Source organism: Shimia sp. Alg240-R146 (assembly GCF_947331465.1).
Classification (GTDB): Bacteria; Pseudomonadota; Alphaproteobacteria; order Rhodobacterales; family Rhodobacteraceae; genus Shimia.
Window position 1 is genome coordinate 1 of the sequence record NZ_CAMZOK010000003.1, and the last position, 115,343, is coordinate 115,343.

Annotated in this window: 102 protein-coding genes and 1 riboswitch (1 of these 103 running past the window's edge); of the genes, 29 read left to right on the forward strand and 73 right to left on the reverse strand. The window is 56.8% G+C overall.

Features of this window, described 5'->3' with window-relative positions:
• Positions 1-326 precede the first annotated feature (326 nt).
• Positions 327-3,365 (reverse strand): cyclic nucleotide-binding domain-containing protein, encoded by a 3,039-nt coding sequence (locus tag PG871_RS15630; RefSeq protein ID WP_270730940.1) that lies wholly within the window; start codon positions 3,363-3,365, stop codon positions 327-329.
• A 236-nt stretch (positions 3,366-3,601) separates the two neighbouring features.
• Between PG871_RS15630 and PG871_RS15635 the strand changes: the two genes are divergently transcribed.
• Positions 3,602-3,982, forward strand: a complete 381-nt coding sequence (locus PG871_RS15635; protein ID WP_270730941.1) for a DUF3307 domain-containing protein — start codon at positions 3,602-3,604, stop codon at positions 3,980-3,982.
• An 18-nt stretch (positions 3,983-4,000) separates the two neighbouring features.
• Here the strand turns inward: PG871_RS15635 and PG871_RS15640 are convergent, their stop codons facing one another.
• The 5 genes from PG871_RS15640 to PG871_RS15660 all read right to left on the reverse strand — a co-directional run bounded on the left by PG871_RS15640 (position 4,001) and on the right by PG871_RS15660 (position 8,342).
• Positions 4,001-4,795 (reverse strand): MaoC family dehydratase, encoded by a 795-nt coding sequence (locus PG871_RS15640; RefSeq protein WP_270730942.1) that lies wholly within the window; start codon positions 4,793-4,795, stop codon positions 4,001-4,003.
• Positions 4,788-5,996: a beta-ketoacyl-[acyl-carrier-protein] synthase family protein gene (locus PG871_RS15645; RefSeq protein WP_270730944.1), complete on the reverse strand. Its 1,209-nt coding sequence runs from the start codon at positions 5,994-5,996 to the stop codon at positions 4,788-4,790. Before PG871_RS15645 ends, PG871_RS15640 begins: the two co-directional genes overlap by 8 nt.
• A gap of 1 nt (position 5,997) precedes the next feature.
• Positions 5,998-6,261, reverse strand: a complete 264-nt coding sequence (locus tag PG871_RS15650; RefSeq protein ID WP_054002916.1) for a phosphopantetheine-binding protein — start codon at positions 6,259-6,261, stop codon at positions 5,998-6,000.
• A gap of 193 nt (positions 6,262-6,454) precedes the next feature.
• On the reverse strand, positions 6,455-6,847 hold the full coding sequence (locus PG871_RS15655) for a rhodanese-like domain-containing protein (protein WP_270730946.1): 393 nt from the start codon (positions 6,845-6,847) through the stop codon (positions 6,455-6,457).
• A gap of 844 nt (positions 6,848-7,691) precedes the next feature.
• Positions 7,692-8,342, reverse strand: coding sequence for a dCTP deaminase domain-containing protein (locus PG871_RS15660; RefSeq protein ID WP_270730947.1), 651 nt, complete (start codon positions 8,340-8,342; stop codon positions 7,692-7,694).
• Here PG871_RS15660 and PG871_RS15665 point away from each other — a divergent pair.
• Complete coding sequence (locus tag PG871_RS15665; RefSeq protein ID WP_270730949.1) at positions 8,341-8,841, forward strand: deoxycytidylate deaminase; 501 nt, start codon at positions 8,341-8,343, stop codon at positions 8,839-8,841. The two genes, PG871_RS15660 and PG871_RS15665, sit on opposite strands and share 2 nt — an antisense overlap.
• A gap of 322 nt (positions 8,842-9,163) precedes the next feature.
• Here PG871_RS15665 and lepA read toward each other — a convergent pair whose 3' ends face one another.
• Positions 9,164-10,978, reverse strand: a complete 1,815-nt coding sequence (gene lepA, locus PG871_RS15670; RefSeq protein ID WP_270730950.1) for a translation elongation factor 4 — start codon at positions 10,976-10,978, stop codon at positions 9,164-9,166.
• A 177-nt stretch (positions 10,979-11,155) separates the two neighbouring features.
• On the opposite strand from lepA, the gene PG871_RS15675 reads away from it, so the two are divergent.
• From PG871_RS15675 to PG871_RS15685, 3 genes are all read left to right on the forward strand, one after another.
• Positions 11,156-11,425 carry a hypothetical protein gene (locus PG871_RS15675; protein ID WP_270730952.1) on the forward strand — a complete coding sequence of 90 codons (270 nt, stop codon included), beginning with the start codon at positions 11,156-11,158 and terminating at the stop codon, positions 11,423-11,425.
• 96 nt (positions 11,426-11,521) lie between these two features.
• On the forward strand, positions 11,522-12,529 hold the full coding sequence (locus PG871_RS15680) for a hypothetical protein (RefSeq protein WP_270730953.1): 1,008 nt from the start codon (positions 11,522-11,524) through the stop codon (positions 12,527-12,529).
• A 121-nt stretch (positions 12,530-12,650) separates the two neighbouring features.
• Positions 12,651-14,309: an adenylate/guanylate cyclase domain-containing protein gene (locus PG871_RS15685; RefSeq protein WP_270730954.1), complete on the forward strand. Its 1,659-nt coding sequence runs from the start codon at positions 12,651-12,653 to the stop codon at positions 14,307-14,309.
• A 5-nt stretch (positions 14,310-14,314) separates the two neighbouring features.
• On the opposite strand, the gene arsJ is transcribed toward PG871_RS15685, so the two are convergent.
• The 6 genes from arsJ to PG871_RS15715 all read right to left on the reverse strand — a co-directional run bounded on the left by arsJ (position 14,315) and on the right by PG871_RS15715 (position 19,221).
• Positions 14,315-15,583, reverse strand: a complete 1,269-nt coding sequence (gene arsJ / locus PG871_RS15690; protein ID WP_270730956.1) for an organoarsenical effux MFS transporter ArsJ — start codon at positions 15,581-15,583, stop codon at positions 14,315-14,317.
• Between the two features lie 100 nt (positions 15,584-15,683).
• Positions 15,684-16,694, reverse strand: a complete 1,011-nt coding sequence (locus PG871_RS15695) for an ArsJ-associated glyceraldehyde-3-phosphate dehydrogenase (RefSeq protein WP_270730958.1) — start codon at positions 16,692-16,694, stop codon at positions 15,684-15,686.
• A 13-nt stretch (positions 16,695-16,707) separates the two neighbouring features.
• Positions 16,708-17,766: an ACR3 family arsenite efflux transporter gene (gene arsB / locus PG871_RS15700; protein ID WP_270730959.1), complete on the reverse strand. Its 1,059-nt coding sequence runs from the start codon at positions 17,764-17,766 to the stop codon at positions 16,708-16,710.
• Positions 17,759-18,307 carry an arsenate reductase ArsC gene (locus PG871_RS15705; protein ID WP_270730963.1) on the reverse strand — a complete coding sequence of 183 codons (549 nt, stop codon included), beginning with the start codon at positions 18,305-18,307 and terminating at the stop codon, positions 17,759-17,761. Before PG871_RS15705 ends, arsB begins: the two co-directional genes overlap by 8 nt.
• Positions 18,308-18,327: 20 nt before the next feature.
• Positions 18,328-18,654: an ArsR/SmtB family transcription factor gene (locus PG871_RS15710; RefSeq protein WP_270730965.1), complete on the reverse strand. Its 327-nt coding sequence runs from the start codon at positions 18,652-18,654 to the stop codon at positions 18,328-18,330.
• An 87-nt stretch (positions 18,655-18,741) separates the two neighbouring features.
• On the reverse strand, positions 18,742-19,221 hold the full coding sequence (locus tag PG871_RS15715) for an Lrp/AsnC family transcriptional regulator (protein WP_270732705.1): 480 nt from the start codon (positions 19,219-19,221) through the stop codon (positions 18,742-18,744).
• Positions 19,222-19,353: 132 nt separating this feature from the next.
• Here PG871_RS15715 and PG871_RS15720 point away from each other — a divergent pair, with 132 nt between their 5' ends.
• Positions 19,354-20,757 (forward strand): aminotransferase class V-fold PLP-dependent enzyme, encoded by a 1,404-nt coding sequence (locus PG871_RS15720; RefSeq protein WP_270730966.1) that lies wholly within the window; start codon positions 19,354-19,356, stop codon positions 20,755-20,757.
• On the opposite strand, the gene PG871_RS15725 is transcribed toward PG871_RS15720, so the two are convergent.
• The 7 genes from PG871_RS15725 to PG871_RS15755 form a co-directional block, all read right to left on the reverse strand.
• Positions 20,754-21,173, reverse strand: a complete 420-nt coding sequence (locus PG871_RS15725; RefSeq protein ID WP_270730968.1) for a PaaI family thioesterase — start codon at positions 21,171-21,173, stop codon at positions 20,754-20,756. The two genes, PG871_RS15720 and PG871_RS15725, sit on opposite strands and share 4 nt — an antisense overlap.
• A 72-nt stretch (positions 21,174-21,245) precedes the next feature.
• Entirely contained in the window at positions 21,246-22,022 is a 777-nt protein-coding gene (locus PG871_RS15730; protein ID WP_270732709.1) for an SDR family NAD(P)-dependent oxidoreductase, read from the reverse strand.
• 1 nt (position 22,023) lies between these two features.
• A complete protein-coding gene (locus PG871_RS15735) occupies positions 22,024-23,049 on the reverse strand; it encodes a phosphotransferase family protein (RefSeq protein ID WP_270730969.1) in 1,026 nt (341 codons plus the stop codon).
• Between the two features lie 31 nt (positions 23,050-23,080).
• Positions 23,081-23,752 carry a histidine phosphatase family protein gene (locus PG871_RS15740; protein WP_270730971.1) on the reverse strand — a complete coding sequence of 224 codons (672 nt, stop codon included), beginning with the start codon at positions 23,750-23,752 and terminating at the stop codon, positions 23,081-23,083.
• Positions 23,749-24,738 (reverse strand): NAD(P)H-dependent flavin oxidoreductase, encoded by a 990-nt coding sequence (locus PG871_RS15745; RefSeq protein ID WP_270730973.1) that lies wholly within the window; start codon positions 24,736-24,738, stop codon positions 23,749-23,751. Before PG871_RS15745 ends, PG871_RS15740 begins: the two co-directional genes overlap by 4 nt.
• Positions 24,739-24,832: 94 nt before the next feature.
• A complete protein-coding gene (locus PG871_RS15750; RefSeq protein ID WP_270730975.1) occupies positions 24,833-25,729 on the reverse strand; it encodes an alpha/beta fold hydrolase in 897 nt (298 codons plus the stop codon).
• A gap of 4 nt (positions 25,730-25,733) precedes the next feature.
• Positions 25,734-27,359: a long-chain fatty acid--CoA ligase gene (locus PG871_RS15755; protein ID WP_270730977.1), complete on the reverse strand. Its 1,626-nt coding sequence runs from the start codon at positions 27,357-27,359 to the stop codon at positions 25,734-25,736.
• A 234-nt stretch (positions 27,360-27,593) separates the two neighbouring features.
• Here PG871_RS15755 and PG871_RS15760 point away from each other — a divergent pair, with 234 nt between their 5' ends.
• Positions 27,594-28,505 (forward strand): pirin family protein, encoded by a 912-nt coding sequence (locus PG871_RS15760; protein WP_270730978.1) that lies wholly within the window; start codon positions 27,594-27,596, stop codon positions 28,503-28,505.
• Between the two features lie 164 nt (positions 28,506-28,669).
• Here the strand turns inward: PG871_RS15760 and gcvP are convergent, their stop codons facing one another.
• From gcvP to PG871_RS15780, 4 genes are all read right to left on the reverse strand, one after another.
• Positions 28,670-31,519, reverse strand: a complete 2,850-nt coding sequence (gcvP, locus tag PG871_RS15765) for an aminomethyl-transferring glycine dehydrogenase (protein ID WP_270730979.1) — start codon at positions 31,517-31,519, stop codon at positions 28,670-28,672.
• A 191-nt stretch (positions 31,520-31,710) separates the two neighbouring features.
• A complete protein-coding gene (gcvH, locus tag PG871_RS15770; RefSeq protein ID WP_270730981.1) occupies positions 31,711-32,070 on the reverse strand; it encodes a glycine cleavage system protein GcvH in 360 nt (119 codons plus the stop codon).
• 18 nt (positions 32,071-32,088) lie between these two features.
• A complete protein-coding gene (gcvT, locus tag PG871_RS15775; RefSeq protein ID WP_270730982.1) occupies positions 32,089-33,213 on the reverse strand; it encodes a glycine cleavage system aminomethyltransferase GcvT in 1,125 nt (374 codons plus the stop codon).
• 176 nt (positions 33,214-33,389) lie between these two features.
• Positions 33,390-33,477: riboswitch (glycine riboswitch) on the reverse strand.
• A 64-nt stretch (positions 33,478-33,541) separates the two neighbouring features.
• Entirely contained in the window at positions 33,542-33,988 is a 447-nt protein-coding gene (locus PG871_RS15780; RefSeq protein ID WP_270730984.1) for an RrF2 family transcriptional regulator, read from the reverse strand.
• A gap of 94 nt (positions 33,989-34,082) precedes the next feature.
• On the opposite strand from PG871_RS15780, the gene PG871_RS15785 reads away from it, so the two are divergent.
• Both PG871_RS15785 and PG871_RS15790 read left to right on the forward strand, forming a co-directional pair.
• On the forward strand, positions 34,083-34,652 hold the full coding sequence (locus PG871_RS15785; protein ID WP_270730985.1) for a gamma-glutamylcyclotransferase family protein: 570 nt from the start codon (positions 34,083-34,085) through the stop codon (positions 34,650-34,652).
• A 317-nt stretch (positions 34,653-34,969) separates the two neighbouring features.
• The gene (locus tag PG871_RS15790; RefSeq protein WP_270730987.1) at positions 34,970-35,902 is read left to right on the forward strand and encodes an MBL fold metallo-hydrolase; all 933 of its coding nucleotides are present in this window, start codon (positions 34,970-34,972) and stop codon (positions 35,900-35,902) included.
• 33 nt (positions 35,903-35,935) lie between these two features.
• On the opposite strand, the gene PG871_RS15795 is transcribed toward PG871_RS15790, so the two are convergent.
• Complete coding sequence (locus tag PG871_RS15795) at positions 35,936-37,330, reverse strand: magnesium transporter (RefSeq protein ID WP_270730988.1); 1,395 nt, start codon at positions 37,328-37,330, stop codon at positions 35,936-35,938.
• A gap of 186 nt (positions 37,331-37,516) precedes the next feature.
• Here PG871_RS15795 and PG871_RS15800 point away from each other — a divergent pair, with 186 nt between their 5' ends.
• Positions 37,517-38,470: a 1-phosphofructokinase family hexose kinase gene (locus PG871_RS15800; protein WP_270730989.1), complete on the forward strand. Its 954-nt coding sequence runs from the start codon at positions 37,517-37,519 to the stop codon at positions 38,468-38,470.
• 10 nt (positions 38,471-38,480) lie between these two features.
• On the opposite strand, the gene PG871_RS15805 is transcribed toward PG871_RS15800, so the two are convergent.
• Together PG871_RS15805 and PG871_RS15810 are read right to left on the reverse strand one after the other, a co-directional pair.
• Positions 38,481-40,139: an NAD+ synthase gene (locus PG871_RS15805; protein WP_270730990.1), complete on the reverse strand. Its 1,659-nt coding sequence runs from the start codon at positions 40,137-40,139 to the stop codon at positions 38,481-38,483.
• An 81-nt stretch (positions 40,140-40,220) separates the two neighbouring features.
• The gene (locus tag PG871_RS15810) at positions 40,221-40,979 is read right to left on the reverse strand and encodes a glutathione S-transferase family protein (protein WP_270730991.1); all 759 of its coding nucleotides are present in this window, start codon (positions 40,977-40,979) and stop codon (positions 40,221-40,223) included.
• Between the two features lie 190 nt (positions 40,980-41,169).
• On the opposite strand from PG871_RS15810, the gene PG871_RS15815 reads away from it, so the two are divergent.
• Both PG871_RS15815 and PG871_RS15820 read left to right on the forward strand, forming a co-directional pair.
• The gene (locus PG871_RS15815; RefSeq protein WP_270730992.1) at positions 41,170-42,561 is read left to right on the forward strand and encodes an MORN repeat-containing protein; all 1,392 of its coding nucleotides are present in this window, start codon (positions 41,170-41,172) and stop codon (positions 42,559-42,561) included.
• A gap of 256 nt (positions 42,562-42,817) precedes the next feature.
• Positions 42,818-43,252 (forward strand): hypothetical protein, encoded by a 435-nt coding sequence (locus tag PG871_RS15820; RefSeq protein WP_270730993.1) that lies wholly within the window; start codon positions 42,818-42,820, stop codon positions 43,250-43,252.
• Positions 43,253-43,295: 43 nt separating this feature from the next.
• On the opposite strand, the gene PG871_RS15825 is transcribed toward PG871_RS15820, so the two are convergent.
• Positions 43,296-43,976, reverse strand: a complete 681-nt coding sequence (locus tag PG871_RS15825) for an SDR family NAD(P)-dependent oxidoreductase (RefSeq protein WP_270730995.1) — start codon at positions 43,974-43,976, stop codon at positions 43,296-43,298.
• Between the two features lie 248 nt (positions 43,977-44,224).
• On the opposite strand from PG871_RS15825, the gene PG871_RS15830 reads away from it, so the two are divergent.
• Positions 44,225-44,581, forward strand: a complete 357-nt coding sequence (locus PG871_RS15830) for a cupin domain-containing protein (RefSeq protein WP_270730997.1) — start codon at positions 44,225-44,227, stop codon at positions 44,579-44,581.
• A gap of 13 nt (positions 44,582-44,594) precedes the next feature.
• The gene (locus PG871_RS15835; RefSeq protein ID WP_270730999.1) at positions 44,595-46,172 is read left to right on the forward strand and encodes a 2-isopropylmalate synthase; all 1,578 of its coding nucleotides are present in this window, start codon (positions 44,595-44,597) and stop codon (positions 46,170-46,172) included.
• 180 nt (positions 46,173-46,352) lie between these two features.
• Here the strand turns inward: PG871_RS15835 and PG871_RS15840 are convergent, their stop codons facing one another.
• Positions 46,353-46,772 (reverse strand): DUF4345 domain-containing protein, encoded by a 420-nt coding sequence (locus PG871_RS15840; RefSeq protein WP_270731000.1) that lies wholly within the window; start codon positions 46,770-46,772, stop codon positions 46,353-46,355.
• Between the two features lie 126 nt (positions 46,773-46,898).
• Here PG871_RS15840 and PG871_RS15845 point away from each other — a divergent pair, with 126 nt between their 5' ends.
• From PG871_RS15845 to PG871_RS15855, 3 genes are all read left to right on the forward strand, one after another.
• Positions 46,899-47,495, forward strand: a complete 597-nt coding sequence (locus PG871_RS15845; RefSeq protein ID WP_270731001.1) for a TetR/AcrR family transcriptional regulator — start codon at positions 46,899-46,901, stop codon at positions 47,493-47,495.
• Positions 47,496-47,716: 221 nt separating this feature from the next.
• On the forward strand, positions 47,717-48,268 hold the full coding sequence (locus PG871_RS15850) for a sigma-70 family RNA polymerase sigma factor (RefSeq protein ID WP_270731002.1): 552 nt from the start codon (positions 47,717-47,719) through the stop codon (positions 48,266-48,268).
• A 77-nt stretch (positions 48,269-48,345) separates the two neighbouring features.
• A complete protein-coding gene (locus PG871_RS15855) occupies positions 48,346-49,056 on the forward strand; it encodes a glutathione S-transferase family protein (RefSeq protein ID WP_270731003.1) in 711 nt (236 codons plus the stop codon).
• A 3-nt stretch (positions 49,057-49,059) separates the two neighbouring features.
• Here PG871_RS15855 and PG871_RS15860 read toward each other — a convergent pair whose 3' ends face one another.
• From PG871_RS15860 to PG871_RS15910, 11 genes are all read right to left on the reverse strand, one after another.
• Positions 49,060-49,764 (reverse strand): ZIP family metal transporter, encoded by a 705-nt coding sequence (locus PG871_RS15860; RefSeq protein ID WP_270731004.1) that lies wholly within the window; start codon positions 49,762-49,764, stop codon positions 49,060-49,062.
• Positions 49,765-49,908: 144 nt separating this feature from the next.
• On the reverse strand, positions 49,909-51,840 hold the full coding sequence (locus PG871_RS15865) for a beta-galactosidase (RefSeq protein ID WP_270731005.1): 1,932 nt from the start codon (positions 51,838-51,840) through the stop codon (positions 49,909-49,911).
• Positions 51,837-52,694: an SMP-30/gluconolactonase/LRE family protein gene (locus PG871_RS15870; RefSeq protein ID WP_270731006.1), complete on the reverse strand. Its 858-nt coding sequence runs from the start codon at positions 52,692-52,694 to the stop codon at positions 51,837-51,839. The genes PG871_RS15865 and PG871_RS15870 overlap by 4 nt, the downstream gene beginning before the upstream one ends.
• The gene (locus tag PG871_RS15875) at positions 52,691-53,296 is read right to left on the reverse strand and encodes a 2-dehydro-3-deoxy-6-phosphogalactonate aldolase (RefSeq protein ID WP_270731007.1); all 606 of its coding nucleotides are present in this window, start codon (positions 53,294-53,296) and stop codon (positions 52,691-52,693) included. Before PG871_RS15875 ends, PG871_RS15870 begins: the two co-directional genes overlap by 4 nt.
• A 4-nt stretch (positions 53,297-53,300) precedes the next feature.
• On the reverse strand, positions 53,301-54,191 hold the full coding sequence (locus PG871_RS15880) for a 2-dehydro-3-deoxygalactonokinase (RefSeq protein WP_270731008.1): 891 nt from the start codon (positions 54,189-54,191) through the stop codon (positions 53,301-53,303).
• Between the two features lie 3 nt (positions 54,192-54,194).
• Positions 54,195-54,956: an SDR family NAD(P)-dependent oxidoreductase gene (locus tag PG871_RS15885; protein WP_270731009.1), complete on the reverse strand. Its 762-nt coding sequence runs from the start codon at positions 54,954-54,956 to the stop codon at positions 54,195-54,197.
• Positions 54,956-56,665 (reverse strand): IlvD/Edd family dehydratase, encoded by a 1,710-nt coding sequence (locus PG871_RS15890; RefSeq protein ID WP_270731010.1) that lies wholly within the window; start codon positions 56,663-56,665, stop codon positions 54,956-54,958. Before PG871_RS15890 ends, PG871_RS15885 begins: the two co-directional genes overlap by 1 nt.
• Entirely contained in the window at positions 56,662-58,716 is a 2,055-nt protein-coding gene (locus PG871_RS15895) for an alpha-galactosidase (protein WP_270732711.1), read from the reverse strand. Before PG871_RS15895 ends, PG871_RS15890 begins: the two co-directional genes overlap by 4 nt.
• An 8-nt stretch (positions 58,717-58,724) precedes the next feature.
• Entirely contained in the window at positions 58,725-59,573 is an 849-nt protein-coding gene (locus PG871_RS15900; protein WP_270731012.1) for a carbohydrate ABC transporter permease, read from the reverse strand.
• A gap of 1 nt (position 59,574) precedes the next feature.
• Positions 59,575-60,501 carry a carbohydrate ABC transporter permease gene (locus PG871_RS15905; protein ID WP_270731013.1) on the reverse strand — a complete coding sequence of 309 codons (927 nt, stop codon included), beginning with the start codon at positions 60,499-60,501 and terminating at the stop codon, positions 59,575-59,577.
• 97 nt (positions 60,502-60,598) lie between these two features.
• Complete coding sequence (locus PG871_RS15910) at positions 60,599-61,855, reverse strand: ABC transporter substrate-binding protein (protein ID WP_270731015.1); 1,257 nt, start codon at positions 61,853-61,855, stop codon at positions 60,599-60,601.
• A gap of 148 nt (positions 61,856-62,003) precedes the next feature.
• Here PG871_RS15910 and PG871_RS15915 point away from each other — a divergent pair, with 148 nt between their 5' ends.
• Together PG871_RS15915 and PG871_RS15920 are read left to right on the forward strand one after the other, a co-directional pair.
• Complete coding sequence (locus PG871_RS15915) at positions 62,004-62,798, forward strand: IclR family transcriptional regulator (protein ID WP_270731017.1); 795 nt, start codon at positions 62,004-62,006, stop codon at positions 62,796-62,798.
• Positions 62,795-63,853: an ABC transporter ATP-binding protein gene (locus PG871_RS15920; RefSeq protein WP_270731018.1), complete on the forward strand. Its 1,059-nt coding sequence runs from the start codon at positions 62,795-62,797 to the stop codon at positions 63,851-63,853. The genes PG871_RS15915 and PG871_RS15920 overlap by 4 nt, the downstream gene beginning before the upstream one ends.
• Positions 63,854-64,314: 461 nt before the next feature.
• On the opposite strand, the gene PG871_RS15925 is transcribed toward PG871_RS15920, so the two are convergent.
• Together PG871_RS15925 and PG871_RS15930 are read right to left on the reverse strand one after the other, a co-directional pair.
• Positions 64,315-66,759 carry a GcvT family protein gene (locus PG871_RS15925; protein WP_270731020.1) on the reverse strand — a complete coding sequence of 815 codons (2,445 nt, stop codon included), beginning with the start codon at positions 66,757-66,759 and terminating at the stop codon, positions 64,315-64,317.
• A gap of 125 nt (positions 66,760-66,884) precedes the next feature.
• Entirely contained in the window at positions 66,885-68,405 is a 1,521-nt protein-coding gene (locus PG871_RS15930; protein WP_270731022.1) for a trimethylamine methyltransferase family protein, read from the reverse strand.
• Positions 68,406-68,540: 135 nt separating this feature from the next.
• On the opposite strand from PG871_RS15930, the gene PG871_RS15935 reads away from it, so the two are divergent.
• On the forward strand, positions 68,541-69,425 hold the full coding sequence (locus PG871_RS15935) for a LysR substrate-binding domain-containing protein (RefSeq protein WP_333559685.1): 885 nt from the start codon (positions 68,541-68,543) through the stop codon (positions 69,423-69,425).
• Positions 69,426-69,458: 33 nt separating this feature from the next.
• Here the strand turns inward: PG871_RS15935 and PG871_RS15940 are convergent, their stop codons facing one another.
• From PG871_RS15940 to PG871_RS15980, 9 genes are all read right to left on the reverse strand, one after another.
• A complete protein-coding gene (locus PG871_RS15940; protein ID WP_270731024.1) occupies positions 69,459-70,922 on the reverse strand; it encodes a TRAP transporter large permease in 1,464 nt (487 codons plus the stop codon).
• 2 nt (positions 70,923-70,924) lie between these two features.
• Complete coding sequence (locus PG871_RS15945) at positions 70,925-71,488, reverse strand: TRAP transporter small permease subunit (RefSeq protein ID WP_270731025.1); 564 nt, start codon at positions 71,486-71,488, stop codon at positions 70,925-70,927.
• Positions 71,489-71,596: 108 nt separating this feature from the next.
• Complete coding sequence (locus tag PG871_RS15950; protein WP_270731027.1) at positions 71,597-72,622, reverse strand: TRAP transporter substrate-binding protein; 1,026 nt, start codon at positions 72,620-72,622, stop codon at positions 71,597-71,599.
• Between the two features lie 210 nt (positions 72,623-72,832).
• A complete protein-coding gene (locus PG871_RS15955; protein ID WP_333559686.1) occupies positions 72,833-73,165 on the reverse strand; it encodes a putative quinol monooxygenase in 333 nt (110 codons plus the stop codon).
• Positions 73,137-74,165, reverse strand: coding sequence for a Gfo/Idh/MocA family protein (locus PG871_RS15960; RefSeq protein WP_270731029.1), 1,029 nt, complete (start codon positions 74,163-74,165; stop codon positions 73,137-73,139). Before PG871_RS15960 ends, PG871_RS15955 begins: the two co-directional genes overlap by 29 nt.
• Before the next feature lie 3 nt (positions 74,166-74,168).
• Positions 74,169-74,807 carry a 3-oxo-tetronate 4-phosphate decarboxylase gene (otnC, locus tag PG871_RS15965; protein WP_270731031.1) on the reverse strand — a complete coding sequence of 213 codons (639 nt, stop codon included), beginning with the start codon at positions 74,805-74,807 and terminating at the stop codon, positions 74,169-74,171.
• Positions 74,804-76,069, reverse strand: coding sequence for a 3-oxo-tetronate kinase (gene otnK / locus PG871_RS15970; RefSeq protein ID WP_333559687.1), 1,266 nt, complete (start codon positions 76,067-76,069; stop codon positions 74,804-74,806). Before otnK ends, otnC begins: the two co-directional genes overlap by 4 nt.
• 1 nt (position 76,070) lies before the next feature.
• The gene (locus tag PG871_RS15975; RefSeq protein ID WP_270731032.1) at positions 76,071-77,171 is read right to left on the reverse strand and encodes an isocitrate/isopropylmalate dehydrogenase family protein; all 1,101 of its coding nucleotides are present in this window, start codon (positions 77,169-77,171) and stop codon (positions 76,071-76,073) included.
• A gap of 27 nt (positions 77,172-77,198) precedes the next feature.
• Complete coding sequence (locus PG871_RS15980; protein WP_270731034.1) at positions 77,199-77,864, reverse strand: GntR family transcriptional regulator; 666 nt, start codon at positions 77,862-77,864, stop codon at positions 77,199-77,201.
• Positions 77,865-78,051: 187 nt separating this feature from the next.
• Between PG871_RS15980 and PG871_RS15985 the strand changes: the two genes are divergently transcribed.
• Positions 78,052-78,849, forward strand: a complete 798-nt coding sequence (locus PG871_RS15985; RefSeq protein ID WP_270731035.1) for an N-acyl homoserine lactonase family protein — start codon at positions 78,052-78,054, stop codon at positions 78,847-78,849.
• A 42-nt stretch (positions 78,850-78,891) separates the two neighbouring features.
• Here the strand turns inward: PG871_RS15985 and PG871_RS15990 are convergent, their stop codons facing one another.
• The 15 genes from PG871_RS15990 to PG871_RS16060 all read right to left on the reverse strand — a co-directional run bounded on the left by PG871_RS15990 (position 78,892) and on the right by PG871_RS16060 (position 96,206).
• Positions 78,892-80,604 (reverse strand): ABC transporter ATP-binding protein, encoded by a 1,713-nt coding sequence (locus PG871_RS15990; protein ID WP_270731037.1) that lies wholly within the window; start codon positions 80,602-80,604, stop codon positions 78,892-78,894.
• Complete coding sequence (locus PG871_RS15995) at positions 80,604-81,548, reverse strand: ABC transporter permease (protein WP_270731038.1); 945 nt, start codon at positions 81,546-81,548, stop codon at positions 80,604-80,606. The genes PG871_RS15990 and PG871_RS15995 overlap by 1 nt, the downstream gene beginning before the upstream one ends.
• Positions 81,548-82,528, reverse strand: a complete 981-nt coding sequence (locus PG871_RS16000; RefSeq protein ID WP_270731040.1) for an ABC transporter permease — start codon at positions 82,526-82,528, stop codon at positions 81,548-81,550. Before PG871_RS16000 ends, PG871_RS15995 begins: the two co-directional genes overlap by 1 nt.
• Before the next feature lie 106 nt (positions 82,529-82,634).
• A complete protein-coding gene (locus PG871_RS16005; RefSeq protein WP_270731041.1) occupies positions 82,635-84,200 on the reverse strand; it encodes an ABC transporter substrate-binding protein in 1,566 nt (521 codons plus the stop codon).
• Positions 84,201-84,355: 155 nt separating this feature from the next.
• Positions 84,356-85,897: an ABC transporter substrate-binding protein gene (locus PG871_RS16010; protein WP_270732717.1), complete on the reverse strand. Its 1,542-nt coding sequence runs from the start codon at positions 85,895-85,897 to the stop codon at positions 84,356-84,358.
• 219 nt (positions 85,898-86,116) lie between these two features.
• Positions 86,117-86,671, reverse strand: a complete 555-nt coding sequence (gene comE / locus PG871_RS16015; RefSeq protein WP_270731043.1) for a sulfopyruvate decarboxylase subunit beta — start codon at positions 86,669-86,671, stop codon at positions 86,117-86,119.
• Positions 86,668-87,174 carry a sulfopyruvate decarboxylase subunit alpha gene (gene comD, locus PG871_RS16020; RefSeq protein ID WP_270731044.1) on the reverse strand — a complete coding sequence of 169 codons (507 nt, stop codon included), beginning with the start codon at positions 87,172-87,174 and terminating at the stop codon, positions 86,668-86,670. The genes comE and comD overlap by 4 nt, the downstream gene beginning before the upstream one ends.
• Positions 87,175-87,194: 20 nt before the next feature.
• A complete protein-coding gene (locus tag PG871_RS16025) occupies positions 87,195-88,112 on the reverse strand; it encodes a hydroxyacid dehydrogenase (RefSeq protein ID WP_270731046.1) in 918 nt (305 codons plus the stop codon).
• On the reverse strand, positions 88,112-89,560 hold the full coding sequence (locus PG871_RS16030; protein WP_270731048.1) for an NAD-dependent succinate-semialdehyde dehydrogenase: 1,449 nt from the start codon (positions 89,558-89,560) through the stop codon (positions 88,112-88,114). The genes PG871_RS16025 and PG871_RS16030 overlap by 1 nt, the downstream gene beginning before the upstream one ends.
• Positions 89,557-90,573: an aldose epimerase family protein gene (locus PG871_RS16035; RefSeq protein WP_270731050.1), complete on the reverse strand. Its 1,017-nt coding sequence runs from the start codon at positions 90,571-90,573 to the stop codon at positions 89,557-89,559. The genes PG871_RS16030 and PG871_RS16035 overlap by 4 nt, the downstream gene beginning before the upstream one ends.
• Positions 90,570-91,655: a Gfo/Idh/MocA family protein gene (locus PG871_RS16040; RefSeq protein WP_270731052.1), complete on the reverse strand. Its 1,086-nt coding sequence runs from the start codon at positions 91,653-91,655 to the stop codon at positions 90,570-90,572. The genes PG871_RS16035 and PG871_RS16040 overlap by 4 nt, the downstream gene beginning before the upstream one ends.
• Position 91,656: 1 nt before the next feature.
• Complete coding sequence (locus tag PG871_RS16045; protein ID WP_270731054.1) at positions 91,657-93,039, reverse strand: hypothetical protein; 1,383 nt, start codon at positions 93,037-93,039, stop codon at positions 91,657-91,659.
• Between the two features lie 10 nt (positions 93,040-93,049).
• Positions 93,050-94,078 (reverse strand): tagatose 1,6-diphosphate aldolase, encoded by a 1,029-nt coding sequence (locus tag PG871_RS16050; RefSeq protein WP_270731056.1) that lies wholly within the window; start codon positions 94,076-94,078, stop codon positions 93,050-93,052.
• Positions 94,078-94,962 (reverse strand): PfkB family carbohydrate kinase, encoded by an 885-nt coding sequence (locus tag PG871_RS16055; protein ID WP_270731058.1) that lies wholly within the window; start codon positions 94,960-94,962, stop codon positions 94,078-94,080. The genes PG871_RS16050 and PG871_RS16055 overlap by 1 nt, the downstream gene beginning before the upstream one ends.
• Positions 94,959-96,206: a cytochrome-c peroxidase gene (locus tag PG871_RS16060; RefSeq protein WP_270731059.1), complete on the reverse strand. Its 1,248-nt coding sequence runs from the start codon at positions 96,204-96,206 to the stop codon at positions 94,959-94,961. The genes PG871_RS16055 and PG871_RS16060 overlap by 4 nt, the downstream gene beginning before the upstream one ends.
• Before the next feature lie 72 nt (positions 96,207-96,278).
• Here PG871_RS16060 and PG871_RS16065 point away from each other — a divergent pair, with 72 nt between their 5' ends.
• Positions 96,279-96,752, forward strand: a complete 474-nt coding sequence (locus tag PG871_RS16065; RefSeq protein WP_270731061.1) for a tetratricopeptide repeat protein — start codon at positions 96,279-96,281, stop codon at positions 96,750-96,752.
• Positions 96,753-96,819: 67 nt separating this feature from the next.
• Here the strand turns inward: PG871_RS16065 and PG871_RS16070 are convergent, their stop codons facing one another.
• From PG871_RS16070 to PG871_RS16090, 5 genes are all read right to left on the reverse strand, one after another.
• A complete protein-coding gene (locus PG871_RS16070) occupies positions 96,820-97,878 on the reverse strand; it encodes a TRAP transporter substrate-binding protein (RefSeq protein ID WP_270731062.1) in 1,059 nt (352 codons plus the stop codon).
• 35 nt (positions 97,879-97,913) lie between these two features.
• Complete coding sequence (locus PG871_RS16075; protein ID WP_270731064.1) at positions 97,914-99,410, reverse strand: TRAP transporter large permease; 1,497 nt, start codon at positions 99,408-99,410, stop codon at positions 97,914-97,916.
• Positions 99,410-99,994 (reverse strand): TRAP transporter small permease, encoded by a 585-nt coding sequence (locus tag PG871_RS16080; protein WP_270731065.1) that lies wholly within the window; start codon positions 99,992-99,994, stop codon positions 99,410-99,412. Before PG871_RS16080 ends, PG871_RS16075 begins: the two co-directional genes overlap by 1 nt.
• 109 nt (positions 99,995-100,103) lie before the next feature.
• A complete protein-coding gene (locus tag PG871_RS16085; protein ID WP_270731066.1) occupies positions 100,104-100,880 on the reverse strand; it encodes a DeoR/GlpR family DNA-binding transcription regulator in 777 nt (258 codons plus the stop codon).
• 502 nt (positions 100,881-101,382) lie between these two features.
• Positions 101,383-102,924 (reverse strand): amidohydrolase family protein, encoded by a 1,542-nt coding sequence (locus PG871_RS16090; protein ID WP_270731067.1) that lies wholly within the window; start codon positions 102,922-102,924, stop codon positions 101,383-101,385.
• A 100-nt stretch (positions 102,925-103,024) separates the two neighbouring features.
• On the opposite strand from PG871_RS16090, the gene PG871_RS16095 reads away from it, so the two are divergent.
• On the forward strand, positions 103,025-103,417 hold the full coding sequence (locus PG871_RS16095; RefSeq protein ID WP_270731068.1) for a potassium channel family protein: 393 nt from the start codon (positions 103,025-103,027) through the stop codon (positions 103,415-103,417).
• Positions 103,418-103,488: 71 nt separating this feature from the next.
• Here the strand turns inward: PG871_RS16095 and PG871_RS16100 are convergent, their stop codons facing one another.
• Positions 103,489-104,826 (reverse strand): metal-dependent hydrolase family protein, encoded by a 1,338-nt coding sequence (locus PG871_RS16100; RefSeq protein WP_270731069.1) that lies wholly within the window; start codon positions 104,824-104,826, stop codon positions 103,489-103,491.
• A gap of 655 nt (positions 104,827-105,481) precedes the next feature.
• Here PG871_RS16100 and PG871_RS16105 point away from each other — a divergent pair.
• Together PG871_RS16105 and PG871_RS16110 are read left to right on the forward strand one after the other, a co-directional pair.
• Positions 105,482-106,618 carry an efflux RND transporter periplasmic adaptor subunit gene (locus PG871_RS16105; RefSeq protein ID WP_270731070.1) on the forward strand — a complete coding sequence of 379 codons (1,137 nt, stop codon included), beginning with the start codon at positions 105,482-105,484 and terminating at the stop codon, positions 106,616-106,618.
• Positions 106,615-109,722, forward strand: a complete 3,108-nt coding sequence (locus PG871_RS16110; protein WP_270731071.1) for an efflux RND transporter permease subunit — start codon at positions 106,615-106,617, stop codon at positions 109,720-109,722. Before PG871_RS16105 ends, PG871_RS16110 begins: the two co-directional genes overlap by 4 nt.
• A gap of 351 nt (positions 109,723-110,073) precedes the next feature.
• Here PG871_RS16110 and PG871_RS16115 read toward each other — a convergent pair whose 3' ends face one another.
• Complete coding sequence (locus PG871_RS16115) at positions 110,074-111,087, reverse strand: helix-turn-helix transcriptional regulator (protein WP_270731072.1); 1,014 nt, start codon at positions 111,085-111,087, stop codon at positions 110,074-110,076.
• Positions 111,088-111,199: 112 nt separating this feature from the next.
• Between PG871_RS16115 and PG871_RS16120 the strand changes: the two genes are divergently transcribed.
• The 4 genes in view from PG871_RS16120 to PG871_RS16135 are tightly spaced (at most 55 nt apart) and all read left to right on the forward strand, a layout consistent with a single transcriptional unit that may run on beyond the window.
• Positions 111,200-112,273, forward strand: a complete 1,074-nt coding sequence (locus PG871_RS16120) for an alpha/beta hydrolase (protein ID WP_108890975.1) — start codon at positions 111,200-111,202, stop codon at positions 112,271-112,273.
• Between the two features lie 6 nt (positions 112,274-112,279).
• Positions 112,280-113,125, forward strand: coding sequence for an efflux RND transporter periplasmic adaptor subunit (locus tag PG871_RS16125; protein ID WP_108890976.1), 846 nt, complete (start codon positions 112,280-112,282; stop codon positions 113,123-113,125).
• A gap of 55 nt (positions 113,126-113,180) precedes the next feature.
• Positions 113,181-114,443 carry an MFS transporter gene (locus tag PG871_RS16130; protein WP_108890977.1) on the forward strand — a complete coding sequence of 421 codons (1,263 nt, stop codon included), beginning with the start codon at positions 113,181-113,183 and terminating at the stop codon, positions 114,441-114,443.
• Between the two features lie 15 nt (positions 114,444-114,458).
• Positions 114,459-115,343: the 5' portion of a calcium:proton antiporter gene (locus PG871_RS16135; protein WP_270731075.1), read on the forward strand. The gene runs 237 nt beyond the window's last position; 885 of the gene's 1,122 nt are visible here — the first part of the coding sequence; it begins with the start codon at positions 114,459-114,461; its stop codon lies beyond the right edge, outside the window.

The following is a 115,343-nucleotide window of genomic DNA, read 5'->3' on the forward strand; positions in this document are numbered from 1 at the left end:
TTGTGCGCCTCAGCGCCGCCGGTGAGGGGGGTTCTACGGTTAGTTCACGATACCCGCAAGCGCTTTTTTGAAGTTTTTTCAAAAAACATGCAGAACCCCTGTTTTATATGAGGTTTTTGCCTGTTTTTTGTTCTCAATGGTGCTGTTTGGAGGGCTGATCTTGAGGGTTTGTGCAGCTCTTCGAGTATGAATCAGGCCGCCAGCGTCAAAAACAGCCGAGTCACGCGCCTATTTTCCCGCGAGTCGCCCCACATTTCTTTGAATTTTTCGCCGACTCGGGTGAAATCAGCCTTCCGCGCAGCTTGGAATGGCACCAATTTGCCCGATCAGGACGACTCGCCAGTCGAATCCGACTCGCTTTCGGTGTCTGTCGACCCGTTTTGCTTGGGAGCACCCACATAGCCTGCAACGGCCTGTAGAATTCGGAAGGCCGTGGAGGCATCGTTTTCTACGACAGCCATAAATTCGCTTTCGCCCAATCTGAGGGTTTCCAGCTCCGTTTTGGCATACATGTCCAACGCACGCTTCTCTTTGCGCAACAGCGCCAGTTCGCCAACCAATGTCCCCGGCCCGGCCACCGCCACCAGATGGCTCTCCCCATCAGGCGTGTCGTACCCCAGCCCAGCTTCACCTTCGAGGATCAGATATGCGCCGTCCCCCGCGGTATCGCCCAAACGGAAGATGTACTCTCCCTCTTCGGCGCGATGCCACTGCGCGCCAAAGGCCAACAGCCGCAATTGGCGGCGCGACAGGTTGGCGAACATATCTGCGGACACCAGCGCCCGCATCTTGCGACGCAGGTCTGCACTCGCTGCGTTGTCTGTTTCTGCGACAACCACACTGCCACTGTCCTTGAGCCGCCCGTGCTCCAACTCCAGTACAATGTCGAACGCATCCCTGTCCTCAAAGTCTTCTTCGAGATAAAGAACCGTTGTGTCCGGCAACAAGTCCCGCAGGTTTGACACCACTTCCGCGCGCTGGTCATGTTCAAACGATGTCAGGCATCCGTTCAAAATCAACACATCAGGCTTCTTAATAGCGGCGCGACTGATGGAAAGTGGCTCATTGAAGGATGTGGGCAGCCCTGCCCCGCCGATACCGGACGGCACAGCATAGATCAGCTCGGCAACCTCCTGCTTCATACCGGCCTCGGCCAGCTTTTGTGCGACGACATCCCGGATCTGCTCTCCCCGCGCCCCGGCAGACGCCGAAAGCTTGCCATAGATCGCATTTTCCAGAACCGTGAGGCCCGGCGCGAACTTCTGCTCATCCAAGGGGGCGAAGTAGACCACCAGCCATTCGGCCAGCTTTTCGGCTTCATTGCGACGCAGCGCGATAATGCTGCGTTTAAGCTCTTCGGTAAAACCCGGTCCTATGCGTTCAGCCGACACCTCAAATGGCAACTCAAGCATTTGCACCAGTTCTTCACGCTCCATGTTGGCCAGGCCAACTTCACGGCTTTTGCTGACCAACCCAACTTTGCGGGTGAACACATCAGGGTTCAGTCCCAATTGCTGGAACAACGGGTGGTCGGTCCCGTCAACACCAAAGGTCTGGTTCAGCATTTCGATCACTTCGCGGGACATGCGCAGAATACCGTCTTCGATATCCAACTCGTGCAACAAATCCAGAAAGTCACCCAATCCCGCCTCTTCCACATCCTCCATCGAACGACGCGGTGTTGCAAAAAACAAGTTCGCGGCCACGGGTAATGCAGGGTTATAGAGCTCTGGGTCAAACCGGTAGTACGCCTTGTCCAGACCGGCGTCTTTCAATGCGTCCCGTATTTGCGGCCGCAACTCGATCAACGCGTGCGCAAGGTCGGCGTGATCTTTCTCTTCAAACGGTTGATCCAGACCGCGACGGAACAGGGCATTGCCCGCCCCGGTGGCGTCCATCAATTCCAGCCAAAACGCATGCACTTCGTCTTCGTCCTGCAAGCCTGCCAGCGACGGATCCACCCAGTCGGAATAGATCTTGTCCAAACTGTTGCCGGTTCTCTCGGATTCATATGCCCGTTTCTTTGCTTCAGCGTCACCAAGAGGATCAGGTTGATCAGCAATCGGTTTGCGCTTGAGGGGCATCAAAAGGTTTTGGCCAAAGGTGCCTTCAAACACGTAGGGCGATGGGTCTGCATACCCGACGCGCGTTGCCACAACTCTCTGGTGCAACTCGTTCAAATCAAATCCACCCACATCAATACTGCCGCTGACAGGCACGATTTCGCGGGTAAACAATTCGGCCACCGCCCGCCGTTCTTCTGCGTCTTGAGATTTGACGGCAACCATTGCGCCTTTCGGCAAGGTCACTGTTATGTCTTCCAACACCGTGTCGCCGTCGTGATCGCGCACAAAGACATCTTTCATCACGATGTCACCCGCCAGACGCGGAATGTCTTCCGGCTCTCCATCAAGCAAGTCTGCATCAACGATGCCCGGCGGGCTGAACCGATCGACGATCAAATCCCAACGCACCGACAAATCGGCAATGCGATTGTAATAGTTGAGCAGCTCTTTCCACGGAGACGACAGATCTTTGTAAGCCGCAAGCGCAGCAACCAAAGCGCCGAGTGACACTTGCCCGCGGATCACAAGAATACCGCCCACCAAGTAAAAGAAGAACGGCGTGAGCTGCGTGATGAAGTTGTTGAGAAACTTCATGAAGAATTTTTTGCGATAAATCGTCAATCGGATCAGAAACAAGGTGCCAAGCCGACGGGTAATCACCGACATCCGATACCGCCATCCACCATTGACCCGCATCTCCGGCGCACCGGCGGATGTCTCACCGATTTCGGCCGCCAGCATACGCACCTCTTTGATGCGATCTTTATTGTGTAGGTTGATCTGACGTTGAAGCTTGGGGATCACCCACGCTTGCAAAGGAATAAGTGCAACAGCCGCCAAGCCGAACCACAGGTTTTGCATAAACAAAAACGCCAGAATGGTGATCATCTGACCGGCCTGCATAACCGGCAAACTAACCGCATCCCCCATCATACCGCCCATAGGCTCGGCTTCGGCCGTGATCATTGAAACCAATTCACCCTGCGACGTGCGCCGCAGGTATGGCTGCGGGAAACGCGTTATCCGGCCAATCAGTGTATAGCGGAACCGGCGTAGCATCCGTTCCGACAACACACCCTTCATGGTGTTGATGCGCATCTTCATCAGGCCATGCGCCAGCACGGCCAAAAGAAAGCCGACGCTCAGCAGAACCAGAAAGGCCTCCTGGTTCATCTCGTAGTCAAAAACGTCGATGACACTTTGGCCGGCGTCGATCGCATCGTTGATGATCCGCTTGGGCAGCTCGAGCGTTAGGAACTGCAACGGAAACAAGCACGCCGTCAGCGCCAACAGAACCATCTGGTCGCGTTTTGAGTACTTCCAAATAAAGGAAAATAGTGTGCGTTCGATAACTTGTTCCCCCGCTGGGAGCCGACACGCGGCCCTCCCGCCCGTTCAGAAGGATGCTAGCAACGAAAGCTTTGACATTTCAAACGGTTTCTTGCGACGCTGCGACACCGGACAAACGCCGGATTTGCGGAGTCGCAGGTCTGACGTTAGTCTCGGAACACGAGGACTAGCATGGGGCGCGGTCGATGGACGACCTTTATATGGTGTTGCTGCTGATTGCGGCGCTGCAGATCAAACATCTGATTGCGGATTTCTTTTTGCAAACCAGAACGATGATCATGGGGCGCGAGCAGTATTGGCATATGGGCCGCGCGCAGCACGCGGGCATTCACGTCGTGGGCACCCTTGGTGTCCTTGCCATGTTTGGCACCCCGCCTGCCGTCCTTATTGCTGTGGTGGTCGGCGAATTCATCGTGCATTTCCACATCGACTGGGCCAAAGCCCGCTACTCAGTGAATCGGAACCTGCAACCGGATCAACCGCTTTACTGGTACGCCATGGGCACAGACCAAGCTCTGCATCAGTTGACCTATCTGGCGATCGTTTGGGTTTTGATTGGCGCTTAGGTTCAGGCAACGCCCGAACTAGGCAACACCGCGAATATCCGAAATCGCAGCAATCATATTGCCCTCAGTCACACAGAAAACACGGGCTTGCTGCCATGCGCCCGCTGGCCCGCGCGGCACAAGGACAAGACGTGTCGCCTCATCAACGGGCACTGGCGCCATAAACCGTGTTTTCATTTCTGCAGCGTCCTGAATGCCCGCGGCCTTTTGATAGGCTGCCTCAATTAAAGCGCAAAGCAACATGCCAGGAACGACGGGCCCGACCAATCCCGCGGCTTTGGCAGCCAGAACGTCAACATGGATTGGATTGGCATCATGCGCCAAAGCGACATAGGCCCCCACGGCCGTCGCACTCAAAGGTAGGGTCGTCTCTACGATCGCATCATCGGTTGCCATTCGCGCCGCAAACTTCGCGCCCTTGAGCTGGCTCATCTGATCCACGGATACAAACCGCAAACGGGTTTCCATCTCGGAACTCAGTTCATTGCCCAATGTCAGTCGAAACGTGAACTTCGCCGTCTCCTCTGAGGTGTCTTGCGAAATAGAGACCTCAGAAGGTCCACTGTGCGTCGCACTCGCCGCGCGCCAAAACCTCTGAGTTTCGTGCACCACGGATTTATCGGGTGGCGGCAGCATCGCGTCGCGCACAGCTTTCATGTCTGGAGCGCCCAACATCAACGCGGGCGTCATAAGCGACAATTCAGTTGGGTGCCCATTCAACAGATCGGACACCAACGTGGACAAGTTCCGAACAGCGTCGACGGATAAATCAGGAAGCGCGCCCAAAGACCGAAAGGAAGATGTATCAGCCATATGCCTTGGCAATCAGCGTCGCGTTTATCCCGCCAAACGCCAAAGAGTTGGACATCACCGCTTGCGTTTGAATGGGCTGCTTTGTGTTGGCCACGGGATCAAGGTTGATCTTGGGGTCAACCTCATTGAAGTTGATCGTCGGTGGTGCCAACTGGGCCTGCAGCGCACCAATCGCCGTAATCAGCTCTAACGCCCCAGCCGCGCCCAACGCATGCCCATGCACCGGCTTCGTCGACGAGATTTTGACCGTATCAAACGCGTTGCCAAACACCTCCCGCAAAGCGGTGATTTCGTTGACGTCATTGGCCACCGTGCCCGTGCCATGCGCATTCACATATCCAATGTCGGAAGGTGCAAGGCCTGCGGCCTTAAGCGCTTGGCGCATGCAGGCAACAGCCCGGTCCGCGTTTGGACGCAAAAGGTCCTTAGCGTCCGAGTTTGTACCATAGCCGACAAGCTCGCAAATAATCGGCGCGCCGCGTGCTGTTGCACTTTCTAGCGTTTCCAGCACCAAAATGCCGGAACCTTCGCCAAGCGTCATTCCGTTGCGGTCTTTGCTAAATGGGCGGTTGGCGTCAGCGGTCATCACGCGCAGCAATTCCCACACCCGAAAGACGCCGCTTTCCAGACAGGCTTCCGACCCGCCGGCAAGGCACCGGTCAACTTGCCCCAACGCCACCATCTGCCATGCCATCCCTATGGATTGGCTTGCCGACGAACAGGCCGTAGCAAGACACAGCGCCGGGCCGGTCGCGCCAAACTCCATGGATACCCAGCTTGCTGCCGCGTTGTTCATGATCTTCGGTACGGACATAGGGTCCAGCCGCATACTGCCTTCGACGGAAAACTTCATGTAATTGCGGTTCAGCGTTTGCGCCCCGCCAAAACCTGACCCGATTGACACGCCACAAGCATCGCCAAAATGCTCGGCCTCCAATCCCGCGTGCGCAACCGCTTCGCGGGCCGCCATCAAAGCATAATTGGCCACCGGATCGCGCATGCGATTGGCGCATTGCGCTTCCACAGAGGCCAAATCCGCGTCCGACAAACGCGCTGCGGTGTTGACACGCTGCACATCCAAATCATCAAAAGATATTGATTTCACACCGGAATTTCCGGCTTGCGTGGCTTCGATCAGCGCTTGCGCGCCGAGGCCGCAGGCGGAGACCGCGCCCATGCCGGTGACGACGACTCGGTGCATATCAGGCCGCCTGATGTTCTTCGATCTTGGAGATCGCAAGGTTAAGCAGATCGCCGACGGTTTCCACATCCGTCAACTCATTGTCTACCGAGATATAGGCGCCCCATTTCTCTTCGATCGCCATCAGGATCATGACAAAATCGGCGGACTGGATGTCCAGATCCTCAAGCCGCTTTTCCGGTGTAATTTCAGACAGATCTACCATGCCTTCCTGCGCGACCATTTCCATCAATTCTTTGGTCAGCGTCTCGCGATCCGTGCTCATGAGTGTCCTTCCGGCAAGTTCAATCTTTAAAATTCCGCACCAACAATCGGCCGGACTTAGCGTGACTCTAAGTGGCAAATGCAAAAGTTTCCAGACGGAACTTGGCGGCACATGCCGCCAAAAACCCTTGTCTGCATTGCGTGGGTAATGCGTCGGTATTGCGTCGGTTTTTTGTGCAGCCGTAAAAAAGGCCTCACATGCCTTGATCGACCGGCTCGATCACCGGCCCGCCGCCGTCTACCCAGTCTTGAAACCCACCCAAATTGTGGACCTCAGCAAAGCCCATATCCCTGAGCAGCTTTCCGGCCAGCGCGGCGCGCCCGCCAGAGGCGCAATGCAGGATCACGGGGCGGTCCTTGCGCAGTTCGGGATCATGAAACGGCGTTGCGGCATCTGCCCGAAATTCCAGCATGCCGCGCGGGATGTGATGGCTGCCCTCGGCGCGGCCATTGGCCTGAAGCTCGGGCGCATCGCGCACATCCAGCAACAGCGCGCCTTGGGCCATCTTGGCCTGCGCATCAGCTGCGGAGATTTTCGGAACAACCGCATGGGCGGCTTGCAGAAGGTCGGCGGCGGTGATGGACATGGCTCTCTCCTATGGTGGTTGGTGATAGCCTAGGACACATGCCACTTTTTGCAAGTCAAACGCAGAGAAGGCGTCAGGGGCTCGGACATTAAGGAGAGGAAGCCCCTCCAAGTCCGCGGACCTGACGCCTTCGTGGAATGTTCACACCGCCGAGCTTTCCCAAGCAGGTTTCCCCAGACAGGTCCCCTCGATGGCATTTCCATTCGCTGCTCAGGCAAACCGGGCGATCCTCGAGAGGGGCCATCTCATCTGCCGTTGCTGCGGGATACAAATCCTGTGACATCCACCCCAGCCCAAAGGTTGCCCCCGCGCCCGGATCTCGTCCCAAAACTTGCTCCCCCCTACCGATGGTTCGGGTTGCCCCGCCTCACCGGCCTACCGCGCTGGTTTTATGCGCTGCCTTCCCGCCTCGGGTTGATGTGGTTTGCCCAAAGGGCGCCCCCAATCTCTTCGCGACGTTTCGGCCAGCGTTCCGATGTCCTCAACACGTCGCCAGTTCGGTGTAACCTATCCCGGCGCCGCTCCGACCTCGAAAGACCTTCGCGTCCCGCTTGGAGCCAGTTGACTGTGTCTCACGACCCCTTGCGTTGGCTTAACGTTGGGTCAGGAGGGCTGAGTCGGGCAAGGGATTTTTGCTTGAGGCTGTGGGCAGGTGAGTGGGCAAGCCTGTGGATAAGATGTGGGGCGAGTGGGGATGGGTCGGGAAAAGGATTTTGGGAGGGGGAGTTGTGGGAGGATGGAAGTTTTTTGTGGCTTGAGAGCTAGCTTTCAGGCCACGCGAAAGCAAAACCTTCCACAGACAATTAGTACAACAAAATCGAAAGGCTTGATCGTTCCAAAGTAGTTACCCAGACCCAAAGTACGCCAACCCGCCAAAAAGTGCGCCAGCCAACCCAGCCAATAAAGCAAATATCGGCATCCAGTTGGTCAACATTGAGGCCCAAACAACCCTCCAAGCTTGCCCACGAGCAATCTTTAGAATTCCCTTTACGTTAAGAAATGTCTCCGAAAACTCCTGATTTGCTTGGTTGTCAATCCTACTCGCGTAGTCTTGCTTCAGACTACGAAATGGCTCAAACTCTTCTCCTCGGAGTTCACGATGCGGCAGGAAAATCACCCGAAACAAACGGTCATCAAGGCTTATCCTTCTCGGAATCGCGCTGAAATTGACGAGAGTCGCGCTCAAATGCCCGTCATACCCAGGATCGACAATGCCTGTGTTCAAACACAGAATCCCCTCTTGCGTAAGCGACGTGACCAGCGTGGCGAGACCAGTAACATCGCTGGGCAAGGTCAACCTCTGGCTCGACAAAACAGTCACCATGTGACTGGGCTGAAGTATAAACTGATTTAGTCCCCTTGCACCTGCCTCGCGGTCCTCGCCCATAGGAAAGATTTGCCCAACTGTTAAGTCCAAGGTTGAGTTCTTCAGCTTGATCTGATCTTTCGGTGCCACAAGCCCAAGTTCTGTAATTTTTTCGCGGACAATCAGCATGAGCCCCCCTCTTAAACCATTAGTTGTGTCAGGCGATACTAACCACAGCGATAAGCAGATCAAGTGGGACAATCGCTTCCTTGAACTTTGCGAGCTGTTGGCAAGTTGGAGCGAAGATCCTTCACGCAAAGTTGGAGCGGTTATTGTTGGCAGCGCCCACACTATCCTAAGCACCGGCTACAATGGGCTGCCTAGAGGTATTTCTCATTTGGACGAGAGCCGCTTAAGCCGAGAAGAGGGAAAAAAGTACCATTGGATTGAGCACGCTGAGAGAAATGCGATCTATAACGCCGTGCGAAACGGAGTTACTCTCGACGGTGCTACTATGTACGCAAGTCTATTCCCTTGTTCCGACTGCGCTCGAGGTATTATTCAAAGCGGGATTTCGACACTTGTCACTCGCGGCATCCCAAAGAACGAAATCCGGTTTGCGCAGAGCATGGCGACTTCAATTGAGATGTTTCAAGAAGCGAAGGTACATCTGAGGTTATACGAGTAGAATTTTCGGTCGTCTTTGATACATCGATTTCGTTTTGTTGAACTCAAACCCATAGTTTGCGCATTTGCGCGATTTTGCAACGCCGCACATATCGCAACACTGTGGATTTTCGGACAGGGTAGCGCCAAACGGAGAGCCGCCCTCGGGGTCGGGCGCGATCCTATCGGTGTGGCGATGCGGATGGGTTTGGGAAAAGAGAAAGGCCGCTCGTAGGAGCGGCCCTTTGGTTTTTTGGGGCGAGCGTTGTGCGCCTTAAATTCCGGGGCGGGCACGCGTTTTGGCTTTGCCAAAAAGCTTTCGCCCGCTCACACTCGAAAATGGACTAGTCGTCCATTTTGAGTGCGGAAATAAACGCTTCCTGCGGGATATCCACGCGGCCAAACTGGCGCATCTTCTTCTTACCGGCCTTCTGCTTGTCCAACAGCTTCCGCTTCCGCGTGGCGTCGCCGCCGTAGCATTTCGCGGTCACGTCTTTGCGCAGGGCCGAAAGCGTTTCGCGGGCAATCACCTTGCCGCCAATCGCCGCCTGGATCGGGATTTTGAACATGTGGCGCGGGATCAGCGTCTTGAGCTTTTCACACATCGCGCGGCCACGCTGCTCAGCCCGGTCGCGGTGCACCATCATCGACAGCGCATCCACAGGTTCGTCATTCACCAGCACCGACATCTTCACAAGGTTGTCTTCTCGGTAGTCTTCCATCTGGTAATCAAAGGACGCGTAGCCCTTGGTCACCGATTTCAGACGGTCGTAGAAGTCAAACACCACCTCGTTCAGCGGCAGGTCATAGACGCACATCGCGCGCGAGCCGGCATAGGTCAGATCAAGCTGGATGCCGCGGCGGTCCTGGCAGAGTTTCAGCACATCGCCGAGGTAGTCGTCGGGCACCAGAATGGTCGCTTTGATGCGCGGCTCTTCGATGTGGTCGACTTTGGACATGTCGGGCATGTCGGCAGGGTTGTGCAGGTCGATTTTCTCGCCGACCTCGTTGTCCTTGCCCTTCATATAGACGTGATAGATCACCGACGGCGCGGTGGTGATCAGCTCGATATTGTATTCACGCTCGATCCGGTCGCGGATGACTTCGAGGTGCAACAAGCCCAAGAAGCCGCAGCGGAAGCCAAAGCCAAGCGCGGCGGAGGTTTCCATCTCAAAGCTGAAAGATGCGTCGTTGAGCGCCAGTTTGTCGATGGCGTCGCGCAGATCTTCGAATTCGGCGGAGTCCACAGGGAAGAGGCCACAGAACACCACAGGCTGCGCGGGCTTAAAGCCGTCGAGTGCATCTTCGGTGCCGTTGCGGTCATTGGTGATGGTGTCACCGACGCGGGTGTCGCGGACCTGTTTGATCGAGGCGGTCAGGAAGCCGATTTCGCCCGGGCCCAAGCTGTCGACCATTTGCATTTCGGGGCGGAAAACGCCAACGCGGTCCACAGAATGCAACGTGCCATTGGACATGAATTTGACGCGCTGGCCCTTTTTCAGGGTGCCATCCATGATCCGCACAAGAACGATCACACCGAGATAAGCGTCATACCAGCTGTCCACCAGCATCGCCTTGAGCGGCGCATCCAACGTGCCTGTGGGGGCTGGCAGGTCGTGGACGATGGATTCCAGCGTTTCGTGGATACCTTGACCGGTTTTGGCGGAGACCTGAATGGCGCCGGTGGCCTCAATCCCAATAACATCTTCAATCTGTTCGGCGACGCGGTCACAGTCAGAGGCTGGCAGGTCGATCTTGTTCAGGACGGGCACGATCTCGTGGTCGGCTTCCATCGCGTGATACACGTTGGCGAGCGTTTGCGCCTCGACGCCTTGGGAGCTGTCGACCACCAGAAGCGAGCCTTCGACCGCACGCATTGAGCGGGAGACTTCGTAGGCGAAATCGACGTGACCGGGGGTGTCGATGAGGTTGAGAATATAAGTCTCACCATCGTCCGCCTTGTAGTCGATGCGCACCGTGTTGGCCTTGATCGTGATGCCACGCTCGCGCTCGATGTCCATGCTGTCGAGCAGCTGTTCCTTCATATCGCGGTCCTTCACCGTGCCGGTCTCTTGGATGAGCCGGTCAGCAAGGGTGGATTTGCCGTGGTCAATGTGAGCCACGATGGAGAAATTGCGGATTTTGGACAGATCGGTCATGGATCGGGATATGCGCACAAAAGCCCATGCGGTCAAGGCGCGTTAAGGTGGGTAAGCGATGAATTGATAGGCATTGCATACACGCAGAGGCCCTGCGCCGCAGTTTATGAACAAATAATTCATGAATCTGTGGCCGAATCTGTTTTGGTGGGGGCCATGACCGCTGGGGAGGGTCACATGGCACTATGGGGAAAGGCGCTTGCTGTGCAGCGCAAGGGTTTGGATTTTCGCAAATCCACAGAGGTGCCTGAGGGCTACCTTGTCAAAATTGGACGCGAAGTGGTGCGAAACCTCGGGCTTTTTGCTGCTCTGGTGGTTTTGGGGCTGATGGTCTTGCCGCCTGCGGAACACCTGCGTGCAGATGAGGCGGTTGATGGCATGCCACAGGTGGTGTCGATTGTGGTCCAACCTTTGGCCGGCACTCTGGACGTCAACTCAAAGGACTGAGCAGTCCACGGTGCGCGACTTAAGGCAACGCGGTTTTTGGTCGTTGTCCGGATCTGTGATAAGAACAGTCATTGTTTTCTTATTTGAGATTTTGACATGGCTCTTATTGCATCAAATGCGCCTGAGTTGTCTGGCGTATCTTTCGACCCCGAGTATTTTTCCGAGGACACTTTGCGGGCGTTGTTTTCTGGCGCCGAACCGGAACCTCTTCGGGAGCCGGATTTTCCGTTCCTAGACCTGATCGACACCGGCGCGGATCGAGAAGCCGCCATCAACGCTGTGCGAAGCGCCTTTGTTTCCGGCGCATTTCTCGAAGAAGAGTTTGGCGCCTATCAAGCGTCGATCGAAGCGCCGTTGGACCGCGCGGCATTGTTTGAGGAAGTCGCAGCCGCACAGCGCGCCCTGCCCCGTGTCGAAGACATTGTTACGCGGCTGGATGCAGACAACGCAGGTCTTTCCGACGTTCTCGAACTGATTGAAACCAACAACACAATGGAGCTTTGGGTCGAAGGCGAGGTGCGGGTTCAAATGCCGTTGGCGCTTGGACAGGACAAGAACTTTGGCAAAGTGGTGCTTTTGGTCAAGCTGGCGTTGGATGTGATGTCGCTGGTGTTTGCCTTGCTCGATGTGCCTGTCACACTGGGCAACAAATGGGCGGATCAAATCACCCATAAACTGGACAAATGGCGCGATTGGCTGACATCGGCCAAACGGCAGTTCGCATACTTTGAGAACGCCTACACCATCTATCAAGCCGCGATGGCCAAATCCGCTGCCAATGACGCAGATCCAGAGACCGGCACGGCACGGGGCAAGTCGCAAAAGGCCAAGGCCATTGCCGCCGCGTCGGTCGAGTTTGCCGGTGCTTTGTTCAACATGCTCAAGTTTCTTGTCAAAAAGGGCTGGGAGATCCTCAAGCTTGTGGTCAAATTCATCTTTAGCAACTGGCGCAAAGTCCTTAAGGCGCTGGCGCAGGTCACCTTGGCAGTGCTTGAGTGGGTGGCTGCCGGGGTCTACAAGACAGCGGAAGCCTTGGCCAAAGCGGTGCTTTGTGCATTTGCAGTGCTGGAAGATTTCGCTAAGTGGAACAAGCTTTACGGGTAGCGGTGCGCTGACAATATTTCCGCCCGCCTCTTGAAGCGGGCGTCTTGCGCACCGAGATTCTGGGCAGGACAAGAGGGACACGGCAAAATTGCCGATCCAAGGTTTGGTGAGGACCAGCAATATGCGGCGGCGTTTGACGACATTGATGTGCGCCGATCTTGTTGGCTATTCCGCCCTCATGGGCGAGAATGAGGCGTTGGCAGTGGCCAGCGTGCAGGAGTTGCGCAAAAAACATCTGGAACCGGTTGCCGCGACCCATGGTGGTGAGGTGCTCAAACGTATGGGCGACGGGTGGATTCTGTCCTTTCCCGGTGTTGAGGCCGCGCTGGATTGCGCCGAGGAAGTACAAAGCAGCCTTGCAGAACATGAGGTCATCAAGCTGCGCATCGGCTGTCACATTGGCGAGATCGTCGAGGATGAAGCGGATTTTTATGGCAACGGCGTCAATATTGCCCAGCGCATTGAGACCGAAGCGCCTCCGGGCGGTGCCATGTTCTCCGAAGACCTGTTCCGCCAACTGTCTGAGTCTCGTCAAAAAGAGCTGAATGATGTCGGGGTGTTCAACCTCAAAAACATCGCCAAACCCATTCGCCTGTATCAATGGCGGCCGGCCAACTTGACCACAGCGCCAAATGCGGGCGATTTGCCGTCCGTTGGGTTTGAGAGTTTTGCCGCCGCACCGGATACACCAGAGATCGCCGCGATCGCGCAGGATCTACATGACGGGTTGGTGCATCTGTCTTTCAAACGCACCGGTGTGACCACCGTAGATGCGGACAGCCTTGAAACCACGCCCCCGATCTATCTGATCCGCGGCAGGTTGCGGGTGTCCGGCGCGCGGGCGCGGTTCTCCCTGTCGCTTATCCTGCGAGAAGACATGAGCACCCTGTGGACCGGCACCTATGAAGGCGACCCGACCGATCCCTTTGCCTTTGTCGACACGCTTATGCCCCGGATGGAAGGCGACGTGCGCATTCAGACGATTTCACGGGACGGCGACAGGATGGCGCATCTGAGCATCAACCAGCTGAGCGTGTCGGAGTTGCGCGCCCGTGCCGCCTCGAAGTTTTTCAAACAGTCGATCGCAAGCTGGGAAGAGGGATTTGAGGCGTTGGACCGTGCAGTCCTGCTGAGCCCAGGTGACGGCATGTCACTGGCGATGCGGGCCCAAAGCCAGCTGAACCTGTGGTCCGTGAAATTCGCTGAAGGAGATCCGCAAGCGCTGGCTGAGATGGCGGCCGAACTCGACCTGGCTGTCGAGGAATGTCCAACAAGTGACTTTGTGTTCTGGGCGCGCGGGGCCTATCGGCTCAAGGTGCAGCGCGATCTGGCAGGCACAGCGTCTGATATCGCCCGGTCCCGCGAGATCAATCCGAATTTCATCGGCGTTGTCGATCTGATCGCCCAGAAAGCGTTTCTTGAGGGAAATTATGAGGCCGCTGCCGACGCTTTGTCGGTCTATGAGGAAATGGGCAGCGCAGATCCGTTCCGCGTCAATCGCCTGTGTTTCAATGCGCGGGTGTTCCTTGGCGCCGGACAATTTGACAAGGCTCATGACGAAGCGTGTCAGGCAGCAGACCTGCGTCCGACAGATCGTGGATTACAATTGTTGAAGGCGCTTGCCTGTGAAAAGGCGCAAGACTTGGCCGGTTTGGATGCGGCGCGAAAAGCGGCGGCAAGCTTGCCCAAAGTGCCGTCTGTGTCGATCAATCGACTGGCCTTGCCAGATGATCTGGAATGGCTCAACGCAGCTTTGCACCCCGAAGCAGAGCCGGTTTGATCCAGTCAGTCTTTTTGTATACGCCGTGCAGCTAGCCAACTCAGGGCGGCCATGACCGAGGCCGTGAAAAGACACAATGACAAACCGCCGATCTGGTAGCTTACCCCTGACAACAACGTGCCAATGAGCCGACCGGCAGCGTTGGACATGTAATAAAAGCCCACATCCATGGTCACACGTTCATCAGAGGTGAACGCGAGGATCAGATAGCTGTGCACGGCTGAATTTACCGCAAAGATAAAGCCGAACACCAACAGGCCAATGATCAGGATGGATGTAAGCGTCAGCGACGTGTCCAACATCAGAACGGCACCGGTCAGAACCAAAGGCACCAGCGTCAGATACCCGACCCAGTTGATGGCTTTGGCGGTGATTTCGTCCGTAGTGGCGCTGGCCGCTTTGAGAATGCGCGGGGCGTTGCCTTGGACCGCGCCGTAAAAGATGATCCAGACCGCCATAAAGATGCCGATGATAAAGAAAGCCTCACGGCGACCCTCGGCGGTGCCATCTGACAGGACTGCGTTGAAATACACGGGGATGCCGACCACAAACCAGACATCGCGCGCGCCAAACAGGAACATGCGGGCAAGGCTCAGGCGGTTGACGTTTTTGTCCTTGGAGAAGACCTGCGAGAATTTGGCCTTTTTGGACCCTTGCGGCAGGCCAGAGGGCATAAAGATCACGACGCCGACAAGGATCACCACAAGGATGATCGCCATGCCCCAGACCGAGGCTTGAAAGCCCCAGATCGCCAAGAGCGCTGCGCCGAGGAAAAAGCCGCAGCCTTTGACGGCGTTTTTGGACCCCGTCAGCAGCGCCACCCAGCGAAACAGGCCGCCGTCTTCTTTGGGGGCGAGCAGTTTGACCGCTGATTTGGACGACATTTTTGACAGATCTTTGGCGACGCCCGACGCGCCCTGCACGCACATCACAAAAATCACCGAGGCAGTGATGCCCCACGCGGGATCAAGCTGTGCCAACGCGATCAGCGCGAGGATTTGGATCGTGAGCCCCGCATAAAGCGTTGAGGTCAGTCCGAAACGCGCGGCGATCCAACCCGCCGACAGGTTGGTGACGATGCCCATGACCTCATACAGCAGAAACAGATAGGCCAGCTGAATGGGCGAGAAGCCCAGACCGTTGAAATGCAACAGAACCAGCATCCGGAGCGCGCCGTCGGTGAGCATGAAGGCCCAGTAGGCGGCAGTGACAGTGACGTATGCAGCAAGGCCGTCGGGCTTTGGATCGGGCGTGTTGATCTGTGTGTCGGTCATCAAATTCACTCAGGGGCGCGTCCGACCTCGGGAGGAAGCGAAGCGCCCTCCCATTGGGGAGGTCGGGCGCGGCCCGTGCCTGGGGCACGGGCCACAAAACTCAGAGGCTGGCGAGCACCATTCGGGTCACGTCGGCCAAGCGGAAAGCATAACCCCACTCGTTGTCATACCACGCATAGATTTTGACGTGTTTGCCGTTCACCACACGGGTCGACAGCGCGTCCACAATGGTCGAGCGGTCGTCGTTGGTGAAATCGCAACTGACCAACGGACGGGTTTCATAACCCAGAATTCCGTCCAATTCGCCAGCGGCGGCCTCGGCAAAGAAGCCGTTAACCTCCTCCACGGTGGTTTCGCGGCCGACGTCAAACACGATGTCCGTCAGGGACGCATTAAGAAGCGGCACGCGCACAGCGGTGCCGTCGATTTTGCCTTCCATATCGGGGAAAATCTGGATGATGGCTTTGGCCGAACCGGTGGTGGTCGGGATCAGAGAGTTCAACGCTGACCGCGCGCGGCGCGGGTCTTTGTGGGCTTTGTCGACAATCACCTGTGTGTTGGTCACATCGTGGATTGTGGTAAAGCTGGCCTGCTCAATGCCAAGCTTCTCGCGCATCACTTTGACCACCGGCGCGATGCAGTTGGTGGTACAAGACGCGGCGGTCACAACCTTGTGGGTCGCGGCGTCATAAATGGCGTCGTTCACACCCATGACAATATTGGCGACATCGTCTTCCTTGACGGGTGCAGAGACCACGACCTTTTTCACGCCAGCGTCAAAATAGGGCTGCAGCTTGGCGTTGGATTTGAACGCGCCGGTGCAGTCCACCACTATCTCCACGCCCAATTCCGCAAGCGGCAAGTCTTCGAGCTTCCACGCGGCGGTTTTACGCATTTTATGCCCGTCGATGGTGATGCTGTCGGCATCAAACGCGAAATCGGCCCGCCAACGGCCATGCACGGTGTCAAATTCCAGCAGATGCGCATGCAGTTCGGCGTCACCCACCGGATCGTTCAGCAATACGATTTCGGCATCAATGCCAAGATCAAAGAAGCTGCGCATTACCAATTTACCCATACGGCCAAGGCCGTTGATTGCGATTTTGGTCATAAGGTGCGGTCCTTTAGGTTTGTGTGGGGAACCAGCCGCGCGTGCGGTTGGCAAATGCGACAAGACTGAGCATCACTGGCACTTCGACCAGAACACCCACAACAGTGGCCAGCGCAGCACCCGAGCCCAATCCAAAGAGCGAGATCGCCACTGCAACGGCAAGTTCAAAGAAGTTCGACGTCCCGATCAAAGCACAGGGCGCGGCGACCTCAAACGGAACTTTCCACAGTTTTGCGGCACCATAGGCAATGAAGAAGATACCATAGGTCTGGATCATTAACGGAACCGCGATCAGCACAATATTGAGCGGTTGCGACAGGATCACCTGCGCTTGAAATCCAAAGAGCAGCACCACGGTTAGCAACAGTCCACCCACTGAAGCAGGTCGCAGAGTGTTGCGGAAGGCGTCAACCGCGGCTTCCCCGCCCTGCCCCATCAAGCGTTTGCGGGTGATGTAGCCAGCCACCAACGGCAGCAAGATATACAAAACCACCGACAGGATCAGCGTTTCCCAAGGCACCGTGATGTCGGTCACACCCAATAAAAACGCGACAATCGGCGCGAAAGCAAAAACCATGATGATGTCATTTACGCTGACCTGCACCAATGTGTAGTTCGCATCGCCCCGAACCAAGTTGGACCAGACAAACACCATCGCCGTACAGGGCGCAGCCCCCAACAAGATCACACCGGCGAGGTATTCGCTGGCAGTCTGAGGGTCGATCCAGGGCGCAAAGATATACTCAAAGAACAGCACACCCAAAGCGGCCATGCTGAAAGGTTTGATCAGCCAATTCACCACGACCGTGATCACCAAACCCTTGGGCTTGCGGCCAACATCAGACAGCGCACCAAAGTCGATGCCAATCATCATCGGATAAACCATCGCCCAGATCAGAATGGCGACCGGCAAGTTGACCGACGCCATTTCAAAGCCGGCCAACCACGCAAAAACACCAGGAAATACACTTCCGAGCAACAACCCCGCACCGATGGCAATGGCCACCCAAAGCGACAGCAACCGTTCAAATGTACCAAGACCCGCCTCTGCTTGAGCCGCGTGATCAGTCATTGGCTTTCCCCATCTGAAGGCGAATGGCGGCTAGAAGATCCTCGCCATTGTCGCGTCCGATTTTATCAAGGTCTTTTTTGAGGGCGATGCGGTCAAGTCCATCAACCGGAAGGTTTGCAAAAATCGAAATTCGGTTGCGCAGCATGCGATATGTTTCCGAAAAAGCGACCCGTTTTTCGGCGTCTGTGCCCTCAAAACTCGCCGGATCCGGCAGCCCCCAATGCGCCGACATCGGTTGTCCCGGCCATGCGGGGCATTCTTCGGCAGCGGTTTGGTCACAAACCGTAAACACGAAATCCATCTGAGGCGCATCTGGCGCGGCGAAATCTTCCCAGCCCTTAGATCTCGCAAAAGACGTGTCGTGGTTAAGACCACTTAAAAGTTCAAGCGTATAGGGGTGCGGTTCGCTGCGCGGCTTTGAGCCCGCTGAAAACGCTTTAAAACGCCCGTTCCCTTCGCGCTGCATTATGGCCTCGGCCATCAGTGAGCGCGCCGAATTTCCGGTACAGAGAAACAATACATTGTAGATTTTGCCTGCCATTGCCTTGGCTCCTTACAGACTTAGCACGTCAAGTTTTCGATCAGCGGTCGGCACAGGTCCGGTCGGCCGCCACAACAGTCTTCCAACAAATATCCCAGCAGGCCCTGCAGCCCTGAGGTATTCGCGAAATAGCGGATCGCCCGTCCTTCGCGTTGGTTTTTGACCAGCTTCGCATGCAACAGCACCGAAAGATTGGCCGACAACGTGTTCTGTTTCACGTCGAGTGTTTCAGCGATCTCTCCGGCGACAAGACCTGTATCTCCCGCCTCGATCAAAAGGCGGAACACATCCAGTCGGGTTTCCTGACTAAGCGCTGCAAAAGCGGAAAGGGCATCTGTCTTATCCATACTTCACGAATTATGGATAAATAGAGAGAACCGCAAGAGCCTTTTCGCGCTTCGCGGTGAAAGTTTCATGACAATATCGAAAAGGATTTAGCGCGCGACGCCGTCAAAAACATCCAGCGGACGCCCCTCAAGCATGGTTTCCATGGCGAAATAACCGGTCACGGTGTCCAATTCATACCCCGTGGTAAGGCGTTGATAGACCGCGTCGTAGCCGGACATGCCTGTGGTTACAATTTTGAGCATATAGTCCCAATCGCCGCCAATGCGGTGCATTTCAATGACCTGAGGGATCAGCGCAACGTGTTTGCGAAACCCTTCGGCCCAGTCCATCGAATGGTTACGTGTGCGCACCATAACAAACACCGTCAAATCCAGCCCAAGCTTCGCTGCATCAACCTGCATATGACTGCCTTGCAAGACACCACTGTCTTCCAACCGCTTTAGCCGCCGCCAAAGCGCATTCTGCGACAGGCCGACCTGTTCCCCCAGAGCACGCTGAGACAACGAGGCGTCCCGTTGCAGGAAATCCAGAATGCGTCGATCAATACTGTCAAATTTTTCATTCATTTCGATCATGTGACACAAAATTTTGGAAGATTCCATATCAAATGGGTGAAGTTTCTTTGCCAAACAGCGCCTATCTTTGCCTCACCACTTAGGAACGGTCGCGCTTGGCGACCAAAAACACTGGATAGAACGATGCCAAAACAGATCGATGCATTTGACAAATTTGCAGCAACGCTGAGGGCTGCGACGCCTTCAGCTCATGACGCTCTGTGCCGGGGGGTGATTGGCTCGAATATCCAGATGGAGGGTCCGTTTGGCTCGCAGCGGTTGATTTATGCCGATTATGTTGCGTCCGGACGGGCCCTTCGCCAAGTGGAGGACTTCGTGATGGAAGAGGTGTTGCCGTTTTATGCCAACACCCACACCAAAGCCTCATTCTGCGGTGCTAAAATGACGACCATGCGCGAGGCGGCACGGGAGACTGTGGCACGGCTGTGTGGTGCCAATCGGGACGATCACGCTGTGATCTTTTCAGGAAGCGGCGCCACTACCGGTCTGAACCAGTTGGTGCATCTTTGGAATGTCCGCCCCGGAGATACCGTTCTGGTCGGCCCCTATGAACATCATTCCAATCTGTTGCCATGGCGCGAAAGTGGCGCATTGGTGGTGGAAATCCCCGAGGGCGTCGAAGCGGGCCCTGACCTTGATGCCTTGCAATCAGAACTCGACAAATACACAGAACGTGGTCGCGTGTTTGTCTCGATGAGCGCAGCCGCAAATGTCACAGGCGTCATCACAGACGTTGCTGATGTGACGCGGATTGCAAAAGCGGCCGGAGCAAAAGTTGTGTGGGACTACGCAGGTGGCGGACCTTACCTTAAGATGCAAATGTCGCCCGAGACACAGGTAAACATCGACGCGTTGGTGTTTTCTCCGCACAAATTCGTCGGCGGGCCCGGCGCAAGTGGCGTACTGATCCTGCGCCGCGACACGGTACAAGCCAATGTGCCCTACCGCCCTGGCGGCGGCACTGTGGCGTTTGTGAACGCGCATCAGCACGACTATGTCGCCTCGCTGGAACAGCGCGAAGAGGGTGGAACACCCAATGTGATTGGCGATATCCGCGCCGCGCTTGCGTTGATTGTAAAAGACGTGATCGGGCAAGAGTTTATGAACGCACGCAACGCAGAGCTGACGGCGAAAGCGTTTTCCGCATGGAAAGACCATGCCCACGTCCGCCTTTTGGCGGCGGACCGCCACGAGAGGTTACCGATCCTATCATTTGTGCCAGTGGACAGCACCGGCCAGCGCATTGACCACAATGCGTTCACCACCGCGCTGTCGGATCGCTACGGCATTCAAGCGCGCGGCGGCTGTTCTTGTGCGGGTCCTTATGTGCACCACCTGTTGGCGATTGCAGATACCGACAGTCGTCGCATTCGGGACAATATCGTGTTGGGCGATGGGTCGAAAAAGCCGGGATTTGTGCGGCTGAATCTCAGCGTTCTGATGGATGAGGACACTGTAGATTTCGTCCTGAACTCCGTGGCTGATCTGGCACAAAACTGGGATCGGCTGGGATCAGCTGCTGCCTAAAGACGGGTGTCACGATAGCGGAAGGCGCCACTGCCACGTGCGATCACTTCACCGGTCTCATCTGTAATGGTGCCTTCGGCAAAGAAGGTGCGCTTGCCGCCGCCTGTGCGCCACCCTTCGGCAATCAACCCTTGCCCCTTGGGGCGGCTGAGGAAGTTGGTGGTCAGCGACAAGGTGAGCGCCAACTTCTTGTGGTTGGGATCGCCGGTAAAGCATCCGCCAAACCCCATGACTGTGTCCAAAAGCGTCGCATAGATGCCGCCGTGCGGAATGCCAGCGCGGTTCATCAAATGCGGCGCCAATGGCAGTTCCAGCCGCGCGTAATCCGTGTCCCAATGGGTCAGTTTGAAGCCGAGGTGCTTTTGCAACTCGTAAGGCGCCTCATCAAGCGCGGGATCAAGCGGGGCGTGGGTCATATGGCACTCCGATTCGGAACTATGGCGTCAGCCGGGTCGCGCGCCCACATATGCAGACGCGCGGTTGTGCGTTCAGACTGCGCTGAGGCCGCCGTCGATGGCAATCGCCTGACCGGTCATAAAGCTGTTTTCCGGCGCGTTGATCCACAACATCGCCTGAACGACCTCTTCGGGTTTGGATACACGGCCCATCGGCACGCGGCTGGCGATGTGGGTATAAGCATCCTCGCGCGATAGGCCCGAGCGTTCGCCGACGATGTCCGCCATGCCTTCGACCATCGGTGTGGCCGAGAAGGACGGGCAAAGTGCGTTGATACGGATGCCGCGTTTGGCGTTCTCGTCTGCGACAGCTTTGGTCAGGCCAACCACGGCGTGCTTGGCAGCCGCATAAAGCGACAGGTGCCCTGCTCCCATCAATCCGGCGGCAGAAGCCGTGTTCAGGATCGCACCTTCGCCATGGGCCTGCATAAGCGGGATCTGATATTTCATACAGAGAAACACCCCTTTGGCGTTCACATCCATCATCAGATCGAAATCTTCGGTGGTCAGATAGTGCATCGGGCGCACGTCGTGGCCAATGCCCGCGTTATTGATACCTACGTGAATGGTGCCAAAAGCGGCCGCGATATTGTCGACATGCGCTTTGACCTGCGCCTCGTCTGCAACGTTGACCACATCGGCGACAACCTCAAAGCCTTGCGCCCGCAGGGCATCGGCAACTTCACCGAGCTTTTCACCGTTCACGTCCGACAGGCCAAGTTTTGCACCTTGGTCGGCAAATTTCTGGGCCGCCATTGCGCCAAAGCCACTTGCGGCTCCGGTGATCATCACCACTTTGTCTTGATACATTTTATCCACGTTTTGCGGCCTCCAAGCCTGCTGATGCGAACAGCGGCACGGCGCCGCCCAATCGTTTTGCCCGTTCCGGATCGGACGCATTGCCGTCCAGAGCGCGTTTTTTCACGCCTTGAATGATCCCGGCCATGCGGAAGAAGCAAAAGGCGAGGTAGAAACCAAAGTTCTTGATCCCCGGCAGGCCCATGCGTTTGCAATATGCAGCGACGAATTCCTCATCGGTCGGCAAGCCAAGCGAAGCACGATCCACACCGGCCAAACCGCGGCCTTCATTCCCGGGTGGCATCTGCCATTGCATGATGACGGCGGCCAGATCGGCATAAGGATGCCCGATGGTCGAAAGTTCCCAATCCAGCACTGCAACAACGTTTTCACCGTCTTTGGAGAACAGCATGTTGTCGATGCGATAGTCGCCATGCACCAGCGTGCGCTTGCCGTCATCGGCTGGAATATTGTCATTCAGCCAATCCGCCAGTGCGTCCATCTGCGGCACGCTTTCGGTCTCAGAGGCCTTGTATTGTTTGGTCCAGCGCCCGACTTGGCGTTCGAAATAATTGCCCTCGGGGCCGTAATCCGACAGGCCCACAGCATTGATATCAACAGAATGGATTGCAGCCAGAACACGGCCCATTTCATTGATCACTGCACCGCGTTGTTCATTGGTCAACTCTTGCAGGCGCGGGTCGTCAAAGTTGCGACCTTCGACGTAATCCATCACGTAAAACGCCGAACCGATCACGTCATCGTCTTCGCACAAAAGGTGCATTTTTGCGACCGGAACATCAGAACCTGCCAGCGCCTTTTGTACGCGAAATTCTCGGTCCACGGCGTGCGCGGATTTCAGCAAAACCCCTGGCGGCTTGCGGCGCAGCACGTATTGGCCGGATGGCGCATCCAGACGGAAGGTCGGATTGGATTGCCCGACGTTGAATTTGGTGGTCACCGAGGGGCCTTTATAGCCCTCAAGGTTGTCCGAAAGCCAGCGGTCTACTGCCACTGTGTCCAAGGTTGTCGCGTCCATAAAGTCCTCCCGATGTCGAGTGCCGTTCGACTTAGCTATAAGTCAGCATCTCGCCTTCGTTGTCCGCATCTATGTGCGGCGTCTCGTTAAATCCGTTCAGCCATGTCTGACCTTTTGCCAACACAAACCGCGCCACGGCGCAGTTTTTGACCTGCAATTGCAGTAAGATCATCTGCTCGGCTGGGGCCTGCATCACATCTGCCACGGTGCGCCCGATCGCGCCGCCAGAACTGACGGCGATAGGGGCTTTGGCACCAGACGCCGCGATGATTTCACGCGCCTCCCGCACTCGCTGGGAGAAAGCCGCAAACGTTTCCGGCGGATTGGCGATTTCGTCGTTTTGCCATTCCAGCACTGTATCACGAAGAATACGGAAATGTGTTTTGCGATCGCTGTTAAGATCCGCGGGCTTGTCGTCACGCGCGGCAAATCGCGCTTCAAGCAAGCCGCCGAAATCAAATTCGTTCCACCCAGGCAAAACCACCGGCGTGATCCCGGTTTGAAGGGCACTTTCAATGCCTTCCCAAGTTTGGCGATGACGCTTTTGCGCACCGATGAACACAGCGTCCGGCGTCACGCCCTGCTGTTTCAATGCAGCGCCCAGCGCAGCGGATTGCCGGTGGCCCAACTCTGACAGGTTGTCATAATCGGCCGCGCCAAAGCTGGCCTGTGCGTGGCGCACAAGGTGAAACATCTGGCTCATGCCATGCGGTCCTGAAGACGGGTCCAAGCGGCGTTATATTCCCACTCCAATCGGTCCACCAAGTCGGCAGTCGGCACCACGTCTTTGACCGCGCCAATACCTTGACCCGACCCCCAGATGGTTTTCCAAGCCTTAGGTTTTTCGCGGTCGTCTCCGAAGTTCATGGTTTTGACGTCGCCTTGCGGCAGGTTGTCGGGGTCCATGCCCGCATTGGCAACAGACCCTTTGAGGTAGTTGCCTGCGACGCCCGTGAACAGCGAGCTGTAGACAATGTCGTCTGCGCCGCTCTTGACGATCATCTCTTTGTAGTCCTGCTGTGCGTTGGCCTCTTCTGTGGCAATGAACGGCGTGCCGATATAGCCGAGGTCTGCGCCCATGGCCTGCGCTGCCAAAAGAGAGGCACCAGTGCCGATTGAACCCGACAGCAACAGTGGTCCTTCAAACCACTCGCGAATTTCACTGATCAGCGCCAGCGGGCTTTGCGGACCAGCATGGCCCCCAGCGCCAGCGGCAACCGCGATCAGGCCATCGGCGCCTTTCTCGATGGCTTTCTTGGCAAAGCGGTTGTTGATGATGTCGTGCAGCGCGATGCCGCCGCAGTCATGCGCGGCATCGTTGACCTCAACCCGTGCACCAAGCGACGTGATCCAGATTGGCACTTTGTGTTTGTGGCAAAGTTCGATGTCGCGCTCCAGTCGGGTGTTGGACCGGTGCACGATCTGGTTGACCGCAAAAGGCGCAGCGGGCGAGTCGGGGTTCTCCTGATTGTGACGGTCGAGTTCTTCGCTGATTTGCGTCAGCCACGTGTCCAGCAACGGATGTTCACCCTCACCTTCGCGCGCGTTCAGCGCAGGAAAGCTGCCGATAATACCGGCCTTACACTGGGCAATCACCAATTCTGGCACCGAGATGATAAAAAGGGGAGAGGCAACCGCGGGGATACGCAGACCCTGAAGCGCTTTAGGCAGATGGCTGTCACCGGACATGAAAAACTCCTGTTGTTGATTGGCAGGATAAGGCAGTGCGCCGTGTGCTCAAGCAAGAGCGTGCGAAAGTAACATGACGTCACATTGCGCTGTGTCAGGACCGGCGCGCCAGAAACCGGCGGATGCGGCACGCAACATCAGCGGGCTGTTGGTGCAATATCCAATGATCTGCACCCGCCACTTCCTCGATGGTAAGATCGTCGCAATAGTCTTGGAGGCCGTCGTAGCTTTCCGGCAGGAGCGCGCTGTCATTCATTCCCCAAAGCAGCAGATGTGGCATGCTCACCCGCAGGGCGTCCTTGGGCAAGTCCGGCAACTCTTCTGGCGGGACCGGTTGTCCGGGTTTCGCGAGTTTCAAGGGCGAGGCGCGATACCAGTTGAGCATCGCACGCACCCCATCTACATCCCCCCACGCCCGACGATAGGCCTCTCGGCGGGCGGATGTCATCCAGCTCATGTCCATGTCTTTGTTGAAGATTTCAAAAATCGCAGCGTGATTGTCGGCCACGAGGTCATGTTCTTTGCCCGGGGAGCGCAAGTCAGCGATATACTGGCTCGCCACAGTTTGCGCCCCGCCTGCGGCCATGGCACGTTGGAACGGCCCCGGGTGCACGCCATTGGCAATTATCAGATTGGACACCAAAGCGGGGTGGCGAAACGCCAAACCATAAGCAACGGCCGAGCCCCAATCATGGCCAACCACAGCGGCAGCGGGCGCATCAGGACTGTAGTGGGCAATCACGGCAGCCGCGTCCTGCAACAAAGCGGGCAAGACATAGTCTTTGACCGTCTGTGGTTTCCAGCTTGCACCGAAACCGCGTTGATCGGGCGCGACACACAGAAAATCCTCCGCCAGATGCGGAATCAGGTCTGCGAATGCGCCAGAGTATTCGGGAAATCCGTGCAGGAACAACAGCAGCGGTGCGCCTGCCTCCCCGGCCACCAGCATGTTGAACTGCTGGCCGGAGATCATCAGTGTTTCGGTGCGCATGCCCTTAGGTGGCATCCGGCAGTTTGTGATCGCCAAACTGCTTGCGAAGGGTCAGCTTGGACACTTTGCCCGTCGCTGTCAGCGGCAGTTCCTCCACAAACACCACATCGTCCGGCAGCTGCCACGTGGCGAAATGTTCCTTGAGCATATCCATCAATTCACTGACCTCGGGCTTGCCCTCGGGCGCCGGCACCACAATCATCAGCGGGCGTTCGTCCCATTTCGGATGCGGCACCGCGATCACGGCGCAGTTCGCCACCTTGGGATGCGCCATCACTGTGTTTTCCAAATCCAACGACGAGATCCATTCGCCCCCCGATTTGATCAGATCCTTGGCGCGGTCGGTGATGGTCAGAAAGCCGTGCGTGTCAATCGTGGCCACATCGCCGGTGCCAAACCAGCCTTCGGCATCAAAGGCGGTCTTGTTGGCCTCTTCGTTTTCAAAATATCCCGACGTGATCGCGTTGCCGCGCACATAAAGTTCACCTGCTGCCTCGCCATCATGTGGAAGGCGTTTGCCGTCCTCATCAACGATCTTGAGATCCACACCAAACACTCGACGACCCTGCTTGGACTTGATCGCGATGCGTTCCGCCATCGGCTTGTCATCGAGGTGATCTGGCAGGTTACCCTGCGTGCCGATCGGGCTCATCTCGGTCATGCCCCAAGCGTGACAAACGTTGACGTCGCTTTCTTCAAAGAACTGAATCATCGAGGCCGGTGCCGCAGAGCCACCAACAACCATATCGCCAAGCCCGTCAGGCATGCGGCCCTGTTTCGCGATCTCGCCCTGCAGGCCTAGCCAAACTGTCGGCACACCCCAGGCAGAGTAGACCTTTTCGGTGTCCATCAGGCGGAACAGGCTTTCACCATCCAGCGCGCCCCCTGGGAAGATCAGCGAAGCCCCTGTGAGTGGCGCCGCATATGGAAGGCCCCAAGCGTTTACGTGAAATAGCGGCACAACTGGCAGGATGCGTTTGCCCGGCTGCAAAGCCGTCGGCAACGACAGGCCCACCATCATCGCGTGCAACACAGTCGAGCGATGCGTATAAAGCGTGCCCTTGGGGTTGCCTGTGGTGCCGGATGTATAGCACAGGCCAGCGGCTGTATCTTCCGGCAGGTCCGGCCAGTCAAAGCTGTCGGATTGCCCGTCCAGCAATTCTTCATAGCACAGGAAGTCACCTTCCGGCATGTGCGCGCGGTCGGTCATGACCACGACCTTCAAACCCGCGGGCCATTGATCGCGCAGTGCTGCCACAAGCGGCACAAACGTTGTGTCCACGAACAACATCGTGTCGTTTGCATGGTTCACGATATATGTCATCTGCTCGGCTGACAGACGCGGGTTGATGGTGTGGCACACGCCACCAGCCCCGGAAATGGCATAGTAGAGTTCAAGATGGCGATATCCGTTCCACGCCAAAGTCGCGACACGATCGCCGGTCTGCATGCCGAGCGACGTGAGGCCATGCGCCAGTTTCGCCACGCGGCGGGCGGTGTCGGCATAGGTCTGGCGATGGATGTCGCCTTCGGTGCGCACCGAGACCACCTCGCTCAACGGGTGAATTTCTGCTGCGTAGCTGAGAATGTCCGCGATTTTAAGCGGACGCATCATCATGGAGCCTTGCATTTCCGGCCCTCCCCTGCCTGAAAGATTCGAGTGGCGTGAAGCCTATGCCGGACTGCGCAAAAATCAAAAGCCCATATGCGTCATGCCGCAGCGTCGTGAAACCTGCGACTTTGGTCTGAGGCCGCATGACTTTGTGCCAATGCGCACAGACAACGTGATCAGGCGCAAATTGCGCACAGGTGTCTTGCCCCCTAGCTTATGTGGCAAGCGAACAGATCTCAGAAAGGAAAAACGATGTCGATCCGACCCGTTTTGGAAACACGCAAAGCCGTGCCAGCGATGGAAGGTGCAGGGGTTAGTCTGCACCGTGCCTTTGGATTTCAGGATCCCGAGGAGCTCGACCCGTTCCTGATGATGGACCATTTTCGCAACGATGACCCGCGCATGTATCAGGCCGGATTTCCGTGGCACCCTCATCGCGGCATTGAGACAATCACCTATGTCATCGAAGGCGCGGTGGAGCATCAGGACAGCTTGGGCAACACCGGCAACCTAAAATCCGGCGATGTGCAATGGATGACTGCTGGTCGCGGCATTTTGCATCAAGAGATGCCAACAGCAGACGCCAACGGCATGAATCACGGCTTTCAGCTTTGGGCCAACCTGCCGCGCGATTTGAAAATGACCGACCCGCGCTATCAGGATGTTGAGGGCCGCGAAATTCCCGAAATCATGGAAGACGACGGCACCAAAGTCCGCGTTATTATCGGCAAGTTCTGGGACCGCACCGGGCCTGTAGATGGCATTGCAGCGGATCCGATGTTTTTGGACATCACCGTGCCGGCCGGCGTGAAGAAGACCTTTCCGGTCGACACGCGCCGCCGCGCCTTTGCTTATGTCTTTGAAGGGGCCGGGGCCTTTGCCGACGCAAGTCAGCCAAACGGCGTCCTGCTGGAAAAAGAAGTTGCAGGACAAGAGCTTAATATCCGCGACCTGAGCGGCGATCGGACATTGGTGCGCTTTGGAAACGGCGACGAGGTCACTGTGCAAGCGGGCGAAGAAGGCGTGCGGTTTTTGCTGATCTCGGGGCAACCCATTCAGGAACCTGTGGCGTGGCACGGGCCGATTGTGATGAACACACAGGCGGAGCTACAGCAGGCGTTTACCGAGCTGCGCAACGGCACATTCATTCAACCGGCGCACTAGAGCACCTGCCGTCGAATTGTGCTGCGACGTCGTCCGAGGATCCACAACCTGAAAACAAGGAAAAGCCGGGCATGTCGCCCGGCTTTTTTGCTTTCTCAGTACCTCAGAGCATTGCCCAGCAAAGGCTGAGCCAAGGGGGCTGGCCCCACTCTCTAATGTGCAGACTACTCTGCGGCGTCAGCGTAATCCTCCATCGGCGGGCAGATGCACACCAGATTGCGGTCGCCATAGGCATTGTCCACGCGGTTGACCGGCGGCCAATACTTGTCCACCCGGAATGCGCCGGGCGGGAAACACCCCTGTTCGCGGCTATAAGGCCGGTCCCAGTCCTTCACGAGGTCTTCCATCGTGTGTGGCGCGTTGCGCAGCGGGTTGTTCTCTGCATCCATCTTGCCGTCCTCAATCGCGCGGATCTCTTCGCGGATCGCCAGCATCGCGTCGCAAAACCGGTCCAGCTCGGCCTTGTTTTCACTCTCTGTCGGCTCGATCATTAACGTGCCGGCGACCGGCCAGCTCATGGTCGGGGCGTGAAACCCGCAATCCATCAAACGTTTGGCGATGTCATCGACGCTCACACCGGCACTGTCAGCAAAGGGGCGCGTGTCGATAATGCATTCATGCGCCACACGTCCTGTCGGTCCCTTATAAAGCACGTCAAATGCGCCTTCGAGACGCTTTGCGAGGTAGTTGGCGTTCAAAATCGCCACCCGCGTGGCCTGCGTAAGCCCTTCGCCCCCCATCAGCAGAACATAGGCCCAGCTGATCGGCAAAAGCGACGGCGACCCAAACGGGGCAGCCGACACCGGGCCTTCGGAACCGCCGGTCTCAGGATGGCCCGGAAGATGCGCCACCAGATGTGACTTCACGCCAATCGGCCCCATGCCAGGGCCACCGCCACCGTGCGGAATGCAAAAGGTCTTGTGCAGGTTGAGGTGGCTCACGTCGCCCCCCACATCACCGGGTCTCGAAAGCCCGACCATTGCGTTCAGGTTGGCCCCGTCAATATAGACCTGTCCGCCGTATTCATGGGTGATGTCACAGACTTCATGCACAGTCTTTTCAAACACGCCATGCGTGGACGGATAGGTGATCATGCAACCTGCCAGATCGTCTTTGAATTTCTCCGCTTTGGCGCGGAAATCTTCCAGATCGATGTCACCGTTGTCGGCTGTCTGCACCGGCACAACTTTCCATCCCACCATCTGCGCCGACGCCGGATTGGTGCCATGTGCGCTCATTGGGATGAGACAGATATTGCGGTGCCCTTCGCCACGCGCGCGATGATAAGCGGCAATCGTCAACAGGCCGGCATATTCACCCTGTGCGCCGGAATTTGGCTGCATCGAAATCGCGTCATAGCCGGTGATCTGACACAGCTTGTCACTCAGATCGCCAATCAGCTCTTCATAGCCCTGCGCCTGATCTTTCGGAACGAACGGGTGCATGAGCGAGAACTCACGCCAACTGACCGGCATCATCTCAACCGCCGCGTTCAGCTTCATCGTACAGGACCCCAGCGGGATCATCGCGCGATCCAGCGCCAGATCCCGATCAGCCAGACGGCGCATATAGCGCATCATCTCTGTCTCGGCGCGGTTCATGTGGAAAATCGGGTGATCCAGATATCCGCTTTCGCGCACCAAAGCATCCGGGATGCGATATTCCGGTTCAAAATCGTCGTCTTTGCGGTCAATGCCAAACGCACGCCAGACCCGTTCAATCGTGGCCGGACGGCAGGCTTCGTCGAGCGAAATCCCCACTTTGGTTTTGCCAACGCGCCGCAGGTTGATGCCTTCTTGCACCGCGGCCTGCAAAACGCCGCGCTGCAACAGCCCGACATCCACAGTGATCGTGTCAAAATAGACGTCCGGCTCCACAACAAAGCCCGCCTCTTGCAAGCCTTTGGCCAGCCTTACGGTCTTGCGATGAATGCGCTGCGCAATCGCCTTGAGGCCCTTTGGCCCATGAAAAACACCATACATTGACGCCATAACAGCCAACAAAGCCTGCGCCGTACAGACGTTTGAGTTGGCTTTTTCGCGGCGGATGTGCTGCTCGCGGGTCTGAAGCGACAGGCGGTAGGCGCGGTTGCCATGGCTGTCGATGCTGACGCCAATAATACGCCCTGGCATCGCCCGTTTATAAGCGTCGCGACAGGCCATATAAGCCGCGTGCGGCCCACCATACCCCAACGGAACCCCAAACCGTTGCGTGCTGCCCACAGCAATATCCGCACCCATCGCGCCCGGCTCTTTCAAGAGCGTCAGCGCCAAAATATCGGCCGCCACAATGCCAATCGCTTTGTGCTCATGCAGAGCAGCAATTTCGGACGTGAAGTCGCGCACATGGCCATAGGTGCCGGGATACTGAAAAATCGCCCCAAACACTTTGTCGGCTTCCAGATCATCGGGGTTGCCAACGATCACCTCGATATCCAACGGCGCGGCGCGGGTCTGAATCACAGCGATATTTTGCGGATGACAGTTTTCGTCCACAAAGAACGCCTTAGCCTTGGATTTCGCCCCCCGCTTCGCCATGGTCATCGCTTCGGCGCAAGCCGTGGATTCATCCAAAAGCGATGCGTTGGCGACTTCCAAACCGGTCAGGTCGCTCACCATCGTCTGATAGTTCAACAGGGCTTCAAGGCGGCCCTGCGAAATCTCAGGCTGATAAGGCGTATAGGCCGTGTACCACGCCGGATTTTCAAGGATGTTGCGCTGGATCGCAGGTGGCGTCACCGTGCCGTAATACCCCTGCCCGATCAGGCTGGTCAGAACTTTGTTCTTGCCCGCGACCTCATGCATGTGGCGTATCAATTCGCGCTCTGACAAGGGGCGCCCAAAGTCGAGCGGCTCTTTTTGGCGGATGCTATCGGGCAACGTCTGCCCCATCAGATCCTCAAGATCACTGGCGCCGATCACATCCAACATTTCCGCCATTTCCTCGGGCGACGGGCCGATGTGGCGGCGATTGGCAAAATCATACGGCAGATAGTCCGTTGGCGTGAAGGTCATGTGTTCCTCCTAGAGCAGCTTGGCGGCGATACCGCACAGAAAAGATATGTCCCAAAGCATGATACGGGCGGCGCCCGGCCTTGGGAGAGAGAGGCGCCCTGCCCGCTATGTGGGTTAAGGCGCGGCCCGACCTGTCAGTCGGGTCAAAATTCTTGACCGTCGCCTCGGGCTTTGAGACGACTGTCGCTGGCTTACCCGATGAAGGTTTTGTAGGCAGCTTCGTCCATATAATCGTCCATCTGGCTCAGCTCGGATGGCTTGATCTTGAAGAACCATGCTTCAACCATCGGATCGTCGTTGACCTTGCCAGGCTCATCCACGAGCGGGCTGTTCACTTCGACGATTTCACCATCCAGCGGCGCCAGAATATCGCTGGCCGCTTTGACCGACTCGATCACGCAGACTTCTTCGTCTTTGGTGACCTCGGTGCCTTCTTCCGGCAGTTCGATAAACACCACATCGCCCAGCTGTTCGCTGGCGTGATCGGTGATGCCCACCACAACCACATCACCTTCGACACGCAGCCATTCGTGTTCTTCCGTGAATTTCATTGCTTGCTCTCCTGTTGCTCAACGTTTGAAATTGGCAGGCACCAGCGGCATCTTTGCCACCGTGACGGGCAAACGTTTGCCCCGCACCTCACCAAAAAGTTCCGTGCCGACAGCCGCTTGTGCGGCGCCGACATATCCCATAGCCACTGGCCCCTCATATGTGGGTCCAAACCCACCCGAGGTCACCTCACCGATAGGATCACCACCCTCACCGGCGGCAAAAATCTGGGTTCCGGCCCGCATTGGCGCACGTCCTTGTGGCACCAGACCGACCCGCTTGCGCGCCACTCCTTCGGCCAGATCCCCAAAGATCCGATCTGCCCCGGGAAAGCCCCCGGCGCGGTCACCATCAGCACGACGCACCTTCTGGATCGCCCAGATCAGACCAGCTTCAATCGGGGATGTTGAGGCATCGATGTCATTACCGTAAAGGCACAGCCCGGCCTCCAGCCGCAAGCTGTCGCGCGCGCCAAGACCGATGGGTTCGACCTCATCCATGTCCAACAGCGCCTTCGCCAACGCTTCGGCCTGTGCATCAGGCACCGAAATCTCATAGCCATCCTCGCCGGTGTAGCCCGACCGGCTGACCCAGCAGTCTGCGCCCGCCAATTCGATCGTCGCGACGTCCATAAACGTCATCTCGGCCACCGCGGGATTGAGCCGCGCCAAGGCCGCTTCTGCCGCTGGTCCCTGCAACGCAATCAACGCACGATCCGCGATGACTTCGACAGTGACCGCGGGCTCCAGTGCCGCCTTCATGCGCGCGATGTCTGCGTCTTTGCAGGCCGCATTGACCACCACGAACAGGTGATCACCGCGATTGGCAAACATCAGATCGTCTTCGATGCCACCACCACCGTTGGTAAAAAGCCCATAGCGTTGCCGGGCTTCACCAAGACCTTGCACGTCCATCGGCACCAATGTTTCGAACGCCTTTGCTACAGCGCCATAGCTCTCGCCGCGCAGGATCACCTGCCCCATGTGACTGACGTCAAACAGACCAGCCTGCGCACGGCAATGCAGATGTTCCTTCATCACGCCCAGCGCATATTGCACCGGCATGTCATAGCCCGCAAACGGCACCATTTTCGCGCCAAGTGCGACGTGCAAATCGAATAGTGGTGTGCGGCTCAACTCACCCATGACAGCGCCCTCCGTTTTTCCGGTGGCGTCCATGGTGCAGCCCACAGAACACATCCGGCATCCTCAGTCCGCACGAGGGACTCCCCCCAATGCGCGCGATGCCCCCTCTGTCCTTTGGCCTGAGATCGTTATCCCTTCGGCGGACGCCATCTGACGCCTCTCTCCAGAGTGTGTTTAGCGATAAATCGGTCCTTGCGGCCTGAGAGTTTCCGGGGCGGTTGCTCCTTCGGCACCGGACACGTCCGGTTCTCCCGATTCACCTATGTTTTAGAACGTAGTCTGCGCCTTCCCGTCTGACAAGCGCATTTTATCGCGCCTTCACAGAAGGTTATGCTGGTCGGCATTGCGGTGTCAGCAAAGTGGCCAGTGCGTCGTTACCACAAACCAGGGTATCAAGAGTGACTTGATCAAGCCGCGCATAGAACACATCCAGCGCTTCTGTCAGTGCGACGCGCAGCCGACAGGCATCAACCAACGGGCACGAATTGTCGACGTCCGCGAAACACTCTGCCAAAGGCACCGGAGCCTCCATCGTGCGGAAAATGTCCCCGATTTCGATCTCCGCAGCGGGGCGGGCCAACTCAAGCCCGCCATTGCGGCCCCGTTGGGTGTGCAAAACACCCATCTGCGCCAGTTGATTGATCACCTGCGCCAAGTGGTTTTCCGACGCGTTGCAGCGCTGCGCAATCTCGTGCTTCGTGACCAACCGGCCGTGATTCACGGCACAGAACATCAGAACTCTGATCGCGATATTTGTTCGTTTTGTGATGCGCACAGGGCTGGCCAATTTTGCTTCAAGTCTCCCTGTTTTGACCAATTCCCGCACAAGTGGCATTGACATGGATCAACGGTTCAGACGACATGCCGCCATGACAGCCCATTATTTCTTCGGCTACGGCAGCCTTGTAAACAGACGCACACATGCTTTTGAGGACGCACACCCTGCGCAGCTTTCGGGCTGGAAACGCGCTTGGGTTGCGACCGATCTGCGTCCCTTTGCCTTCCTGAGCGCCGAGCCTGACGCGACCAGCACCATTGACGGGCTGATTGCCCATGTTCCCAACGACGACTGGGCAACGCTGGATGAACGGGAATTTGCCTACGACCGGTTTGACGCTGGTGCGTCGGTTTCCCACCCTAGAACCGACCCGCTGCAAATCGCCGTCTACTCTGTCTCATCAGAGCACCGAATTGCGCCCTCCACACCGCAAAAAATTCTGCTGAGCTATATCGACGTCGTGGTGCAGGGCTATCTTGCTGTCTTTGGCGAGGCCGGCGTCGAAGCCTTTTTTGCGACAACAGATGGCTGGACCGCGCAGGTCATCGATGATCGTGCCACGCCGGTTTATCCGCGGCACCAGACCCTGACCGCCGCAGAAACGACATTGGTCGACGACCTTCTCGCAACAACCGGCGCGACGCGCCGTCCGGCGCCCTAGGGCTCTCGTCCGTCTGACAAGCACAGCGTCTGAAAGAGTCCGCGCTCGCGGGTCCATGCGCTTCTTATGCGCGATGCCGCACGACACGCCCCCCAAAAAGCCAATAAAATCAGATGTTTTTGCGCGCCGGTCGATCGGGCGGGGCTAAGCCAACAGAAGGTTTACGGACCGCTTACGCAGTGCCCTTTTCGCCATGCGATTTGGCCTCACGTCGCTCCTCAGATCAATTTTTTGCGATTTTGATCCCAATTCAAAAAATCTACGTAACTATCGTGATATGATAAAATATCGATTTTTTAAACCGACGGAGAGGTCTCATGCTAAAAACCCCTGCAATTTCCCGCCGCGCCCTGCTGGCAGGTGCCGCCGCGCTTCCCATTACCGCCGCCACAAGCCAATCAACTCTGGCTGCCGCCGATATGAAAGGCGTCGCCCAAACCCGCTTCAACCGCATGAAACTCGGCAGCTTTGAGGTCACGACCCTTCTTGTCGGCACACGCACCGTTGAGGGACCGCAAAACATCTTTGGCATGAACGTCTCCGCCGAAGAATTCGCGACCGCCTCGGCTGCTGCGCGCATTCCCACTACTGCGGCCCAATTCTTCTTCACCCCAACCGTGGTCAACACCGGATCGGAACTGATCCTGTTTGACACCGGCCTGAACCCCGACGCCATTTCTTCAGCACTCGAAGCAGCAGGTTATTCCACCGATCAAGTCGACACCGTTGTCATCACACACATGCACGGTGACCACATCGGCGGCATGGCTGGCGAAAACGGCGTGACCTTTGCAAACGCCAAACACGTGACCGGAACAACCGAAATGAATTTCTGGGCGGGCACCGACAAGAACAAAGCGTTTGAGGGCAAAATTCGCCCCAACATGGAGCGCTTTGACATGATCGAAGACGGCGCTTCAGTGGCATCGGGCGTGACCGCAATGTCTGCTTTCGGCCATACCCCCGGGCACACGACCTACATGCTGGAAAGCGACGGCCAGCAGATGCTTCTGGCGGCTGATTTTGCCAACCACTACGTATGGTCTCTGGCCCACCCCGACTGGGAAGTGAAGTTTGACATGGACAAATCCGCCGCCGCCGCGACCCGTCGCAAAATGCTGGGCATGATGGCCGCCGACTCTGTGCCATTCGTGGGCTACCACATGCCGTTCCCCGCCGTCGGCTTCGTCGAAACCCACGGCGACGGCTTTCACTACGCGCCTGCCAGCTATCAGTTCATGATGGGCTAACCCCTCGCCAGCCCATCAGGGGTGGCCAGCGCGTCAGAGATACAGCGCGCTGGCCACCACAAAGAAGATCAACACGCCAAAGACGTCATTTGTCGTGGTGATGAAAATCCCTGTCGCCACCGCAGGATCAAGCCCAAAACTTCGCAAAATATAAGGGATCAACGCCCCGATTGTACCGGCGATTGTGGTCACCAGCGTCAGCGCCAGCAACGCAGTCAACGCGAGCAAATGCGGATGCGCCAATGGCAAAACGAGGCTCGCCAATAGAACCGCAATCGCTGTGATCACCCCGATGCTCAGCCCATTGAACATCGCGCCAAAGAATTCCCGCCAAAGCCGCGCGCCAAAATCGCCGCGCCAGTCGGTGCCCGAGGTCAGTGACTGAATAGAAACGGTCGAGGCCTGAATGCCCGCGTTGCCCGCCGTCGCCATGACCACCGGAATGAAACTCGCCAGTACGGCAGCCTGCGCCAAAGCCTCCTCATAGGATCCGATTACCACCGCGGCAAAACTTGCCCCACCAAGCCCCCCCAAAAGCCATGGCAAACGCCGCTTCAGGATTGTGAACGGCCCGTCAAACTGTGTGGTCGCAGGCGATACCGAGCCCATGACCAGCATGTCTTCTTCCACTTCGTCACGAAAAATGTCGCCCAGTTCGCGCGGAGAAATTCCGCCGACCAGCTTGCCAAATTCATCCACAACGCCAATCGCATACACGCCCCGACGTCGGGACAATTTCAAAACCTCTTCGCGGTCTTGGTCCGCGCTCACCACGTCCAGATCCTTATGCACGATCTGTGCGAGCGGCAGATCGGCTTGTCCCGCCAAAACTTCACGAAACCGCAAAAAACCGATCGGTTTGCGCACTTCATCAACCACAAACATCATGTCGATCTTGCCGATCTCGGCTGAGCGGCTCTTGATGTCCTCGGTCAGCTGACCCACCGTCCAATGCAGGGGCGCCATTAAGACTCCAAGCCGCATCACCGTCGCAGCACTGTCGTCTCGCGCCTGCAAAACCGCAGCGATCCGTTCCGCGTCCGGCCGCGTCTGCACCAACCGTCCGGCAAAGTTGCGCGGCAATTCCAACAGCGTATCGACCGCCTCATCGACGTCCATCATGCCAATAATATTGGCAAAAGTGCGTTCCGATTCAGGGCTGTAAAGCACAGCGTGCAAATCGTTGTCCAACTCAGACAGCACCTTCAGGCCAAGGTTGTCCGGCACCCAGTCAAACAAAAGCCGCGCCCGCGCGGGCCGCAGCCGCAACAGACACGCAAGCACATCGCCCACTGGCCAGCCCGCAGTGGCTTCAACAACACCTGCGCGGTCTGCATGTGAAATCATGTCATCGATCAATCGCAGCGTCGCCCGGTTGGCATCGTCTGCGGCATCGCTTTGCCCACCTTGCCAAATCAATGTGCTCATATGCGCCTCATAAAAAATCTTTTCGAGACACCGCATGCCCCTTGGACACTACATTGCCAAGGCCAGAGGCTGATTGCACGTCTTTTACGGCAGTCTTCTGCCAATCCAATCCACGGAAAGTCCCCTTGGCAAGTTAGCGCAAACATGACAGGTTTCGCCCAGCGCATCTGAGGCAGAACGCACATCATGCAAGACATTCTCACAGTCACTCTCAACCCTGCCGTCGATCTTTCAACTTCAGCGTCGGAAGTCAGTTCAGGGCACAAGCTGCGCTGCGCCACGCCAGAATTCAGCGCCGGTGGTGGCGGCATCAATGTCTCGCGGGCCATTCGTATCCTTGGCGGTCACTCCCGCGCTTTTGTGGCGCTTGGCGGTAACGCCGGCCAACGTCTTCAAACCTTGCTGTCCGACGAAGGTATTGCCGAAATTGCCCATTCCGCACCGGGTGAAACCCGCACCAATGTCGCCGTTACATGCGATCAAACCGGTGAACAGTTCCGATTTGTCATGCCCGGCCCGACGTGGCCTGATGCCGATTGCGCCAAACTGCTGACACGGCTGAACGCAATGACCAACCCCGCAGGTCTGCTGGTGCTCTCCGGCAGCCTCGCGCCGGGTATGCCCACAGATTTTGCCCGCACTGTCATCGCTGCGCTCAAAGACACCGGCCCCAGCATTCTTTGCGACATCTCGGGACGCCCGCTGCACGATCTCTGCGCCGCGCCCAACCCCGGTCTTGATGTCTTGCGTATGGATCTGGACGAAAGCGAGGAGATTTTCGGCGCACCTCTGAGCACCCGCACAGACAGCGCCCGCTTTGCGCGGGATCTGGTTGCCGGAGGCGTGTCAAAAACCGTGATTGTGGCGCGCGGACCTGACGGATCCATTTTGGCCAGCGAAACCGGTTGCATTCACGTCACCGCACTGGATGTGCCAATCAACAGCAAGGTCGGCGCTGGCGACAGCTTTGTCGGCGCCTTCACATTGGCCCGCGCCCGCGGTTTCGATCTGGCAACGGCCCTGCAACACGGCACAACCGCTGCGACGGCCGCGGTGACCACACCGGCCACCGAACTCTGTCGCAAAGTCGATTTCGAGCGTTATTTGCCGGACTGCGTGCTCTCAGACATCACGCTCTAGGCGGGGCCTCTCAGCTTTCGTCGCGAAACCGGTTCACAATCGGATACCGCCGATCCATCCAAAACGCCTTTTTGCTCAGCCGCGCCCCAGGTGCAGACTGAAAGCGCTTGTATTCGCTGATGTACACCAGATGTTCGACCCGCTTGACTGTTTCGCGATCAAACCCGGCAGCCACACATTCAGCCACGGATTTTTCCTGATCCACCAGCATCAACAAAATGGTGTCGAGCACGTCATAAGGCGGCAGGCTGTCCTCGTCCTTCTGATCGGGGCGCAACTCTGCAGACGGTGGCTTGTCGATGATATTGACCGGAATAACTTCGCCTTCAGGCCCGCCCATCCAGTCACGGTGCACCGCATTACGCCAGCGCGAGGTTTCAAACACGCGGGTTTTGTACATGTCCTTGATCGGATTATAGCCCCCGGCCATGTCGCCATAGATCGTGGCATAGCCCACTGCGACCTCGGATTTATTGCCTGTGGTCAACAGCATCTCGCCAAACTTGTTGCTCATCGCCATCAACAAAAGCCCACGCAGACGGCTCTGGATGTTTTCTTCTGTCAGACCGGGCGCGGTGCCTTCAAACAAAGGCGCCAGCGTGTTGGTAATAGCCTGACGCCCCTCGGCGATTGGCACAAAATCATACCGCACGCCCAACCGTTCGGCGATGTCTTTGGCGTCCTCAAGGGACTCTTCAGAAGTATACTCAGACGGCAACATCACGCAGCGCACGTTCTCAGGTCCCAATGCGTCAACCGCAATTGTCGCGACAAGCGCGCTGTCGATCCCACCCGACAGCCCGAGCAACACCTGCTTAAAGCCGGTCTTACCCATGTAGTCGCGCAGCGCCTCAACGCAAACGCGATAATCCTGTTCTTCGCCCGCAGGCAACACAGCCTTGGGTCCAGCCTTGCAGCGCCAGCCCGCCGGCGTGCGCTCAAATTCCACGTGGGCGACCACCTCGTCAAACACCGGCAATTGCATCGCCAACTCCCCACCGGGGTTGAGCACAAAGGAGCCACCGTCAAACACCTGATCGTCCTGACCGCCCACCATGTTCAGATACACCAGCGGCAATTCGGTTTCGATCACGCGGGCCACCATGTGGTTCATGCGCCGGTCAAACTTATCGCGATAATACGGGCTTCCATTTGGCACCACGAGGATTTCCGCGCCGGTCTCTTCCAGCGTCTCAGGCACATCCTCAAACCACGCATCTTCGCAAATCGGGCTGCCAACCCGCACCCCGTTCACATCATACGGCCCGCCCATCGGACCGTGATCAAACAAGCGTTCTTCGTCAAAAACGGTGTAGTTCGGCAGGTGGTGTTTGAGCTGGCGATGCACAATCCGCCCGCCTTTCAGCACGAAATAGGCGTTATAAAGTTTACCATCGTCCGCCCACGGCCCACCCACGGTGACGACAGGGCCATCGGCGCAATCCACCGCCAACTTCTCGATCTCGGCCATTGCCGCAACTTGCAGTGCGGGTTTCAGGATCAGGTCCTGCGCGTTGTAGCCCACGATGAACATCTCGGGAAACGCCACCATATCCGAGCCCGCTGCTTTCGCTTCGGCCCAGACCGCGCGCACCTTATCGGCGTTGCCGTGCAGGTCTCCCATCACCGGGTTCGCCTGCGCCATGGTCAGACGGAACGTGTCAGCCATCGCCCCTGCCTCCTGCTGAATTTCTGTCGCTCAAAGATGTAGCAGAACCCCACGCGAGGAAAAGCGCAAACAACATCGCGCTCATAGCCACAAAGGCGTCTCCAAATGCTGTGCATACATGTGGTCTCGATGCGCCAACAAATTGGGCGCCAACGCAGCTTTGGTCTCAGCGTCCAAAGTCTCAAACGACGCCCGCCCTTTGGGATGCATCGCACAAACATCATCCGGCAACGGCGCAAACAACGCCATGACACAAGCCAGCTGGATATCCGCCGCGGTCATCACATCCTCCAACAGATATGGCCCCTTCGAGGACGCCAGAATCTCGGAGAACGCTCCCAACAACGAAACAACACGCGGCCCGTAACTGTCCCCCATACTGGCAATATAGCCGTATTTGGCAGCCAGATAGGCCGCCACACCGCCGGCAAAACCGCCCTTAGAAGTCATGCCATAATGCACCAGCTGCAACCGCCGCGACCATGCCAATCCGCCATCACCCATCAGATCATCGCCCATCTGCAAAACCCGCGCTCGCACGGCCCCGTCTGCTGGTAGTAACGCCGGTTCCGGTGCCAAACGCTCCGCCAACTCAATGATCGCTCGCACCGTCGCCTTTGGTGCCTCGCCATCAAGCATCGCCGTGGGCGCGCTCACTTCGCCTGTCCACTCGGTCTGTTGCGGATCCTGCCCATCAAAGCTCACTGGTTGCCAATCAATGGCTTTGACATGCAACACACCTTTGACCGCTTCTCCCCAAGGGCTCGGCACACCGCGTACAATCGTCACCCGAAGGCCTTCGGCGGCCATTCCTTCAGCAGTTCCTACAAACTCAAGCATACTCACTCTCCCAGTCTTTGATCTGCCACGCTGCCACGCAATTCAGGGCATGACCAGACACAGATATTCCCGCCTTACCGCACAACAGCCGCAAAATGCGTTGCTCAGCGCAACCCATTGATCTAAAATCGGTTCCAAAGCCGAAAAACGGCCGGGGAAACCCCTCTGTGGGCAACATGGGACTGAATTTATGAGCAGAACTCAGGCACTTACACTAGCCATCCTGCTGGCCGCCGCACCGGCCTTTGCACAGGACAGCCAGGTTCTGACCAAACAATACGATGACGGCGGCGTCTATGAGGGCACCTTCAAAGGCGGTCTTCAGCACGGCACCGGCACCTATCGGCTGCCAAACGGCTACGAATATTCCGGCGCTTGGATTGATGGCGAAATCGTTGGCATCGGCATGGCCCGCTTTCCCAACGGATCAGTCTATGAAGGCGAATTTGCCAAGGGCAAACCCCATGGCACCGGCAAAATCACCTTTACCGATGGCGGCACCTATGAGGGGGCGTGGGCTGAAGGCAAAATCACCGGACAAGGTGTGGCCATTTATGCCAATGGCGTGCGTTACGAAGGCGATTTTCTAAGCGCTGTGCATCATGGTCACGGCATCATGCTGTCGCCCAACGGCTACCGGTATGAAGGCGGCTGGATCGATGGCGTTAAAGAGGGCCTTGGCCGCGTCACCTATCCGGACGGCACCATCTATGACGGCCAGATCGCCGCTGGTGAACGCGAAGGCACCGGCAAATTGACCATGCCTGACGGGCTGATTTACGAAGGCACTTGGGCGTCTGGCCAGATCGAAGGCGACGGCTCTTTGACACAGCCCAACGGGGATATCTACGTCGGCCAATTGTCCGGCGGTCAACGTCAGGGGCAGGGTCAAGTCACCTATGAAAATGGCGATACTTACGTTGGCGCATTCGAAGCCGACCAGCGTCACGGCCAAGGCACATTTAATGGTGCTGACGGCTATACATATGTCGGCAGCTGGGTGAACGGGCGCATCGAAGGCGAAGGTCAGGTCACCTATCCCGACGGTTCGGTCTATACCGGCGCCTTCCGTGACAATCTGGCGGACGGTCTCGGCATGATCACCTACACCGACGGCTCCACCTACGAAGGCGGCTGGAAAGCCGGCGTAATCGAGGGTTTTGGCAAGGCGATTTACGCCAATGGTCTCGTCTACGAAGGCGAATTCAAAGCGGCCAAAAATCACGGCAACGGCGTGATGACATATGCCGACGGCTACCGTTATGACGGCGCATGGGCCAACGGCCAGCGCCACGGCATCGGCACTGCCACCTATTCCGACGGAACAGTTTACACCGGCAATTTCGTAGACGGCCAGCGCGACGGCATTGGCGAAATCGTCATGACTGACGGGTTCCAATACGCGGGTGAATGGAAGGGCGGCGAAATCGACGGCGTCGGGGTTGCCACCTATGCAAACGGCGACATCTACGAAGGCACGTTCAAAGCCGGCAAACGTCAGGGCGAAGGCACCATGAAATACGCCAGCGGCGAGGAAGCCAGCGGCGAGTGGGACAATGGCTCTCTGAACACCGACGGCTGATACCAACACCTTCCACGCATTTTTTCAGCGATGCGCGACGCCAATTGCGCATCATACTTGCTGTCATACCGCGCCACATTGCTTACAAATCGATCTTTCTTATAAAGTTCGGGTATTAATCGAATTTGTTTGGAGACGTTCAGTCATGTGGCGAAGACTGCCATTTCTCATTTGGTTTTGCTTGTCAGCCACATATGCCGGCGCAGAAGTTGACCTCACCAAACGCCAACAAAAGCTCTTTGACAGCATCAAACCTATGGTGCTTCAGATTGATCCGCTGGGTGTCGACATCGCCGCGTTTCTTGCCATTGAAGCACAGAAAGCCGGTGTGCGCCGTTTTCGTTCAATGAAACCAAGCGAGAAGCCAAAGATCACTCATCCAAAACAGACGGGGTGCGGGCAGGCCAAGTTTTCAAGCAAGGAAGTGCTGATTGACACCGACCAGAGACGCTGCGTGAACCTGCACAATTTTATGCACGAAATCGCCCACATCGGCGTTCTAAGAAAGAACTGCAAAGGGCATGGGGATATTTTTTACTGGTACAATTATGCGCTTGCCCAGCGCATGGAGACCGCAATCCCGCGATCTAAGCGCTGGCGCACGACACCGACCAAAGCTGTGTTGAGGCGCGCCGCCGAATATCGGTCGTTCGACGAAAGATGTCGGGGCGGCAAGCCTTTTCCGGGATAAACTCGCGCTTAAAAGTTCGCGCACCTGCGGCCTCCCTTCGTGTTCACCACTCCACAGCCGCCCCCGCATAGTCAAAAAACCCGCCGCTCTCCTGCGGCCCCAATCCATCCAGCACATCCAGCAGCCGCGCCGCGCTCTCTTGCGGCGACAGTTTTTGGCGTCCCGGATAATGGGCGGTAAAAGCCGTTTCCACGGTGCCCGGATGCAACGCCACACAAACCGCCTCCCTATGCGTGCGTGCCAGTTCAATCGCGCCGGTCTTGATCAACTGATTGAGCGCTGCCTTTGAGGCGCGATAAGAATACCAGCCGCCCGCACGATTGTCCGCGATGGAGCCGACGCGGGCCGACAGGGCCGCAAAAACCCCGCGCCGCCTGCGCGCCAACAACCTTGGCGCATGCTTCATGACCAACGCTGGCCCAATGGCGTTGATCGCGAATTGCGCCGCCATTTCCTCTGCCGACAGATCCCGCAGCGCTTTTTCAGGCGCCGACCGGGTGCTCACCAATGCGCCGCTCGCGACGATGATCATGTCAAAGACACCGTCCAAGGCCGTCAACCGCGCCTCAACCAAGTCGGGCTGCAACAGATCAAACCCGTCCCGCGCCCGAGACAGGCCAACAACCTCGCCACCGCGCCCGCGCCATTGCTGCGCCACCGCCGCACCAATCCCGCCACTGCCCCCAATCACCAAAGCCCGCATGTCACGTTTCTCCTTTGTCATGACTACGCGCGGCGCGGCGCTCCGGATGACCCACCGGAAATTGCCCCTTTTCATTTACCAAACGGCATGTATAAATCCCGCCATGTTCAAACGCACACATATCGCAAACCCTGCGCGCCTTCCGGCGCCGTTTGCGCGTGGCCTTGACCTACTCCTAATCCGCCTCTGAGCGCGGCCATCTCGGCGCGCGTGCTCAGAGGGCATTTGTACGCGCCGCACTTCCGCGAACCGAGATTAGGACCCCCATCATGCACAAGATAAACCTGGCCGAGAAACTCTCGCTATTTTCCTCCCACTGGGACCCGCACGTCGTCACCAGCTACAACGGCAACGACGTGATGGTGGTCAAATTTCAGGGCGAGTTTCCGTTTCACAAACACGACGACACCGATGATTTCTTTCTGGTGCTCGAAGGCGATGTGACGATGGACTACGACAACGCCCCTTCCGTCACCTTCGGCCCCGGTGAATTGCTCATCGTGCCCCAAGGCCAAATCCACCGCCCCCGCGCCGATCAAGAAGCCCGCGTGCTTTTGATCGAACCCAAGGGCGAAGCAAACACTGGGGACAGCGGCCTCGCGCCTGCCCCAAAACCGCATATCTGATAGGACGAAACCAATGACCAATACCACTGACCAAGACCGCGTCGTTATCTTTGACACCACCCTGCGCGACGGCGAACAAAGCCCCGGCGCCACCATGACCCACGACGAGAAGCTGGAAATCGCCGGTATGCTTGACGACATGGGCGTCGACATCATCGAGGCCGGTTTCCCGATTGCCTCCGAGGGCGATTTCAACGCTGTGTCCGAGATCGCCAAGAACTCGGTCAACTCTCGCATCTGCGGTCTGGCCCGCGCCAACATCACCGATATCGACCGCTGTTGGGAGGCCGTGAAACACGCGGCCAAGCCCCGCATCCACACCTTTATTGGCACCTCGCCCTTGCACCGCGCCATTCCGAACCTCACGAAGGACGCGATGGCCGACAAGATCCACGAGACCGTGACCCACGCCCGCAATCTTTGTGACAACGTGCAATGGTCGCCGATGGATGCCACACGCACCGAATGGGACTACCTCTGCCGCGTGATTGAAATCGCGATCAAAGCCGGTGCCAGCACGATCAACATCCCCGACACCGTCGGCTACACCGCCCCGATGGAAAGCGCCGAGTTGATCAAGAAACTGATCGAAACCGTGCCCGGCGCCGATGAGGTCATCTTTGCAACCCACTGCCACAACGATCTTGGCATGGCGACCGCCAACTCTCTGGCCGCCGTCGCAGGCGGCGCGCGTCAAATTGAATGCACCATCAACGGTCTGGGCGAACGCGCGGGCAATACCGCTCTGGAAGAGGTCGTGATGGCGCTCAAGGTGCGCAACGATATCATGCCGTGGTCCACCGGCATCGACACCAAAAAGCTGATGAACATCTCGCGCCGCGTCGCCACCGTGTCGGGCTTTCCGGTGCAGTTCAACAAAGCCATCGTCGGCAAAAACGCCTTCGCGCACGAGTCTGGCATCCACCAGGACGGCATGCTCAAGAACAAGGAAACCTTCGAGATCATGCGCCCCGAGGACGTGGGTCTCGCCGGCACCTCCCTGCCGCTTGGCAAACACTCCGGCCGCGCCGCGCTGCGCGACAAACTCGAGCAGCTTGGCTTTGAAGTGGGCGACAACCAACTCAAAGACATCTTCGTGCGCTTCAAAGACCTCGCAGACCGCAAGAAAGAGGTGTTTGACGACGACATCATCGCCCTTGTGCGTGTGGGTGACGGCGAGGACGAAGACGATCATCTACAGTTGGTCAGCATGAAAGTTGTCTGCGGCACCGGCGGCCCGGCTGAGGCCACCGTGGAAATGGAAATCGACGGCAAAGAGGTCTCCGCTACCTGCGAGGGCGACGGGCCGGTGGATGCCACGTTCCGCGCGATCCGCGAGAACTTCCCCAACGCCGCACATCTGGAGCTCTATCAGGTGTCCGCCGTGACCGAAGGCACCGACGCGCAAGCCACTGTGTCAGTGCGCCTTGAGGAAGACGGCATCATCGCCACCGGCCAATCCGCCAACACCGACACGGTTGTGGCCTCGGCCAAAGCCTACATCCACGCGCTCAACCGCCTGCTGGTGCGGCGCGGCAAAGTCGGCGAAGGCGCGGACGCCCGTGAGATCTCTTACAAAGATCTCGCCTGAGCAAAACAAAGGCCGCCTCACTCGGGGCGGCCTTTTCTTTCGGGTCTGTCTCATATGGTGGTGGCAACTAGGATCCGGTCATTCGCTGCGGTCAAAACGTAAGTCTGCTTGGCAGGATAAAGCTGACCTCCAAATCAATCGAGTAGTTGTCCGCTATCAGGACTTCTCATCCTTGATTGCCTATGCGTCCCGTTTTCCAGACGCCACCAGCCACCAAGCAAGCAGCGGAAAACCAACAAGTTCAAATGCCAGTGACGGGGCAATCGCAGCGCTAAATATTACTTCAGTGTCCATAGCGCTTAGTCGAAACAGACCCGCGATTGCGATCATTGCCGACAGAATAATCAAGGTTGAGCGAAGATTGCGCAATGCAAAGCCGCCAGCCACGAACACAGCACCGACGCCAAACCAGACCCCGCCAATGAACCGTATGTGGCTGTCTTGGGCATGGAATGTTGCGGCATCTGTGATTGAAACGAAATCACGCGTCGACTGCCATCCCAGTGTCTTTATCCCGCCTAAGCCTACATTTAGTCCTAGTAAGATGATCACAGCTCCAAGGATCACAACCACCGAATTCAGTAATTTTATCTTGTTCATTTCACTTTCCCTAAATGCGCACCCTGTGGGCAAATAATACTTGGAACGCGTTCTATATTAATGAAGTCTTGACAAGGCAAGCATTATTTGGGACGCGTACCAAAATAAATCTGAGAGGGCCTAACCATGGCTAGAACCGCTGGCAGGCCTCCCCGCAGTAAGGCTGAGATTTTGGAGTTCCGATCAAAGATCGGGAAGCACGCGCTTGAGATTTATCGTGCAGAAGGTTTCGAAGCGATCTCAATGCGCCGTTTGGCCAAGGCGGTCGGATGCGCTCCGATGACAATTTACGCACATTTTGACGGCAAGACGGATATTCTACGATACCTTTGGGCGGACGTACTTACGGACATGTCTGGTGACATCGCGGAAAAGCTAAAGTCGGTCGCGGGTCCGAGTGAGCGGCTGCAGTCAGCAGCTCACTCCTTTATCGCTTACTGGATCGATCACCCTGATCATTTTCGACTTGTCTTTATGTCCAACGACGTAACGCGGGCGGATGTCAGTACGTTCGTTATGGGCGAAGATACCTTAGCACACTTCTTGATGTTTTCGGATTTGATCCGAGAGGTTCACCCTGAAGAACATGACGTTAAAATGAGCACTGACACACTCATATCTGGATTGATTGGTATCGCTCTTTGCATGAATACCATGCCTGACTACCCATGGGCCGACCCGACCTCGATGACCAACCAACTCCTATTGAGCATCATCACGTAAGCCAATTCGCAATTTGAGGAAAAGCGGACATTCGTGCACGGCGCAGCATCAGTAGCCTTGGTCTCAAACCCGCCCTTCGCTGCAGGCTTCCCAACCTCTACTTCTAGGATTGCCGAGATCAAAACCAAATGCGGATAAAACCGGTCTTTTCGACCAACCGCAATTCGGCCTGCGCCTACCGCCCATTGAAACCTGCCCCCAAAACCCCCACTCCTATTCCCATGAGCGCCGCACCTGATCTCACCGCCGTCTGGTCCGCCTACCGCGACCGGCTCAAGGCGTTCCTACACGCCCGCATCGCCAATCCGGCGGATGTGGACGACCTGCTGCAGGACATCTCGATCAAGGTCTTCACCGGCCTGCCCGACCTGCAGGACCAGACCAAACTGCAACCTTGGCTTTTCCAGACCGCGAACCGCGCCATCATCGACCACTACCGCCGTTCTAGCCGCGCCGCCCCCAACGCCGATGACCTTTGGTACGCCGACGACGACCCCGTCCTGCGCCACCAACTGGAAGGCTGCGTCGCCCCTTTCATCAACGCCCTGCCCGCAGACACCGCGCAAATGCTAACCGAAATTGACCTCAACGGCACATCACAACGCGACTATGCCGAGGCGCACCATATCCCCTACTCCACACTGAAATCCCGCGTGACCAAAGCCCGCACCGACCTACGCGCCCTCTTTGACGACTGCTGCAAATTCACTATGGACAGCCGTGGCAACCTTTCCGAAATGGAAAGAAAATCAACCGGTTGCGGCCCCTGCTGAAAAAACTTCGACGACACCGTCGTCTTTTTCCCGTCCACCCCGTCTTACTTAATGAAAGACACCAAAGGACGCTCCCAATGATCAAAATCGTCAGCTTCACCATCTGCCCCTTCGTGCAACGCGTCACCGCGCTCTTGGAGGCCAAAAAGATCCCCTACGACATCGAATTCATCTCGCTATCAAACAAGCCACAATGGTTTCTCGACCTCTCCCCCACAGGCCAAGTGCCGATGCTGGTGACTGACGCGGGTACTGCGCTTTTTGAAAGCGATGCCATCGTGGAATACATCGACGACACCTCTGCCCCGCTGGAGCCTGATCTCACCCCCGAACAACGCGCCATCAACCGCGCATGGTCTTATCAGGCCTCCAAGCATTACCTCGTGCAGTGCGGCACCATGTCCGCCAAAGACCCCGCCACGTTTCAAGACCGTACCCGCAAACTGACCGCCGCCTTTGCGCGTGTGGAAAAACAACTGAGCGATGGTCCGTTCTTTGGCGGCGACACGCTTGGCAACGTCGATATCGCGTGGATGGTGCTCCTGCACCGCGCTCACATCGTTCAAGCCCACTCGGGCTTCAACATGCTTGCGGGCTTTCCCAAGGTGAAAGCATGGCAGCAAGCACTGATGGACACGGGCATCCCGCAAAAGTCTGTGGCTGCAGAATTCCCGCAGAAGTTCCACAACTTCTACCTCAGCGACACCACTTGGCTTGGCCGTGGCGCCAACACCAACGAAGCTCCCTGCGCGCCCGCCAAAGCCTCTAGCGGGGGATGCTGCGGCTAAAGCTCAGCCAATCACCATGTCGCCCGCCAGACCCAAGGCAAATCCAGCCACGGCGCCAAGCGCGGGCGACCAGGTGCCCTCTTCATATGCCTCTGGTGCGATGTCCTGAAAAATCAGATACAGAATACCGCCTGCGGCAAAAATCATGATGCCACCCAGTGTTTCAGGGTCACTCGCCAAGAAATGAAAGCCGAGCGCAGCGCACAGCGGCCCCAATCCGGCCAAGCCAACAAACATCAGCAACACCACCCAGGCAGGCGTGTGGCCTTTGGCCCAAAGATCGCGAAACGCGCCAAATCCCTCGGGCACGTTTTGCAAAAACATCATCGCGGCCAACAGCTTGGCCGTTGCGGCCTCGGTCACCAACAACGCCCCAAGCGCCATGGCTTCGGGCAGAAAATCCAACAGCATCGCCAACAAAAGCGCGCCACTCCCGCCTGCTTTAGCCAGCTGTTTGTCGACCGCGTAAAAGGTGATACCTCCACCGATCAACAGCGGCACCGCCCACTGCACCGGCAAGGTTTCGGCGCCTTTTGGAACCAAAACCAAAGCCACCGCCGATAACAGCGCTCCGCCGCCAAACGCTGTCACGCCTTTCACCAACCGCGCCTCAACGCGCGCGTCCCGAATATGCTCAATCCGCGCGAATACGCCGCCCAAGGGCATCGCCAGCCCCGCAAAAAGCGCCAATATCAAAGCATATGTCATCGCATCCATTTCGCCAACCTAGCTTTGGAGCTTGCCCGGCGCGAGCCTTTCGTTGCGACCGCTCCAAAACCGACGGTTTGCAGACACGAAAAAAGGCGGCTCAAACCAGAGCCGCCCTTTCAAATTTAAGCCTATCGCACGATGTCAGCTCATATCGCTTTCCGCGACCACCTGACCTTGCTTGCGCACAACTACGCCACACGCCCCGACCCGCTGGCCGGCATATGTAATATCCTGCGCCTCATAATTGATAAGGAATTCCAGCCCGCCCAGCATCCGGCGGCGCAACCCACCAGACATCCTGTGAACCTCAATCCCCGCGGTTTTTGCCACCATGTCTACGATCCGGTCAAACAACACCTCATCCGGGAAGCCGCCCAGATACCAACGGTTGCCTTCGGCCATCAAGACTGGTGCGCCATTTTCCAATGACAACAAAACCTTGGCAGACCCCGAAAGTCGTTCGCACCAATGATCCACGGTTCCACCGCCAGCTACGGCCATACCCGCATGTGGGGGCAAACTTTCAATCAGTTCGACCCGCGCATCCAGTCCCGGCACACCGGGACGACCGCCGTCGGGAATACGGAACTCAGACGTGATTGCCCCTGAGCGCGGCCCCAGAACGGCCACCGCTCCGGCGGCGTCGATCGCCGCCACCAACGTAGGCTCAAGCGTCGCCAGACCCGGTGCAAACACCGCTTTGAAGCCTTCGAAATCGCGGCAATCGCTGTTCACGATGTCCACCGATAATCCAGCGCGCCGCAATGCCCGGTATGTCGCGAAAACGAGACGGAAGTAGTCAAACCCCGCCCCTTGCGGTTGTGTGTGCCACGCCCAGTCAGACGCATAATCAAACACAATGGCAACTGGCGCCTGAGCGGTCGCTTCATTGCCAATTTTCTCGGCAATTTGAGCCACCTGTCGCGCCTCGGCCATGCCGGGCGCGTCTTGACGATCCGGGGTCAACAAGCCCGCGTGCATCATTTCCTGAGCCATTGGCGCCTGCCGCCAGCGGAAGTAACTCACCACCTCCGCCCCATGCGCAAAGGCCTCCAAAGACCACAAAGCCACCATCCCCGGAAGCGGCGCAGGGTTAAACGGCGCCCAGTTCACCGGACCGGGTTGTTGTTCCATCACCCACCAGCGCCCTTTGCCTACGGCGCGATAAAGGTCATGGTGAAACGCCTGCATGTCCGGATCGCCTTGGCGCAAATACCGCGCCTTGTGGTCGTCCGACGCCTCAAGACGGTCCGACAGGAATCCAATCGGATAGCTGTCCCAACTGGCAATATCGAGGTCCGCACCGACGTCGAAATGGTCAAATTCCAGTATGCGTCCCATATAGTTATGGATCAGCGGCGCATCCGTATTGGCCCGCAAAATATCAACCTGAACTTTGTTGAACAGGGTCACCTGATCGCTGGAAAACCGCCTGAATGCAAGGACATGGCTTGGGTTTGGCTCGGTCACCGTCAGGTTTGGCAGATCAATATCGGCAAAGTCGAAATACTCCATCGACCAAAAGATGTTGCCCCACGCCTCATTGAGCGCCGCAATTGTTTGATATCGCGCTTGGCACCACGCCTGAAACGCGACCTTGGCCGGCTCAGAATAGCTGATCGTGGTGTCGTGGCAGCCGTATTCATTGTCCGTTTGCCACGCGGCCACATGCGGGTTTGGCCCATAGCGTTCCGCAAGGATCCGCGTGATCCGCGCACTTTCCTCACGGTACCCCGCATGGCTGAAGCAATAATGCCGGCGCGACCCGAACTTGCGCGGATTGCCGTCAGCATCCACCGCCAGCATGTCGGGATGCTTGTCGATCATCCACCGTGGCGGCGTCGCCGTTGGCGTGCCCAGAATGACCTTCAAGCCAGCATCACCAAGCACATCAATCGCACGATCCAGCCACTCGAGCGTCAAGACGCCCGGCTTGGCTTCCATTCGGCTCCAGGCGAACTCGCCAATCCGCACCCAACGGATGCCCGCAGCCATCATGTCAGCTGCGTCCTTCGCCCAGATGTCTTCGGGCCAATGCTCGGGGTAATAACAGACCCCCAGATCCTTACTCATAGGATTACCTTGTTCTCAGCTTGCCCTTGGGCGACCGCGTCTTCCACGAAAACCATGCCGTTTTCCGGTTCTGTCTCAAGCACGTCTGCCGACAGCCCTTCGGCCGCAGTGGTGCAAAAGAGCGTCGTCAAATCCGCCCCGCCAAACGCAGGGCACGACGTGTGACGCCCGCCAAATTCAACCGCGCGCACAAATTGGCCGCTCCCATCATAAGCCGCCACGCGGCTCGCGCCCCATTGCGCAATCCAGATCGTGCCGTCGGCATCAACCACCGCGCCATCAGGGTTCAATCCCTCCGCTTTGGTATCAACATGCACGAACGCCTCGCCCACGGGCCAGCCGTCAGGATCCATCTCCCAGCGCATCACTTGGCCGGTCAGCGTGTCCGCATAATGTGCCCATTTGCCGTCCGCCGAAAAACAGATTGCGTTGGTGATCGTCACATCCGCCACCAGCTTACGCAACTCGCCCTTGTAATAGCGATAGATCGCGCCTGCTTTGGCCTCGGCATTTTTGCCCATCGTGCCAATCCAGAACCCGCCAAAGGGGTCGGCGCGCCCGTCGTTGGAGCGCGTCACAGGGTTATCCGCCTCAAGCGCAACCAGATACTCCTGCTCACCGCTGCTGATTGTAAATTTCCAGAGCGCGGTTTCGCTGGCAAGGATCAGCGTGTCCACATCCACCCAGCCAGCTGCCGAGACGTGTTCGTCAAATTCCCATTCCCGAGGGTCGCCGTTCACCTGCGTCATGAGCTTGTTGCCCAAGATATCAAACCAGAACAACTGCTCCCGCTCGGGGTGCCAAAGCGGCCCTTCGCCCAATTCACATACCCGACTGTCAAACACAGAACTCATGGGAAAACCTTATCATAAGCGGCCACAATTTCATCGGCCTTAGCCCGCACATCCGCCGCGTTCATGCCCGGTTTGTAAATCGCAGACCCGATCCCGAACCCGTCCGCGCTTGCCGCGACCCATTGGTCGAAATTCTCCGGTCCCGCACCGCCCACGGCATAGACCTGCGTGCCTTTGGGCAACACCGCGCGCAGCGCCTTCATGCCCCCTGGCCCGGCCATGTTTCCCGGAAACAGCTTTAGCCCGGTCGCTCCGGCTTTCAGGGCCGCAAAGGCCTCGGTCGGGGTGAATATTCCCGGCCAGCTTTCCATGCCCAAAGCCTTTGTGTGTGCAATCACCTCAGGATCGCAATTGGGCGACACAATCAGCGTGCCACCGGCGCCGTGCACGGCCTCGACTTGGGCCATGCTCAACACCGTTCCTGCGCCGATCAACGCGCGGCCTGCGTTGTCTTTGACCAAACGCCGAATGCTTTCGACCGCATCTGGCGAGTTCAGCGGCACTTCGATCTTGGTGATGCCCGCTTTTAGAATTTCATGTGCAATCGGCACAACTTCGTCCGGGGTCACCCCCCGCAAAATGGCAATAATCGCCCGGTCCATAGTGTTACCCCAAAAGGTTGCGCGCGGCAGACAGCCCCGCAATGGTCATTTCCTGACAGTCCGCAATCGTGGCGACCCCGCCTTGCGTTTTTAGTGCCTTGGCGTAAACCTCAGACAGCGCGGCATCGCCAATCACTGCGATGTTTTGGCCGAGCCAGTAAGGTTTTGACGCCGCCAATTCCGCGCCCAACAACAGCCCTGAAAGCCGCGCACGCGCCGCAGCGGCAGGCGTGGCATTCAACAAATCGCTTGCGCGAATGCCGAACAATTCGCCAGCTAAACTCTCAGGACGCGACAGCGTTTGGCTCAGCCCGTCCCCAAACGCAGCTTCGTCCCAACCGTCGCCCACGGAATGCTGCAAAACACTGGATTTGCTCAACAGCGCAAACATCTCGCCGGTCATAAATGTGCGAAAACTCACGACCTCATTCGCACTGATGTGCGCCCATTTTGTGTGCGTCCCGGGCAGGCAGATGACTCCATCCCAATTGGGAGTACGCGCCAAAAACCCTGCAACTTGCGTCTCTTCTCCGCGCATCACATCCGCAGGTTTCTCCTGCTTTAGGCCCGGCACCACAAAAACCTGTACCCTCGCATCTGTTCCCGGCACTTGCACAGCATGGCCCGCCAATGGCGCGCTGGGGACCGCCGCATAAGGCGCCTCAACCCAGCCTTGTCGCGCACCGACCATGCCGCAGGCCACGACGTCCGTCACGCCCGCGCCCAGCCAGTCGGCAATCAAAGTCATCAACGCCGGTCCGAACTCCGATTTTTCGAGCCGCGCCATGCCGTGATCGGACTGCGCCTCCGCCAGAACGGCGTCCCCAGACATCGCATAGGCCCGCAAATTCGACGTGCCCCAATCAACCGCAATCCATTCCGCCGTCACAGCCATGATCTACCCCGACACCACTACACCGCCGTCCACGGCCATTGTTTGTCCGGTCATCATCCGGCTTGCATTGGACGCCAGATAAAGCGTCGGATCGATCATATCTTCGGGTTTCAGGTGTTCTTTAAGGCACATCTTATTCATGTGATCCTCAAGCCCTTCGGGATCGGCCCACAAGTCCAGCTGTTTTTGCGTCAAAACCCATCCGGGGGCCAAAGCATTCACCCGGATCCCCTTGGGGCCAAGTTCGCGCGCCAAAGACCGGGTCATACCGGTGATCGCCGCGTTGGCGCTTGTGTAGATCGGATACCCGGCGTTGCCCATCATATAGCTGATTGAGCTGAAATTGATCATCGACCCACCAGCCTGCATGTGCCGCGCAGCTTCCTGACAGGCAAAGAAATACGCCTTCTGGTTCACTGCCAACATCCAGTCGTAAAACTCTTCGTCCACCTCATCGAGGCTGTGACGTTTGTCGTTGGCGGCGTTGTTCACCAACACGTCCAGACCACCATGCTCACCCACAGCCTGCTGGATCGTCTCGCGCAGACGCGCCACATCCGAAATGTCACCCTGCATAAACAGAGGCGTCGCGCCATGTTTGACTTCCATCTCGGCGATGAACGCATCCGCCGCGCTTCGACCAATGATCGCCACTTTGGCACCTTGGGCCATAAACCCGTCGGTCAGAGCCGCACCAATGCCGCTCGCGCCGCCGGTGATATAGACAGACTTGCCTTTGAGGTCGGGGAAAATCGTTCCAGTCATCAGTGGCTCTCTCTCGTTACAGGTCGGGTGTCTTTGCCGACAAGAAAATCCAAATCCGCGCCTTGATCGGCTTGCAGGACGTGATCGATATACATGCTCGCATAGCCGCGTGTGTAATGCTTTTCGGGCTCTTCCCACTTGGCGCGGCGCACTGCAAGCTCTTCTTCTGAAACCAATAATTCCAGAACGCCGCCTTTGGCCGAGACCTTGATCCGATCGCCGGTTTTCACCAACGCAATGGGCCCGCCCGCCGTGGCTTCTGGCGCCACATGCAGGATCACGGTGCCAAATGCTGTGCCGCTCATACGGGCATCAGACACCCGCACAATATCGCGCACGCCTTGCTTCACCAGCTTGGCCGGCACCGGCATATCGCCGACTTCGGGCATCCCCGGATAGCCTTTGGGGCCACAGTGTTTCAGCACCAGAATGCTGTTTTCATCCACCGGAAGATCGTCCCGATCAATGTTGGCTTTCAGCTCTTCGATGCTTTCAAACACATAGGCCTCGCCCTCGTGCTCCAGCAAATGATCCGAGGCTGCCGACGGCTTCACAATCGCACCGCGTGGTGCAAGATTGCCTTTCAGAACCCGCAGGCCTGCTGCCGGTTTGCGCGGCGCATCAAAGGCGTGGATCACGTCGCGATTATAAGTCTCGGCATCCTCATAGTAATGCGAAATGTCCTTGCCCATCACCGTGGGCGCGGTCCGCAACAGATGGCTGACTTCTTTCAGCACCGCAGGCACGCCGCCCGCATAACAGAAGTCCTCCATCAGGTACTTGCCCGACGGCATACAGTTGACCAACAATGGAATTTCGGACCCGATCTCAAAGTCGCGCAGATCCAAGTCGACGCCAACACGTCCCGCCAGCGCCAAGAGGTGCACGACGGAGTTGGTAGAGCCCCCAAGCGCCGCATTCGCCACAATCGCGTTCTCGAAATTCTCGCGGGTCAACACATCCGACAGCTTCATGTCCTCGTCGACCATCTCGACGATCCGCTTGCCGGTCATATGCGCCAAAGTCATGCGCCGTGCATCCACCGCAGGCAGAGAGCCGTTCATCGGCAACGACAAACCCATCGCCTCAACCAGCGACGACATGGTCGAGGCCGTGCCCATGGTCATGCACACGCCTGCGGACCGGCTCATACCGGATTCCGTGGCCATGAAATCTTTGAGCGTCATGTCGCCCGCCTTCACGTCCATCGCAAACTTGCGCACATCCGTGCCAGAGCCCAAATCGCGGCCCTTCCACTTGCCCGACAACATCGGTCCAGAGCTTACGACAATCGTTGGCAAATCCACCGACGCTGCGCCCATCAACTGGCCTGGAGTGGTCTTGTCACAGCCGCCCAGCAACACAACGCCGTCCATGCCATAGGCGCGGATGCTTTCTTCCACATCCATCGACAGCAGATTGCGAAACAGCATGGCAGTGGGCTTCATCTGGGTCTCGCCCAAGCTCATCACCGGAAATTCCACCGGCACGCCGCCCGCATCCCACACGCCGCGCTTCACGCCCTCAGCCAGATCACGCAGACCAGAGTTGCACGGCGTCAGTTCGCTCCATGTGTTGCAGATGCCAATGATCGGACGACCGTCAAACGCATGATCCGGCAGACCTTGGTTCTTCATCCAACTGCGTCGGATAAAGCCGTCCTTGTCCATCATGCCGTACCAATCCTGTGATCGGCGCTTCTTCGTCATATCTTCGTTCCTTCGATCACCCACATGCGGTCCGGAAAGGACCACGGCAGGATCAAACCTTGTTGCATCAGCTGCTGACCAGTCAGGACCATCGGCCCTTCTTTCAGCGGAATGGAAATCCGGCTCAGGTGATTGGCCTCATCGCGATTGATAAGCTCCACCTTGTATCGCGCGTTCCGCTCAAGCGCGGTCAGACGCAGCGGGCGCGGCATGTTCTGCCCGCCGCTTGCGGCCTTGCCGGCAAAAACCACAAACTGCGTGCCATCGCTGGCTATCTGCTGCTCGGAGATCACACTTGGATCAGCCGCATCAAGGCGCAGAATGTCCGCGTCCATCCGCCAATCGCGGTTGGCTTTCCACCACGCCGTGACCCGCGTCAAAACCTCGGCTTCGTCGTCGGTCAAATCGCGCGGGTCCATCTCAAAGCCCATATGGCGTTGTGCCGCCACCCACGCGCGGAACCGGATGTCATGTGTCCGCCCCGAGGTGTGACAATGGCGCGGTCCTACGTGGCTGCCAGTCACAGACGCAGGCAACATCAGCGCTGCGTCATGCTGAATACGCAGCCGCTCCAGCGCGTCGTTGCTGTCGCTTAGCCACACCCGCTGGGTGTGCCGTAAAATGCCAGCATCGACCCGACCACCGCCTGAAGCACAGCTCTCGATTTCCACCTGCGGGAAATCCGTCCGAAGGCGCGCCAACAGCGCATAAATGCCATCCCCCTGCGCCGCATCCGCGACGGGCAACAGGCGGTTGTGATCCCACTTGATGTAGTCAATGTCATGCGTCGACAGCACCGCTGCGATCTTGTCATAAAGATAGCTGCGCACCTCGGGATTGCTCAGATCCAGCACACGTTGCTGGCGGCCTTCTACCTGATCGGCGCGGCCCAAAATCCAGTCAGGATGCGTGCGCGCCAGATCGCTGTCCATATTGACCATCTCGGGCTCAAACCACAGGCCAAAGACCATGCCCAGCGCCTGAACATGATCAATCAGCGGCGTCAGCCCATCGGGCCATTTGCGCGGATCAATATCCCAATCCCCAAGGCTTGATGTGTCATCATCGCGTTTGCCAAACCAGCCGTCGTCCAGCACAAACCGCTCGGCGCCCAAAGCCGCCGCCCGATCAGCAATCGCCGCCAGTTCCACAAAATCATGGTCAAAATAGATCGCTTCCCAGCAGTTGTAATGCACAGGACGCGGACGATCCGGGTGCGGCCACGTGATCAACGCATCACGCAGATGCCGCTGAAACGCCACGGCGCAGCCATTCAGACCCGTTTCCGACACCGCCAGATACAGCGTGCCGGTCTCAAATTCGTGGCCCGCCGCGCGCGTGCCGGTGGCGTGGCCAAACTGAATTTGACGCCGCCCGTCAGGCTGCTCATCGGCATACATCACATGCCCGCCGGACCAGCCGTAATGCATGGCAAACACCGTGCCCCGCGTGTTGGTCGCGCCGGTTTCGGGGAAATAGGCAATCGGCGGCGTCTCGTGACCTGACCGGCCACCCCGCGCCTCGCGCATATGGGTGCCAGCCCGCCAAGGCGCGCGCTCTATTTGAAACTCGCCAATCCAGCGACCGGAGAAATCCAGGATCTCTTCGGCAAACTGCGGCCCCGACATCGCGGGCGCCGCCAGATGATGCAGCGTGATTTTGTGATCCGACACCAGCTTGGTAGTGGCCGCGATGACAGCGCCTTGCGCCTCAAAACTGAACGTGACCGTCAAGCCAAGCGCGTCATCACGACAGGTGAACACGCCCTCCTCGGCTGCCACCAAAGCAAACCGCGGGTAGATCGCCGCGCCATCGCGATAAGCCTGAAGTCCGGGCTGGCCTTGCAAACTGTCGCCCTCTTCAGGACACAGTGACAATTGCGGCAAGGCATCAATCATCCCACCCGTCACATCGCGTTTGGCCGCATCACAAATCGCGGCCAAATCCTGATCCTCAGGCAGCGATGGCCCCCAATAGACGGCCACCGGTGTCCGCCCCTCCGAGGCCAGCACCAGCGTCTGACCCGGCGCGTCAATGCGCCAGGACTGCATGTCTTTGATCACTTCACGGCTCCCAGGGTGAGACCTGCAATAAAGTGTTTCTGCATCAGGAAGAACATCGCCACAGGTGGCAACGCCGCCACGATCGAGCCAGCACTCATCATGTGATAGGCCGCACGGAACTGCGCGTTAAAGCTAGTGATGCCGGCGGTTACTGGCTGGCTGTCGGGGCCTTGTGTCAGAACAATCGCCCAGAAATAGTCGTTCCAGATGAAAGTAAAAATCAGCACCGACAAAGCCGCCAAAGCAGGCTTCATGAGCGGCAGAACCACATACCAGAAAATTCTGATTTCACTCACGCCTTCGACGCGGGCAGCCTCGATCAATTCGAACGGCAAGGCGCGGATGAAGTTGCGCATGAACAGCGTGCAGAATCCTGTTTGGAAAGCGACATGGAACAGCACCAGACCCGCCTTGGTGTCATACAACCCAAGGCTCAAGGTCAGATCACGCACCGGCACCATCAGAATTTGGAATGGCACAAAGTTGCCGGCCACAAACAGGAAAAAGATCCACAAGTTGGCACGGAATTTGTAAACGCCCAGCGCAAAGCCCGTCATCGAAGACAGGGCCACAGCGCCGATCACCGTCGGAATGGTGATCATGAAAGAATTCAGCAAATAGCGCGGCATGTCAGAGTTGAAAAACACCTGCCCATAGTTAGTCAGGCCCTCAAAGCTCGAAGGCACGCCCCAGTAGTTGCCCGAACTAAAGTCCGCGCCCGGCTTTATCGAGAACAGCGCCACTGCCAACAAGGGCGCAAGCCAAAGCAACAACACAACGGGCAACAGCGATTTATAGGCAAATTGCGCGCCAGCGGATTGTTTTTCTATCGGTTGAGGAAACATCTCAGTGGCCCTTCTCTTCGCGATACATCGACCACAGGAAGTAGGCGATGAAGACCATCATGATCAGGAACAGCACTACAGCGATGGCAGCGCCATACCCCATGCGGAACCCGTATTCGGACAAGGCGACTTCGAACATGTAGTAAGCCAGCACGCGGCTGGACCCGAACGGCCCGCCCTCGGTCATGATCGACACCAAATCAAAGCTGCGCAGCGCGCCAATGATGGTGACGACAAATGCAATAAATGTGGCAGGACGCAGTTGCGGCAGAATGATGTGCCACAGCATCCGCAGGCCCTTGGCGCCATCCAGACGACCGGCTTCGATCTGTTCTGGATCAACGGCATTCAAGCCGGTCAGATACAGGATCATGCAGTATGCGGTTTGCGGCCACAGACCGGCAATGATGATGCCATAGGTCACAAGGTTTTCGTTGCCCAGCACGTTGATCGGCCCAAGATTGATCCACCCCAACATCGTGTTGAGCAGGCCGAAATTGGGGTCATAGAACCAGCTGAACACCAGCCCGACCACCACTTGGGAAATCACAAATGGAAAGAAAAACAAAGACTTATAAATGCGGATGCCGCGCACCGTCTGATTGAGGAACAGCGCAATGAAAAGCCCCGCAGGGATCGCTAGCAAATACATCACCAGCCAGATCACGTTGTTCTTCAGCGAAATAAAGAACGCGTCGCGGTCGACATATTCCCAATACAGCTGCTCATAGTTGCTCAGGCCGACGTATTCCGCCTTGCCAAGCCCGTCCCACTCATAAAGCGACAAGTTGAACGACTGGAAAATCGGCGCAATCACATAGACTGCAAAGAACAGAATACCCGGCGCCAGAAAAAGCCACGGCGCTATTTTTTGCTGGTTGCGGTGAAACCAGCTTTCGGTTTCGGGAATGTCGGAAACTACGGTCATGAAAGGTGCCCGGTTTTTGAGGGAGACAAGGCGGAGGAAATCCCCGCCTTGTCGATTTCAAGTGAGCCCCACGCGCCAAAGCGCGCAGGTGAAACACTTATTTGTAGATACGACCGCGTGCGCGCTCGAGTTTCGCAAGGATCTTGTCCAGCTCGCCTGGCTTGACCATGAACTCCTGGAAACCTTCCATGGATGCCTTGGCCATCTCTGCCGGAGCATCGCGATCCCAGAACTGGGCAACACCACCGGTGGAGTTGGTGGAAAGCATCTTGAAGCCCTGCTGCAGGAACTTGTCGTCATCAACAGAAGAACCAGCATTCACAGGCAACTGACCGAGGTTTTTGCCGTTGTTGATGATGGTCTGCTCTTCAGCCGAAGTCGCAAAGCGCAGGAATTCACGTGCAGCTTCTTTGTTCTTGGCGTTTGCAGGGATGTGGAATGTATCTGTCGGAGCATCTTCCGACAAAGCCACATCAGGGTTGATCATTGGGAACTGGTAGAAGTCCAGCTGATCATCGGTCAGGCCAGCTTCGCGCAGCGGAGCCACAGCAAAGTTACCCATCAGATACGCAGCCGCTTCACCTTTGACCATGAACGGCAGTGCTTCCTGCCAGCTGTATGTCTGGTGATCAGCCACAAAGCCGCCCATGTCGATCAGCTCTTTCCAGTTCATGAAAGTCTGCTTCACGCGCTCGTCAGTCCAGGCAACTTTACCTGCAGCCAGATCCATATGGAAATCAAAGCCGTTCGTGCGCATGTTCATGTAGTCAAACCAGCCGCCAGCAGTCCACAGGTACTTGGTACCAATGGTGTAGCAGGCACGGCCAGACTCAACGATCTTGGCGCAGTTTGCTTTTTCTTCGTCCCAAGTTTTTGGCTCGGACAGACCCAGCTCAGCAAAGATGTCTTTGCGGTAGTAAACGCCCCACTGGTAGTAGGTATAGGCAACGCCCCACTGCTTGTCGTCAATGGTCAGAGCGCCTTTGGTGGATGCCAGACCCTCGGCCATTGCTGGCTCAGCATAAAGGTCGGAAACATCTTCAAACAGGCCCGCTTCTACGTATGGACGCATGCGGTTGGCCGCGTACCAAGTGGCAACGTCCGGCGCGTTCGCGGTCAGAAAGTTGCGGATCTGTGTTTTATACGCTTCGCGATCGATCACCGTTGTTTCGATGTTCAGATCAGGGTGCTTCTCCCCAAAGCGACCGATCATCGCTTCCATCGTGGCGCGTGGCGCCGGGTTCGATGTGTCCAAGAAGATTGTCAGATCGCCCGACAGCTCTGCCGAAGCAGGCACTGCAAACGACGATACGACCGCGGCCACGGCAGCGGTGGTTTTGATTTTGGAAAGCATTGTGTCCTCCCTGTGCTCCAAAATTCATGCAAGTTTTGGTTCCATTATTTGAAACCGCGTTTTACATATTGAAATCTACACACGGAGTCGGCTAGCTTGTCAACAGATTCTTAGGCGAAAGCCTGAGACGAGGAGGAGACAAACACCCATGTCAGGGGACGGAACAGTCGGTAAAGCACTGGACGTGCTGGATCAGGTTGCGGCTTACGAGCGGCCTGTGCGCTTTGGTGAATTGCAAGACAACAGCGCCTATCCCAAAGCGACGCTATATCGCTTTCTGCAAACCCTGACCAATCAGGGCATGCTGTCCTATGACGCGGACCGCCAAACCTATGCGCTGGGGATGCGCCTTGTGCGTCTTGCCCATGCCGCCTGGACCACAAGCTCACTCGCCCCAATCGCGCGCCCGCACCTTGATGCGCTCTCCGCTGAGATCGGCGAAACCGTGCACCTTGCACAGCTGGACGCCTCACAGGTGCTCTATGTGGACAAACGCAACGCGCGCCAGCCGGTCGAGATGTATTCGCAGGCCGGAAAAGTCGGCCCCGCCTATTGCACCGGTGTTGGCAAAGCTATGATGGCCTTTCTGGGCGAGGCTGAACTGGAGCGTGCAATCCAACAACAAAGCTTTCACCGCTTCACCCCAACGACTTTGGCGTCTGAGGCTGAACTGCGGGCAGAACTCGCCAACATCCGCGCGCGCGGATATGGGTTTGACCGCGAAGAACACGAACCGGGTATCGTCTGCGTGGCGGTGCCGATCCTGACCAAAAATGGCCGCCCCCTTGGCGCGCTGTCGGTCACCGGCCCCACAAGCCGGACCTCATTAGAACAACTCGAAGACTGGGCGCCCCGTGTGATCGACACCGCGACCCGCATTGGTCGCGAAGCGCAGGCTTGGCGGTTCCCAGAAACACGACAACAAAAGGTGATGAACCCATGACAGGTGTAACGCTCAAAGGCGCGATCAAACGCTACGGCGAAACTCAGGTGATCCACGGCATCGACCTCGACATCGAAGACGGCGAATTTTGCGTTTTTGTCGGCCCCTCAGGCTGCGGCAAGTCCACGCTTTTGCGGATGATTGCCGGTCTGGAAGAAACCACAGAAGGCCAAATCAGTATTGGTCAGCGCGACGTGACCAATGTTGACCCCGCCAAACGCGGTGTGGCGATGGTGTTCCAGACCTACGCGCTTTACCCGCATATGACGGTGGCGGAAAACATGGGTTTTGGCCTGAAAATGAACGGCGTGCCCAAAGCCGAAATCGACAAGAAAGTCGGCAAGGCCAGCGCGATCTTGAAACTTGATCACTACCTCAAGCGCAAACCCAAAGCACTTTCGGGTGGCCAACGTCAACGCGTCGCGATTGGCCGCGCCATTGTCCGCGGCCCCGAAGTCTTCCTGTTTGACGAACCGCTCTCCAACCTTGACGCCGAATTGCGTGTCGAAATGCGCGTGGAAATCTCCCGCCTGCATCAGGAAATCGGCGCCACAATGATTTATGTGACCCACGATCAGGTCGAAGCCATGACAATGGCTGACAAAATCGTCGTCCTGCGCGATGGCATTATCGAACAGGTTGGCGCACCACTTGATCTCTACCGCGATCCAGACAACCGCTTTGTTGCCGGCTTCATCGGCTCGCCATCGATGAACTTCCTTGAATGCGACGTGGTGGACGGCAATCTTGTGCATCCCGCCTTTGGCACCCCGCAGGCCTCTCCGGTTGCACTGCGCGAAGGCATGAGCAAGGTGACCGTTGGCATCCGTCCCGAACACATCGAACTCGACCACAGCGCTGACGAGCTAAAGATCGAGTTGACCGAAGCCCTCGGCGGGGTCAGTTATTGCTACCTCTCCTCCCCAAGCGGGGAGCAGATGATCGTCGAAGAACGCGGCGACACCCGCAGCCCCGAAGGGGAAACAGTTGGCCTTAGCGTGGATACCAAACGTCTTTACCTGTTTGACAGCGACTCCGGTTTGCGGATCCGCTGACGCCTTACAAGATTCCCGGCGCCTGTCCCTCCAAAGGATCTTGGTTCACGATCACCCCATGATTGCCCACGATCACAGACCGGCTCCGATTGGCAGAAGTCGAAAGGAAAGGCCCGCCAACTGGCGGGCCTTCTTGCATCTGCATGGGTGCCTTCGAGGCGAGGAGCCTGTATCCGGTCAATATGCGATAGTCACTTGCTCTGAGAGATCGCCTCAAGACGCGAAGCCTGTACAGTGTTGCGATACTCACAATCCCCATCCGGATTGCCACCGCTGCCAAGACCGCCACTAGGCATCCAAGAGGTGTCGGCCCCAGAGGTCCCAACACCCCTCAAAACAGGCATCCAAGCGCACCAATGAATGAAATCCAATTATTAGAATTCCAGTTGGCAGGGTTGATTTTGCAAGAGCGTTTCACGGGCAAAAGCCAATTGGCCTTTGCCCGATCTACCTCGTTGGTATCAGGCTCGCATATTGGCGCCGTTGGCATCATATACCGGCGCGCCCTGCACCACTGCGCGTTTCATCTCACCTAGGATTTCGACATCCAGCGACGTACCTGCCCCTGCATGTTCGCGCGCGACATATGCCATCGCCATCGACTTGCCCACGTGATGCGCATAGCCCCCCGACGTGATGTATCCCACGGCCTCGCCGCCCAACATCACCGCCTCGTCCAGTGTCACGTCGATCTCGGTGTCGATCACCAAAGTCACCAGCTTGCGCGCAACGCCGCCATCGCGCGCAGCCTCTGTCGCTGCCTTGCCGACAAAATCCTTCTTCCAGTTGATGAATACATCCATGCCCGCCTCAACCGCGTTGAAGTCCGGCCGGAACTCCAGCCCCCAAGCGCCCCAGCCCTTTTCAAGCCGCAGGCTCATCAATGCACGGTTGCCGTACCAACGATAGCCGAGGTCGCTCCCCGCCTCCTCAATCGCCTCCGACAAGCGGATCAAATACTGCGGACGACAGTAGATCTCATACCCCAACTCGCCTGAGAAACTGATCCGGTTCAGCACCACAGGCACGCCACCCACATAGGTCTGGCGACAATCACGGAACGCCATGCCCTCAGCCGACACATCCTCCCGCGTGATCCGGCTCAGAAGCTCTCGCGATTTCGGCCCCGACACCGCAATCCCATGCCAGCTTTCGGTCTCGTTGATGTGGCTCACCTCCTCGGGCAAGGTCCGTGCAAAGAACCGCGAATGCGCGTCCTGCATGGCACCTGAACCGAACAGCATGAAATGCTCCTCGCCCAAACAGGCCACAGTTAAGTCCCCATACAGGCGACCTTTTTCCGTTAGCATCGGTGTCAGCGTCATCCGCCCCGGTTTGGGAATGTAGCCCGCCATGGTTTTGTTGAGCCACACCCGCGCACCCGGCCCCTTGATCACATGTTTGGCAAAATTCGCGACCTCGATGCCGCCCACACCTGACCGCACGGCTGCGCATTCGGCCGCAACATAGTCATGGCTGCGGTTGCGCTCAAACGTCGGGTCTTCATGCGCATCCTCTGGCCCGTCTGCGAACCACAACACATGCTCCAATCCGAACGATTGCCCCATGCGCCCGCCCTTGGCCACCAACCGGTCATAAAGCGCGGTCGTCTGCTGTTTTCGACCCTTCGGCAAGGTTTCATTTGGGAAGGTCATCACAAAGCGGCGCTCATAGTTCTCGGTCGATTTCACCGTGCCCCAATCAGGGCTCGCCCAATTGCCGAACCGCGCCACATCCATCGCCCAAACGTCAATCGACGGCTCCCCGTCAATCATCCACTCCGCCATCGTGAGGCCCACGCCCCCGCCCTGACAGAAGCCCGCCATGACGCCAACAGCGCACCAGTAATTGGTCATGCCGGGCACCGGCCCGATCATCGGATTGCCATCCGGCCCAAAGGTGAACGGCCCGTTGATCGCATCCTTGATACCCGCGTTTGCAAGCGCCGGAATACGCTCAAATCCAAGTTCCAAACGATCCGCGATGTGCTCAAGGTTCGGCGGCAACAGCTCGTGCCCAAACGTCCAAGGCGTGCCGTCCACCTTCCACGGCACCCCAACGGGTTCATAGGTGCCCAACAACATGCCCTCGCGCTCTTGGCGGAAATAGATGTTCGCCTCGTAATCAATCCCGCACGGCAGACGCGACCCGAAATTGGCAATCTCGTCGATCTTCTCTGTGATCAGGTAATGATGCTCCATAGGTTGCACAGGCAGGTTCAGCCCGCCCATGTGCCCCACTTCACGCGCCCACAGACCACCGCAATTCACCACATGCTCGGCATTGATCACTCCTTTGGGCGTGGTCACATCCCACGTTCCATCGGCCCGCTGTTCCGTCTTGGTCGCCGGTGTGTGGGTGAAATACTGCGCCCCAAACGTGCGCGCCGCTTTGGCAAAAGCATAGGTCGTGCCGGATGGATCCAGATCGCCGTCCTGATCATCCCACAGCGCCGCATAGTAATGCTTGGGATCAATCAACGGATGCCGCTCGGCCAATTCCTTGGGACTGATCCATTCCTGATGCAGTCCCATATAGCGCGCCTTGGACCGCTCACGTTTCAGGTAATCATGCCACGTCTTGTTGGACGCCAGATAAAACCCACCCGTCATGTGCAGGCCCACGGAATGGCCCGACAACTCTTCGATCTCTTTATAAAGGTCGATAGTATAGCTCTGCAGGCGGCTGATATTTGGATCGCTGCTGATGGTGTGGATTTGCCCCGCGGCGTGCCAGCTGGACCCGCTGGTCAGTTCGTCCCGCTCCAACAGAACCGCATCCTTCCAGCCAAACTTGGCCAGATGAAACAGGATCGAGCACCCAACGACGCCGCCCCCGATTATGACCACTTTCGCATGGCTCGGCAGTTGCTTGCCCTGCGCACCTTCTTTGACAACCTCAGGCATGATCGCCCTCCCCGTTCTTTATGCTTTGCTCCAAATTTCGCACCGACGCGTTACCGACGTGATGCAGCCGCGATACCGAAGCCCCAAAACCGCCAATTCGCATAGCTGTTGCCAATGCGACTTTCTCAATACCAGGCATCTGGAAGCTCCTCCTTGCGGCGTGCCACATAGGCCTCCAGAGCGTCCTTTCTGGCGACATCAATCGCAGGGGCCTCGTATTGCTCCAACATGGTGTTCCACTTGGCATAGGCCCGTGCACGCATGTCGAGCGAGCCACCCTCTTCCCAGCTTTCAACGTTCTCACTGTCGCTCAAGGCGGGCTCGTAAAATGCGGTTTGATAATTGCGCATGGTGTGGCCGCATCCAAGGAAATGCCCCCCTGCGCCCACCTCTTTATAAGCGTCCCGCGCCATCGCTTCATCCGATAGATCCAACCCTTGGCTCAGCACCTTCTGATAGCCGCCCAAACGATCCGCATCCATGATCAGCTTCTCTAATCCGGTGCACAACCCGCCTTCGAGCCAACCAGCTGAATGCAATACGAAATTTGCGCCAGCCAGCATGGTTGAATGCATACTGTCCGCGCTCTCATATGCCGCCTGCGCATCCTCGATCTTGCTGGCCGACAGGGATCCACCACACCGCAGCGGCAACCCAAGCCGTCGCGCCATCTGGCCAACCACATAGTTCGACATTACTGGCTCGGGCATACCAAAGGTCGGCGCGCCCGATTTTAGCGACATCGACGACAGGAAATTACCCAACACAAACGGCGCTCCGGGGCGCACCAATTGCGAGAAGGCACACACCATCATGGCCTCGGCCATTGCCTGCGCGACGCTCGCCGCAGTGCTCACCGGCCCCATCGCGCCGGACAAGATGAACGGCACAACAACAATCGCCTGCCCGCGTCCGCAATAGACCCGCACAGCCTGTGTCACCACCTTATCAACCAGCAAGGGCGAGTTGGTGTTGACGTTGGCCATGATGACGCAATTGTTTTCCATGAAATCAGCACCATGCAGGATTTCAGCCATGTCAACGCTGTCCTGCGCCCGCTCCATTTCGGTGATGGCCCCAAGATGAGGTTTGTCCGATTGCGTCATATGTGCCAGCAGCATGTCGAGATGCCGTTTGCTCACCGGAATGTCCGTCGGTTCTGCGATCACCAACCCCGTGTGATGCAAGTTGGGATGCATATACGCAAGCTTCAAAAGCTTCTCGAAATCCTCAAAGGTCGCATAGCGGCGCCCCCCCTTCAGATCGCGCACAAACGGCGCACCATAGATCGGCGCAAAGACCTGATTGTTGCCGCCAATAGTCACCGATCGCGCGGGATTGCGGGCATGTTGCACAAACTCGCTCGGGGCTTTGGCACATTGCGCCCGCACCCATTGGGCATCGGCTTTGATCAGATCACCAAATTCGCCTTCAGGCGTGATGCCGGCGGCCTTCCAGATTTTTAACGCTTCGGGATCATCGCGAAACGCAATGCCGACGTTCTCCAATATCCAATCGACTTGCGCTTCAAGCTTGACGATCTGTTCCTCATCCAGCGGATCAAAGAACGGCAACACACGCTTGATATACGGCGCGACTGGCGCCTCGATGCGGCTCTCGGATGTGCGACGCGAACGACGGGCCATGGGATCACCTTATGTTAGGTCCTGATCCTTCATAGTCACAGCCAATGCGCCCGTGATCCTTGATTATCTCTATGGTTTGAGTAGACAGAACCTATGCCAAGCATATGGACTCAGATAAACTCGCCCCGCAATCTGGTGATTTTCACCGCCGCCGCCCGCCATGGCAGCTTCACCCGCGCAGCGGCTGAACTGAACATGCAGCAGCCATCGGTTAGTGCGGCTATCAAGCAGCTGGAAGAGGCACTGGGCGTCACACTATTTGTGCGCGGCCATCGCAAGGTCACGCTCACTACCGCTGGAAATCGTTTATTTTCAGATACTTCTAGATCTCTTGATGACATTGAACGCTCCGTCCAATCGGTTCGACAGATGGGACGCGAAGATCACGTGACCCTCAACAGTTCTTCAGCGTTCTCTCATTATTGGATGGTTCCGCGTCTACAAAAACTACATGACCAGCATCCATCCATTGATCTGCGCCTGCAAATCAGTGACCGGGAGCCAAATCTGGATATGGAAAACATCAGCCTTGGCATACGCTTGGGCAATGGCACATGGCCCGGTTGTCACGCTGCAAAAATCGCCGAAGAAGTTATTTTTCCCGTCGCATCACCTCAGGTCCTGGCCGCCGCCCGCAACCTTCGCTCCATCCCGACCCTCATGAACGAGCGGCTTATTCACCTTGAAGAGCCTGTGCGTGAGAGACCGACATGGGGCGACTGGTTTGCCCATCATGACATTCGCGACCGCGACATCGTCGCTGGATTGCGGCTGAATGACTACGCTCTGGTCTTGCAAGCCGCCATGTCTGGGGAGGGGTTTGCCTTTGGATGGGAGCACGTGGTGCGAAATCTGATCGATCGTAAACTCCTGGCCGGAAAGCCGGAATGGAGCTGGCGCACAGGCAACGCTTTCTACGTCGTATGGTCCGCAAACGCCCCTTTGGCACCACATGCGAAACAGGTGCGTGACTGGATCATTTCAGTCTCTGACTTTCCGGACCATCCGCCGCCCTCCTAACAAGGGCGGCGGTTGTGGCGCCGCTAAACCCGATCAGTTCAACAACACCCTTGGCAGCCACAATGCGATGTCCGGGAAGGTGATGACCAAGGCCAGTCCGATAAGCTGAAGCAATACGAACGGGATGATGCCGCGGTAGATCTCCTGAATTTTCACCTCCTTGGGCGCCACCGCCTTCATATAAAATAGCGCAAACCCAAACGGTGGGGTTAGGAACGACGTTTGCAAGTTCACCGCCAGCAAAATCGCGAACCAATAAGTGACCTCGAACTTGCTCACGTGGTCACCAAAATCCAGCTGCGAAATGATCGGCGCAAAAACAGGCAAAACGATCAACGTGATCTCGATCCAGTCAAAGAAGAAGCCCAGAATAAAGACGATTCCGAGGATCAGGAACAGCAAACCCCATGGGCCAAACCCCATATGGTTCACAAACTCAATCACTAGATCGTCCCCACCCAAGCGTCTGAAAACATAACTAAAAAGCGTGGCACCTACAAAAATACCAAAGATCATTGCGTTGGTCATTGCTGTGGCATCCACCACACCTTTGATCACCTGCCAGTAGTGCCGTAGCTCATTGCGCAACCCGCCACCGACCGCATGGTCATCCAGCTCAACGTTCGCACCAGGAGTGTCTAGCGCAAACTCCTTTACGCCCAACCAAGGCAGCAAAACCAGGTTGATAAACCCAAGTAACACGGCCCCCATTGCGCCAACACCCGCGGCCTCCGTCGGGGTCGCTAGCCCCCCCAGGATCGAACCCAAAACCATAGCGATGAGCACAACAGGCGGCACAAAACTGCGCAACACCATCACAATGGTGCCACCCCAAGTTTGCGGCCCGATGTTGTCCTCCAGTCGCGGTGCAAGGCTCGGGTTTATCCAACACCGAATAACGATGTATGCGACATAGAGGCTAGCCAGTATCAACCCCGGAAACACCGCTGCCACAAACAGGTTACCGACCGACCGCGATAGCAAATCCGCCATAATAACCAGCATGATGGATGGCGGGATTAGGATTCCTAATGTGCCCGACGCTGCGATGGTGCCGGTCGCCAATTCGTGATTGTAGTTTCGCTCGATCATCACAGGCAGAGCCAGCAGGCTCATCATGATGACCGATGCCCCGATTATGCCCGTGGTCGCGGCCAGGATCGTTCCCATCAATGTGACCGCGAGCGCCAAGCCGCCCGGTACTTTACGTAACAAGACCTGCAAACAGTTCAGCAAATCCCGCGCAATGCCGGACCGCTCCAGCATTGTTCCCATAAAGATGAACATCGGGATCGCCGTGAGGATTAGGTTTTCCATGATCCCGCCGAATATCCGGCTTGGCAGTAGCCTGAGGAAAATGAACTGAAACTCACCCAGCACTATGCCAATGAATGCAAATCCAAGCCCGACTCCGCCGAGAATGAACGCAACCGGAAAGCCGGAAAACAACAAAATGCCAAGCGCGGCAAACATGAACAGTGGAAGAAATTCGGCCATGATCAGTGCCCCCCGCCAAAGAGGTTTTCCTCTTGTTCAGCGCTCAGTTTTCCGAGGTATCCTGCGACCGCTTTGATCAACTGCGATAAGCCTGCCAGCAATAACAACAGGAACAACGCCAACAGCCCTGCCTTGACGATCCACAAGTTGCTCAACCCGGTTTGTGACTTTGAAATCTCACCAGAAACGAATGATTGTTTTACAAAGGGCCAACTGAGCCACAGCCCGATCACCGAGTAAGGAACAAGCGCCAGAGAAATTCCAATCGCCTCAATCAAATGCTTGGCTTTGTTTGAGAAATTTTCCCGCAACAGGTCAATTCTGACATGCGCGTTTCGCACATATGCGTAGCCAAGAGCGAAGACAATCAAGCCAGAGTGTAGCCAATATTCAAACTCCTGGATCATGGTTGAGTTCAGGCCTGCGGGCTTTGGCACACCGAAATAGCGTGTGGTTACATCATAGCAGACCACAAGAACCAAGGCGAAGCCAAGCCACCCCCCGATTGACGCAAAAAAGCCCAGCAAGCGATCAATTCGCCGGCTGAGTCCCAATAGGCTTTGCACGGTTCAATTCCTTCCATTCAGCGCACCGTTTGACGTAACTAAAAGGCCTTCGGTGCGGCGTATCTAATGTGCCGGCCCGATGCTTGAACACCGGACCGGCAAGACACCTTATTTCAGGTAGCCAAGTTCGCTCCACACGGCATATTCCGCGCGGAATGTTTGCATGCTGTCCCAGACTTTCTGGAAGTCAGGGTTGGCCGCCGCTTCTTCGGCAACAACTTCTTCCCATGCAGATTTGAAGGTGCCGAGCATCTCGTCATCCCATTGATGGATGTTGACGCCCTGTGCCTTCATCTCAGCCAACGCTTTGCCCTGGATGGCTTCACCTTCCGCAAGTTGGTTGGCCACGTTTGCCTTACAGGCGGTCTCGATCAAACCGCGCTGTCGGTCATCCATGCCGTCCCATTTGGCCTTGGAGATCATCAGCTCCTGAACTGTGGATTGCTGATGCCAACCGGGGAAATAGTAGTGCTTTGCGATGTTGTAGAACCCAAGGTTCTGATCAATCGCAGGCATGGAGAATTCTGTGGCGTCAATTGTGCCACGTTCCAGCGCCGGATAGATGTCACCACCCGCCAGCAACTGTGTATCCACTCCCAGTTTCTGCATCACCTTTGCACCGAGGCCAAAGAAGCGCATCTTCAGACCCTTAAGATCCTCAGCTGACTTGATTTCCTTGCGAAACCAACCGGATGCTTCGGGCGCGATGATCCCACAGACCAGCGACTGAATGCCGTCGCGGTTGTAGATTTCGTTCATCATCTCTTCGCCGCCACCGTACCAGTGCCACGCAAGGTACTCACCGGCAGACGGGCCAAATGGCACGGCAGCGAAAAGGTTATACGCCGAGTTTTTCGAACCCCAATATCCGGGTACGGACCAACCTGCATCAATCGATCCGTTGGACACGTTGTCATAGATCTCCAACGGCGGAACCAGCGCGTTGGGTTCAAAGAACTCAACCTCGATATCGCCACCCGAAATCAGGTTCAGTGTGTCCTGCAACTTGACCCCTGCCTGACCCAATTGGATCAGCGAGCCGGGGAAAGTTGACGGCATGTTGAGTGTGACCTTGTCGGCAAGCGCCGACGTGGCGACGACCGACATCGCGGCCGCTGCTATTAAATGTTTCATGTTTGCTCCTCCCATGGTGCACCCTCGCCAATTAATGGCGACAGTAATGCATACGTTATTGAATTTTTTAAATGAGTCAATCACCCTTTCGGTGCAAAAAGTCAAAAAAACAAGGGATTATTGGCGCAAGCCACAGCAATCTGGACAACGCGTACGCCCCGCAATGCCGATGGCATTGCGGGGACTTAAGCAGGCGTCGACTGCCTGGATTTACGACCCGATGGCGACCTCGCCAAAGGTGGACACAGCCTTATCCGCGATCAATTCGCTGACGGCCATGTCAAATTCTTTGAAGTGCTTACTCGCAAGATGCACCTGAAACGCGTCTTCGCTGGCATATACCTCGTAGAGAAACACCTCATTTGTCTGCGCGTTGGAACAGACGTCAAAACGCAAGCAATCAGCCTCATGCGCAAGCGAGTTTTCCGCCTGCGCTAACATCAGCGGCATGAACCGCTCCTTGGCCCCGGCTTTTAGGGTGAATGTCACGCACACCACATACATCGCGCCCTCCTCACAGTTGAATTTTCCGACCAGTGGCATGGCTTTCGTAAGCCGCCTCGGTCGCGCGGATCACGCTAAGATAATCCTGAACTTCATTTTCCAATGCACCACCCTGTGCTGCAGCAAACGCGACATGCTGGCAAAGATAGGCCACGCACCCGCCGCCAAACGAGGCATCGTCGATGTCAGCCACCAAGGGAACCGCAAACGCTTCCTGCGTCCCGAATTTTCGAAAGAAAACCTGCCCAAGCCCGGTGAGTGTCAAAGTGCCCGCTTCCCCCTCAATCCACATCTCGCCCATTGTGCGGCGCGGATTGTCAGTGACGTGGTCCATCAGGCGATTGCCGTCAAACAGGCTGCGTGTTCCGCCCGCGTGCGTTAGTGACAGCTGACCTGCGTCTTCGCCTTTGAGCGCTGGATTGATCTGTGCAAGGTCGGCGTAAACAGCCGTCACGGGACCGAAAAACCACTGAAACAGGTCGACAAAATGCACGCCGGTTTCATGGATTAACAGCCGTGGCATGTCCCGAAAAGCTGGCTGGCGCTCTAGATAAGCGTCGCCACCGCGCCCATCACCGGGGCGCAAGTTGAAGCGGCACTGATACACGTCCCCCATCTTGCCCGCATCCAGAAACGCCTTGATCGTGCGGTGCCATGGTTGAAAGCGGAAATTTTCATGGATCACAATCTTGCAGCCCACCTTTGCAGCCTGAGTGACAACCGCCTCGGCCTCGGCGAGTGACGTGCAAAATGGCTTTTGACAGACAATTATTCGGCCCGGCCGCAAGCAGGTCTCGATCAGCTCGGCATGTGCATGCGGCGGGGCAACGATGTCGACAATGTCGACATCCGCGTCCCCCAGCGCCGTCGCGACGCTTTCAAATGCCTCGACACCAAAACTCTGCCGTGCCCACTCGCGGCGTGTCTTGGACACATCTGTGGTCACAATCCGGCCGACGCGCGGATCGTCCTGCCATGCTTGCAAATGGAACTGGCTGAAATAGCCCAGCCCGATCACAGCCACCGTCAGCCCCGCCATAAATTAGCACCCCACCGGATAACGGTTGGCAATTTCATTGGCCTGCTCTGTTGTTAATGGTGCGGTTGGTATGCCTTTCAAGATCAGAAACAACCTCGCCGTTTCCTCAAGTTCCTCGCTGGCATAAACCGCATCTTTCAACGACTTGCCCGCCACCACAGGCCCATGATTGGCCATCAAAACCGCATGATGGTCCGCCGCCGCCTTGGCCACCGCCTCCCCTAGCGCCGGATCGCCGGGCGGGAAATACGGCACCAGCGGCAGGTTACCAATCCGCATGGCATGATAGGCCGTCAACGGCGGCAAGGTGTTCGCAGGGTTCAACCCCGCCATACAGCTGACCGCCACGGCATAAGTCGAATGCAGATGCACCACCGCGCCCGCCTTGGGGCGCTGTCGATACATCGCCATATGCAAGAATGTTTCTTTGGTGGGTTTGTTGCCGCCCACATGCTTTCCGTTCAAATCCAGTTTGGACAAGGTCGCAGGATCAAGCGTGCCCATGGTTGATCCAGTGGGTGTCATCAAAAACCCATCGTCAACGCGTACCGAAAGGTTGCCAGATGAACCCGCCGTCAGCCCCCGCGCGTAAAGCGAGGCTGCCAGCGCCACCATGTCTTCTCTGTAATTGCTATCGCTCATCGCACCACCGCAAAGGCTTCTTCAAAGAAATTTGGGCCACCAAAATTGCCGGACTTCAAAGCCAGCGCCAAAGGTTGCGTCCCGATGCTTTCTGACCACGGAACGCCAGGCGCGATTTCCGGCCCGATCCGAAGCGCGTTGACGCGAAGCGCGGACACGACTGCGCCCGACGTTTCGCCACCCGCAACCACCAGACGCCCAAAGCCAGCTGCGGTCAACCGAACTGCTAAGGCCCCCATGACCTCCTCGACCATAGCGCCAGCTTTCTCGACGCCATAGACGGCCTGCACTTGCTGCACCTCCTCAGGGTCTGCCGACGCATAGATCAACACCGGTGCATCGTCGTGTTGGGCCAAAGCCCAGTCAGTCAATTCCCCCACGACGTCGTCGCCGGCAGCGATCCTATCCACAGCGATTTTACGGGTCGGCCATGCCTCTTTGGCCCGCGCAATCTGGCCGCGCGTCGCCGCAGAACAACTGCCCGCCAGCACCAATTCGCGCCCCACCACAACTGGCGCTGACGCCTTGGCTGGCGCCCCCAACAATCCGCGGCTGCGAAAGCTTTCTGGCAAGCCAGTTGCGACGCCGGAACCTCCCGTCACCAGCCGTTGGTCTCGTGCCGCCGCGCCTATCACCCGCAAATCAGCGTCGTTCAATGCGTCAACGACCGCGTATCCAATTCCCTTTGCCGCCAAGGTAGCTATGGCATTGCACACCGCATCCGCCCCTTCATGCACGGTTTGCAAAGGCACCAATCCGACCTCGGCATCTGACTGTGCGGCCATCAAACGGATCAGGCTGCTGTCGCGCATGGGTGTCAGCGGGTGATCCTTCATCGAGCTTTCGTGGAGCGGCATGTCGCCGACAAACAAGTGACCGTTATAGATGGTTCGGGCGTTTTCAGGAAACGCAGGGCAAATAATCGCGCAGTCCGCGCCCGTTTCTGCGCGCAACGCATCTGCAACCGGCCCGATATTCCCCTCAGGCGTGCTGTCAAAGGTGGAGCAGTATTTAAACACAATTTGCTCCGCGCCTCGCGACTGCAACCAGCGCAAAGCCTCGAGCGACTGTGAGACAGCCTCGCCAACTGGCGCTGAGCGCGATTTGAGCGCAACCACCACAGCATCGACATTTTCTGGTGCTGCCGACGCATCTGGTACACCGATGATTTGAACAACCCGCATGCCCTCTTTGACCAATGTATTGGCGAGATCGGTTGCACCGGTGAAATCATCGGCTATGGCGCCTAACAAGATGCCCATCTCAGCCTCCCGCAACACGACGCAGGATTTCCGAGGTCACCGCGTTGGTGCCCATGTCGCCACCAAATTCCATTGGCCGCAGCGCGTTGTCGCCAAACCCTTCGTCGACAGCGGCTTCAATCAATGCGCCCGCCGTTTCCAATCGAGCGTCACCAGACTTTTCCGCCAAGTAGTCCAACATCATTGCACCGCTAAGGATAGCTGCCAGCGGGTTGGCCTTGTCTTGCCCCATAATGTCGGGCGCGCTGCCATGTGCTGGCTGGAACAGTCCAGTTTCGTCGCCAATTTCGCCACAGGCCGCCATGCCCATACCGCCGACCAATCCACCTGCCAGATCACTCAGAATGTCGCCAAACATGTTCTCCATGACCATCACGTCAAAGTCCCAAGGCTTGCGCACCAGATCAAGCGCCATTGCGTCGACATAGTTGTAGCCCACATCCACATCCGGAAAGGCCGCCTTGGTCTCATTAAAAATCTTGCGGAAAAAGGCCATCGAGGCAAAAACGTTGGCTTTATCAACACAGGTCAGTCGGGCAGATTTTCCCCGCTCCTTACGCCGTTCCGCCAGCTTGAAGGCAAACTTGTGCAGCTTTTCGGTTGTGGCCCGCGACACCCTTAATGTCTCGCGCACTTCCTCATCACCGCGCACTTCAAACCGGCCATGCACCGCCGCCGAATAAAACAGCCCCTCGGTGCTTTCCCGCAAAATAATCATGTCCAAACCGGCGGCCCGCGGGTCTGCCAGACGTTGCGGCGCGTTGGGATAGGCTTTGACCGGACGTACGCCGGCATAAAGTTGAAATCTGTCTCGCAGTCGCAAGTGTGGCGAAATCTCAGTGCCATCTGCATGGCGGATCGCCGGCAGTCCGATTGCCCCAAGAAAAATCGCATCCGCAGCACCGGCGCGCTCTTCGCCGTCCGGCTCGATATCTTGGCCAGTCTCGGCATAATACCCGGCACCAGCTGCAATCTCGTCGTAGTGCAACGCCGGCGCGCCCACATGCGCGAGGGCCGCATCCACGACCGCGATCGCCGCATTGGCCACGTCAATTCCGATTCCATCGCCACGAATAAGCGCGACACTGAGGGGCTGGGTCATTAAGTCGGGTCTCTTCTTTGCTAAAGGCTACAACTGCGGCAACCGGTAATTTTCCAACAGATTCAACAATTCGGTGGCGGCGCGTTCTCGGTGCTGACGAAACACACGGCGCGTACCTTCAACGTCGCCATCAGCCAACCGGTCGAGAATTTCGCGATGCTCTTGGGTCGATCGCACAGGCGCCTCTCGCAGCCTGAGTGTCACAATCCGCGCACGGTGCGCCTGATCAAACATCGAACTGACAAACGCATGCATGCGCCGGTTACCGTGCAACTCAAGCAGCGTGATGTGAAACCTGTCATCGGCGGCGGCCCAGCGATCCAGATCACCTGCCTCAAGCGCCTCGGCCATTTCGTCCGTGGCCTGACGCAAAGGAGCCAATTCTTCCGCACTGGGCCTACGCTCCGCCAGACTGGCTGCGGCATCCGGTTCCAACGCGGTCAGGATTTGATAAATCTCTTTCATATCTTCGGCTTTGATCGGCAAAACCCGCGCACCCCTGCGCGGGATCAGCTCCACCAACCCTTCCGCCTCCAGCCGGATCAAGGCCTCACGCACTGGCGTGCGGCTCATGCCCAGGCGCTCTGCGATCTCAGGCTCTGGCGCCTGATATCCTGGCGGCATCAGGTTGGAGCGTATATCCTCCTTGAGCCGCGCATAGGCGTCTCCGACACGTGTTTGTTTTTCGGCCATCTTCGTGACTCTTCCCAAGGCTCTCGCGGTGGGCACAGCACCTGCGAATACTTTAATGTATACATTATCAAATTTTTTATGTAAAGACCATCACAATCAATGTGCGCATTGGAAAATTTGACAACGTCGAAAAAACCTATCCGATATGGAAAGGAAGACCAGCGCAAGAATGGGTCAAGGAGTGGAAATGTCGAATTTTTGGAAGGTTTACGCGATAAAATACGCGGATCGGAACACGCGTACCCGTGCAGATAGTTTTATCTTTGACGATCACCCGGCCGCGCAGCATGGCATGGACTATTTTGTCTGGCTTCTCACCAACGGCAGCCAAAGCATCCTCGTTGACACAGGATACGATTCCGCCGAGGCCAACCGCCGCGACCGCCCGATCTTGCGGGACCCTTCAAAGGCGCTCGAGGTGATGAATGTTGACGCAACCAAGATCGACACGGTGATAATCACCCACCTGCATTATGACCACGCCGGTGGGTTGGACCGCTACCCGAACGCCACTTTCCACCTGCAGGCCGCCGAAATGGCTTTTGCGACCGGCCCCTGCATGTGCCACAACACACTTCGAATGCCGTTCACAGCCGACCATATCTGCGAGATGGTGCAACACGTCTATTCCGGTCGGGTGATCTTCCACGACGGCTCAGCCGAGGTGACGCCAGGTGTACGGGTGCATTGTGTAGGTGGCCATTCCAGAGGCTTGCAAGTGGTGGAGGTCGACACCGAGGATGGGCCCCTGTGTCTGGCCTCTGATGCGGCGCACTACTATGAGAACTTTCTGCTCCGCAAACCCTTTCCAATCGTGGAAAACGTCGAGGCCATGATCGCGGGCTATGACACGCTTTATCAGCTTGGCGGCACGCAAGGCCGCATCATCCCTGGCCATGACCCCTTGGTAACGACCCACTATCCCAAAGTCGGCCAATCTGGGTTTGTCTGGCGACTCGACAAAGGGCCCGACAAGCCGTTTTGATGACAGCAATAAAAACGCCGCCCCGGGGGGCGGCGTTTTTTGTTAAATGATTTCGTCCTTGAGACCCTCAGTGGACAACCCTTCAAGCTTGGGCATCAAACTCAGAAGTTCTCGCGTGTAAGCCTCTTTCGGATTTGCAAACAGTTCTTCCGTCTCGGCCACCTCTACCATCTGACCCTGACGCATCACGCCAACGCGGTCACACATCTGGCGGACAACCGGCAAGTCGTGGCTGATGAACAGCATCGTCAGGCCCAAATGCTCTTGCAGATCCTTCAGGATATTCAGGATTTGCGCTTGAATAGACACATCCAGGGCCGACGTCGGCTCATCACAAATCAGGAACCGAGGCTGCGTCGCCAAAGCCCGCGCAATCGAGATCCGCTGACGTTGACCGCCTGAGAACTCGTGCGGGTATTTGCGCCCGGCTTCGGACCCCAACCCAACACGATCCAGCAATTCATCCACACGGTGCTGAATGGCGGCGCCTTCCAACAACTTGTGGTGCTTTACCGGCTCGGCAATGATCTCATCCACCCGCATACGCGGGTTCAGGCTCGAATAAGGATCCTGAAAAATCATCTGGATTTGACGGCGATAGCCTTCAAGATCGCGATTGCTGCTCAACGCAGTCACCTCGGTTTCATCAAAGGTAATCTTGCCGCCGTTGGTTTCGTAAAGCGTGGCAATCATGCGAGCTACGGTCGACTTGCCTGACCCACTTTCACCAACAACCCCAAAAACCTCGCCATCGCGGATATCAAAGCTGACGTTGTCCACTGCTTTGAAATACTTGCGGCGCGACGGGATCAAGGCACCTTTCTGCAAGAAGGTTTTGGTCAGGTTTTCAACCTTGAGCAACGTGCCGGATTTGGACGGCTCTGGCTTTTGCCAATTGCGCGCCAGATCATCGATGTGGAACTCGATAGACCGCCCGCCATATGACAGCTGAGGGAAGCGATGTACCTTTAACGTCGGGCGCGGCACGGCCGCAATCAGCGACTTGGTATAGTCATGCTGCGGATTGCCCATCACCTGCTCAGTCGCGCCGCTTTCAACGACGGCGCCCTGATACATCACCGTCACTTTGTCGGTGGTATCGGCAATCACACCCATGTCGTGGGTGATCAGGATGACACCGGTCTGCCGCTCCCGCGCGAGCTCCTTGATCAACTCAAGGATCTGCGCCTGAATGGACACATCAAGCGCCGTTGTCGGCTCGTCCGCAATGATCACATCGGGTTCAGAGCACAGCGCCAAGGCGATCACCACGCGCTGCCGCATCCCACCGGAAAATTGGTGCGGATACATGTCGATACGCTCTTCTGGAAGCGGAATGCCAACGCGGTCCAAAAGCTCAACCGCACGCTTGCGGCTGTCACCTTCGGACAGTTTCAGGTGGAACTGTATGGTTTCAATCAACTGCTGACCAACGGTCAGCAACGGATTCAGCGACGTCAGCGGGTCCTGAAAGATCATAGATATCTTGGCACCACGCAACGACCGCATGGCTTCAGCATCCCGACCGCTGATAGCTTCTCCCTTAAAGCTGACTGTGCCGCCCGCGATATGACCGGGACGATCCAGCAGGCCCATGACCGCCGCGCCGATGGTTGATTTACCGGCCCCGGATTCGCCCACAAGCCCGTGAATTTCACCCGGTTCAACCGTCAGGTCCGCTTCGTTGACTGCCACAAACACCTTGTGACGGGTCGGAAAATGGACCGACAGGTCTTCAATTGTAAGAAGAGTCATTACTGCAACCTCGGATTCAGTGCGTCGCGCAGCCAGTCACCCAGCAAGTTCACCGACAATGCCAGTGACAGAAGGGTGATCGACGGGAACAGGATGATCCACCACTCACCGGAGAACAAAAAGCCCTGCCCGATACGGATCAACGTGCCCAACGACGGTTGGGTTGGTGGCGCACCCACACCAAGGAACGACAGCGTCGCCTCGGCGATGATTGCCAACGCCAGAGAAATCGTCGCGATCACAAGAACCGGCGACAGCACGTTGGGCAGAATGTGGCGCAGCATGATGATGCCTTTGCCGCGGCCAATCATACGTGCGGCTTGCACATACTCTTTGTCCTTTTCCACAAGTGTCGCACCGCGCACAACGCGGGCAAACTGCACCCAGTCAGACAGACCGATGGCAAGGATCAACACCCAGATCGCCATCTTGTCTTGATGCTCAATCGGAGTGATGCCTTTGGCGACCCCGAAAATCAGCATCGCGACCAGAATGGCAGGAAAGGTCAACTGCACGTCGGCCGCCCGCATGATGATGGTTTCGATCCAGCCACCGACGTAGCCGGCGATCAGACCAAGCGTAATGCCCAGCACCATCGCGAAAAGAACCGCTGAGAAACCCACGAAAAGAGAGATGCGCATGCCATAGAGGATGGTCGAGAACACGTCGCGTCCTTGATCATCTGTGCCAAGCCAGAACACATCACCTGTAAACTCGTTCGCCGCCATAGGCGCCGTAAACCCGTTCATCAGGTTCAAAGAGGCCGGGTCAAACGGGTTATGTGGTGCAATCAACGGCGCAAAAACGGCGCTCAGAACCAAAAGTGCCACCACCAATGCCGACACAACAGCAACCGGAGTTCGACGGAATTTATAGGCAAAGTCGCTATCCCAAGCGCGGGCAAACATGGATTTTGGGGCAGATTGAGAGGTTTGGTCGGACATCACTTCGCCCCCTTCTGGTCAACGCGCAAGCGCGGGTCGATGGCAAAATACAACAGGTCAACGATCAGGTTGATGCCAACAAACATCACTGAAATCAGCATCAGATAGGCGGCCATCACAGGGATGTCGACAAACTGGATCGCGTTGATGAACAACAGGCCAACACCGGGCCATTGAAACACGGTCTCGGTGATGATCGCGAAGGCAATGATCGACCCGAGCTGAAGTCCCGTCACAGTGATCACCGGAACCAACGTGTTCTTTAACGCATGGCGGAAATTCACTGACCGCTCTTTCAAGCCGCGCGCGCGGGCAAACCGGATGTAATCCTGACGTAGAACTTCGAGCATTTCAGACCGCACCAGCCGCATAATCAGCGTCATTTGGTAAAGCCCGAGTGTAATCGCCGGAAGGATTAGCGCCTTGAGACCGCTTGCGGTCAAAAAGCCAGTGCTCCACCAGCCTATGTGCACCACGTCTCCCCTGCCAAAGGACGGAAGCCATCCTAACTCCACTGCGAACAAGTAGATTAAAAGGATACCTATGAGGAAGGTGGGCAGCGAGACCCCGATCAACGAGACCGACATGATCATATTGGCCATAAATCCGTCGCGTCGGATCGCGGTAAACACGCCAAGCCCAATCCCGATCGTAATGGCAAAAAACCCGCTCACAGCGGCCAGTTCCAGAGTTGCGGGTGCACGTTCCACCAGAATGGTCGACACCGGACGCCCCTGACGATAGCTGACGCCAAAGTTACCTTCGGCAGCGCCTTTCAGGAATTTCACGTATTGAACCGGAAACGGTTGATCCAAACCAAGTTCGGTGCGCAGTCGCGCGATGTCCGCATCTGTGCGTTCCTGACCCAACATATTGTCGATCGGATCGCCCACAAAACGGAACATGCTGAAGGCGACAAGCCCCACGATCAGCAAGACCAACGCAGATTGGAAGACTCTGCGAACAACAAAAGTCAGCATTTTTTGCCCCTCTTTTTAGGCGGTCTCCCTTGATGCCTTTGCAGACAAAGGTCAACCGCCCCCATGCATTACGGGCACAGATTTTTAGGAAATTTTCCGTAACACTTTAGTTAACGCTCACCCACCGAAGGATGAAGAAGTTGTCAGGGCGTTGAGTTAGCGAGATATTCTGGCCGGTACCCCAAACAAGCGGCTGTACATACATCGGAACATAAGCCGTTTCGTCCTGCATGATTTGAGCGGCTTCGTCCAACATGGCCTGACGTTTTGTGGCGTCGATCTCGGACTGGATCATTGGCAGCAACGCGTCGATTCTGGCGTTGGAGTACCCTGCAAAATTCCAGCTGCCCAACTTCTTTTCTTTGTTGGGGGTCGACGCCAGAAAACGAATTGGGTGCTCTGCATCAAATGTGCCCGGCGACCAACCCAACAGGTACATGTCGTAGTTGTCCGCCCGCAATTCAGGCCAGTAGTTCTGCACCGGCATCGCATCAAGCTGTGCCATCATTCCGACTTGTGCCAACATCGACGTCACGGCCTGACAAACCGCCTCGTCGTTCAAATAGCGGTTATTTGGACACTTCAGGCCAAAGCTGAACCCATCAGGATACCCGGCCTCTGCCAAAAGCGCCTTTGCTTTGGCTTGGTCAAACGCTGGACGGTCCGCATTGGCGTTGGAATAGCCACGCATCGCAGGGCTCACCAACTGGCTCGCCGGCTCGGCATTGCCTCGCATGATGGTCTTCAGAATAGCAGGAACATTGACCGCGTGCGAAACTGCGGCACGCACGCGCGCGTCTTTGAACGGGTTTGGCTTGCCTTCGTCATCGCCGTATTTCAACACGTCGCTTTCCTGTGCCATGCCAAGCATGATCACGCGCGCCTCGATGCCGCGAATGACTTGCACATCGCCTGATCCCGCCAGACGCTCTGCGTCCTGGATCGGCACAGGGTTGATCATGTCCACATCCCCAGACAAGAGCGCCGCCACGGCCGTTGCGGGGTTTTGAACGGGTGTGAATTCGGCGCGGGTGATGTTGTGTTCCACCTCACCCCACCATCCGGTGTGCGGCACCAATTCCGTACGCAAGCCCGGCTCGCGTTCAGACACCATGAAGGCGCCGGTGCCGTTGGCGTTCAGCGTCGCATAATTCCCGTTCTCCTTGTCCGGAAGCGCAGCTTCGTTGGCCTCAGCCCAACCTTTGTCCACCATCATCCAATTGGCGATGCTGTCAGGAAAAATCGGGTTCGGCGCTTTGGTCAGGATGTCCACTGTGTAGGCATCTACCACCTTGACGTCCGACACTGGCGAGAACCAGCTGCGGGTGTCAGACACCTCGTTGGAGGCGCGCTGATAGGAAAACAGCACATCTTCGGCGTCAAAGCTGCTGCCATCGTGGAACGTCACCCCTTCACGCAGGATAAACCGCCAGCCCTCGCCATTCCCAATCGGTTCCCAGCTGGTCGCCAACGCAGGTTCAATCGACATATCCTTGCCGCGGCGCACAAGCCCTTCATAGACATTGTTCAAAAAGCCCAGAACCGGGGCAGAGTTGACCGCATGCGGGTCCATAGTTTGCGGATCGGTTGTACCAGCCCACTTAAACTCTTCGGCCAAAACCGGGCCGCCCAAAGCGGAAGCCACCGCCAAAATACTCAAAGCGCGTTTCATATTTATTCCCCTTAAATTGGGGCGTCGGCGCGGCCCCTGTTCGGCTCGCGCGCGCCCTCTGCCGTTAACCTTCTCACAAAGATCAACGCAAAAGCAAAAGAAAACCCCGCGCCAAGGAACTGGCGCGAGGTCAAAGATTGCGGCTGCATCACAGATTAGTTCAGTGTGAAATACTTGAACTTTGCGGTGTCGTCAGGCGCAACAATTGTGTCAACCTTGGACGACATACCCCAGTTCAGCACCTGGTGGTGAATTGGGATATAGAGCTGCTCGTCCTGCACAACAGTCCAGATCTCGTTGATCATCATGTTGCGTTTTTCCAGGTCGGTTTCGCTGGCAAGTGCCTCGATTTTCGCATCCAGATCGGTGTCGCTGAAACGTGTGCCATTCCAGGAACCATACTTTTCGCCTTTGGTGTGGGCGAGGAAGTTGAACACATACTCGGAGTCATAAGTGGGAACACCCCAACCCAGCATGTAGAAGTCGGTTTCGAGGTTGTTGATCAGCGGGAAGTGCTGCGCTTTGGGCTTCGCATCCAGGTTCACTGTTACGCCAATGCGCGCCAACATACCAACCGACGCCTGACAGATCGCTTCATCGTTGATGTAACGGTCGTTCGGGCAGTTCAACGTGATGGAGAAACCATCTGCAAAGCCTGCCTCAGCCATCAGCGCCTTGGCGCCTTCGACGTCAGTTTTGGACGAGCTGTCCATGGCTTCGTTCCAGCCGTTCACGAACGGAGGCGCGATCATGCCAGCAGGAGCTGACTGGCCACGCATCACAACTTTTTGGATGGCAACGCGGTCGATTGCCATCGACATCGCCTGACGCACGCGCACGTCCGACATCGGGTTGATGCCGTCCACGTTGTCACCTGCGATGTCTTCTGCGGCTTGGTTCATGCCAAAGAAAATCACACGGTTCTGAGGTGCGGTACGCACTTCCAGACCGTCGGTGCCTGCAACACGACCCAAATCCTGAACCGGAACGTCTTGAATGAAATCAACTTCGCCAGACAACATCGCTGCAACGCGGGTCGCGGCGTTCTGGATCGGGGTATAGATCACTTCGGTGACTTCCATCGGGAACTCGTCTTTGCCCCAATAGTTGTCGTTGATTTTCATGACGGTCTTCACGTCGGGCTCGCGGCTGACCAGAACATATGGGCCGGTACCGTTTGCGTTTTTGGCCGCAAACGTGTCTTCGCCGCCTTCATAGTCCTGAACTTTGACCGCGCCATTGGCCTCTGCCCAACCTTTGTCCATGATGAACATGTTGGTCAGGTTGTTGGCCATGATCGGGTTCGGACCGTTGGTCTCAATCTCGATGGTGTATTTGCCGGTTGCGCGAACTTCTTTCACGGATGCCAGCAGTTCCTTGTAGTCGGAATCTTCGGTCATCGCGCGGTCGAGGCTGAATTTCACGTCTTCGCTGTCAAATTCGGCACCATCGTGGAAGGTCACGCCTTCGCGCAGTGTGAATTCCCAAACGTTGGGGTTGTCAGCAGACGGGCCCCAGTCGGTGGCGAGCGCAGGCACCATGGCACCGGTCATATCGCGCATTACCAGCGGCTCCATGATCTGATGCGCGAGGGCCGATGTTGGGCCTTCGTTTTGTGCGTGTGGATCAAGTGTCAGCGCGTCACCCGCACGCGCCCAGCGCAGCGTCTCGGCTTGCGCCATCATTGGCATCGCCATCAGAGCGGCGGTTGCCAGAAGTGTGGACTTAAATGTCACGTTAAGTACTCCCCTACTTTTGTGATTGTGGCGGGATGATCCACGGACTGCGCGCAATTGACAAGCCCCTTCTGAACAATTGTTCAGGTCTTCTTACGGAAACCACCTCAAGATGTTGAATTCAAATAACAAAGGGCGCGCCACAACGGACGCGCCCAAGGTTTTTTCTGTGTCAAAAGGTTAACGCCGCACTTCTTCCATAAACCGCTCGCGGATCACGATCGGGTTGGTTTTGATGACCGGAACCTTAACGTTTCCGCTTTCGCATTTGGAGACGATGATTGTCATCTGATCCGAAGCAATCGCGTCCTCAACAGCTTTTGCGGTGTCCTCGGCAGAAACCGTCAAAACGGTCTCCGCGCCGCAAGCTTTGGCCACAGCCGCCAGATCGGTGTTCATACCGGCATAGGTCGGCTGATCACCGGTTGAGCCATATGACCCGTTGTCGATGATCAGGAGTGTAAAGTTGCCTTGGGCGTTGTTGCCAATCGTCGCCAGCGTCCCAAGGTTGGTCAGAACCGACCCGTCGCCATCAATCGCAATGACAGGTTTGTCCTGTGCTGCCGCCAGCCCAAGACCGATTGAAGAAGCCAGCCCCATCGTGCCCAGCATGTAAAAGTTGGACGCGCGATCATCCAGCGCATGCAGCTCTTGGCTTGGTGCGCCGATATTACAGACCACAAGGTGCTCGCTGATCAATGGAATCAGGGTTTTGAATACGTCGTTGCGGATCATGCGGAGGCCCTCCAGAAAGATGCATCACACAAGATCGCCACCGGCTTACTCGCCATTTGGCAATATTCCAGAATACCCGGCAGCTCGGCTGCGTCTTCGGGTTTGTGGAAGTGATACGTCGGGATGTGCATCTGGTTCAGGATCGCCTTGGTGTGCAGCGCCATCTCCACCTGACAAGCCACCGGCTCGCCCACTTCACCTCGATAGGAAATCAGCATCGGCAGCGGGATCTGATAAAACTGGATCAACGTCGCCAGCGTGTTCACAACCACACCAAGTGCTGTGTTTTGCATAACGATGGCGGGTTTCATGCCGCCCATATAGGCACCGGCGCAAAGCCCCATGCCTTCGTCTTCTTTGTTGGATGGCATGTGCATGATTTCCGGTGTCTCTTCCAAGACCTCGATCACGCCTGCCAGTTGTTTGCACGGCACCGAGGTGATGTACTCAATCCCCGCCGCCTTCAGATCCTCCACGATCTGTTTGTCCATTCCTGTCGCCATGTTTCCTCCCATTTCCTTCCCTATTTGAGCCGGTCAAGCACCAGATCTGCGATCAAAGCACTCACCCGCACGTTGCTGTCCTGCGTCACACCCGCAATGTGTGGCGTCAGGATCAGGTTCTTGATGGTCTTAAATTTCTCGGCTGCCGCTTGCGTCAAAGGCTCGGTCTCAAATACATCCAACGCCGCGCCCGCGATATGGCCTGACGCCATGGCCGCCACCAACGCCGCCTCATCCACAACGCCACCGCGTGCCGCATTGATCAGAACCGCGCCTTCTTGCATCTGCGCAAGCGTGTCTGCGTTGATCATGTGACGCGTGTCTTCGGTCAGTGGCACATGCAGGCTCACGACATCGGCTTTGGCCAAAACATCAGCAATCTCGCCTTGCGTCGCATTGGCCCAAGCCTTGTGATCTGCGGGCAAAAACGGGTCATAGGCGATGATCGACATGCCCATTGCCCGCGCCAGATCCGCTGTCGCCTGCGCATTCGCACCAAAGCCCAACAAACCCATCACGCGCCCACCAACTTCACGACCCGAACAGGCGGCACGCGGCCAATCGCCGGCAAACATCGCGTCCTGCGCCTGATAGGCATCGCGCAGCAAAACCAGCGTGTTGGTTACGACGTACTCCGCCACCGACAACGTATTTGCGCCCAGCGCTGGCATCACCTCAACACCGCGCGCCTTACAGGCATCCAGATCGATATTATCCAGCCCGACGCCCAAGCGGCCCACACATTTCAAATTCGGTGCGGAGTCCAAAAGCGCGGCGGTGACCTGTGTGCGGTTGCGCACGATCAGCGCCTGCACACCCGCCATATGCGCTGGAATATCCACCTGTGCATCCGCAAGCTCCGGCGCATAGGTTGTGGCGTGGGCGGCGCTCAACCGCCCCACTGCCGTATCATCCATGAACTCGGTGATCAGGATCATCAAAGACCCGCGACGCAAAGGTATTTGCTGACCATATAGTCATCCAACCCTTGGCTGCCGCCTTCTTTGCCCATGCCGCTTTCTTTGACACCACCGAACGGCGCTTCCACCGTGGTGATCAGGCCGGTGTTGATCCCAACCATGCCATAATCCAGCGCCTCGTTCAGACGGAAGGTCCGCGCCAGATCGCGTGTATAAGCATAAGCCGCCAGCCCAAAATCCGTGTCATTTGCGGCCGCGATCACGTCGGCCTCATCCTCGAACTTGAACACAGCCGCCAGCGGCCCAAAAATCTCTTCTTTGGCAAACATCATGTCCGACGTAGCACCAGTCACAACGGTTGGCTCAAAGAACGAGCCGCCGTTGGCATGACGCTTGCCGCCCTGCACAACATCACCGCCTTTGGACGTCGCATCCGCGATGAACTCTTCGACCTTCTCCACTGCACCTTCGTCAATTAGCGGCCCCTGCACGACGCCATCATCAACACCATTACCGATCTTGAGCGCAGCCACAGCCTCGGTCAGCTTCGCCACAAACGCGTCGTGGATACCGGCCTGCACATAGAAGCGGTTTGTACAGACACAGGTCTGGCCCATGTTGCGGAATTTGGCGATCATTGCGCCTTCAATCGCGGCATCGACATCAGCGTCGTCAAACACGATGAACGGCGCGTTGCCGCCCAATTCCATGCTGACTTTCTTCACCGTGTCGGCAGACTGACGGATCAGGGTTTTGCCAACTTCGGTCGAGCCCGTGAACGTGACTTTGCGCACCTCTGGGCTGTCCATGATCGCGCCGCCAATGGCCCGCGCAGATCCCGTCAGGATGTTCACCACCCCATCAGGGTAGCCGACATCTTGGCAAAGCTTGCCCCATGCCAAACCGCTGTAAGGCGTTGATGTTGCAGGCTTCGCCACGACGCTACAGCCCGCAGCCAACGCAGGCGCCAGTTTGCGCGCCAACATCGAGCTTGGGAAGTTCCAAGGCGTGATCGCACCCACGACGCCCACCGGATGGCGTGTCACCATCAGACGACGGTCATTGCCGGGGGCTGGCACAATCTCGCCTTTGGCGCGGCGGATTTCTTCGGCAAACCACTTCACATAAGCGGCACCAATCGCGATCTCGCCACGCGCCTCAAAGATCGGCTTGCCCTGCTCTGCGGTCAGCAGTTGTGCAAGGTCTTCTTGGTTGTCCATCAAGGCATCATGCAACTTGTGTAACAGTCCGACCCGCTCGGACAATGGCGCGCTGCCAAAGTTCTTGAAGGCCTCAGACGCGGCGACAATCGCGCGTTCAGTTTCATCAGTGCCTGCGTTTGGCACAACGCCCAAAACCGCGCCCGTTGCGGGGTTGGTCACATCAATGGCCTTACCGCTGTCCGCTGAAACCCACTGCCCACCGATCAGGTTGGCCTCCATCATCAAACCGTTGAAGTTGCTCATGTCTCACCCTTTGAAAAGACGAATTTCGTATGTTGTTTGTATAACTCCCCAGGCTGCAAAACGGCCTGCGGGAAATGTGAATGGTGATGCGCATCAGGCCAAATCTGCGGCTCCATCGCGAGCCCCGCGAAGCGCCCCATCGGCTTGCCATCAAGCCCACCCACATCAATGTCGATATTGGCCCCGTCGTAAACTTGCAAGCCGGGCTCGGTGGTGTGGCACGTCATGCGCACTCCTGATTTCGCGCTGTGCAGCTCTGCAACTGGACGCAAAGCTGTACGCGCATCTGAAACGCAGAAATTGTGATCCACGTCATGAGCCTGCGCCACAGGCGCGGCCTCGCGGAAATCGAAACCGGTGCCCGCGACATCGCGCTGCTCTCCCGTCGGGATCAAGCCGACATCCACCGGCAAAAAGGTTTGGGCACCAATCTGCAACATGTGCTCAGATATTGTCGCCGCATCATCCAGCGTGAAATAGCTGTGGTGCGCCATTGAGCAAATCGTCGTCTTGTCGGTCTCTGCATGCATCTGAATATCCAGAACACCACCCTCCAACAGCGCAAAAGTCACGCGCGCAGACAGTGTGCCGGGAAACCCCATGTGCCCGTCTTCCAGAGTGATCTTCAACGTAACGCGATCTGGCAAGACCTCGTCGATCTCCCAAAGACGTTTGCCCATGCTGTCGGCCCCACCGTGCAGCGTATGCTGCCCGATAAAGTTCTGATCCAACTGGTAAGTTTCGCCATTCAACTCCAGATGGCCGTCGCGCACACGATTGGCAAACCGTCCTGCCGTGGCACCGAAATAAGGCGATTTGGTCAGATAGGGTGCGAACTCGGGAAACCCCAAAACCAGCGGCGCGCCGTGGCCAGCAAGACGCAAATCCTGCAGCACCGCACCGTAGGTCATGACATGCGCAATCAGCCCGCCGCCCTCAAGACGCACCCGTTCAACGGTTGCGCCATCAGGCATCCGCCCCCAGTTTTCGATCTGTGCGGTATTTGTTGTCATAGCGTGATGGCCTGGCCCGTGCGGGCGCTCTCTTCGGCTGCTTCTCCGACACGCACCGACCAAAGCCCATCTTCAAGACTGACTTCCGGCGTGCCTGATCCTGCGCGCACAAGATCACGGAACCGTTCGTGTTGAAAGAAGGTCGAGCCGTGGTGATCGCCTGCGGCCAGCACCTTTTCGTCTACATCAACCTCTTCGCACACCACTTCTTTGCTGTCTCGGTGGCTGATCTCGATCTCTGAATGACGCTCTTTTTTGTCGGCTGTGAAACGCGCTGGACCGGGCACCTTTGCTTCTACCCGCGCTTTTTCACCAGTGACCGCAATGGTTTCCTGCCAATAAGAGCCTTCGGCGAACATGCACAAATCCAACATGCCACGCGCGCCGTTGGCAAATTCTACCGTGACATAAGCATTGTCCAAGATGTCCGGCGTCTGGCCATTATATGCCTCGTCCAAATGGTTCACATCCACGCCTGCACTGGCGTAAACCCGAACCGGATCGCTTTGCAGCGTCAGACGCATCAAGTCCCAGAAGTGGCAACATTTTTCGACCAATGTGCCGCCCGTGCGCACGTTAAACCGGTTCCAATCGCCAACCTTTTCCAGAAACGGAAAGCGGTGCTCGCGGATTGCCATCATGCGCGGGGTGCCAACGATGCCATCTCGCAGCTCCTTCAGCATTCGCTGAACCGGCGGCATATACCGATATTCCATCGCCACCCAAACCGGCGCTGCACGGCCTTCGGCTTTGGCCAAGACTTCGGAACAATGTGCCGACGTGGTGCACAGCGGCTTTTCCACCAAGATCGGCAACGGCGCATCCAACACATCCAGCAAAATCTTGTGGTGCGTGTCGTTTGGCGCCGCGATTAACAGCGCATCCACCAGCCCTGACCCGATCATTTCTTTGTAGTCGCCAAACGCCTGTGCCGTGCCGCCCGACGTCTGCATCGACAACTGCCGCATACCTTCGTCCGGATCACTCACTGCCGTCACTTCGCACCCCTCAAGCAAGTTCAGGTTGCGAATATGCTCCTGCCCCATCATGCCAGAGCCGATCAGGCCATATCGAATTGTCATTTCATATCTCCAAAAGCGGCAGGCCCATCGCGCCAGCCGCGCCGCGCAACGCTGCGCGATGATCTCCGTAAGCCAGCGCCATGTGATGTTCCAGCCCGCTTGCAATGATGTCGCCAAGCACCTCGTCCGCGCCGCGATCAAACCGCAAAACGCCAGAGGTGCCGGTGAAACTCATTGGCCGCTTCAACATCTCGGCACGGCTCAGCACCATATGCGGCCGCCCGTGCGCCTGAGAAATTCGCATCAACGTGACCTCACCCGCCTTCAGCGGGAACTGGTACAACAGCGGCTGTTTGCGGTTGGTGTGAATGGTCGCCTCGGCCGTCACATCGGGATCAATCATCGACAAGGGCGCTTGGCCGCAATGCCAAACAACACCTGTGTTGTCCGTGCCGTCCATGTCCACCAGATCGGTCAGAAACACAGGCGCATCCGCTGCCGCTATCAACACCATCTGCGTCAGCGCGCCATAGACATCGGCCTCGCACGCGCAAGGCACCCGCGCCTCACCCATCATCGCGGCGGGTCCACACACCGCACCGCCATATTCGGTAAAAGTCTCCGGCCAACAACGAATGGCAAAGGCGCTATAGCCGCCCTTTTCTTTCAACGTATCCAGCCCGACTTTCAGCCGCAAAGACCGATCCAGCTCGTCTGGGTCAACCTCATCCAAACCGCTCAACTCTGCATCTGCCTGCTTTCGCAAAGCCGCTGCCGCGTCGGCAGGCGCAGCGCGGGCCAGATCAAACAGATCCTCCAACGCCAATTCGTCCACCTCGACACCGGAAAGCGCCTTCATGTCCGCCTTGTCATAGGCGCAGGTATCAAACCCCACCGGATGCTCGCCAATCCGCGCGATCCGTTGACCGTTCACAGCTTCGGCAATCGCGCGTCCGGCCTCTGTCGCCTCGGGCACATCCCCCAACGCCAGCTTGCCTGCCGCGCGCGCGCCCGTCAGCAAGGCGGCCAAATCGCCCGCCACATTCCCCGCAGGGTCGGCGTAAATCCAACCAAAATCGCGCCCGTTCAAGCCCAACGCATGTGACGCCAAGTTCAATCCGCAAAAGGAATTCAGCCGCAAACGGTCGCCAAGCCGTGGCTCGGGAATGGACCAGATCGACAAAGGCACATCAAAGGCCGCTCCAATCGCCACTGTCATGGACGCATCCGTGAATGTAACTTGCAGCACCATCACCTGATCCACGCCAGCCGATACCAGCGCCTCAATTCCCGCCCGTGTCGCAGCTTCGTCAAACAACAATTCACGCGGGCCGACGATTTCATGGCCGGTGGCGTCCAACGCAGCCAACATGGCCGCGAGGTTCTCCTCGGCAAACGGAACGTCAAACGTCGGACGCCCCAAAGGAAGAATGCCTAGTTTCATACCCAAATCCTCAGATGTCGGAATAGTTCAGCCGGAACGTTGCATCATCTGCCATCAAACGCGCGCCGCCTTCCCCATAACACACATGTTTGGCCCAGTTCGACGCGTTCGCGTCCGCCAGCGCCGAAATGTCTTTCATGTAATCCACGGCGTCGCCTTCAAGCCCCGCCCGGATCGCATCCCAATCAGGATAGGCGTTGAACGCATCCAGCCAAATCGCACGCCCCGCAAGGAAACCCGACGCGCCTGCCTTAAATGCGTGATCCAGCACATTGCGGAATTCGGCCTTGCCAGCGCCGGCCGACAACATCACCCAAGGACGCCCCGCCAGACGGCCCATCTCGTCAAACACGGCCTGCACCTCGGCGCTGCCATCCGCGTCAGCAGCATTCACCGGGCTTTCCAGCTTGAACACATCCACGCCATACTCGGGTTTGGCAAATTCTTCGACCGACTTCAAAACGTCGTCGGCTTTCTTGCCCTTCATTTCGACGTATTCTTTGGTCTGATGCGCATCTGCTGCCAGCGGATAGACCAGCAATTCAAACAGGAACGGAATGTCGTATTTCGCGCAATCCTCACCGATCTGTTTGACGTAATCCTTTTGCGCCTGATTGACCTCGTCACTGGCATCAGGACGATACCACGCAAGCACTTTGACCGCGTCGCCGCCCATACGTTTGATCTTGGCCACCGACCAATTGTCGATGCTCGCGGACAAGCGCCCACCCGGTGTTTCCTGAAACAGGCTGTCTTCCAGCGTCACCACCAAACCTTTGTGCGGGATTAGCGTGTCAAAGGAATAGGGGATGGCATAATGCGGGTCGAGCAACATCGCCGTCGAATGCCCCTGAAGCGTTTCAACCAGCATCCCTTTGAACTTCGCGACCTGCTCCCAAGGAGCCTGATCCACACCCAGATGTTTGGCAATCGGGCCTTTGATCGGCGGGCGCTGGTCCACGGCTGTCATCTTATAGATACCGTTTGCATCAGCCATGCGGCGCATACCGGCCAGCTTGCCGGGTGTCAGGGTGATCATCACGTCGTCTCCTTCAGGAATTCAGTCAGCGCGGCGCGGCTCGGTGCTCCGGCCCGCCCGCCTTTTGTCAAACATTTCAGTGCCGCCGCGCCGTTGGCGTGGCGAATTGCTTCTTTTGCGCTCTGTCCTTCTGCAAGCAGCAACGCGAAAACTCCGTGCCAGACGTCACCTGCGCCCAGCGTGTCGATTGGGGTGATGGCAAAGGCTGCCATATGGTGCGTTTGTCCAGCATCCGTATACCAAACACCGTCGGCCCCGTCGGTCACACAGACCCAACAATCGTGCTTGGCTGCAATGTCCAGCAACGCCTCTTCGACGTCGGTATCTGGATACAGATCACGCAAACCCTGCATCGACAGCGCCACATGGCTGGCCGCCGACATCAACGCCGGATCAATCGGCGCCTCGCCATCCAGGACCCCGGGAATGCCGCGCGCGCTTGCCAACTGCAAAGCCGCCAAAGCCGCATCCACACGCCGCGTGTCTGTGAGGACCGCGCCGACGTCTTCCAATCCGTCAAACCAATCCGTTGCCAAGACCAAGCCCGCACCGCGAAAGTTCACGATCTGACGCTCACCTGCTGCATCAATCAACACTGATGAATAGCTGCTTTTGGCGCCTTTGGTTCGGGTCACATTGGACACATCCACGGCTTCGCGGGCCAAATCTTCAACGATCATATCGCCAATGCTGTCGTCGCCCAGCCGTGCGCCCAAAACCGCCGTACCGCCAAGACGCGCCACAGCCACCGCCGCATTGGCAGCACAACCACCGCCAACGACATGCGCTTCTTCAGTGCCGTATTTCTCAGGCCGGTTTGGCAAGGTCTCAAGGTGAAAGACAAAGTCGACCACCGCCGCGCCGACACACAAAATTTTGCTCATTTTGGCACCTCCAAACCGCTTGGCACCTTCTCGGGGATGCCCAAACGCCCCTTGATCGACTCTGTTCCCGTCAATGCATGCAGAAACGCCACCACCTGTGACACTTCGCGATCCGTCAACTCAATGGTGTCGATATCCGCCCGCGCCGAAAGTCTTTCTCGCTCGCGTGCGTCCTGAAACGCCAAAAAGTCCGCCTTCGCCAACCATGGCACCTCTGGCAATACCGCGTGATCCGCGCTCCACGCCTCAAAACCCGCACGCGGGTTCAGGTGATGGCGCACCATCGCCTCCAGATCGGCATAGGCACCATTGTGGCCGTATGGCGCGGTCAAAGCCACGTTGCGCAGCGCAGGCGTGCGAAACTTGTAAGCATCCTCCAGCCTGTCGCTCGCGCCCATCCGGCCCACGTCGCGAACAATCGGATCCCACTGCCGCGTTTTGCCGGGGCCAAAATGAGGCAACATCAACGCATGAAACTTTTGATCACTCATCAACTGGCCGGAATGACAACTGCTGCACTCTGCTTTGCCATAAAACAGGTCCATCCCAGCCTTCTGATCCGCATTAAGCGCCGTCTGGTCGCCGTTCAAATAGGCATCAAACGGGCTGTCAAAGCTGGTGAATTCTTGGGTTTCAAACGCCGCCAGTGCATTGGCGATATGGGTGATATCGATATCCAGCGCCTGATCCACATCGTCAAAGGCCGCCACAAACATATCGGCGTATTCGGGGATCACCCGCACGCGCTTGGCCACGATGGGCCACACATTGTCGATCCGGTCATAGACCGCACCTGCGATCTGGTTTTCCTTTGGATTGCCCGCCATCTCAAATTCGGCAGTCATAGGAAACAACGCCTGCGCCGCAAGGATCGAATCCAACCCCTCGGGCAGCCATTCCTGTGCGGGGCTGTCAAAGCCGTTGTCATAAATACGCGATACCGACAGTCTACCGTCGTGAAACAGCACGTCGATTTCACGCGCGCCAAGGTTCCACAACGCAGGTGCGTTGCGCGGGATGCGCTTAACAATTTTCGCCGCCCCCTGCCCTGGCGTCCGGTCGCGCCCGAGCCCCTCGCCACCTTCGCCAATCCCAAGGCTCAGCCCGTCGCCGGACCCAAGTTCGGGGTGGTGACAGGTGGCACAGGCGATGTTGCGATTGCCCGACAGGATAGGATCAAAAAACAGCAGCTGGCCGATCTTGGCCTGATCCGCGTCAAAGGCGACAAAATCAGCCTCTTGCAATGGCGTTGGAAGCGGGCTCCCATACGCGGGCGCGCACGCGATTGCGCCAAGAATGACGACAAGGGACGACAGATGAAACGCATTGTTTTTGCAGCACTTTTGGCCACTGCCAGCCCGGTGTTTGCCGAGATTGAAACCGGCCGCGACTTGATGGACGCGAAACGCTTTGATGAGGCGATGGCTGAACTGCTGCCAGCCGCCCGCAGCGGCAACGCCGAGGCCGAAGAATTGATCGGCGTGATGTACGCCTTGGGGCTGGGCGTCGAACGCGACGACGTGCGTGCATTTGAGTGGTACCTGCGCGCCTCGCTCAAGGGTCACGCGGGCGCTCAAAGCGGCATCGGTTGGTACTACGAGGTGGGCCGTGGCATGCCTGCACCCGATCTCATCCGCGCGTACATGTGGTACACGCTGTCCGCTATCGGAGGCGATCCGGATGCGGCCATTTCCCTTGAGGAAGTGGTGAAAAAGATGACGCAGGCGCAAATCGACAAAGCCCATACTCTGGTGGATGACTACCGCGAATGGCTTTATCCATTCCGGTGAATTTGATGCGGTGGGCCGTTGAAGTTTCAGTGCGGCCCACCGCCATTTTTCCCAATCACATCAGTGATTAGTTAAGGTCTTTGGCCATGCCAGCTTCGATATCAGCTTCGGCATCAGCAACCGCAGATGTCAGCGCATCAAAGATCTCTTCGCCGCCCTTTACGTTGCCTTTGAACCAGTCATAAACCGGCGCAGCGGCCTCTTTAAAAGCGGCTTTTTCGTCAGGTGTCGGCACATAAAGATCGCCGCCACCAGCTACAAAATCTTCATAGGCTTTGATCGACTTACGCTTTGGCGAGGCAAATGTTGCCTGCTGCAAAGCGGAGAAACCGTCGACAATCACACGGCGCATGTCTTCTGGCATGTCCATGAATTTGGCGTTGTTCATCCACCACAGAGCACCCATGTAGGCGTGACCATCAAGCGTCACATACTGCAGACCCGCATCGGGGAATTTCATGCCCATGATGTCGGTGATGCCGTTTTTGGAGCCTTCTACAACGCCCGTCTGAAACGAGGTGAACAACTCAGGCCATGGGATCGGTGTCGGGGACGCACCCAGCGAGCGCACAAGTTCCTGCGGCAGGTCGGCAACCACTGTGCGGATCTTCAGACCTTCCATGTCCGATGGGCTCGCGACACGACGTTTGGTGTTGGCAAAATTGCGCCAGCCGCCAGTGTTACCAATCGTCATCAGACGGATTGCATCGCCCGAGTCAGCCAATGCCATTTCACGCATCTTGCGTGTGAAATCACCGGCCAAAACAGATTCCGCAACGCGGTCGTTCGCCATCAGATACGGCAGATCAAGCACCTGCACATATGGGAAAATGCCCGACGCACCGCCCGAAGTAGAGATGTAGACGTCAATGGTGCCGTCAGCCACACCCTGCAAGCATTCCGCGCCCTTTGCGCAAAGCTGCGTACCGATGAACAGTTCAACTTCGATGGCGCCGTTGGACGCGCTTTCTACGAAGTTTTTGAACACGACAAGACCGTCATAGTCTTCGTCATTTTCGTTTGAGTTTGCAGTTGCACGGATCGTGTAATCCGCAGCTTGCGCAGCGATCGCCGTGGTCGCCATAAGCGCAGCTGTAGCCACCGCCTTAAAGGTTTTGCTGAACATAATAATCCTCCCTGATAAAGTTCAAGCGTTTGATGTTACTGCACAAATCCTGATAGTCTTGGAATTGTCATGGAAATGGCAGGCACATAGGTGATGAGGAAGATCACGAAGACCTCCACCAACAAAAATGGTAGAATTGCCTTGGCAATGGTTTCGACTTTTTCTCCGGAAACCGAACTCGCCACAAAAAGCACAAGCCCCATTGGCGGCGTTGCAAGCCCCACTGTCAGGTTCACGCTCATGATGATCGCGAAGTGGACGGGATGCACGCCGAGATCTACAAAGATCGGTCCCAAGATCGGACCCAAAATAATGATGGCGGGCCCCGCATCCAGAAACATCCCAACCGCAAACAGGAGTATGTTGATCAGGAAGAGCAGGACCAACGGATTGTCGGAAAGGTTGAGTATGAAGCCCGCCATCGTCTCGGGCGCATGGCTGAGGCTGACAACGGTTTTGAATGCCACAGCCGCGCCCACGAGGAGAAGCACAGTTGAACTCGACAGCGCCGCCCGCATCAAAATACCGGGCAGGTCTTTGACCTTGAGCAGGCGCAGGATGAAAAAGCCAACCAGGAGCGCATAGGCGACGGCCACAGCCGACGCTTCGGTCGGAGTGAAAACCCCCACCAAAATACCACCCAAAATGATGATCGGTGTCTGAAGTGGAACGACAGCCTTTTTACAGATGATGCGGAAATCACTGCTCACCGATTTGCGCAGACGCAGCAGGATCAAGTGTGAAATCGGCAGGAAGACGAGGAAGACCAAACCGGAATTCACTGACAAATCCACGCCCGCCCCCCGCATGATCGCGGACACCCCTGCAAAAAGCGCCATCAACAAGCCAGCAAAGTTGATCCGCAAAAGCACAAAGCTACACCCGGCCTCCACTTTGGAAATCGTCTGGCCCTTCGTGACAATCCGTTCGGCTTTGGGAAGGTCATATTTATCTGCGAGCACCCGCACCATGACCATTAGACCAACACCGACCAAGATCCCCGGCACGATGCCCGCCAAGAACAACGCTGCAACGCTTTCGCCCATGACATAGGCGTAGATGATCATGATGCCCGACGGCGGAATGATCGGCCCGATCACCGAACTTGCCGCTGTGATCGCGGCGGCGAATTTTCGGGAGTATCCGTTCTTCTCCATCGCCGGAATAAGCGTTGATCCCAACGCCGACGTATCGGCAACCGCCGACCCTGAAAGGCCCGCAAAAAGGATGGACGATAGAATGTTCACATGCGCCAACCCGCCGCGAAAGTGCCCCATCAAAGCCTGAGAAAACTCGACAAGCCGCATGGTGATGCCACCTCGGTTCATCAACTCGCCTGCAAGCACAAAGAACGGCAGAGCCATGAGCGGAAAGCTGTCCATACCGTTGTAAACATTGCGATAAAGCAACGCGATGTCACGCTCTTGTCCGTTGAGCCACAACAACAGGCCCGGTGACAGCAAGAGCGCAAAGAACACTGGCAAGCCAATGATCAGAAAAATCAGGAAGAGCGGCAGAAAAAACGCAAGCATCAATCGGCCCCCATCATCAGTTCCAGTTCATCTTTGCTTGGCTGCTCGATGTCCGGAGAGATCAAGTCCATCAAGGTGCGCAACATCAGCTCCACTGTGACCGAAATCAGCAGGACAACGCAGGTCAAAAGCGAGCCATACATGTAGCGGAGTTTGACCTTGAAACCTTCCAAACCGACCCACTCAAGCGGAACACGCAATGAAGAACTGTCAAATCGCCCGCCAAATCCAAACGTGTGGGCATATCCGTGCTGAACTGCGAGCAATAGAACGCCCAATGACATCCCCAACAGAACGAACGTAAGCATCAAAGCGAACCTGCGGGGCAATGCACTCGGCAAGGTGTCGATCGCCACGAACCCGCTCCAACGCATGGCCGAAGGCGCAATCAATCCCACCATCCACAGCATTAAAAATCGCGCGGCCTCATCGGGCCACGCCAAAGCATTGTTCAGCACATACCGGAAGAACACTTGCGTCAAGATCACAACGACCATCAACGCCAGCGCGACCACGGCCACCTGCCGCCCAAAACGCAGAATTTTTGTATTTACCCAAGCAAGCGGGCGCAGAATGAAAAGCATCGACGAAACATCCTCCCAAAAGTTGCGCCGGAATCACGCTTAGGCGTGATCTTATTTTCGTATTTTTCGATTACTCCACAAAACGAAGCATTTCGTCAAGACTTTGAATTTAGCGTGCGACAACGAACCTGACGTCATAATGATCCGCCAGAGCCTTCATCTCTGGCGCAAAACCCGCGTCGCTCACCAATGTATCAATTTGCGCCATCGCCCCAAAGGCGACCGGGGCCATCTTGCCGAATTTGCTGCTATCCACCGCCAGCACAACATTTCTGCCACTGGAAATGATCGCCTCACTGACGGCGCTCTCTTCAAGATCATAGTCGATCAAGGCCCCATCCGCGCCCACAGCGGCAGCGCCAACAACGGCGACATCCGCACGAAACCGCCGAATGAAATCCACCGTTGTCGCGCCAAAAATCGCGCCGTCCGCGTTACGTACAACACCGCTAGGCACAATGACCTGCACGCCGATACAGGACCTTAACTCATTGGCAAGGTTAACAGAATCCACGACAACCTTTAACCCGACATGGTGTACCAAGTGGCGCGCGACGGCCATAGTTGTGGTTCCGCCGTTCAGGATTACGTTTGAGTTGTTGGGAATCTCTGCGGCAACTGCCGCACCAATCAGGTCCTTCTCTTCACTCATGATTTCACTGCGCACATCAAAGCCAGCATATTCCGTCCCAGCCGCCAAAGTTGCGCCACCGTGGAAGCGGATGATCTGGTTGTCCTGCGCCAGAGTGTTCAGGTCTTTGCGAATGGTCTGCGGGGTCGTTTCCAAAAGTTCGGCAAGGTCATCAACAATTGCTCGACCGTCGCGCTTAAGTAGCTTCAGAATTTCTGCTTGGCGGGCCTTAGTCGTCACGCGAACTTTCATCATTCTCCCCCTTTGCGCTTTCGATTCTTAACCCAAAACGAAAGAGTTTCGCAAGAAACGAATTCTGGATGCGCCCGATGAACCGCGTCAAAACGCTACACCATCCTCGACGCTCCATCGAAGAGCCCGAAGGATAAGGCCCTCTGGAGAAAGGGAGCGTGCGGGGCCCAAGCCTTTTAGGCGACAAAGCCCACTCAACCCCAAAATTTCGCTACAGCTCTTATCAATGACCGGGCCTCACGCCGTGTTGCAGCGATCACAGACTGTGCGCCAGGAAAAAAGGGTGAACTTTGCAAAGCGTACTTACTGCACAGAACCGCCCTCGGTGCTAAACCCGTCTAACGGCAGCTCCCAGCCCAGAGCGAACCTGCTGATTTCCGTCTGGGGCGCAGATCTTCGCTGCCGTATTCAGGACGAAAAAACGAAGAGCGGGGAGCAGACTTACAGGCGCCAAGCAGATGGCCGCTTACCTCTCGTTACATTTCACGAGTTTCGTCAGAACAATCTATTCACTATACGCCCGACGAATGGCCTGCCCACTGCTGGCGTCCAGAACGAGGTCGCCGTCCTTAACCGTGAAGCTTCCGTTCACCAGCAGGGTCTGGACACCCACCGCAGGCTGATTTGCATTCTCATACGTTGCGTGATCGGAGATCGTTGCAGGGTCGAACACAACAATGTCGGCATCCATACCCACTTGAATGCGGCCCTTTTTACGCATTTGCGGTACAAAGTCCTCCAGCACCTCGGCAGGCATCAGCGACATCTTGTTGATCGCAGTCGACATGGACATCAAACCGCGCTCTCGCACATAGCTGCGCAGAATTTTCGCAAATGTTCCGGCGGCGCGGGGGTGCGTAAAGACGTTGTCCGGGAGCGGCCATTCATCGCCGGTGTAGGTTTCGACCATTCCGTGCTCATTGAAAAAGGACCAGAAAACAGCGTCTGACGCGATGTTGGTGGCGGGATGGGTGACCGAGGCATCAAGCAACGACAAGCCCGCGGGATCGGCCTCATCCAGGAAGTGCCATGTGATAAAGGTGCCCGGTTCGTTGGCTTGATACTCTGCCAATTGCTCCTCGGTCATGCGCTCGGTGCCAAGTTGAAAATTCTGTGCGGTGGAATCCATTCGATCCCGCCAGCCCTCGCCCGAAAACATTGCGGCGCCCACAACGGTATTGCCCGCGCCGTAGGGATACGCCTCAACGGTGACGTTGATGCCTTTGGCCTGCGCGCGTTCCACAAGGTCCAGTGTTGCGTGAATGTCGGACAGGGATGAGCTGTTGATATGGCAAATGTGCATGTGTGCGCCTGTCAAAGCCGCATTGGCGATCAACTCCTTTATGGCTTCAAATGACCCCATCGGCTCAAGATTGCTGGCGTATCTAACGTGCGTATAGGTCGCGACATCATGTTTGGCCGCCAGTTCGGCCAGCGCAAAATACTCTTTTTGACCATAGCCTGGCGCGTAACCCGCATTGATGCCGATGCCCAATCCCCCCTCTTTCAATCCCTGTTCGACCAGAGACAGAATGCGTGCTTGTTCATCCTTGGTGGCGATATCAAGCTTCCATTCGGTGTCGCCTTGCGCGTCCTGAAAATAGCCCGCAGTGGCAAGAGGATCCGTTTGAGAAAATGTCGCGATCCTTGCAAAGGTCCACGCTGCGGCGGCGCCATAGTTGATCGGGTTGGTGGCCTTGGCCATCTCGTCATACCAATCCCCAATCGGCAGGATACCCGATTCCAGTTCCAGAATGGTGGTGACCCCTTGCATGGCCTGCATCCGCATGTCCGGCAAAGCCATGCCATGGGCGTGAAGGTCGATGAACCCGGGTGCAACCACATGCCCTGTTGCGTCGATGACGATGTCCCCCTCCAGTTCAAACTCGCTCACGGCCGTGATCTGCGCGCCATTGATTGCCACATGCCGCACCGCGTCGAGACCGGTTTCCGGGTCAATAACGCGACCGTTCTGGATGACGATGTCATTGGCAAATGCCGGAAGTGCACAAACAAGAACTGCGGGGAGAGTCAGGAAATGTCGCATGACGCGGCTCCATATAAAGATGACTTTTGAGAACTCCCTTAACCGTAGATAAAATTTGTTTTGCGGCAAGCGTTCTGTGCAAAATCAAACAAGAACGTGAATGGTAACCGCACCTCTACTTGGCATGCACAACCGCATAGAAGGACAATGGATGGTTTCATTTTATTTGACGGTTTTCCGGTTGGTAAAGGCGATTGCGAGGTCATGGCAGCATCCTACGTTTAGGGCAGGACTGCTACTGGCCGTTGCCCTGCTGCTTTCCGGAACCTTGTTTTATCGAAGCGTTGAAGGGTGGAGTTGGGTGGATGCACTCTATTTCAGCGCAACCACAATTTCGACGGTTGGCCTGAGCGATCTCTCTCCAAAAACCGACCTAGGGAAGATCTTCACCGTGCTCTATATATTCGTGGGCGTCGGCGTGTTTGTGGCGCTGTTTGCGCAATTTGCGCGCGCGTTGGTCAGAATCCAAGATGATCAGGACAGCGAAGATTGAAGCAGCCAGCCGACCTTTGTTCAGGTACATTGGGGGATGCAAGGCATGTGCCTTGCTCCGCCCAAGCTCAATCAGTCCACCGTGTTTTTATACACGACGCCATTTTTCATAATCAGGTCGATATTGTCGGTGTCCATCAGGATCCGAATGTCTTGCGTCGGGTCTCCGTCCACCAGAATAATATCGGCGTAAGCCCCTGAAGCGATGACGCCCAACGCGCCGTCAGGATAGGGGTTTTTCAAGCCTGACAAAGCCAAGACCGCCCCATTGTTGGCGGAAATCTGTATAAGCTGTTCGGTGGGCGTAAAGAACATGTCCCGGAACGCAAACTCTTGCCGGAACTGCTCAAAAATGCTGGCTCCGCCAAAGACGTCAGTGCCCCACAGCATTTTTAGGTTATGTTTTTTGGCAAGCTCAAATGCCGCGCGCGCACCTTCTGACACCAAGGCCAGTTTGCCCTGTTGTATCGGGTCCTGAAATTGCGGATTTCCAGACACATCCTGCAGCGCAAGATAGGCTTGCGGGTTGTAGAAAACGTCCAACTCAGCCATGCGTATCACGGTGTCTTCCTCAAGCACCAAGCCATGTTCAATTGATTTGACGCCTGCGTCCAGTGACGCCCAGACACTGTTGTTAAGCTGCGCATGGGTGGCAACATAGGTGCCATACCGTTCCGCCTCTTCCACCGCAGCCTTCATTTCACCCGGTGTGTATTGCGCCGCTTGTAGCGGATCTGTGAAGCTGGTCACGCCGCCGCCCGCGTGAATTTTGATATGGGACGCACCGCGAAACAGCATTTCACGCACGGCCGCGCGCACATCATCTACCCCGTCAGCGATGAGCGTATGCCGCTGGCGGTTTGCGCTGCCTGAAAACTCGGGACCGTCAAAGCGTGGGTGGCCATCCGTGGGCATACGGAAATCGCCATGACCCGAGGTTTGACCAATACTCGCGCCACCGCAGTAAATGCGCGGCCCCTTTGTGACACCAGCATCAATCGCTTTTTTGATCCCGAAACAATTTCCCCCCATGTCGCGCACGGTGGTAAATCCGGCTTCGAAATAGGCCTGCGCACGTGCCGCCGCGCGCGCGCCTTGCTCAAATGCGTCCTGTGTCACCAACATGGTTACGGGCTCTGATGCGAGCATGACATGTCCATGCCCTTCGATCATGCCGGGCATTAGCGTGCGCCCACCGCCATCGATTACTTCCGCGCCGTCAACGGAAATGGCCGTCTCTGAGACTTCAGAGACCAAGTGACCGCGCACCAGAACCTCGCCGCCCTCGATGATTTGGCCGCTTGAACTGTCAAAGACATTGACGTTGGTAAACAGAATAGGCGCATCGGTGTCTTGCGCACTGGCGGCCGTGCACAGCAATGCTGTCGCGGCAAACAAAAATACTTTCATAGTGCCCCCTAAAAAATCTGAACTCATCAACCGTACCTGAAATGTGCCTATTTGATAAATCTATTTGGTAGACAGATTACTTAGTAAGCCCGCTGCGCCGAAAACTTGCCTGCCGACCTTAAGCTTTTCTGCCTGAATCAAGAGGGCCACCCGAATGTGGCCGCTTTACGCGGAGTGAAATGCAGGTCGGCATTTGTCGCTCGAAAGACCGCTCCGGTCTCGTCGCAGCTGGTTGTCTGACGTCAGCGCTTATGGGTCCAAATAGAGCGATTTGCTAAAAGAGGGTTTGTTTCTCATCGTAGCCACCAAGGAGTGGACGATGAGAAAGACAACGAAGAGCGCTGGCGATAAGATCGTCAAAGACATTAAGCGCTGACGTCAGACACCGTAGGATGCCTTTCGGGCCGGGCAGATTGATGCGTCGCGAATGCTTTCACTGCCGGCTGATTGACGAGTCTGATCAACGGCTTGCATTGCCGCTTTGATCGGGCGGCATTGACCCTTTCACCGCCTTGAATGCTGCTAATTCTGTCCGTGTGACCGGTGAATGTAAAAGAAAACGACGGATGATGCTCGATGCACCGTAGAACACGTCGTACATTAGACTCTGAACCCGATCCAACACCGCGCCTGAGGTCCGACGAAAGGCTCCAAAATGAAAACAATACTCACGCTCCTTGCGTCACTTGTCATTGTTGGCGGCGCCTATTTTTTTTCGTTTGGCTTGCCTGACGTGTTTTTTTCCGAAACACGCGACCAACCGACGGAGGCGCAAGTTCCCGCTGGGCCGGGCGGACCGGGTGGACCCCGAGGAGGAGGCGCGACAACCGTTGTATTGAAGCCGCTGAAGTTGCGGCCCTATGAGGACACATTCAGGGCGATCGGAAGTTCAGAGGCGGTGGAAAGCGCAGTTGTGACCTCTGATGTGTCTGGCAGAATTGTCGCGCTTAATCTCCCACCAAACGCAAAGGTTTCACAAGGGGACATTTTGGTGCAGCTCGATGCACGGGCCGCTGCATATTCCCTTGAAACGGCACAGATTGAATTGGAACAAGCCTCTGATACGGTGTCGCGCTTTGAGCGGTTGAAGCAATCACAAAACTCTGCGGTTTCTGATGTGGCCATATCGGAAGCAAAGCTTGCGCAGCGCTTGGCGGAAGCCAATGTCGGCCAAGCGCAGCTCGCGCTCGAGGACCGCACGGTGCGCGCACCGATTTCTGGCAAGCTTGGGCTTAGCGACGTCAGTGTGGAAGACTTCATCAGCGCCAATACACCAATTGTCACAATCGATAATCCAAGCGCACTTTTGGTTGAATTTGAGCTTCCGGAACGGTCCATCGGTTTCCTGTCACTGGGGCGCGAGGTCATATTGGAAACCCCCTCATTGACGGGGCGCTTTCTGAAAGGCGAGATCACTTCATTTGACAGTCGGATTGATGCGGTAACCCGCAGCGTTACAGTCAAGGCCACCGTCGAAAATCTGGACAGAGGCCTCTGGCCTGGTATGACCTTCACGGCCCGTCTCACCAACCTTAGTGATCCGCTTGCAGTGGTGCCTTCGACGGCCATCACATGGTCCCGCGACGGGGCAAGCGTCTGGTACGAGGAATCGGGCAAGGCTATGCCAGCCCCCGTGACGATCTTGTTTCGACGCAATGAGACTGTCTGGTTGGACGTTGATCTACCGGTTGGAACGCCGATCGTCACCGAAGGCGCGCACAAGCTGCGCTCGGGTGCTGAAATCAAGGATGCAAACCCGCCACGGAAAAATACCGATCAGGAGCCGAAATGAGCAAACCAGCCATTCACCGTGCCGCCTCAGGATTTGCTGATCTTTTTGTTGCACGTCCAATTTTCGGGATTGTCGTCAACCTTCTTGTATTGATTGCCGGGCTGGCCGCTCTTTCGTCTGTCGACGTGCGAGAAATGCCAAACGTTGATCGGCCCGTCCTTACGGTTCGCACCACTTATGAAGGCGCGACGCCGGCAACCGTAGATCAGGAGATCACACAGGTTCTGGAAGATGCGCTCAGCGCGTTAGATGGGTTGTCCTACATGGAGTCCACTTCCACCACAGGGTCGAGCCGCATCACCATTGATCTGTCAGAGGTAACGGACATTGACGTTGCCGCAAACGAAGCCCGCGAAATTGTGTCAGCAACAGTGCGGCAACTGCCCAGCGACCTGGAAGATGACCCAACCGTTTCAAAGTCCGACAGCAACGCAAGTGCGATCATTCGCCTCGCCGTTCTCGGGGATGTGTCTCTCAGTGAGCTGACCAGTTTGGCAGAGGGTCCAATCTACAACAAACTCTCCGTGATCGATGGCATCGCGGAAGTAACTATCCGCGGTGATCGGGCGAACGAGTTCCGCGTGAGCCTTGATGACCGGTCTTTGTTGAGCCGAGGGCTCACCATTTTTGACGTGACCAACGCGCTCGAAAATCTGCGTGACGATACCCCTTTGGGTGCGCTCGAGACATCGGCGCAGACGATTGCACTTCGTGTTGGAAACGCCGACGTCACCGTCGATAGTGTGGGGCAAGTGTTGATCGACAAAAGCACCCGTGTAGCCGATGTGGCTCTGGTACAATTGCTGCCTGAAGACACCGACGTGACAACCCGTGTAAACGGGCAAACGGCAATCGGGCTGGATATCACCCGCCAATCCGCAGGCAATACATTGGAGATTTCAACCGCTGTTCGCACCGCCGTTGAAGAGCTGCGCGCAGACCTTCCTGAGGGCGTAGAGCTGCTCATTTCAACGGATGACGGCGTGTTTATAAGAAGCGCTTTGGTGGAGGTGGTCAAATCCATCGGTTTGGCAACCTGTATTGTGATCCTTGTGATCTTTGCCTTTCTGCGCTCGCTTCGCGCCACGATCATTCCCGCAGTCACAATCCCTGTCGCCCTGATCGGGACGGTTGCAGCAATTTGGCTCACGGGGTTTTCGATCAATACAATTAGCCTTTTGGCCTTGGTTTTGGCGACCGGGATGGTTGTCGATGATGCCATCGTTGTGGTCGAAAACATCGTGCGAAAACGGAAAGAGGGAATGGGCGCCTTCGCAGCAGCAGCTGCGGGCACCAACGAGGTTTTCTTTGCTGTCATTTCGACCACCGCGACACTTGCCGCCGTGTTTATCCCAATCTCCTTTTTGCCTGGACAGGCGGGAGGCGTATTTACTGAGTTTGGCTTTGTATTGGCCTTCGCCGTGACACTGTCCTCAGTCGCCGCGTTGACATTAACACCTGTGATGGCGGCGCTCCTTGATCCGGGAAAACAAGCGCAAGAACCGCGTGAAGCAAAAGAACCTAGCCGCCTTTCGCGCGGATTCGACTGGATTGTGGACCATGCCATTCGCGCCCCTTTGCTTGTTTTGGCCATTGCTTTCGCATTTGCCCTAATCGCGGCAGGGGCTGCAGGCAAATTGTCGTCGACAATAACACCAGTTGAGGACCGTGGATATTTCTTGATCCAAGCCCGGGGCGCGACGGACACCGCTCCTGAGTATCTGGACGCGCAAGTGTCGCAGATCGAAGAGGTTCTCGCGCCATATCAAGAAACCGGCCAAGTCAGCTCCGTGCAAAGCATCATCGGTATCAGCGGTGGCACCAACGCGTTTATCGTGGTGCGTCTGCAAGACTGGGGAGAGCGGGACTGGACACAACAAGAGCTCATGGGGCAGATCAACGAGCGGATTTCGAGCGTTCCCGGATTACGGGTCTTTGCCGTGTCCCCCAATAGCCTCAATATCCGTGGTGGTGGAAATGGGCTTACCTTTGCGGTGAGCGGACGAAATGTTGACGGCATTACAGACGCCGCCGCCGCCCTTGTTGGCACCATGGCCACGGACGATTCATTTGTGAACCCACAGATGTCGGCCGATAGCGTGCAAGCGCAGTATGAAATCACCGTTAATCAGGAGATGGCAAACGTTTTTGGTCTTAAGGAAGCCGATGTCACTCGAACGATCAGCGCGTTTACCCAAGGCTTCGTGGCCGTCAGCGTCTTCATCGACGACACCGAAACCGACGTGCGCGTCGTCCCTGGCGGACGCCCGATTAACGACCCAACCGACCTTGAAGGCATTCAACTTCGCCTGCCAAGTGGTAAATATGTGCCGTTGTCGTCCACAGCAACGTTGACGCCGGTGGTCGGCCAATCTTCGATCGAACGTCAAGGCAGCACGCTGGCGGTCTCGGTTCAGGCCAACCTTGCCGGGGATGTCGATCTCGGTGAAGCGATTGCCCGCGTCCGTGCGCTTGCGGATGACACTCTACCTGATGGCATGGGGATTGTGTTTACAGGAGAAGCCGCTGCGCTCGGGGAAAGCCAGGCAGGCATGTTTATGGTGTTTGGCGTGGCCGCTGTTGTGGTGTTTCTTGTCCTTGCAGCACAATTTGAAAGCATTCCAAGTGCTGTCGTCATCATTTTGACTGTGCCCTTTGGCCTTGCCGCAGCGCTTTTTGCGATCGTGATCACGGGCGGCTCGTTGAATTACTACAGCCAGATTGGTTTGGTGCTGCTGATTGGAGTGATGGCGAAGAATGGTATTTTGATTGTCGAGTTTGCCAATCAGCTCCGTGAGGCAGGACAAGACATCGACAGCGCCATTCGAGGGGCCATGCGTTTGCGCATCCGTCCGGTAATGATGACCATGGTGTCTACTGTCCTTGGCGGACTTCCTCTTGTGCTGTCCACAGGCGCCGGCGCCGAGGCGCGCATCGCGGTCGGCTGGGTCATCGTCGGCGGGCTCGGGTTCGCCACTGCCTTCACCTTGTTTTTGACGCCAGTGTTTTACCGATGGATCGCCGGTTGGGGGGCAAAGCCGGGCGCATCCATCCATCGATTGCAGCGGGAAAGGGATATCCTGTCAATTGCCGAGCCCGGTTGAGAGCCGCGGACGTCTGACTTTGATGTGTAGGAATACTCTTCCCTCGCCTCCCCAGAGTCTCAAAACTGAAATGGGTACGATTAGCTGACATCAGAAAGCTCAAAAGTAGAGATCATTGAAAGTCGGCTTCCCGCCCTTCGCGACGGATACTGCTGATTTCACCAAGGGTAAGATTAGGCTCGAAGCCGCCTTGCGGCGGTGCAGCGCTAGAATTCGTACCATCAGCCCCAAAGAGGGCTTGTCTTGATGACCGGTCCCAGCCCAAAGCAGACATGGTCAATGAGCACCGAGGGCGGAGAGGAGACCTTCGCTGCGCTGGGTACGGATGGCCGCTTTTCAGCATTTGGCGCTTTATGTCCCGCTCAGCTTGCGAAATCGTGTCGGGGAAATACCAAACCAACTGACAAATGTGCGCCGGAAACTGTTCACTTCGCTAAAGCCAAGGTTATAAGCGACCTCGGCGACAGACATGTCAGTGTCGGACAGAAGTATCCGTGATCTTTCTGCCTGCTCTGTCACGCGCACTTCTTTAAAACTGGTATTCTCGGATTGGAGTTGGCGTTGCAGCTTTCGTACACCGACGCCCAAGGTGTCCGCGACAGTTTCGATGTCTGCGCTTCCCATGGCCAAATTTGCACGCAGAGCGTTTTCGACCACTTCTTTTGTCGAAGCTGGGGTTTGACGCGCACGCACATCACGAATGCCAGTCAATGTCATCGCCAGCCGCTCTTCACTTGAGCGTGGATTTGGGGTTTCAATATCTGACAGAGGGATGGCGATTGCGGCCGCGGATCCCCCCACCCGCACCTCGACATTGTAAATGTATTGCAAAGCCGTCTCAGTACCGCGGTGGGCTTCGGGCAGTTCGATCCAACTTGGCCGCCAGCGGCGTCCGCAGAATTCACGCACAACACTTTGCAAAACAAATGGCAGGTCCTGATCAATCAATTCTGCCCCTGCCGTTCCTCCGAGCATGTTGTCAAAACCAAGAACAAAGTGGTCACCTGCAACCCGATTACGAAGCACAGAGCCACGTTGAATTGAAGGGAGAATCTTCTCGGCGCGGCTCAAAGCCACATCCAATCGGGGCGCGCCGAGCACATATTCCGAATAGGAGCCAAAGGCGGCGTAATTGAAGTCTTCCGTGAGATAGGCACCGATGTGCTTTTCCGACAACTTCAAGCTGGCGGACTGAAGAAACCGTGCTTGCAACCGGTATGGAATGAATACGGGCGAACCTTCCAACACTGTCCGCGACAGGCCCGCTTCCTTCAAAGCAAATTCCGTCACACGCGGCGAAGCGATCCGGTCAAGCAGTTGAAGAGCGGGGCGAAATGCCAAGGTGCTGTGCAGAACGGTGTCCATAAGCGGCAGTTTGTCGTGAAATGATCACTTTTGGAAGTGGCGAAGATCAGTGGGGTAAATTAACTATTTCTCAACAAAGAAACACACAGCAACCGCAAGTTGGAGACCAAAGATGAAACGCCGTTCTATCCTGAAAATTGCTCTCACCAGCGCCCTAATCGCCGCCCTTTCTGTGCCAGTGATCGCCACCGCAGAAACCGCAAAGCCAGTGATCCAAGGTCTGCCGATGGCGGAAAGAACTGTTCCGGTTCCAGTGGGTGTTTCGCCAGAACTGGCAGAACTCATCGGATCTCGACAGGTTGAGACACTCGGCGAAGTCCCTGCAACCACCGACGAGTGGCTTGCACTTCAGTCTGCATTTGACGCGGCGTCTATCGAAGGGGTTGAGCGTCTGCTTGAAATGACTGGCGCGACGTTCACTACCGAAGATATTGCTGGGGTGACAACCTACCGCGTTACACCATCCGAAATTGCGCCACGGTGGGCCGATACAGTTTTTGTACACGTTCACGGCGGAGCCTTTGTTTTTAACGGCGGAAAAGCGGCCATGACGGAAGCGATCTGGCTGGCAAACGGTCTGGGCGTCGAAGTCATTTCTGTTGACTACCGCCGTCCGCCTCTGCACGCATTTCCCGCAGCCACCGATGACGTGATCGCCGTATGGAATGAGGTGATTGAACAATATGACCCCAACCAAATCGCGATGTTTGGCACGTCTGCCGGGGGTAACCTAACTCTTTCCACCGTTTTGCAACTTCGCGACATGGGCGCGCCTTTGCCCGGTGCGATTATGGCTGGCACACCTGCGGTTGATCTGGCGCATGCCTCTGACAGCTGGAAAACGATGGAAGGGCTTGACCCTTTGGGATCGCGTGATGGGGTGATCGAAGGCACATTCGAGGTTTATTCGGACGGTTTGGATCTTGAGGACCCACGCTTGTCCCCTGTCTATGGCGACCTGGACGGATTTCCGGCCACGGTCCTACTAACAGGCACGCGCGACCTGCTTCTGAGTGACACGGTGCGCATGCACAGGGCGTTGCGTACGGCAGATGTAGAAGCTGACCTTCATGTTTATGACGGCCAGTCACACGGTGACTACATGTCCGGACTCTTTGTGGACGCGCCAGAAACGCAAGACGCTCTGCGTGAACTGAACACCTTCTTCGACCTGCATTTGGAGTAAATACCGATGGCTGTCCTCGCAAAATTTCCCCTCCTTTTCACCGAGCGTTTTGCAACTCAATCGGCACACGCGGAACCGGCGCAGGACTTTACCCGGATGCTTGAGGCCGCGACCTATTCGGGACGCATTGAATCAAGCGTGCGCGCATTGGTTGCCAATTCGGTACGCGGTATCCTGACCGCCGTTCATTTCAAACCCGGCGACACGGTCGAAAAAGGTCAGGTTCTTTTTGAAATCGGTCCGCTGGCCTATGAGCAAAAGCTGGCAGCAAACCGAGCCGTCGAAAACCAACGCTTGGTCGAATTGGGAAGCGCAGAAGCCGAAGCGCTTCGAGTGGCGGAGCTTGGTGCGCGGGCAGCTGTTTCCGATCAGGTGGCACAAGATGCCTCTGATCGGCTGGCTTTGGCCAAAGTGGCGCTTGAGGAAGCACAGGCAAACCGCGCGTTGGCCGAGCTCGAACTGGCCTCAACCAAAATTAGGGCGCCGATTTCCGGGAAAATCGGATTGTCCAACAAGTTTGTCGGCACTTATCTGGACACGGAAAATGGACAGGCGCTGGCGCAGATTGAGCATACCGATACGGTACGTGTTGTCTATGGAATGCCCTACAAGACGTTGATTGCACTCGATAGATCGTCGCCAGAAGGACTGGATGCCCTGATGCAAAGTTTTCAGGTAGATCTGTATTTACCTGGCAATGACCAACCTTTGGCAAAAGGTGGCCGTCTGCTGTTTTCCGAAAGCGCCTTGGTGGCCGACGAAACCTTGCGAGTCTGGGCAGAAATACCCAATTTCGAACGAGGCCTGATCCCCGGTTTGCACGTCGACGTCAAAGTAACCTTGCCAAACTGATGCGAGGTCGCCCGCGAAGGGCGGCCTGCCAATAATTCTATGTAGGAGCTGTCTCATGGCCCGTTTCAGCGAGCAAATAAACACATTGAAATACCTGTTCATCGCGGTTGCCGCAATTCAACTTGTCACTGCCGCCTCGGGCACCATCGTTGCGCTCTACTTTGCCGAAACCGGCGCCTCGCAGGAAATTGCCTCGTTGGCGCCTGCAGCATATTCCCTCGGGTTCCTCATTGGCTGTTTCTTTATTGCCAACTGGATTTCCAACATTGGTCACATACGGGCCTTCTCGGCAGCCGCGGCCATTTGTACTGCCTCGGCCTTGCTGTTTTCGGTCATCGACCATGAGCAGACGCTTTTGTTTGTGCGCCTTATGACCGGCATCGCCACGGCGGGGTTGTTTGCAATCGGTGATGCATGGATCAGCGAGTCGGTCGACAAGTCTTCTCGGGGTCGGTTGCTGGCCGTCTTTGCAATTGTTCTCGGCATAATGTCTGTGCTCAGCCAGGTCATTGTGATCATCACACCCGACGATCTGAACCAAGCATTTGTGTTGATTTCCTTGCTTTATTGCTTGGCCATCGTGGTTATCGCTGCGGCGCCGACCACGCCACCGCAGGGAAAGGAAAAGGCCAATGTGCGTGTAAAGGCGCTCTTCAAAGATGCTCCAACCGCCGCATTTGGGGCGCTTGCAGTGGGCATGGTTTCTACTGTTTTTCTGAACGTCGTTCCCTACCGCGCAGCAATAATAGGCATCGATACCGTGGACGTGGCCGTCGGCATAGCAACCATCTACGTGGGACGTATCCTGTTTCTGTATCCTTTAGGGCAGTTGTCCGATCGCATGGATCGGCGTCGGATCATTCTTGTGGCGTCTGCTGTTGCCACAGGTGCGCTTTTGACATTCGCCATTTTTGCAACCGGTGATGGCGTACGTCATGCAAACATGGTTGGCACACCCTTCTACGCGGCAGTACTTGCGGGACTGGTCCTGCTTGGAGGCTCGATGCTGACCCTCTATTCGCTGCTGCTTGCGCATGCGATGGACCGAACCGTTCCAGTCTATGTTGCGTCCAGCGCTGTCACGATGCTTTTCGTTTTTACCATCGGCGGGATCATTGGGCCGCTCCTGACGAGCGCGGCTTCCGCTGTCTTCGCCGATAGGGCCATGGGGTGGATGCTTGTCATCGTTATGGCCAGTTTCACCCTGCTGACAGCTGTTCGGATCAAACGTGTCGAACCGGCAGCAAAAGCAGAACAAACCACATTTAAGGCCACCGAAACCACAAGCCTTGAATCGGCGCCTACGCAAAAACGCTAAGACTGGAGCACACTCATGCATTCCGCTTTCTCAATTATTCTGCGCAACGAAAAGGCGACGCTTCTGATTTGGTTGGTCTTTGTCGCCCTGACGTTTGCCGGAGATCTCATCAAACCGACAGCCATGGGATCAACTATGTCATGGCTTTTGCTGGGCGGCATTTTCGGCGTTATGCTCGCCGCGGTGTTCCGTGTGGTGCATCACGCAGAATGTCTGGCAGTGATTTTCGGCGAGCCCTATGGCACGCTGATCCTGACTTTGTCGGTCATCGGCATCGAAGTCGCTCTCATCACCGCTGTTATGTTGACGGGAGACAACAACCCAACACTCGCGCGCGACACAATGTTCTCGGTTCTGATGATCGTGATGAACGGGTTGGTCGGCCTAAGCCTTTTGATTGGCGGTCTCCGCCACGGTTTGCAGGTATTTAATCTGAGTGGAGCAAATGCTTATTTGGTTGTGCTTTTGCCGGTGGCCATCGTCAGCCTTGTGTTGCCAAGTTTCACGACCTCAGCCCCTGGTGGCGGTCTTTCTGCGCTACAAACTGTATTCATGATCTCAATGTCCGTCGTGCTCTATGGGATTTTCCTCGTATATCAGACAGCAGGTAAACCCGAAATTTTCCGCCAACCGGTCGAAGAGCTTCCCACAACAGCCGGATCTGACGCGCACCACCTTGAGACAAAAGGCATTGTATTTCATGTTCTTTGGCTGGTTCTGGCGATGCTGCCATTGGTCCTGATGTCTAAAAAGCTGGCTTTGTTTGTCGATTTCAAATTGTTGGAATTCGGTGCCCCGGTCGCGCTTGGTGGCTTCTTGGTCGCGGCTATGATCCTGACACCCGAAGCGCTTGCCGCCCTGGATGCTGCGCGGGCCAATAAGTTGCAACGGGCCGTGAAC

Coding starts and splice junctions, on each gene's coding strand:
- PG871_RS15630 (WP_270730940.1), bottom strand. CDS start 3,365: ATGGTTCTGTTGGCGCTGACGGCGTGCTTGTTTCCGTTGCAGTTCCTA.
- comE (WP_270731043.1), bottom strand. CDS start 86,671: ATGATCCGCAACGACGTATTCAAAACCCTGATTCCATTGATCAGCGAG.
- PG871_RS16125 (WP_108890976.1), top strand. CDS start 112,280: ATGGCTGTCCTCGCAAAATTTCCCCTCCTTTTCACCGAGCGTTTTGCA.
- arsB (WP_270730959.1), bottom strand. CDS start 17,766: ATGACTGATCACGCGGCTCAAGCAGAGGCGGGTCTTGGTACATTTGAA.
- PG871_RS15720 (WP_270730966.1), top strand. CDS start 19,354: ATGCCAAAACAGATCGATGCATTTGACAAATTTGCAGCAACGCTGAGG.
- gcvT (WP_270730982.1), bottom strand. CDS start 33,213: ATGGGTGAGTTGAGCCGCACACCACTATTCGATTTGCACGTCGCACTT.
- PG871_RS15960 (WP_270731029.1), bottom strand. CDS start 74,165: ATGGCGGGGCTGACGGTGGCTGTGATCGGGCTGGGCTATTTCAGCCAG.
- PG871_RS15725 (WP_270730968.1), bottom strand. CDS start 21,173: ATGACCCACGCCCCGCTTGATCCCGCGCTTGATGAGGCGCCTTACGAG.
- PG871_RS15855 (WP_270731003.1), top strand. CDS start 48,346: ATGATCAAAATCGTCAGCTTCACCATCTGCCCCTTCGTGCAACGCGTC.
- PG871_RS16090 (WP_270731067.1), bottom strand. CDS start 102,924: ATGCGACATTTCCTGACTCTCCCCGCAGTTCTTGTTTGTGCACTTCCG.
- PG871_RS15760 (WP_270730978.1), top strand. CDS start 27,594: ATGTCGATCCGACCCGTTTTGGAAACACGCAAAGCCGTGCCAGCGATG.
- PG871_RS15820 (WP_270730993.1), top strand. CDS start 42,818: ATGGTGCTTCAGATTGATCCGCTGGGTGTCGACATCGCCGCGTTTCTT.
- PG871_RS15980 (WP_270731034.1), bottom strand. CDS start 77,864: ATGGCCGAAAAACAAACACGTGTCGGAGACGCCTATGCGCGGCTCAAG.
- gcvP (WP_270730979.1), bottom strand. CDS start 31,519: ATGACCTTCACGCCAACGGACTATCTGCCGTATGATTTTGCCAATCGC.
- PG871_RS15910 (WP_270731015.1), bottom strand. CDS start 61,855: ATGCTTTCCAAAATCAAAACCACCGCTGCCGTGGCCGCGGTCGTATCG.
- PG871_RS16040 (WP_270731052.1), bottom strand. CDS start 91,655: ATGACAATTCGATATGGCCTGATCGGCTCTGGCATGATGGGGCAGGAG.
- PG871_RS15730 (WP_270732709.1), bottom strand. CDS start 22,022: ATGTATCAAGACAAAGTGGTGATGATCACCGGAGCCGCAAGTGGCTTT.
- PG871_RS15695 (WP_270730958.1), bottom strand. CDS start 16,694: ATGACCAAAATCGCAATCAACGGCCTTGGCCGTATGGGTAAATTGGTA.
- PG871_RS15790 (WP_270730987.1), top strand. CDS start 34,970: ATGCTAAAAACCCCTGCAATTTCCCGCCGCGCCCTGCTGGCAGGTGCC.
- PG871_RS15875 (WP_270731007.1), bottom strand. CDS start 53,296: ATGGACCGGGCGATTATTGCCATTTTGCGGGGGGTGACCCCGGACGAA.
- comD (WP_270731044.1), bottom strand. CDS start 87,174: ATGGCGACAGGAATGGACAAACAGATCGTGGAGGATCTGAAGGCGGCG.
- PG871_RS15715 (WP_270732705.1), bottom strand. CDS start 19,221: ATGAATGAAAAATTTGACAGTATTGATCGACGCATTCTGGATTTCCTG.
- PG871_RS15860 (WP_270731004.1), bottom strand. CDS start 49,764: ATGACATATGCTTTGATATTGGCGCTTTTTGCGGGGCTGGCGATGCCC.
- PG871_RS15830 (WP_270730997.1), top strand. CDS start 44,225: ATGCACAAGATAAACCTGGCCGAGAAACTCTCGCTATTTTCCTCCCAC.
- PG871_RS15635 (WP_270730941.1), top strand. CDS start 3,602: ATGGACGACCTTTATATGGTGTTGCTGCTGATTGCGGCGCTGCAGATC.
- PG871_RS16105 (WP_270731070.1), top strand. CDS start 105,482: ATGAAAACAATACTCACGCTCCTTGCGTCACTTGTCATTGTTGGCGGC.
- PG871_RS15840 (WP_270731000.1), bottom strand. CDS start 46,772: ATGAACAAGATAAAATTACTGAATTCGGTGGTTGTGATCCTTGGAGCT.
- PG871_RS15900 (WP_270731012.1), bottom strand. CDS start 59,573: ATGTTTCCTCAACCGATAGAAAAACAATCCGCTGGCGCGCAATTTGCC.
- PG871_RS16080 (WP_270731065.1), bottom strand. CDS start 99,994: ATGCTTTTCATTCTGCGCCCGCTTGCTTGGGTAAATACAAAAATTCTG.
- PG871_RS16085 (WP_270731066.1), bottom strand. CDS start 100,880: ATGATGAAAGTTCGCGTGACGACTAAGGCCCGCCAAGCAGAAATTCTG.
- PG871_RS15825 (WP_270730995.1), bottom strand. CDS start 43,976: ATGACAAAGGAGAAACGTGACATGCGGGCTTTGGTGATTGGGGGCAGT.
- PG871_RS16000 (WP_270731040.1), bottom strand. CDS start 82,528: ATGCTGACTTTTGTTGTTCGCAGAGTCTTCCAATCTGCGTTGGTCTTG.
- PG871_RS16120 (WP_108890975.1), top strand. CDS start 111,200: ATGAAACGCCGTTCTATCCTGAAAATTGCTCTCACCAGCGCCCTAATC.
- PG871_RS15685 (WP_270730954.1), top strand. CDS start 12,651: ATGCGGCGGCGTTTGACGACATTGATGTGCGCCGATCTTGTTGGCTAT.
- PG871_RS15915 (WP_270731017.1), top strand. CDS start 62,004: ATGTCAGGGGACGGAACAGTCGGTAAAGCACTGGACGTGCTGGATCAG.
- PG871_RS16055 (WP_270731058.1), bottom strand. CDS start 94,962: ATGAGCAAAATTTTGTGTGTCGGCGCGGCGGTGGTCGACTTTGTCTTT.
- PG871_RS15785 (WP_270730985.1), top strand. CDS start 34,083: ATGACAGCCCATTATTTCTTCGGCTACGGCAGCCTTGTAAACAGACGC.
- PG871_RS15735 (WP_270730969.1), bottom strand. CDS start 23,049: ATGGACGCGACAACCTTGGACACAGTGGCAGTAGACCGCTGGCTTTCG.
- PG871_RS15870 (WP_270731006.1), bottom strand. CDS start 52,694: ATGAGTTCTGTGTTTGACAGTCGGGTATGTGAATTGGGCGAAGGGCCG.
- PG871_RS16070 (WP_270731062.1), bottom strand. CDS start 97,878: ATGTTCAGCAAAACCTTTAAGGCGGTGGCTACAGCTGCGCTTATGGCG.
- PG871_RS15880 (WP_270731008.1), bottom strand. CDS start 54,191: ATGGCTGTGACGGCGGAATGGATTGCGGTTGATTGGGGCACGTCGAAT.
- PG871_RS15905 (WP_270731013.1), bottom strand. CDS start 60,501: ATGACCGTAGTTTCCGACATTCCCGAAACCGAAAGCTGGTTTCACCGC.
- gcvH (WP_270730981.1), bottom strand. CDS start 32,070: ATGAAATTCACGGAAGAACACGAATGGCTGCGTGTCGAAGGTGATGTG.
- PG871_RS15865 (WP_270731005.1), bottom strand. CDS start 51,840: ATGAGTAAGGATCTGGGGGTCTGTTATTACCCCGAGCATTGGCCCGAA.
- PG871_RS15705 (WP_270730963.1), bottom strand. CDS start 18,307: ATGGCAGGCAAAATCTACAATGTATTGTTTCTCTGTACCGGAAATTCG.
- PG871_RS15710 (WP_270730965.1), bottom strand. CDS start 18,654: ATGGATAAGACAGATGCCCTTTCCGCTTTTGCAGCGCTTAGTCAGGAA.
- PG871_RS15950 (WP_270731027.1), bottom strand. CDS start 72,622: ATGAAACATTTAATAGCAGCGGCCGCGATGTCGGTCGTCGCCACGTCG.
- PG871_RS15660 (WP_270730947.1), bottom strand. CDS start 8,342: ATGCTGATTGTCCGCGAAAAAATTACAGAACTTGGGCTTGTGGCACCG.
- PG871_RS16115 (WP_270731072.1), bottom strand. CDS start 111,087: ATGGACACCGTTCTGCACAGCACCTTGGCATTTCGCCCCGCTCTTCAA.
- PG871_RS16110 (WP_270731071.1), top strand. CDS start 106,615: ATGAGCAAACCAGCCATTCACCGTGCCGCCTCAGGATTTGCTGATCTT.
- PG871_RS15940 (WP_270731024.1), bottom strand. CDS start 70,922: ATGGCCGAATTTCTTCCACTGTTCATGTTTGCCGCGCTTGGCATTTTG.
- PG871_RS16030 (WP_270731048.1), bottom strand. CDS start 89,560: ATGAGCAACTTCAACGGTTTGATGATGGAGGCCAACCTGATCGGTGGG.
- PG871_RS15755 (WP_270730977.1), bottom strand. CDS start 27,359: ATGCAAGGCTCCATGATGATGCGTCCGCTTAAAATCGCGGACATTCTC.
- PG871_RS16130 (WP_108890977.1), top strand. CDS start 113,181: ATGGCCCGTTTCAGCGAGCAAATAAACACATTGAAATACCTGTTCATC.
- PG871_RS16050 (WP_270731056.1), bottom strand. CDS start 94,078: ATGATCACCCTGACACCCGGCAAGCTGGCCGGTATGCGCCGCATGGCT.
- otnC (WP_270731031.1), bottom strand. CDS start 74,807: ATGAGCGATAGCAATTACAGAGAAGACATGGTGGCGCTGGCAGCCTCG.
- arsJ (WP_270730956.1), bottom strand. CDS start 15,583: ATGACCGACACACAGATCAACACGCCCGATCCAAAGCCCGACGGCCTT.
- PG871_RS16065 (WP_270731061.1), top strand. CDS start 96,279: ATGAAACGCATTGTTTTTGCAGCACTTTTGGCCACTGCCAGCCCGGTG.
- PG871_RS16095 (WP_270731068.1), top strand. CDS start 103,025: ATGGTAACCGCACCTCTACTTGGCATGCACAACCGCATAGAAGGACAA.
- PG871_RS15850 (WP_270731002.1), top strand. CDS start 47,717: ATGAGCGCCGCACCTGATCTCACCGCCGTCTGGTCCGCCTACCGCGAC.
- PG871_RS15990 (WP_270731037.1), bottom strand. CDS start 80,604: ATGACTCTTCTTACAATTGAAGACCTGTCGGTCCATTTTCCGACCCGT.
- PG871_RS15745 (WP_270730973.1), bottom strand. CDS start 24,738: ATGTCCGGTGACAGCCATCTGCCTAAAGCGCTTCAGGGTCTGCGTATC.
- PG871_RS15650 (WP_054002916.1), bottom strand. CDS start 6,261: ATGAGCACGGATCGCGAGACGCTGACCAAAGAATTGATGGAAATGGTC.
- PG871_RS15920 (WP_270731018.1), top strand. CDS start 62,795: ATGACAGGTGTAACGCTCAAAGGCGCGATCAAACGCTACGGCGAAACT.
- PG871_RS15800 (WP_270730989.1), top strand. CDS start 37,517: ATGCAAGACATTCTCACAGTCACTCTCAACCCTGCCGTCGATCTTTCA.
- PG871_RS15815 (WP_270730992.1), top strand. CDS start 41,170: ATGAGCAGAACTCAGGCACTTACACTAGCCATCCTGCTGGCCGCCGCA.
- PG871_RS15795 (WP_270730988.1), bottom strand. CDS start 37,330: ATGAGCACATTGATTTGGCAAGGTGGGCAAAGCGATGCCGCAGACGAT.
- PG871_RS15640 (WP_270730942.1), bottom strand. CDS start 4,795: ATGGCTGATACATCTTCCTTTCGGTCTTTGGGCGCGCTTCCTGATTTA.
- PG871_RS15750 (WP_270730975.1), bottom strand. CDS start 25,729: ATGCGCACCGAAACACTGATGATCTCCGGCCAGCAGTTCAACATGCTG.
- PG871_RS15925 (WP_270731020.1), bottom strand. CDS start 66,759: ATGCCTGAGGTTGTCAAAGAAGGTGCGCAGGGCAAGCAACTGCCGAGC.
- PG871_RS15680 (WP_270730953.1), top strand. CDS start 11,522: ATGGCTCTTATTGCATCAAATGCGCCTGAGTTGTCTGGCGTATCTTTC.
- PG871_RS15645 (WP_270730944.1), bottom strand. CDS start 5,996: ATGCACCGAGTCGTCGTCACCGGCATGGGCGCGGTCTCCGCCTGCGGC.
- PG871_RS15740 (WP_270730971.1), bottom strand. CDS start 23,752: ATGAGCCAGATGTTTCACCTTGTGCGCCACGCACAGGCCAGCTTTGGC.
- PG871_RS16035 (WP_270731050.1), bottom strand. CDS start 90,573: ATGACAACAAATACCGCACAGATCGAAAACTGGGGGCGGATGCCTGAT.
- PG871_RS16100 (WP_270731069.1), bottom strand. CDS start 104,826: ATGAAAGTATTTTTGTTTGCCGCGACAGCATTGCTGTGCACGGCCGCC.
- PG871_RS15835 (WP_270730999.1), top strand. CDS start 44,595: ATGACCAATACCACTGACCAAGACCGCGTCGTTATCTTTGACACCACC.
- PG871_RS16045 (WP_270731054.1), bottom strand. CDS start 93,039: ATGAAACTAGGCATTCTTCCTTTGGGGCGTCCGACGTTTGACGTTCCG.
- PG871_RS15665 (WP_270730949.1), top strand. CDS start 8,341: ATGAGCCCCCCTCTTAAACCATTAGTTGTGTCAGGCGATACTAACCAC.
- otnK (WP_333559687.1), bottom strand. CDS start 76,069: ATGGGCATCTTGTTAGGCGCCATAGCCGATGATTTCACCGGTGCAACC.
- PG871_RS15890 (WP_270731010.1), bottom strand. CDS start 56,665: ATGACGAAGAAGCGCCGATCACAGGATTGGTACGGCATGATGGACAAG.
- PG871_RS15975 (WP_270731032.1), bottom strand. CDS start 77,171: ATGACCCAGCCCCTCAGTGTCGCGCTTATTCGTGGCGATGGAATCGGA.
- PG871_RS15885 (WP_270731009.1), bottom strand. CDS start 54,956: ATGACTGGAACGATTTTCCCCGACCTCAAAGGCAAGTCTGTCTATATC.
- PG871_RS15955 (WP_333559686.1), bottom strand. CDS start 73,165: ATGCCACTGGTCGGAAAATTCAACTGTGAGGAGGGCGCGATGTATGTG.
- PG871_RS15655 (WP_270730946.1), bottom strand. CDS start 6,847: ATGTCCATCACCGCCGCCGACCTTCTGCAAGCCGCCCATGCGGTTGTT.
- PG871_RS15845 (WP_270731001.1), top strand. CDS start 46,899: ATGGCTAGAACCGCTGGCAGGCCTCCCCGCAGTAAGGCTGAGATTTTG.
- PG871_RS16005 (WP_270731041.1), bottom strand. CDS start 84,200: ATGAAACGCGCTTTGAGTATTTTGGCGGTGGCTTCCGCTTTGGGCGGC.
- lepA (WP_270730950.1), bottom strand. CDS start 10,978: ATGACCGATCTGTCCAAAATCCGCAATTTCTCCATCGTGGCTCACATT.
- PG871_RS15995 (WP_270731038.1), bottom strand. CDS start 81,548: ATGTCCGACCAAACCTCTCAATCTGCCCCAAAATCCATGTTTGCCCGC.
- PG871_RS15985 (WP_270731035.1), top strand. CDS start 78,052: ATGTCGAATTTTTGGAAGGTTTACGCGATAAAATACGCGGATCGGAAC.
- PG871_RS16075 (WP_270731064.1), bottom strand. CDS start 99,410: ATGCTTGCGTTTTTTCTGCCGCTCTTCCTGATTTTTCTGATCATTGGC.
- PG871_RS15805 (WP_270730990.1), bottom strand. CDS start 40,139: ATGGCTGACACGTTCCGTCTGACCATGGCGCAGGCGAACCCGGTGATG.
- PG871_RS15675 (WP_270730952.1), top strand. CDS start 11,156: ATGGCACTATGGGGAAAGGCGCTTGCTGTGCAGCGCAAGGGTTTGGAT.
- PG871_RS15930 (WP_270731022.1), bottom strand. CDS start 68,405: ATGGCCCGTCGTTCGCGTCGCACATCCGAGAGCCGCATCGAGGCGCCA.
- PG871_RS15810 (WP_270730991.1), bottom strand. CDS start 40,979: ATGCTTGAGTTTGTAGGAACTGCTGAAGGAATGGCCGCCGAAGGCCTT.
- PG871_RS15895 (WP_270732711.1), bottom strand. CDS start 58,716: ATGCAGTCCTGGCGCATTGACGCGCCGGGTCAGACGCTGGTGCTGGCC.
- PG871_RS16025 (WP_270731046.1), bottom strand. CDS start 88,112: ATGATCCTGATCACCGAGTTCATGGATGATACGGCAGTGGGGCGGTTG.
- PG871_RS16010 (WP_270732717.1), bottom strand. CDS start 85,897: ATGGCGATGCCAATGATGGCGCAAGCCGAGACGCTGCGCTGGGCGCGT.